This window comes from Enterobacter sp. JBIWA008, assembly GCF_019968765.1.
Taxonomy (GTDB): domain Bacteria; phylum Pseudomonadota; class Gammaproteobacteria; order Enterobacterales; family Enterobacteriaceae; genus Enterobacter.
On record NZ_CP074149.1, the window covers coordinates 1,659,841 to 1,774,033 of the forward strand.

Below are 114,193 nucleotides of genomic sequence, written 5' to 3' on the forward strand. Positions count from 1 at the left end.
ACGTTCTCTGCGTAATACCTGCCTGCGCTATCTGGCGTTTGGTGAAACTGAACTGGCGAACACCCTGGTGAGCAAGCAGTATCACGAAGCGGATAACATGACCGACGCGCTGGCCGCACTGGGCGCAAGCGTTGCCGCCGAACTGCCGTGCCGCGATGCGCTGATGCAGGAGTACGACGACAAGTGGCATCAGGATGGCCTGGTGATGGACAAGTGGTTCATCCTGCAGGCGACCAGCCCGGCGGCCGATGCGCTCAGCAACGTGCGCAGCCTGCTGAAGCATCGTTCCTTTACCCTGAGCAACCCAAACCGCGTGCGCTCGCTGATTGGCGCGTTTGCCAGCAGCAACCCGGCCGCATTCCATGCCGAAGACGGCAGCGGTTATCAGTTCATGGTGGAAATGCTGACCGAGCTGAACAGCCGTAATCCGCAGGTGGCGTCGCGTCTGATAGAGCCGCTGATCCGTCTGAAACGCTACGATGAGAAGCGTCAGGCGAAGATGCGTGCCGCGCTTGAGCAGCTGAAAGGGCTGGAAAACCTGTCTGGCGATCTGTACGAGAAGATTGCTAAAGCGTTAGCGTAATAAAAATTAACCCACCCTCTCCCTGTGGGAGAGGGCCGGGGTGAGGGCATCAGGCATTAGCCTTAGCTCGTTCTAACTCCGTCCCCCCTCGCTTCATCACCCGATCCAACACTTCAGCTTCCAGCTCCGCCAGTCTTGCCGAGCCCACGCGACGAGGCCGCGGAAGATCCACCGTCAGATCCAGACCTATTTTCCCGTCCTCTATTAACAGCACCCGGTCAGCCATCGCGACGGCCTCGCTCACGTCATGCGTCACCAGCAGTACCGTAAAGCCGTGCGCCTGCCACAGGGAGCCAATCAAATCCTGCATTTCGATCCGCGTCAGAGCGTCGAGCGCGCCGAGCGGTTCATCAAGCAACAGCAGGCCAGGACGGTGAATCAACGCTCGTGCAAGCGCCACGCGCTGCTTCTGCCCACCAGAGAGGGCAGCAGGCCATTCACCCGCACGATTTTCCAGCCCAACGGCGGCCAGCGCCTGGCGGGCTTCATCCCGCCAGCTGCCCTTAAGACCGAGCCCGACATTGTCGATAACCGATTTCCACGGCAGCAGACGCGCATCCTGAAACATCATGCGGGTATCGTCCTGAATATTCGAAAGCGGCGTTGTTCCTGCCAGAATGTCGCCGCTGTTGGGGGCTTCCAGTCCGGCCAGAAGCCGTAGCAGCGTACTCTTGCCGCCGCCGCTGCGCCCGACGACGGCCACAAATTGTCCAGCGGGAATGTGCAGATCCAGCCCGTTAAGAATGGTGTTTTCGCCGTAGCGTTTGGTCACGCCGTTCAGCAGTAACGGCGTTCCCTGGTTCAGTCGTGCAGTATTCATGCTTTCGCCTCCTGAAGGGTGTAGGCCGGGTTCCAGCGCAGCCAGCTGCGCTCCAGCCACTGGGCGCTAACGTCGGCGAGTTTGCCGAGCAGGGCATACAGAATGATGGCAACCACCACCACGTCCGTTTGCAGGAACTCGCGGGCGTTCATCGCCAGGTAGCCTATGCCTGAGTTGGCCGAGATGGTCTCCGCCACAATCAGCGTCAGCCACATCAGGCCGAGCGCAAAACGCACCCCGACCATAATGGAGGGCAGGGCGCCAGGCAGAATCACGTGAATAAAGAGGGAAAAACCCGATAAGCCGTAGCTGCGCGCCATCTCCACCAGACCGTGATCGATGTTGCGGATGCCGTGCCAGGTATTGATGTAAATCGGAAACAATGTGCCCAGCGCCACGAGGAAGATCTTGGCGCTCTCATCAATTCCAAACCACAGGATAACCAGCGGGATCAGCGCCAGATGCGGCACGTTGCGCAGCATCTGAATGGAGGTATCCAGCAGCCGCTCGCCCCAGCGGGAAAGGCCGCTGATCAGGCCCAGAACCAGACCGATGCTGCCGCCGATGGAAAACCCAATCACGGCGCGCCAGGAGCTGATCGCCAGATGCTGCCACAGCTCGCCGCTCACGCTCAGCGACCAGAACGCTTCTACGACGCCCTCCGGAGAGGGCAGAATGCGGCTCGACAGCCAGCCGGTGGACGACGCGAGCTGCCAGAGAGCCACAATGCCGACGGGTAAAAACCACGGCGCGGCGCGCAGCAGCCATTTTTGTGAGGTGGCAGACATGGTCACTCCTTAGCTCTGTGCGGCTTTGCGTGGAATAAACTCGTTCGCCACGGCTTCGCCCTGCAGCTGAAGCCGCTGCGGCTGCGGAATTTCCGGAATGGCAACATCCAGATGCGGGAACAACAGCTCGCCCACCTTGTACGCCTCTTCGAGATGCGGATAACCGGAGAGAATAAAGCTGTCGATGCCCAGCTCAGCGTATTCGTTGATACGTGCAGCTACGGTCGGTCCGTCGCCGACCAGCGCCGTACCCGCACCGCCGCGCACCAGGCCGACGCCCGCCCACAGGTTTGGGCTGATCTCCAGGTTCTCGCGCTTGCCGTTGTGCAGGGACGCCATCCGGTGCTGCCCGACGGAGTCGGTTTTGGCAAACGCGGCCTGTGCTTTGGCGATGGTCTCATCGTCCAGGTGCGAGATCAGGCGGTCGGCGGCCTGCCAGGCCTCATCATTGGTTTCACGCACAATCACGTGCAGGCGAATACCGAAGCGCACCTTGCGGCCATGGGCGGCCGCCTTAGCGCGTACCTGGGCAATTTTTTCTTTCACCAGCTCAGGCGGTTCGCCCCAGGTCAGATAGAGATCGACCTGCTCTGCCGCCAGATCCTGGGCCACATCCGACGACCCGCCAAAGTAAAGAGGAGGACGCGGCTGCTGCACCGGGGGGAAGTAGAGCTTCGCGTCGCGAACGTGAATATGCTTGCCTTCAAAGGTGACGGTTTCCCCTTCCAGCAGACGTCGCCAGACGTGGGTGAACTCGGCGGAGGCTTCGTAGCGTTCGGTATGGTCGAGGAACACGCCGTCGCCCGCCAGCTCCTGCGGATCGCTGCCCGTTACCAGGTTAAACAGGGCACGGCCGTTGGACAGTCTGTCCAGCGTTGCCGCCTGACGCGCCGCCACGGTAGGCGAGACCACGCTCGGGCGTAACGCAACCAGGAACTTCAGACGCTGGGTGACCGGAATCATCGACGCGGCGACCAGCCAGGCATCTTCACATGAGCGTCCGGTCGGGATCAGCACACCGGTGAAACCGATTCGGTCCGCCGCCTGCGCAATCTGCTGCAGGTAGCCGTGGTCAACCGGGCGCGAGCCCTCTTCTGTACCAAGATAGTGTCCATCACCGTGGGTGGGTAAAAACCAGAAAAGATTCAGACTCATGATTTAGCTCCTTCTTTGCCTGCGGGCTGCCAGATACGTTCACGAATATCCACCTGCTTAGGAACCAGGTGATTTTGATAGAAGAGGTCAGCGGTTTGTTGCTGAAGCGCGGCGACGTGGGCGTCTACGGGCGTAATGGTGGTCGGCGGACGGTGGTTGAGATAGCTCGCGATCACCGGCTCAGGTAAGCCCATGGTTTTCGCCAGCAGGGCAATGCTCTCCTGACGCTGGCTCTGGGTCAGCGCATCGGCCTGGGTAAAGGTATCCAGTACGCCCTGGATAAATGCGCCGTTCTTTTCCGCATAAGGACGCGCGGCCAGATAGAACGAGCCGGTCTGTTTCAGCGTGGTGCCGTCTTTCAATACGCGAACACCGCCCTGCAGTAATGCGGCTGAGTAGTACGGATCCCAGATGGCCCAGGCATCAACGTTCTTCTGCTGGAACGCGGCGCGCGCGTCGGCAGGCGTCAGATAAACGGGCTGAATGTCGGTGAACTTGAGCCCGGCTTCTTGCAGGGCGCGCAGCAGCAGGTTGTGTGAGCTGGAACCTTTCTGAAAAGCCACTTTATGCCCTTTGAGGTCGGCGACGCTTTTAATGTCGCTGTTTTCAGGCACCAGAATCACTTCGGCTTTCGGTTTGGGCGGCTCAACGCCAACATAGACAAGGTCCGCTCCCGCCGCCTGGGCGAATATCGGCGGAATATCCCCCGTGCTGCCAATATCGATACTGCCGACGTTCAGGGCCTCCAGCATCTGCGGGCCAGCCGGGAACTCCACCCAGGAGAATTTGGTATCCGGGAAGCGTTTCTCCAGAAGCTGGTGGCTTTTCGCCAGCACCATGCTGACGCTGCCTTTCTGATAGCCAATGCGCAAACTCTCCGGAGCCGTTTCTGCGGCATGTGCCAGCGAGGTAAGCGCCATCAAACCTGCCAGTCCGATACGGGTTAAGGTTTTAAACATGTGCGACTCCTTGAAGCTGAGCAAACGCCGGGGCCTGGATATCCCTGCGGTGCAGAGCGTGCCAGAAGGTTTCCAGGGCAGTATCGAGGCGGGTTTGCAGGTTCGGCGTAAAATGAGGTTTATGTTGATAGTCGATAACCTGGGAGTCATCGGCGAAAACGCCGTGGAGGATCTCCTGCGCTTTCAACGCGTTCAGCACCGGCTTCAGGGCGTAATCCACGGCCAGTAAATGGGCCACGGTACCGCCCGTAGCCAGCGGCAGCACGACTTTGCCGTCCAGGGCGCGTTCCGGGAGCAGATCGAGCAGGGTTTTCAGCGCCCCGGAAAAAGAGGCTTTATAAATGGGCGTTGCCACAATTAAGCCGTCAGCGCCGTTAAGCTGCTCGATGAGCGTTTTAAGCGCAGGGCTGTCGAAACGGGCATAGAGCAGATCTTCAGGTTCGAAGTTATGCAGGTTCCAGTGGCACACTTCCACATCCAGGGCATTGAGTTTTTCGCGGGCATATTCCAGCAGGGCGCTGGAGCGCGAAGGGAATCGTGGACTTCCGGCCAGGGTAATGACGCGCATACTTCCTCCTTATAACCAATTGTTTGCTTTTATCTAACATTCATAACAATTTTCAGGAGTGTGACACCGCGCGGTTATTCCGCTAAATGATTTATCTGCAATTAAAATGCGAAAAAGTGCATAACAAATAGACAGGGAGGTAAACGATTGCGTTTTACGCTGATTTTTTGCCGCAGGTCAATTCCCTTTCGCGCGTGGATCGCCCATAATCCCCTCCCGGTTTGCACACCGGGAATCCAGGAGAGTTCATGTACTACCCCTTCGTTCGTAAAGCCCTTTTCCAGCTCGACCCTGAGCGCGCTCATGAATTTACATTCCAGCAATTGCGTCGTATTACCGGAACGCCTCTGGCCGCTCTGGTGCGTCAGAATGTGCCGGAAAAACCCGTGCAGTGCATGGGTCTGACCTTTAAAAATCCGCTGGGTCTGGCGGCTGGTCTGGACAAAAATGGCGAGTGCATTGATGCCCTGGGCGCGATGGGCTTTGGCTCTATTGAAATCGGTACCGTCACGCCACGCCCGCAGCCGGGGAATGACAAGCCGCGCCTGTTTCGCCTGGTTGAAGCCGAAGGGCTGATCAACCGCATGGGCTTTAATAATCTAGGTGTTGATCACCTTGTTGAGAACGTAAAAAAAGCTCATTTTGACGGGATATTAGGCATCAATATCGGCAAAAATAAAGACACGCCAGTCGAACAGGGTAAAGATGACTATCTGATTTGTATGGAAAAAGTCTACGCCTATGCCGGTTATATTGCGGTGAATATTTCATCACCCAATACCCCGGGGCTGCGCTCTTTACAATATGGCGAAGCGCTGGACGATCTTCTGAGTGCCATTAAAAATAAACAAAATGAACTTCAGACGATCCACCATAAATATGTTCCGGTCGCGGTTAAGATCGCCCCGGATCTTTCTCCCGAAGAATTGATCCAGGTTGCCGACAGTTTGGTTCGCCATAATATTGATGGTGTGATTGCAACCAATACCACCCTCGATCGTTCCCTCGTGCAGGGAATGAAAAACTGTGACGAAGCGGGTGGGTTAAGTGGACGTCCGGTACAATTAAAAAGCACTGAAATTATTCGCGCCCTGTCTGCTGAATTAAAAGGACGTCTTCCGATTATTGGCGTCGGCGGCATTGACTCGGTGATTGCTGCGCGTGAGAAAATGGCAGAGGGTGCGTCACTGGTGCAGATTTATTCCGGCTTTATTTTTAAAGGACCACCGCTGATTAAAGAAATCGTTACTCATATCTAATCTTTTCTCTTAATCAGACAACCAGGGCTTTATTTCCAGCCCTGGTTGTTTTATATTCCGTCACTGTTGCTTATTTAGTCATTATAGTCTTTTATTAATGGTGTTATAAACGAGGCGGCAAACAGGACATTTTTAGTACAGGACGTTTGGGGACGGGAGAGACACATGCGAATTAAACCTGACGATAACTGGCGCTGGTATTTTTGCGACGAGCATGACCGCATGATGCTCGATTTAGCCAATGGCATGTTGTTTCGTTCTCGTTTTGCCCGCCGAATGTTAACCCCGGATGCGTTTTCCCCGTCAGGCTTTTGCGTTGATGACGCTGCGCTTTATTTCTCCTTTGAAGAAAAATGTCGCGATCTGGTGCTCTCGAAAGAGCAGCGTGCCGAGCTGGTATTAAATGCGCTGGTGGCTATCCGTTTCCTGAAACCGCAAATGCCAAAGAGCTGGCATTTCCTGCCGCACGGCATGAACTGGACCCCGGCAACGGGCGATGCGGCGAGCGTCATTCTGAGCGATACCGCAGAAGAGGTAAGCCTGCTGGTGGTGGAGCCTGGCGAAAATGCCGCGCTCTGTTTGCTGGCTCAGCCCGGCGTGACGATTGCCGGGCGGACAATGCAGCTTGGGGATGCCATTAAGGTTATGAACGACAGGCTGAAGCCCCAGCTTCGCGTGGATGCCTTCAGCCTTGAACAGGCGGTTTAAGCTTCCAGCTGTACGGACGTTTTCGGTATGCAGCTACAGCACAGAATTGTGCCGTCATTTCCAATCGCCGATTTTTTCAGCGCACTGACCTCGCCATCCACCAGCCTGATGCGGCAGCATCCGCAAATGCCAGCGCGACAGGAATAGGGTACGCGAATACCTGCCTGCTCCAGTTGCTCAAGCAATACCTGCTGGTTATTGCCGCGGATGATGCTGCCCTGCCAGTGAATATCTACCGCCGAGGCAACATTCGTCACAACGTCGACCATTTCTTCTTCCTGACCTGAGCCGTACGCTCTGGCAGGCCCGCGGGCAAGGATCTCTACCTCATCACCGACTCGGATAGCGCCGCTGGAGCGCGGGATAAGGTTCTGGCCGAAATCCACATCGCCGTTATCCTGCGCGGTGCGGAATGACTGCAGCGTCTTCAGCGGTTCGCCGGAAGGGTGCTTCTGGCCTTTCTCCGGGCTCACCGTGGTGAAAATGCAGCGGCTGCAGGGTTTTACGACGTCAAAAATGACGCTGCCAATGCGGATCACTTTCCAGGTGTCTTCTTCCCAGGCATCGGCACCTGTCACCACCAGGTTTGGACGGAACTGTTCCATCTGAACGCTGGCTTTGCAGCGGCCTTGTAAATCACGCAGCGAGGCTTCGTTAGTCAGCAGGAACGGGAAACCATCGGCGAAGGAGAGGGGAACGGCGTCGTGGCGCTTCACGCGACGCGTCAGCTCAGGTCCAACCCAGCGCAGCTGCACGTCGCGGGAGAAAAAGCCGCTCAGCCAGCGGTTAATTTCATCCGGGGCAATGCGCGCGGTGAAATGGTTGCCCCAGACTTCCGTTGGCGCATCGACGGGCGCAAAATCAGCAAAGCGGATTATCGCGCTGGAACCATCCGGCGCGGTAAGGTGCAAACCGTCATAAAGCGGGGAAGGGGTAAAGCGAACCATCTGCGGGAACTGGCGCGCGGTAATAAACGTACCGTCAGGCTCGGTGACCATGAAGATACGATCGAAGGCAAATCCGCTCATGTCGGCCAGCGCGTGAGAAACGCCGATGCCGCGCATTGATTTCACCGGATGAATAAAAAGCCTGGATAACGTCGCCACTGCACAGTCCCTCGAATGAAAATAAGCCTTCAACTTTATGACATACACGCCATATTAGCTATAATGCGCGACAATTTTCTAAGAGTAAAAGTGACGATATGAATTCTCTGTTTGCCAGTACGGCCCGTGGGCTGGAAGAGCTGTTAAAAACTGAACTGGAAGCCCTGGGCGCTCAAGAGTGTCAGGTGGTTCAGGGTGGTGTCCATTTTGAGGGCGACACGCGGCTTATTTACCAGAGCCTGATGTGGAGCCGTCTGGCGTCGCGCATCATGCTGCCGATGAAGGAGTGCAAGGTCTATAGCGACCTGGACCTCTATACCGGCGTACAGATGATCGACTGGACAGAGATCTTCACGCCCAATGCCACCTTTGCGGTGCATTTCAACGGCGTGAACGACGAGATCCGCAACAGCCAGTACGGTGCCCTGCGCGTAAAAGACGCCATTGTGGATTGCTTCACGCGTAAAAATAAGGAACGTCCGAACGTCGATCGTGAAAATCCCGATCTGCGTATCAACGTCTGGCTCAACGGCGACACGGCGAGTATTTCTCTCGATCTGAGCGGTGCGGGCCTGCACCTGCGCGGCTACCGCGATCGCACCGGTATGGCGCCCATCAAAGAGACCCTCGCGGCCGCCATTGTGATGCGCTCCGGCTGGCAGCCGGGCACGCCGCTGCTCGACCCGATGTGTGGTTCCGGTACGTTGCTGATTGAAGCGGCCATGTTGGCAACCGACCGCGCCCCGGGGCTGCATCGCGGTCACTGGGGCTTTAAAGGCTGGGCACAGCACGACGAAGCGCTCTGGAAAGAGGTCAAAGACGACGCGCAGACCCGCGCGCGCAAAGGTCTGGCGGAGTACACCTCCCACTTCTACGGTTCGGACAGCGACCCGCGCGTAATTGAACGCGCGCGCAGCAACGCCCGTCGCGCCGGTATCGGCGAGCTGGTGACCTTCGAAGTGAAAGACGTGGCGAACCTGACCAACCAGCTGCCAAAAGGCCCGTACGGTACCGTGATCAGCAACCCGCCATACGGCGAGCGTCTGGACAGCGAACCGGCGCTGATTGCACTGCACAGCCTGCTGGGCCGCAATATGAAGGACTACTTCGGCGGCTGGAACCTGTCGCTGTTTAGCGCCTCGCCGGAACTGCTGAGCTGCCTGCAGCTGCGTGCCGATCGCCAGTTTAAGGCGAAAAACGGCCCGCTGGACTGCGTGCAGAAAAACTACCATCTGGCGGAGAAAGCGGCGGACAGCAAGCCGTCCGGCGTGGCGGAAGATTACGCCAACCGCCTGCGCAAGAACCTGAAGAAATATGAGAAGTGGGCCAGGCAGGAAGGGATTGAATGCTACCGCCTGTACGACGCCGACCTGCCGGAATATAACGTGGCGGTTGACCGCTATGCGGACTGGGTGGTGATTCAGGAATATGCTCCACCGAAAACCATCGATGCGCAAAAAGCGCGTCAGCGCATGCTGGACGTCATTGCGGCGACCATCGCCGTGCTCGGCATCACGCCAAACAAGCTGGTGCTGAAAACCCGCGAGCGTCAGAAAGGGAAAAATCAGTATCAGAAGATGAATGAGAAGGGGGACTTCATTGAAGTGGGCGAATACAACGCTCGCCTGTGGGTGAACCTGACCGACTATCTGGATACCGGCCTGTTCCTCGACCACCGTATCGCCCGTCGTATGCTGGGTCAGATGAGCAAGGGCAAAGATTTCCTCAACCTGTTCTCCTATACCGGCAGCGCGAGCGTGCATGCGGGTCTGGGCGGGGCGCGGAGCACTACGACGGTGGACATGTCCCGCACCTATCTGGAGTGGGCGGAGCGCAACCTGCGTCTTAACGGTTTAACCGGACGTCAGCACCGACTAATGCAGGCCGATGTTCTGGGCTGGCTGCGTGATACTGACGAGCAGTTCGACCTGATCTTTATCGATCCGCCGACCTTCTCCAACTCCAAGCGCATGGAGGATAGCTTTGACGTTCAACGCGATCACCTGCGCCTGATGACCGGCCTGAAGCGCCTGCTGCGTAAGGGCGGCACCATTATGTTCTCGAACAACAAACGCGGCTTCCGTATGGATCATGACGGCTTAGCAGCCCTGGGACTGAAAGCACAAGAAATCAGCCAAAAAACGCTGTCTCAGGACTTTGCCCGTAACCGTCAAATCCATAACTGCTGGTTGATTACCGCGGCCTGAAAGGAAAAATAAATGTCTTTAATTAGTATGCACGGCGCGTGGCTCTCTTTCAGCGACTCACCGCTTCTCGATAATGCAGAGCTGCACATCGAAGATAATGAGCGCGTCTGTCTTGTAGGCCGTAACGGCGCGGGTAAATCCACGCTGATGAAGATCCTTAACCGCGAACAGGGTCTGGATGATGGACGCATTGTTTACGAGCAGGATCTGATCGTCTCCCGCCTCCAGCAGGACCCGCCGCGTCACGTGACCGGCAGCGTCTACGATTTCGTGGCGGAAGGGATCTCCGAGCAGGCCGAATACCTGAAGCGCTATCACGAGATTTCGCATCTGGTAATGACCGACCCGAGCGACAAGAACCTCAACGAACTGGCGAAAGTGCAGGAGATGCTCGATCACCACGGTCTGTGGCAGCTTGAAAACCGCATTAACGAGGTTCTGGCCCAGCTTGGTCTGGAAGCTGACATGGAGCTGTCGGCGCTCTCCGGCGGCTGGCTGCGTAAAGCGGCCCTGGGCCGCGCGCTGGTCAGCGGGCCGAAGGTGCTGCTGCTGGACGAACCGACGAACCACCTGGATATTGAAGCGATCGACTGGCTGGAAGGCTTCCTGAAAACCTTCAACGGCACCATCATCTTTATCTCGCACGACCGTTCGTTTATTCGCAATATGGCGACGCGTATTGTCGATCTCGACCGCGGCAAGCTGGTCACCTATCCCGGCGATTACGATACCTATCTGCTGGAGAAAGAAGAAAACCTGCGCGTGGAAGAACTGCAGAATGCTGAATTCGATCGCAAGCTGGCGCAGGAAGAGGTCTGGATCCGTCAGGGCATCAAAGCCCGCCGTACCCGTAACGAAGGCCGCGTGCGCGCCCTGAAGGCGATGCGTCGCGAGCGCAGCGAGCGCCGCGAAGTGATGGGCAGCGCCAAAATGCAGGTGGAAGAGGCGTCCCGTTCCGGCAAGATTGTCTTCGAAATGGAAAACGTCAACTATCAGGTTGATGGCAAAGTGCTGGTGAAAGATTTCTCCGCGCAGGTTCAGCGCGGCGACAAAATAGCGCTCATCGGCCCGAACGGCTGCGGTAAAACCACGCTGCTGAAGCTGATGCTGGGCCAGCTGCAGGCCGACAGTGGTCGCATTCACTGCGGGACCAAGCTGGAGGTCGCCTACTTCGACCAGCACCGCGCGGAGCTGGATCCGGACCGTACTGTGATGGACAACCTCGCCGAAGGTAAGCAAGAAGTGATGGTAAACGGCAAGCCGCGCCACGTGCTGGGCTACCTGCAGGACTTCCTGTTCCATCCGAAACGCGCCATGACGCCGGTGCGTGCGCTGTCAGGCGGTGAGCGAAACCGTCTGCTGCTGGCACGTTTGTTCCTGAAACCAAGTAACTTGCTGATTCTCGATGAACCAACGAACGACCTGGATGTCGAAACGCTGGAATTACTCGAAGAACTGATTGACGGTTATCAGGGGACCGTGATGCTGGTCAGCCACGATCGTCAGTTCGTTGACAACACCGTGACCGAGTGCTGGATCTTCGAAGGTGAAGGGCGAATTGGTCAATATGTCGGCGGTTATCACGATGCAAAAGGGCAGCAATCGCAGTCTTTGGCGCAGAAAGAATCAAAGTCCAAAATAAGTACTGAACCTGCTGTAACAAAAGCAGAAACTGTCAAGAAAACCTCGGCTAAACTAAGCTATAACCTGCAGCGCGAACTGGAGGGGCTACCGCAGCGTCTTGAAGAGCTGGAGGCCGCGCTTGAGGATTTGCAAAAACAGGTTGCTGATGCGTCATTCTTTACCCAATCGCATGACTATACTCAGAAAGTATTGGCTGAACTGTCCGTGGCTGAAAAAGCCCTGGAAGAAGCATTTGAGCGCTGGGAGTACCTAGAGTCTCTGAAAAACGGCGCATAAACAGGGATAACATATGTGTGACCAGCACCATGCCGACAGGCATATTTTATGCTCGCAATGCGATATGCTCGTGGCGTTGCCAGAGCTTGGTCACGGACATAAAGCCCTGTGTCCACGTTGCGGTGCGACGTTGACAACCGAGTGGGACGCGCCGCGGCAGCGTCCCACTGCTTACGCTCTGGCAGCACTTTTCATGCTGCTGCTCTCCAATCTCTTCCCCTTCATCTATATGAAGGTGGGAGGGATAACCAGCCAGGTGGATTTGCTTGAAATCCCGGGCGTGATGTTCTCAGAAGATTACGCCAGCCTCGGTACCTTTTTTCTCCTGTTTGTCCAGATAGTCCCGGCTTTTTGCCTGGTCGTTATCCTTTTGCTGGTGAACCGCGTCAGGATGCCCTCATCACTGAAAATCCGGCTCGCGCGTATCCTTTTTCAGCTCAAGAGCTGGGGTATGGCCGAGATCTTTTTGGCGGGCATTCTGGTTAGTTTCGTGAAGCTCATGGCATACGGCGATGTGGGGATCGGTAGCAGCTTTATTCCGTGGTGTTTGTACTGCGTCCTGCAGCTGCGCGCCTTCCAGTGTGTGGACAGGCGCTGGGCGTGGGACGATATCGCCCCGGCACCGACGCTTGCGCAGACGGTAAAAGTCGGTGTGCCGGGTATCCGTCAAGGGTTGCGTTCGTGCCCGTGCTGTACCGCCGTTCTTCCCGCCGATCTCGACGTTTGCCCACGCTGTGAAACGAAAGGGTACGTACGCCGTAAAAATAGCCTGCAGTGGACGATGGCGCTGCTGGTCACGTCCATCATGCTGTATCTGCCAGCTAATATTCTGCCGATTATGATTACCGATCTGCTCGGCGACAAAATGCCCTCGACGATCCTGGCCGGGGTGATACTGCTGTGGGGGGAAGGGTCCTATCCGGTCGCCGGCGTCATCTTTATCGCCAGTATTATGGTGCCAACCTTAAAAATGATCGCCATTGCCTGGCTCTGTTGGGACGCGAAGGGTCATGGAAAACGCGACAGCGAACGCATGCACCTGATTTATGAAGTGGTCGAGTTTGTCGGGCGTTGGTCAATGATAGACGTGTTTGTCATCGCCGTTCTCTCTGCGCTGGTGCGGATGGGCGGTTTGATGAGTATTTATCCTGCGATGGGGGCTTTAATGTTTGCACTGGTCGTTATTATGACCATGTTTGCGGCCATGACCTTCGACCCTCGTTTATCGTGGGATCGTGAGCCTGAATCAAGCCATGAGGAAGAGTAAGAGCATGGAAAATAAGAGTGGAAAGGCGAAAGTGCAGAAGGTCAAAAACTGGTCGCCGGTGTGGATTTTCCCCATCGTGACCGCGCTGATCGGTGCATGGATCCTGTTTTATCATTACAGCCATCAGGGACCGGAAGTCACGCTGATAACCACCAATGCCGAGGGGATTGAAGGCGGTAAAACGACCATCAAAAGCCGCAGCGTGGATGTGGGCATGGTCGAAAGCGCAACCCTGACCGACGATTTAACCCATGTGGAGATTAAGGCGCGCCTTAATGCCGGCATGGAGAAACTGCTGCACGGCGACTCGGTTTTCTGGGTCGTTAAGCCGCAGGTGGGGCGTGAGGGGATCAGCGGGTTGGGGACCCTGCTGTCCGGCGCCTATATTGAGCTGCAGCCGGGTAAGAAAGGGAGCCAGCCGGGACAATACGAGCTGCTGGACTCTCCGCCGCTTGCGCCACCGGATGCGAAAGGCATTCGCGTGATCCTGGACAGTAAAAAAGCGGGCCAGCTCTCGCCTGGCGATCCCGTGCTGTTCCGCGGCTATCGCGTGGGTTCAGTTGAAACCAGTACGTTTGACCCGCAAAAACGCACCATTAGCTATCAGCTCTTCATCAATGCGCCAAACGATCGTCTGGTCACCAGCAACGTCCGCTTCTGGAAAGATAGTGGGATCGCGGTAGATCTGACCTCGGCGGGTATGCGTGTCGAAATGGGCTCCCTGACCACGCTGTTTGGCGGTGGCGTCAGTTTTGATGTGCCGGAAGGGCAGGATTTGGGCCAGCCGGTTGCAGAGAAAACGGCGTTCAGACTCTTTGACGATCAAAAAAGTATTCAGGATGCGCTCTATACCGATCACGTTGACTTCCTGATGTTCTTTAAGGACTCGGTCCGTGGCCTTCAACCGGGAGCACCGGTCGAATTCCGCGGCATTCGACTCGGGACTGTTGGACAGGTTCCGTTCTTCGTGCCGGGTCTTCAGCAGATGCTGGATGACGATTACCGTATTCCGGTGCTGATCCGCATTGAACCGGAGCGTTTGCTTAACCAGATTGGCGAGAATCAGGATATTGCAACCCATATCAGTCAACTGATGGAACGCGGTCTGCGTGGATCCTTGAAGACGGGTAATCTGGTGACCGGTGCGCTGTATGTGGATATGGACTTCTACCCGAAAGCACCGCCGATTAGTGGTATTCGTGAATTCGGTGGCTATAAGATCATCCCAACGGTGAGCAGCGGTCTGGCTCAGATCCAGCAGCGTCTGATGGAAACGCTGGATAAGATCAACAATCTGCCACTCAACCCGATGATTGAAGCGGCGACCGGGTCGTTACATCAGAGCCAGGCGACAATGCAGCGTCTGCAAACCACGCTGGATAATATCAACAAAATTACTGCGAGCCAGAGCATGCAGCAGCTGCCTCAGGACATGCAGAAAACGCTGCGTGAGCTGAACCGCAGTATGCAGGGCTTCCAGCCGGGCTCAGCGGCCTATAACAAGATGGTGGCAGATATGCAGCGTCTTGATCAGGTCCTGCGTGAACTGCAGCCTGTATTGAAAACGCTGAACGAGAAGAGCAATGCGCTGGTGTTCGAAGCGAAAGATAAAAAGGATCCTGAGCCGAAGAGGGCAAAAGAATGAAAAAGTGGCTATTGATGATTGGCGCTCTGCTGTTAACGGCGTGCAGTTCAGGGGTAGATAATAAAAGCTATTACCAGCTGCCTGTGGCGACCCACAGCGGTGGGCAAAGCACGGCCAGCCAGGGAAACCGTCAGCTGTGGGTTGAGCAGGTTGCCGTGCCTGATTATCTGGCAGGAAACGGTGTGGTCTATCAGACCAGCGACGTTAAATACGTTATTGCGACGAACAACCTGTGGGCCAGCCCGCTGGATCAGCAGCTGCGCAATACGCTGGTGGCCAATTTGGGCAGTCAGTTTCCGGGGTGGGTTGTCGCTTCGCAGCCGCTGGGTAATGACCAGGATACGCTTAACGTCACGGTCACAGGCTTCCACGGCCGCTATGACGGTGCGGTGGTGATCAGCGGGGAATGGTTGCTGAACCACCAGGGGCAGCTGATTAAGCGTCCTTTCCATCTGGAGCTGAAGCAGCAGAAAGATGGCTATGATGAAATGGTGAAAGTTCTGGCTCAGGGTTGGGCACAGGAGTCTGCCAGCATCGCCAGGGAAATTTCCCGGCTGCCATAAGTAAAATTCATCATCAAAAACCGCAGTTGGCCTTTCGCTGATTGCGGTTTTTTTTTCGGTTTCACTTCAGGTTGTTACTTGTGCCACGTCACAATTTTTGTACAAATGAACTTCCAGCTAGCTCACAAATATGACACCCGTATGAATTTTGAACATTGACGATGCGACCAATTCGGGGTATTCGTTATCTGTGCCTGCGCATTGAGTGCAGACACTGTTTTCTTTCCACCAGACAAAAGAATGAGGGAAACGAGGCATGAAGAGACAGAAACGAGATCGCCTGGAACGGGCTCATCAACGTGGTTATCAGGCTGGCATCGCTGGACGTTCTAAAGAAATGTGTCCTTATCAGACGATAAATCAAAGGTCACAATGGCTTGGAGGCTGGCGAGAAGCCATCGGCGACAGGGCACTCATAGCCTGATAACGTCTCTTTCAAAAAAGAAACCTCCGCATTGCGGAGGTTTCGCCTTTCTGGAGGTGCTAAAAGCGCAATCAGAACGCGGAAGTGTCCTGGAACAGGCCAACTTTCAGGTCGCTTGCGCTGTAGATCAGACGACCGTCGACCAGCACTTCGCCATCTGCCAGGCCCATAATCAGGCGGCGGTTAACGATGCGCTTGAAGTGAATACGATAGGTCACTTTCTTCGCTGTAGGCAGAACCTGACCAGTGAATTTTACTTCGCCCACGCCCAATGCGCGGCCTTTACCTTCGCCGCCCAGCCAGCCCAGATAGAAGCCAACCAGCTGCCACATGGCATCCAGGCCCAGACAGCCAGGCATTACCGGATCGCCAATAAAGTGGCAACCGAAGAACCACAGGTCCGGGTTGATATCGAGTTCTGCTTCTACGTAACCCTTATCGAAGTTGCCGCCGGTTTCGGTCATTTTCACGACACGGTCCATCATCAGCATGTTCGGGGCCGGTAACTGTGGGCCTTTCGCGCCAAACAGTTCACCGCGACCAGAGGCAAGAAGATCTTCTTTTGTATAGGATTCGCGTTTATCTACCATGTTCTCAGTAAGCCTTATTTTAGTGAAGGACGCAGGATAGCTAACACGTGTACGCTGAACAAGTCCGATCAGTTCGAACTAAACCAGCCCAGCCAGCGTAACGGCCATGGATAACGATGACGAGCATCCTGCTGTGTCGCCTGAGCTATGCGCTCCTGGATAGTCTGCATCAGGGTGGTTTGCCCTTCGCCATCCCAAACCAGATTTGTCAGTAAGGGTAGCGCATCCTCGATCCCTTCGATGGCCCAGATGGCGAATTGCTCTTGCTCAACCGCATCCAGGATATCCTGACTGAGGCTCAAATGGCGTGCGTTGGGGGCTGGAATAATCACACCCTGTTTGCCGTTTAAACCGCGCTGCTGACAGATGGAGAAGAAGCCTTCAATTTTTTCGTTGAGGCCACCCACAGGCTGGGCACGACCGAACTGATCCACCGAACCGGTGATCGCAATGTTCTGATTGATGGGCACTTCTGCCAGGGCGCTGATTAAGGCGCATAGCTCGGCCATAGAGGCGCTATCGCCATCCACTTCGCTGTATGACTGCTCAAACGTCAGCGAAGCGGAGAAGGGGATCTGTTGCTCAAGCTGCAGCTCTGACATCAAAAAAGCCTGCATGATCATCATGCCTTTGGCGTGAATGTTGCCGCCCAGCTCGGCTTTCCGTTCGATATCGGTAAATTCGCCATCGCCAATATGCACAACGCAGCTGATACGGGACGGTTCTCCGAACGCACGCGGGTGGCCAGGAAATTCAATTACCGACAGGGCGTTGATCTGCCCGACGCGTTCGCCTTCGGTTTCCACCAGAATTTGTTCCAGCAGAATTTCATCCTGCATACGGTCGGCAAGATAGCCTTCTCGCCACTCACGCTGAGCCAGCATCTGGGTAAGTTGTTGTCCGGTGAACGCACCGTTACTGCTAATCACGCCCACTTCACGCAGCTGCCTGCCGATCCAGAGCGGGCAGAGTGGCAGCGTTTCCTGGTCTCCGGTATAGCGCACCGCTTCGCGAATCAGGCCAGGCCACGCGTCAGCCGCAGGCGTTGGCAGCGCAAAACGTTCAGCAACGGCCATCACCCACTGGCACCACTGTGCCATATCGTCGGCGTCAGCAATCTGAATGTTGTCTTCGTATTCGCTATACACCGCCTGCTCAGCCAGTTCAGGCTCCATTTCCTGGAAGTCCGCCAGCGATTCACGGTCGCCCGTCAGCACGACGGTCAGTGACAGCGGCATAGACGGAATAGAAACAGGCAGAGGACGAGACTCATCATAGCCGACCCAATCAAAACGCTGCTGGTGGACGATGGTTTTCAGACGCATCCACAATAGCGGCTGCGAGAGTAGGGTACGCAGTGAGATGATGAGAACACCGCCATTTGCGCGATGTACCAGCCCCGGCTGCAGCGAAAGTTCGCCGTTAAACTGGCGCAGACAACCAAAGAGTTGTTCAGCCTCGACCCAGTTCGCGGTAATCACCTCGCCATTAGCAGCAAAACGACCGTCAGCCTGCGATGCCGGTTCGAAAGTGACATCATGTCCCGCGATACGATACTGGCCGCCAAAAACGGCATTCGCTTCCGGCTTTAACTGACGCACAGCATCCCCGAACAACGTCAGGTATTCCGCTTCTTCCGGGGCTTTGAGCAGCATGAAAGGCGCAGTTGCCCATGGGGTTAATACCTGCTCCAGCGCGTAATGCAAACGGGGCTGCGTATCGCTAAGGATGAATTCGTGTTCTTTTGCGAGATCTGGCTGTGCAAACAGTTCCTGATAACTTTCGGTATCCGGAACAAGGTCACGCCATGCAAGTTTCGTAATGGTCAAAGTTGATGTTTTTTAGTCAGATGTAAAAGCGTGGAGTATACCGTAAGCGAGGGGCTGTACCCAAGCATGATTGGGTATTTCGAGAGGACGATTGGCTGCATTCATTCACAGGATATGATTTCTTTTCAGCAGATTGCTAAAAAACTGATATTCTGAACAGAGTTACGTGGTAACACTGAGATCGCAATGAAATATCAACAACTGGAAAATCTCGAAAGCGGCTGGAAATGGAAGTACCTGGTCAAAAAGCACCGTGAAGGGGAGCTGATCACCTGCTATATCGAAGCCAGCGCTGCGCAAGAAGCCGTGGATATTTTGCTGACCCTCGAAAATGAACCGGTACAGGTTAACGGCTGGATTGAGAAACACATCAATTCTGCGTTGTTAAACCGGATGAAGCAAACTATCCGCGCGCGACGCAAACGGCATTTTAATGCTGAGCATCAGCACACTCGCAAAAAATCAATCGATCTGGAATTTGTTGTCTGGCAGCGCCTGGCCGGGCTGGCACAACGACGGGGCAAAACGCTGTCGGAAACCATCGTGCAGCTGATTGAGGATGCCGAACATAAAGAGAAATACGCCAACCAGATGTCGACACTGAAGAACGACCTTCAGGCGCTGTTGGGTAAAAAGTAGGTTTTTACGTTTCTTCAGACAATAAAAAACCCCGCATGGCGGGGTTTTTTTATAAGACGATAACTTATGCCGCTGGCTGAGTTACAACGTCTTTGATGCCTTTAACTTCGATCTCTACGCGACGATCTGGAGCCAGGCAGTCGATCAGTGCAGCGCGAGCTTTCACGTTGTCACAGGTGTTGCCAGTAACTGGGTTAGCTTCGCCCATACCACGTGGGGAGATCTTGTTAGCTGGGATACCTTTAGAGATCAGGTAATCAACAACAGACTGAGCACGTTTCTCAGACAGTTTCTGGTTGTAAGCGTCAGAACCGATACGGTCAGTGAAGCCCAGAACCACTACAGAACCGTCTTTAGGATCCAGGTTGCTCAGCTGGGTGTACAGCTGATCCAGTGCCTGCTGGCCTTCTGGTTTCAGAGTAGCTTTGTTGAAGTTAAACAGAACGTCAGACTTCAGAGTGAAGTGCTTAGTCTGTACTTCTGGAGCTGGAGCCGGCGCTGGAGCAACAACTGGTGCTGCGTCTTCCTGCTGGCCGAAGCGGTAGGAAACACCTACGCTCAGCATGCCGTTGTCTGGACGAACACCAACGGTGTTGCCGTCGCCGATGTTGTTAACCCACTGGTATTCCAGACGGGTAGCGATGTCACGGGTCATAGCCCACTCAACGCCACCAGCGAATACTGGGGAAACACCGGTGTCATGGTCGTCGCCAGCGATGCTGTTGCTGGAGTCAGCGCGCCATACCATGCCGCCCAGACGGGTGTACACGTCCAGATCGTCAGTTACTGGGTAACCCAGTTTAGCGGTCAGCTGAACGCCCTGTGCTTTGAAAGCGCCGTTTACGGTGTCGCCTTTGTATGGCATACGACCTAACCAGTCGTAACCCATTTCAAAACCAACATACGGGTTAACCTGATAGCCACCGAACGCACCTGCACCAAGCTGGCTCTCGTGAGTTGGGCCATCATTGTTCAGGCTGCTGTTGTACCAGCCAGTGTCGTGGAACTGAGACCAGCCCAGTTTACCACCTGCATACCAGGTATTATCTTTCGGAGCGGCCTGCGCTACGGTAGCGAAGCCAGCCAGTGCCACTGCAATCGCGATAGCTGTCTTTTTCATTTTTTGCGCCTCGTTATCATCCAAAATTCGCCATGAAAGTCTCAAGAGAGAATCACGGTTAAATCCTTCACCGGGGGGCGTGGTCAAATATAAATCTACCGATATCTTCGGCTTAGGCCGAGCACCCCTGGCGATGTAAAGTCTACAACGTAGCTGAAAACTTACAAGTGTGAAGTCCGTCAGGCATATGAAAAAAAAAGTTCCGTATACCGATTATTTAACATTTTTCGAGCGAATTTTGTGCAATAAAATTAAGGAGAACCGCACCAGACAAGCCTTGCCGCAATTTTCAGGTCGGGAACTTTAATGCCATCTTGTGGTCAAAAAAAATTCCAGGAAAAATCTCAATTTCACTCAATGATACAAATTTGAGTGAATTTTTAGCCCAGAAAGTTGTCCTCTGCGGTAAGAATCCGATCGAACCGGACGCATAATGAACCCGATCGCATTCCCTTCTTCGGCAGCTTCGGTCAGACGGAAATGTTCCTCTTCCGTCAATTCTTCCGGTAACCATCCAATCACCACGCTGTAATTCCCTGTGCGTAAAGCGCGGATCATCGACTCAACGGTATCGCAAGGCGAGAGTTGATTAATCTGCATGACCTTGGTCAGCGGAAGGCCAGCGGACTGAACCCACTCGCGGCTCAGTTTTTGCTGAGGTGTGAGCCAAAGCTGCCAGCGCGATTGCTGGCCAAGCTGTTGTAATAATGGCAACAGCAGAAGTTGTGTCAACAGGGGCTGGTCTTCACGATAAACCACTTCACTGATAAGCCCCGTGGAAACACGCTCGACGGAATTCTGCGCGACATTGCCTGCGGTAGAAGAGAGAGAGGTTGAGCGATTTGCATAGCCTGAAGTGTGCATATTCATTCCAGCCCTGTAGTTACTGTATGGATATACAGTAACCCCTGTATGCATAAAGATCAACCTCATTTTCGGAAAGCGACTCGCAAAATTCATTCAATCTTGATGCCCCTCGAAAAATCATCTTGCTCAACGGCGATAAGTTGCCTATTTTCCTGCTAACGGATCCGCTAGTAAGAAATTTAGTTGTTACTTTATGATTTTGAAGGGAAATATCATGAAAAAGATATCTTATGAACGGATTTATAAATCTCAGGAATACCTTTCACCGCTGGGCGATATTCATCATCGCGCACTGTTTGGAGGCTACACCCTCGCGGTAGATGATGCGGTTTTTGCCATGGTTTCTGATGGTGAACTTTATCTCCGTGCCTGTGAGGAGAGTGCGAAATACTGTGCGAAAAATGCCTCTTCTTTTTTGACGTTGATGAAGCGAGGCCGTCCTGTGCTGCTCAACTATTATCGTGTGGATGACGGATTATGGCAGGACAGAGAGCGGTTGCTTCAGCTCTCCTCGTTTGCGCTCAGTGCGGCAAGAAAAGAGCGCTATCAGCGCCATCAGCGAAACCGCCTAAAGGATCTGCCAAACCTGACCTTTCAGCTTGAGGTCTTGCTCTTTGAAGCTGGCATCACCAATGAGGAAACGCTGCGGGAGCTTGGTGCCAGAGCGAGCTGGCTAAAGATGCGGGCAAAAAACAAAGCGCTCAGTATTAAAGTTCTCTTTGCGCTGGAAGGGGCTATCGTGGGGCTGCATGAGGCGGCACTCCCGGCAGACATTCGCCGGGAGCTGACGGAGTGGTTTAATGCGCTGCCTGAGCCACAGGAGAATCACTCCTCCAGGTAGCGATTTGCTGTTGCAGCCGGCAAATTTCAGGCAGCAGAGCGATAAGCAGGCCTATCTGCTGAAGAACCAGCGGCGCTTTGCTGTCGTTTCCTGGGTCAAGATGCGCAATGCGTTGAGCCAGTTCATCCAGCGCCTGTTGAACGCGGGGCTCATCGGCCGGTCGGTGATGAAGTGCGTCATCGACATAACAGACGGCGTCATCAAGCAGGTTGAGAATACCCGGGTTGGTGAGTTTCTCACGGTGGGCACCCAGCGTCGAAATATAGCTGGTGAACGTATGGTTCAGGCAAAGCAGGCGGAACGCGGTTTCACGGATCTCTGCCGTGGCGCGAGGCTCCGTTGACATGTTAGAGACAACGGAGGCCAGTTCTGCATCACTGTTGTGCGCGTCTCGACGTGCTATCCGGTAAGCCAGGCGGTTATCGCGCCCTTGATGGTACTGTTCAAGGATAGCGTCAAGGTATCGACAGTTGGCGTTCATCGCCCTGTCTACCACGCGCGGCAAATTGCGGAAACGCCAGTCCGGCCAGATGAAGCTGACCGCGGCCCAGGCAATCGCGCAGCCAATCAGGGTATCGATTACGCGGGGCAGGGCGACTTCAAACCCTTCACCCAGCAGGTTAAAGCAGAGCAGCACCAGCAGCGTGATGAACATGGTGGCGTGGGCATACTGCACGTTGCGAAATGCAAAGAACAACACACCTGTGATCACGATCAGAATCAATTGACCTTCAACGGAGGGCACAAAATAGAGCACCGGAAGGCCGATTGCGACGCCAACCAGCGTGCCGATAATACGCAGCGCAAGACGGTGTCGGGTGGCGTTATAGTTCGGCTGGCAGACGAACAGGCTGGTCAGCAGGATCCAGTAGCCATGATGCAGCCCGGTTATCTGGATAAAGGCATAACCCACGCACAGCACCAGCGACATTCTCACCGCGTGGCGAAACAGCGCCGACTCCGGGGTAAAGTTGCGGCTCAGCCGTAGCCACATATCGCTAACGCTGTGCACGCTGTCATCAGCAAGCTGATTTTCCACCTCACTGCCCGGCAGTGCCATCGCCTGTTCGGACTCAATTGTGGCCAGCTGCGCGTCAATCGCCCGCAGGTTGTTCAGCAGAAAGCCCAGCGCTTTGATGTTTTCCGGAGACGTTCCGCTAGCCTGAACGCGGTCGATCGCCGCATCAAGATGGCTGAATACGCGTTCAAAGCGGGGGTCATGCTGATAGGGCGTGCGCAGCAGAATGGAGCGCGAGAGCTGCTGGCACGCCTGAGACTGCATGGACAGCAGGCGCTGGAAGCGGAACATTACGTCGCTGTAGCGGAACTTCTCGCGCAGGGCAGCATACTGAACGTGCGAGGAGCTGGCGCGTTCATGAATATCCTGGGCGGCAAAATAGTAGTGTAAGGTCCTTCGGGTTCCGCGTTGACCGCGATCGCCGCGCAGACGGGTAAGCAGAGAGGCTTTTGTCTGGTTAAGGGTGGCGACCAGTTGGCCATTTGCCAGCGCCAGATCGTAGAGCGGAGCCTGGCTTTCTTCCTCGATATCCGGGTCAAACAGCCGGGATTTCAGTTCCAGATAGTGGGCTAACTGCTCAAAGCTGCGGGCCAGGTTATCCTGCAGAGGGCGAACCGGGAAGATCAGATGGCCGGTTAGCGTCAGCAGGTTATACCAGATGGCGCCCAGCGACAGCAAAACTGGCTGCTGATACCACTGGTCGTACAGGGAAACGCCCAGCATGGTGTAGATGGCGATCAGCAATGCACCAAAAGCGATGGTGGCATAGCGCTGTCCAAGGCCGCCCAGCAAAATAAACCCGCTGGTTGAGAGCGTAAGACCCAGGGTAAACAGCCAGGGCCACGGGAAAAGCAGCTCAACTGACGCTGACGCAATGAAAAAGCAGACAAGCGTAATGACCAGGTTACGTAAACGCCCGGCCAGACGATCGTCCAGGTCCGCCAGCGCCCCGGCCACCACCCCCAGCGTGAGCGGAATGGTGAGCTTGACATCATTCAACCACCAGGGCAGGGCAACCGTACCGCAAAGCGCGATAAATATCCTGACGTTGTAAAGCCAGGTGCTGTTCCAGGTATAACGGCGAAGCAGTGGGCTTAGCATAAACGCGGCCGGTCCTTATTTACTGAAAACGACGACGAGCGTTTGCTTCACGCGCCGCCTGGGCCACTTCTACCGGAACAACCCTGCGACCGACGGGCCAAAGGGCGATGGCGGCGATCTTAAAGTTCGCGATCCCCACCGGAATGCCAATAATCGTGATGCACTGTGCAATACCGGCAAAAATATGCATGATGCACAGCCACCAGCCGAAGAAAATCAGCCACAGAATGTTCAGCAGGGTTCCGCCCGTATTCATCAGGGCGTTTTTGCTCTCCGGATTCAGCTCGTCAACGTGGATAGCTTCATTCCCGTAGGGAATTAAGGAGAGTTTTGTGATTTCCCAGCAGGAACGGGTCAGGGGAAGCGTGAAAATCAGGACGATGCTCACCAGCGTGGCAAAAAGCCAGGAAAGGGTGGTGGCAAAACCGCCCAGTACAAAATTCAACACATTCAGAACGGTACGCATAAACCCTCACTTCCTTTCGATAAAATTAACGCCCAATGATTGTAACGTTTTTTTAGGCTGGAGCACCTTAAAACTGGCAGTTAAACTGTCAGGTAAATTATCTCTTCGTGGATTTGGCGGAACATGGAACTGAAAGCAACGTCGTTAGGCAAACGCCTGGCGCAACACCCTTACGACAGGGTTGTTCTCCTTAATGCCGGGGTGAAAGTCTCCGGGGAACGCCACGAATACCTTATTCCGTTTAATCAGCTTCTGGCTATCCACTGCAAACGCGGGCTGGTGTGGGGCGAACTGGAGTTCGTTCTGCCTGAGGATAAAGTCGTGCGTCTTCACGGCACCGAGTGGGCGGAAACTCAGCGTTTCCATCATCACCTGAACGCGCTCTGGCAGCAGTGGAGCCAGGATATGAGCGTGATTGCCGCCCAGGTGCTCCAGCAGGTGCTGGACGATATCGCGCAAAGCAACGCACAGCACGCGTGGCTGACCCGTCAGCAGACCGCCGGGCTGCAGCAAAAGATCCGACAGGCACTTTCGGCGCTGCCGCTCTCCGTAACGCGTCTCGACGAGTTTGACAACTGTCGCGACGCCTGGCGCCAGTGTCAGGCCTGGCTGAATGATAAGGATAAAAGCCGTCTTGCCCACAACCAGGCCTGGACGGACGCCATGCTCACCCAATACGCCGACTTTTTCAGTACGGTGGAATCTTCACCGCTCAATCCGGCCCAGGCGCGCGCGGTGGTCAACGGCGAACAGTCGCTGCTGGTGCTGGCGGGGGCCGGTAGCGGTAAAACGTCGGTGCTGGTGGCGCGTGCCGGCTGGCTGCTGACGACCGGGGAAGCGGTTGCCGATCAAATTCTGCTTCTGGCCTTTGGCCGCAAGGCTGCCCAGGAGATGGACGAACGTATACAGGAGCGTCTGCAAACCCGGGATATCACGGCCAGAACCTTCCATGCCCTTGCCCTGCATATTATTCAGCAGGGCAGTAAAAAAGTGCCTTCCATCAGCAAGCTGGAAAACGACGCGCAGGCGCGTCAGGCGCTGTTCATCAAAACGTGGCGCCAGCAGTGCAGTGAGAAAAAGGCGCAGGCGAAAGGGTGGCGTCAGTGGCTGGAGGAGGAGCTCGGCTGGGAGGTGCCAGAGGGTAGCTTCTGGCAGGATGACAAACTGGCGCGTCGGCTGGGCTCGCGGCTTGACCGCTGGGTCAGCCTGATGCGAATGCACGGTGGATCGCAGGCAGAGATGATTGAAAGCGCGCCGGAGGCGATCCGCGATCTGTTTTCGAAACGGGTCAAGCTGATGGCTCCGCTGCTGAAAGCCTGGAAAACCGCGCTGAAAGAGGAAAATGCCGTCGATTTCTCCGGTTTGATCCATCAGGCCATCATCATTCTTGAGAAGGGACGTTTTGTCAGCCCGTGGAAACATATTCTGGTGGATGAGTTCCAGGATATCTCTCCGCAGCGTGCTGCACTGCTCTCGGCGCTACGGGCGCAAAATAAACATACGTCGCTGTTTGCGGTGGGTGACGACTGGCAGGCCATCTATCGCTTCAGCGGGGCACAGCTGTCCCTGACGACCGCGTTCCACCACTATTTTGGCGAAGGGGATCGCAGCGATCTGGACACAACCTACCGCTTCAATTCACGTATTGGTGAGATCGCCAACCGCTTTATCCAGCAAAACCCGCATCAGCTGGCCAAGCCGCTCAATAGCCTGCGCCCTGGGGATAAAAAAGCGGTCACCCTGCTGGCGGATGACCAGCTGGAGCCGCTGCTGGACAAGCTCAGCGGCTACGCGAAGCCCGATGAACGTATTCTGGTGCTGGCGCGCTACCATCACCTTAAACCTGCGGCGCTGGAAAAAGCCGCCACCCGCTGGCCGAAGCTGCAGCTTGAATTTATGACCATTCACGCCAGCAAAGGGCAGCAGGCTGACTATGTGATTGTGGTGGGGCTGAAAGAGGGGAGTGACGGCTTCCCGGCCCCGGCCCGCGAGTCGGTAATGGAGGAGGCCTTACTGCCGGTGCCGGAAGATTTCCCGGATGCCGAAGAGCGGCGTTTGCTGTATGTGGCTATCACCCGCGCGCGGCATCGCGTGTGGCTGCTGTTCAATAAAGAGGAGCCATCCGTGTTTGTCGATATCCTGAAGAGTATTGATGTGCCGGTAGCGCGTAAACCATAACGATGTCAGGCAAGATTTTCCAGGCCGGGTAAGGCGTAGCCGCCACCCGGCAAAAAAGCTACTTCAGTCTATCGGAAAGATAACGCTGATAGTCCGGAATAAGGATATCAACCGGCGAGTTAAACTGCGGCGATTCGATGATGAAATCCGCCGTCGACAGGTTCGTCGCCACCGGAATATTCCACACCGTCGCCAGACGCAGCAGCGCTTTAACATCCGGATCGTGCGGAACCGCATTCAGCGGATCCCAGAAGAAGATCAGCACATCAATTTTCCCTTCGGAAATCTGCGCGCCGACCTGCTGATCGCCGCCCATCGGGCCGCTCAGCATGGCGTTCACCTGCAGACCCGTTTCGCGCTGGATCAGGTTACCGGTTGTGCCGGTCGCCGACAGAGCGTGCTTCTCCAGCGAAGGCTGATGGCGGCGAACCCAGTTAAGCAGCATTTGTTTACAATGATCGTGCGCCACCAGAGCAATGTGTTTGCGCTCAGGTAGCGTGCGTGTTGTCAGTTCCATAATCATATCCATCAGGTTAACTGACTACACGATGACGGGAACCGTCTGACGCTGCAAGAGAAAGGCGTAAAAAATGTGGCTTATGATGAAGGTTGTTGTTTTGCCCACTGTAAAAATCGGGCCCGCGTGTCGGGATCGGCCTGCTGGAACCAGAATTTAAGGCGCTGTTCCGTCAGGGTCTGGGACTGGGGAGGAATGACGTCCAGTTCAGAGACGCCGGATAGCAGCGTACTGTCGTCCGCCATCATGGTGGCAAACTGCGGAAGCGATGCGCGTTTCCCCGCTTTGTTATAGGTCTGGGTCACGGCCTCGTAATCCGGGCCTTTCGGTGAGGTCGTTAACGCCAGAATATCCAGTTTCACCGGAATTGGCATCGCATTCCCGTCCAGCAGTTCAACGCGGGGTGAAGCGTCGAAGGCCGCAGATTCCTTCTCCGTTTCAAGGCGAGGCAGGGTGATGTTCACCTGACTGATTTGCCGGGTATTAAAGCTGACGATCAGCGGCGGGGAGATGTACATCCGTTGCTCGTGATTAGCCAGACCGATCGACTTTTCTACCCGGAAGACCAGCTGATGCGGTCCGTTATCTAACTCGATGCTGTCTGCGCCGCGCAATAACGAACTGGAGACCTTTTTCCCGTCCAGTACAAGGAGATCAATGTCGGTAGAGAGCCGGAGCGTGGTAGCAAAAACGCAGACCGGCATCACTAACGCAATCAGGGCAGTGGCAATACCGGTTTTCATAGAAGGCTCCCGTCAGAAATCCTGTCGCCGCATTAATGTATCTAAATTTTTCGATAATCACGTTTACTAACATATAGACATATTTCGCCGTTTTGCCCTCATGCATCTGTATGGGATGGATGGTTGAGATGTGCGGTTTGGCGTACACTTTTAAAAAAGCCAGGAGAAAAACCATGAAAGAGAACGATATTGCCGAGATTCTGACATCCACGCGTACCATTGCGCTGGTGGGCGCGAGCGATAAACCCGATCGTCCAAGCTATCGGGTGATGAAATACCTTCTCGATCAGGGCTATCACGTTATCCCGGTCTCGCCAAAAGTGGCGGGGAAAACATTGCTGGGCCAGCAGGGTTACGCCACGCTCGCGGAGGTGCCGGAAAAAATTGATATGGTCGATGTCTTCCGTAATTCCGAGGCGGCGTGGGAAGTGGCGCAGGACGCTATCGCCGTAGGGGCGAAAACGCTGTGGATGCAGCTGGGCGTGATTAACGAGCAGGCCGCCGTGCTTGCGCGGGATGCGGGGTTGAAGGTCGTCATGGATCGCTGTCCGGCGATCGACATCCCCCGTCTGGGGCTGGCGAAGTAATAAAAAAAAGCCCGTTGTCGGGCTTTTTTTACACGCTTAGTTCCGCAGGCGCGGAGCCTGTAACTGTTTGCGGATAGTCTGAGCAAGCTCATCCATTGTGGGTTGCTCCGGATGCTCTTCCTGCAGCTCGCTACTCAGCTGCGCTTCGGCCAGATAGGTGTGGACGGGTTGTCCATCATCACCTTCCATTACAACATGGTACCAGGGCGCGGCGCGAAGCTCGGCGTTCACCGCCAGCTCGTCTGCTGACGGTTCATCAAGGGAATACTCCGGGTCGATATCCACGACCACACCCAAATACCCTAGCAAAGTGTGGCGGACCTGCTGGCCGATACCGAATTTGCTGGCAATCATAGTCACCTCCCGGGAAATACGACTTACACTCAATGTGCGGGCAATATTTCTCTTTTCAAGTTACATGACGCGACAGGCAAACCCTTTCAGATACAGTCCTTCCGGGTAGGTAGCAATCACGGGGTGATCGGCTGCCTGACGGAACTGCTCTATAAATTGTACATCACGGCCAGCATCTATTGCGGCATCGGCGATGATTTTCTGAAATAAATCTGTGGTCATCAGGCCGGAGCAGGAGAAGGTGAGCAGAACCCCGCCCGGGTTCAGCAGCTGGATAGCCAGCATGTTGATATCTTTATACCCACGACACGCGCCCATCAGCTGGCTTTTGTTTTCCACAAACTTTGGTGGATCCATCACGATGACGTCGAACTTCTCGCCCTGGTCGCGATATTTACGCAGCAGCTTGAAGACGTCGTCGCGTACAAACTCCGCTTTGCTCAAGTCCAGCTTGTTTAGCTCGACGTTCTGTTTTGCCACATCCAGCGCTTCCTGCGAGGTGTCCACGCTCACCACCTGGGCACAGCCGCCCATCAGCGCTGAAACGGCAAAACCGCCGGTATAGGAGAAGCAGTTCAGCACGCGTTTGTCGGCAACGTACTGACGCGTAGCCAGACGGCTGTCGCGCTGGTCGAGGTAGTAACCCGTTTTGTGCCCACCCTGAATATCCACCAGCAGCTTCATGCCGTGCTCTTCAATCGGCAGCAGGGCCGGAGGCAGTTCGCCCGTTACGGGCCCCTGAGTCAGCTCCATACCTTCTTTTTTGCGCACCGCCACATCGCTGCGGTCATAAATGGCGCACTGTGGGAACAGCGTTTGCAGGGCGCTAATCAGCGCGGCACGCTGGTATTCCGCTCCGGCGCTCAGGAGCTGCAGCACCAGGAAGTTACCGAAGCGATCGATGGTCACGCCCGGAAGACCGTCTGACTCACCGGCAATCAGGCGGTAGCTGTCCAGACCGTCGCGTTTTGCCAGCCAGTCGCGCCACTGCTGCGCCTGCTGTAGGCGGCGGACGAAGAAGTCGATATCGATGGTTTCATCTTTATCAAACGTCCAGACGCGCGCGCGGATCTGGGACGCTGGTGAGTAAGCGCCTCGCGCTAACCATTTCCCCTGATGGTCAACGATATCAATGGTTTCACCGAGGTTGGCTTTGCCTTCCATACGGGCAACCGCGCCGGAAAAGACCCAGGGATGACGGCGCAGTAATGATTTCTCGCGCCCTTTGGCTAACACTAAACGTACACTCATAATTTGCTGTTCTGTCGATTTCAGGGAAATGGCGCGTAGAGTAGCACATTCAGCAAGGCGCAATCATCTGCGGATACCGTTGAGCGTTTCGGCACAAAATCAAATCGCTTAGGCACATTGGGGCATTGTTGCGTGCTTTATCTTAGGGCTTCCGGTTCAGCAAAGGAAATACCCATGAAAAAGCACAGTGTAATCGCAATAGCCGCTCTGGCGGCAATGAGTTCTCAGGTTTTAGCGGCAACGCCTTTCGGCATCACCAGCCGGGATATTTCCGGCGAACGACGGTTAGCGCAACGGCAGGTGTTTGAGGGGTTCGGCTGCCACGGTGGAAATACCTCACCACAGCTGGCATGGAAGAATCCCCCCGCCGGTACGAAAAGTTTTGCCGTTACGGTATATGACCCGGATGCACCTACCGGCAGCGGCTGGTGGCACTGGACAGTAGCCAATATTCCGGCGAAGACAATGACGCTGCCCGCTGATGCCGGTAATCCAAACGGCGAGAAATTACCTGCCGGCACTGTGCAGGGGCGTAATGATTTCGGCTATTCTGGATTCGGCGGCGCATGTCCACCCGCCGGGGATAAGCCTCACCGCTATCAGATTACCGTCTGGGCGCTGGACGTGGATAAACTGCCCGTCGATAAAAATGCCAGCGGCGCGCTGGTCGGTTTTATGCTCAATAGTCACGTTCTGGCAAAGGCTCAGTTAACAGCAACCTACAGCAGATAAGGATGGCAGGGTGCAGGAGTTTCATTTTCGACATAAACATCTTACAGCGGGTGAAGTGACTGCCAGCAAAATGCATCGCCTGCACCAGGTTAAACTTTTTTTTCCGGCTATTTGTCATATCACTCACGGCAGTAAGGTGATTGTTCAGGATGATAACCGCCTGGAGGCGACACGGGATGAGCTCATTATTATCCCTGCCAATACGTCGATGGAAATTATCAATCAGCCTGTAAACGGGCTGTTTCACTCGGATTTGCTAATGCTATCGCCGGAAATTGTTGCCGAGTTTAAAGCGCATTACCTGAAATCCTGGCCGCGCACGACGCTGCATTCGCTCTGTGCTCCGCTGAGCGAGGGGCTGGCATTTATGTGGGACAACCTGCTGCACGCCGTGCGTCAGGAGTTACCGGAAGCGCTACAAAAGCATCAGGCCTTCGGTCTGTTGCTGGCCCTGCTGCATGACGGTGTGGCGGGTCCGCTGCTTGTTGAGCGAAACAGTAACCTGACCGAGCAGGTGCGGCAGTTCATTATGCTGTCGCCCGCCAGAGACTGGAGCGCGCAGGACGTTGCCAGCCGTCTCGCATTAAGCGTGCCGACGCTGCGCAGGCGGTTACGTGAAGAGTCGCAGAGTTTTCGCCAGATTGTGGAGGAGGTGAGGATGGCCGTGGCTTTGTCACAGCTACAGTCAACCAGATTACCGATCGGCGAAATCGCATTACAATGTGGGTATCTTTCCAGCTCTCGTTTCACTGCCCGTTTCCGGCAACACTACGGCTGCTTACCGAAAACGCTACGTTAAGGAGAAGAAGAATGTCTAAAGTCTGCACTATTGCCTGGGTTCACGGCGTTGTTCAGGGCGTCGGGTTCCGCTACAGCACCCAGCGCGAAGCGGTTGAGCTTGGGCTAACGGGATACGCGCGCAACATGGACGACGGAAGCGTCGAAGTGGTCGCCTGCGGCGAAGCGGAGCAGGTCGACAAGCTGGTGGCGTGGCTGAAAGCGGGTGGGCCGCGCAGCGCGCGGGTTGATAAGGTCTTAGCTGAACCCCATCAACCGGGGCGCGAATACGTAAATTTCGGTATTCGGTATTAAATACACTTAACCGGCTTAGGCAGGCCAGCAATTTTGGTGGCCTGTTTTGCCGGGCCCTTCGGGAACAGACGATACAGATAGCGGCTGTTGCCTTTCTCTTCACCGAACGTATTGGCCATCGCCTTGACCAGCATGCGTATGGCCGGAGAGGTGTTGAATTCAAGATAGAACTCGCGAACAAAACGCACCACTTCCCAGTGTTCGGGGGAGAGGGTTATCCCTTCGTTTTCCGCAATTTTCTCCGCCAGCGGTTCGCTCCAGATCGTCGTATCTTTCAGATAGCCTTCGCTATCGGTCTCAATTTCCTGGCCTGCAAAAATGAACATAATTTTCTGTCGTGTGTGAAAAAACCGGCGACAGTGTAGCAAAAAAGAGGCCGCAGGATAAACCGTGCCCTACAGGAGGAGCTGCAGCAGATTATTGGCATTAAGCTTTTTCAGCGCGTTGCATTTATGGGTCGAAACCTGTTTCTCAGACATACGCGTCATGATGGCAATGTGGCGTACCGGCAACCCGGTAAGCATCAGATCGAGCACGTTGAATTCAAGGCCGGTAAGACAGCAGTCAAGACTTCGAACGCGACGGGGCTCTTTTGCCAGCAAATACGCCGCATCGGCAACGGCGATCCTGTCGTCGATGATATAAAGCGTTAGCGTACTGAAACGCTTGCGTAAATGCGTCGCCAGCGCCCACCCTTTTTCATTGCAGACCAGATAAAGGCTGCCTTGCCAGCGGGCGGCTTCCAGTCTGAGTAAAATGCTAATCAGTGCCTGATGCGTACCCGCAACGGAAAAACGACAGCGTACGACAACCACGCGGCGGGTAAGCAGAGTTGGCTGCCATTGTACGGTATCGCTTATGACCTCTGGCTGGACGCCCCGACGCAGCAGCGCATAGCGCAACCCTTCGGCGTAAAATCGATTGTTGTCGAGAATGGCGTAACTCACGGTGACCTCGTTATAACGTGCTGGGCGTATAGATAACGCGCAGCGTGCCGGTGTAGTCGCCCGCGTTTTTGCTGCTGGCAGCAAACGCGGGGGTTTTCAGGATAATCGGTGCAGGAATGCACAGTACGCTCTCGCGTCCGCCGGGCAGCACGACCTGACGCAGATACTGCGGATCGTTTGTGCCTTGCCAGACAAGGGTTTTACCGTTCGAGACGGTTTCGGTTGCGCCTGTTATTGGATTGGTGACGGAGACCCGATAATCGAGACGATCCCGCGCATCGGTCTGGCTACCGCCACGTCGCCTGATAGAAAACGCGCCATCTGCACGGCCCGCTGACGTAAGTCCGTCGTCCTCAAACCGAAGGTAGGCGCGGGTGCTGGTATTGTTATTGCCGTCGTACAGGCACATATCCAGCGAGTTCTCACCCTGGATCTCACTGCCTCCCGGTCGCCCCGGGAAGTTGGTCAGGTTGAGGTTAACGATGGGCGTTGAGTGCGGAAAGGCTGGCAGATATATCTGCTGGTTTCCCGGGTCGACCACCTCAATGCGAATATTTGCCTGCCATTTGGCGATGGTGAGATAGCCAGGACAACCGACATTTACGTCATTGAAGTTGCCGCCGCAGTCGGCGCTTCCCCACTGACGCAGGTTCTGCTTCAGCGTGGCGGTCCAGATCCCCGGCAGGGCGAGCTTATCCAGTTCGCTTTTCACGATATAGAAATCGAAATAAGGCTCTCTGTTCCAGTCAGCGATGGTGGCCGTTCCCCCTGTCACGAAGCTGGCAAAGGTAAACACTTTGTTGTTGATAAACATGTAGTGATCGCCATACACCTTGATATCCGCCGTCTTGCCGGTGAGGGTATGCGTGAAACGTAAATTGATGGCATAGGGCGCGGCCGGGTTTGCCGAGAACCAGACCGGTGAGTTCATGCAGGCGCCGTTCGTGGTATCGGTACGGGACTGACAGGTCAGGGTATTGCGTCCCCACTTTTGCGGATCTGCGGCGTCAAAGCCGCCCGATTCATGAAACCAGATGTCAAAACGCGCGGGCGGCGCGGTGCGATCGAAGCTGATCCCTACGCTGGTGTTTCGTCCCGCGGGAGAGCCTGCCAGCGTCTGGCTGGCCCACAGGCTTAAGAACAGTAAAATAAAGAGGCACTTAATCACATCATTTCCCTTTAGTGAGGCTATCGGTGTTCATGGCAGTCGGGCCAGCAGGAACCGACCGTCCGGCCAGCATCAGCTGTGCCTGCTGCTGGACGGCATCCGGCAGGGCGGAGAAGGTTAACTCCTTACAGGGGATCGACCCGACGTAACGCACCACGTCGCGCATACTCTTCACGTTCAGCGCACACTGATAAAACTGCTGCTGACGCACCAGGTAGAGGTTATGCAGCAGGGCGTCGCTTTGGGCGCTAAACCCGCCGTTGCCAAGGTCGCTCCAGCCGTTCACGTTCAGCGGCACGCCGCCGATAAACGGCGAATGACGCTCGTCGGTTAACTGGCCGAGCCAGGTGTAGCTTGCGGTGGTTTGCACGTCCCGGCGCAGCAGTTTGCCAGGCACCATAAACAGCGTTCTGCTGCCCGATCCTTGCGTGATTTCACTGCTGGCTCCTCGTGAGACATCCAGCGATTCGTTAACCGTCAACGTTGTCTGCTGATAGCCCGGCACCGCGAAGAGGGCGCGGCTATTGCCCGGAATATCTGCGCTGCCGCCGTTATCCAGCGACACGGCCACGCGCGGATCCTGAGCATCTTCCGGCGTGGTCACGTTCACCGCGACGGCGGAAGCAGGGCGACCGTCGCTCCAGCGGCCCAGCCACAGGCCAGAACGCGACAGCGCAAGGGTCGAGCTGTAGTTGCCGCTGCTGCTCAGCGTATGGCGCCGATCCTGACGATCCCAGGCGTCGCTGACGGTAAGACTGCCGTTGCCATATCGCCCGCCCTGGCGCGTATAGGCTGAGGTATTCAGCGAGTCGCTGTTAATGCCCGACGCGCTAAGGCCGTACTCATTTTCGCCGCGGGCATCGGCATACCAGTTATGCGCCACGCTGTAGCTCAGCTGGTTTTTTTCACGTTGCTGATGCTGCCATGTCGCGCCCAGAGAGGTGTAGCTTGACGCATCGCCCTGGCGGTTATGCGCCATGGACAGGCTCACGCTCAGGTAGCCGCCTTTATCCCTGCCTTCGCGGGCGTCATCGTTACGCATAAACAGGTTAATGCTGCTGTTAATGTTCAGGCCATGGGTGCTGAAGGCATTGCTCAGGCCAGCCTGCCAGGCCCGCGTGCGCGAGCGGGTCATATAGACCGATTCCCACGGCAAACCCGCATCGTGGCGATCGTCACTGTCCGGCAGCTCCCGGCGTGAAACGTACCGGCCTTCGTTGCGGTTATCCGAATACCCCAGGCTCGCATACCAGGCGCCGACCGGGACGGAGAACATCACCGAGAGGGTGCGATAACAGCCGTTCACGGCGTCAAATCCCGCGTTTTGGGTGTTGCAGTTTTCAGCGGATAACGCGTTGCGATAGACGCTCAAAGAAAAACCGTCGTTGTAGCTGATTTGCTGAATATTGCCGCGCTGGCCTTCGCTGCCGTAGAGGTAGCTAAACCGGGTACTCAGCACGCCATCGATCGGGCCCGCGTTGAAGCCCCGGCTCCAGTCGAGCGCGTTCTCCAGGAAACGCTGGTTTTTCTTGAACGTTGCCCCGCTGGTCAGCGCCAGCGTCGGGGTGACGGGCAGACGAACGCCCGCCTGCGCAACCGCGCGGCGTTCTTCGTTCTGATCGCTATTATCGGTTTCGCCCGCCTGCAGGAACCACTCGACGCGGTCGAATGGCGTAATGCCGGTTCGGGTAAACGGCACCTGCTCGGTGCGCGTCAGCCGGTTATTTTCATAGATGGAGAGCGTCACGGTGTAGCTCCCGTCCGGGAATGAGCGCGTGTCCAGGGTTTGCGCCCCGGCATTCAGATAGAAGCTCGCCAGCAGCTGATTGCCCCGGCGGGCGTCGATACGCGCGTCATGGGAAAGCAGTACGGTAACAGGGGTTCCCTTCGACTGCTGAACCGGGTTCATCCACGCCCGTGTTGAACCCGTGCGCAGGCCGCGAATTTTGCCCAGCGGCAGCTGGCTGAGGGTGATATTTCCGCCAGCGTTACTGAACAGATCGCGGGTATCCATCTCGCCTGCCTGGACGTAGTACTGACGCAGGATATCCTGGCGGACCCAGGCGTTGTTGACGGTGACCTCCTGCTGCTGCTGGTGCCGTGAACGCTGCCCCAGCCAGGTCCAGTCGAGATTCACATAGCCGTCCTGGGTGAGCGCCAGCGCGCCGTTGCCCTGCACGGTAGCCGACTGATAATCCCTGTCGGCAACGAAGTTAATGTTTTGTTGATGGATCAGCGCATTTTCGGTGCCGTGCGTGGGCTGATACCATGCGTTCTCTGCCGTCTGCTTAGGCAGAAATTTCTTGTCCAGGAACAGGTTAATGCGGGCGTTATTCTCGTCATAAATAATGGCCGCGCGATCGGTATCGATGTAATCGCAGCCCGCTGCGGAGCCGTTGCTGCTGCAGGCCAGGTTGCCGTTACGGGCAAGCGGAACGGCCAGCGCGGCAGAGACGGTGGCAACGAGGGATGGGGCGTCATTAAACCGGCGTTTGATGGCCGCTACCACGGTCTCAGGTGTGACAAAGCTCACCGTTTCAAGCGTGATATCCGTTTCAAAAAGGCCCAGCGATTCGCCGTAGAGGTTCACCTCTGTCCACAGGCGCTGCGTCTTTGCCAGATCTTCAAAACCTGGTGGGACGGCCAGCCCGGCGCAGGCGAGTTGGATGGAAGCGGGTAACAAAGCAACAAAGAGGAGAGTATTTCTGTGAAACGCCATGAACGAGCCTCGACATCATCCTGACGTCAGAGGGTGGGCACCCTCTGACGTTATTCCTTAGGTGCTGTGGTGTTACGCACCGCCTTCCGTGGTCGTCGCCTGCGTCAGCATCAGGCTGACAACGCCGCTGTACTGACCGGTTTTCAGAATGCCTTTGGTGGTCTGGGAAATGGTCAGCGGCAGTACCGCAGAACCGTTTTCAATGCTCCCCGGGAACAGTTCGGTACCGGTGTATTCAACATCTGCGGTAGAGAGGGTTTTATCGCCCAGCTTCACCGTCATAGGGATGGTTTCAGCACCGTCGGCATTCGCCAGCTTCGCGGCGCTCACCAGACGGACTTTCACATTGCTGGTGGCGGAGTTAGACCACACCTTGGTATTCAGACGGTAGCTTTCCAGACCGCGGCCAGGCAGGTACTGCATATCGATGCTTGCCGGCAGCGGCGTGTTATCGGCCTGAGTCATATCCAGCTGTGAATCAACGCTGGCGTTGACGGTAATATCTTTTTGAATCGCCAGCGCGCTAACGGACGTGGTCATCGCGGCAACAATCATCAGAGGTTTAAAGTACTTACGCATTGATATCTCCATATTTACAAATGAGCACCCTGGCTCTTTAATCAAACCCTGTGGGGTTTTTACGGTGACGTCGTGTTATTGCACGACGGGTAAATCAGCTTCTTCAGCGCTTTTATTCAGCCAGTTGAAGTAGCGGAATTTATATTTCTGGCCTTGTACCTTCGTGAGCGTTTTTAATTTCCGTTCGGTGTCCGGATAAATCGTCGCGTCTTCTTTAATCCATCTACACGATGAATCCGCATCACAAACACCGATCTCCCTGAGCGGCACGCGCAACGTGCCGTTGTTTTTTAACGTTCCCCTGAGAGGGTCAATCGTCAGTGAAACCACGCTTTTTTCCGGTGCGAGATGGATCAGGGCGCCCCAGATCACATTGACGCCCAGTCTTGCCGTCGCCGCAGGGCTTTCTGCCTTGCCCGGAATAATGCTGTCAGGCTGCTTTACGCCTTCAAAATAGACGCGCCAGGTCGTCTCTTTTTCCGGTGGTGCAAGCGATACCAGGCGAACCACGCGCATTGCGCCTGCCGCAAGGGCGAATTTTTCCGGTGTGACAACAACGCCACCTTCTTTCCACGAGGCCACATCAATCTCTTTTTCCAGGGGCGTGCCGGGATTAAGAATTTTCTTTTGCTTCACCCGAATGAACTGAATATCATCGCTCTTCGACGCCACGCTAATTTGCGCTGTTCCGGAGCTATCTACATTAAGTTCCATCGGATACACGCTCATATTGGCCAATGATATTTCTGAGAAAAATGTCATTGACAGTACGGCTGCGTAAAACGCATATGGACCTTTTTTTACTTTTTTTATTTTCAACGTCTGCCTGCTCTGGTTACTTAACTAAGGGTTATTACCAGTGGCCATGAGCATATGAATCGCTTCAGGGCAGGGAAACTTTAACCAGAACAGCGTCTTGTGAAAATTTGTATTAATTAACTCGATGTAAACAGTTTTTTGTCCTGTTTTTCTGGTCTAAAGCATGTATAGTTAATATGAAATGCCACTTTAGTGAACATAGAAAAAAAACACACCTGCTCAAAATATGAACAAATCAGGGCTGTTTTTGTGTCTGTCGTACTTTCGGGTCGAACAAAGACAGGTGGCATAACCTGAGAACTGAAGATGTTATTTATATTCAACAATTCGTTATTATTTAATCATGAAGCGCATACCATCGGACTGGTAGGCCAGTCGGAGTCAGCATTAACCCTCTCAGCTCCCGCCGTCCGTCTGTTACAGGAATTTGTACGAAATAACGGATGCGATCTCAGCCGCGAGGAGTTAATCACTCGCGTCTGGGAAGCATATGGTTTTACGCCGTCAGGCAATAACCTTAATAAAGCGGTGAGTGAGCTTCGTAAGAGTTTTCACGCTTTGGGTGAGCGTCAGGATATGATTGTCACCTTGCCGCGCGTGGGTTTTCGTTTCGATGCAGATGTCATTAGCTACCCGAAGCAGCTCTCCAGCACGCCAGAGCCTTCCCCCATTCCTGTAAATATCAACGCGTCACTAAAAAGGAATTATGTGCATCTTGCTGGATGGGCGGGTCTCTTTGTGCTCACTGCGGCTGCAATCGCGATGGGAGTGTCATTGTGTCGCTTTCAGGGCATCACAGCCCCCGTTGAATTAAAAGCCATTAACGAAAAAATCGGGGGGTGTAAATTCTGGTTTATCAACGAACAGGATCGGCCATTAAAGATGTCAAAAATAGCCAGATTGCTCGATGCGAATAATGTCATGTGCCAGCAGGATGAGTACGATATTTATTATTTTAGTGAACGACTTACACTTTCTGCTGCAGATGAAATTTTTATCGGTGCCTGTCCGGTAAACGATAGCCGCCCATGTAAAAGTATTCGTTATAAAAGTGGGCCAGAAGAATGAAAATAAAACTTCTGTTCGGTCTCGGTGGGGTTGTTGTGGGAAGCATTATGGCAGTGGCTTTCTCCCCTTCCGGCAGTGATACGCAAGATGTGCTGGTCTGCACCACCGAATTTAATTTTACCCGTAATGAGGGAAAGCCAAGCGAAGTGAAAGTAAATGCTATTGCTCAGTTCTACGTCCATGTAGACGGTACTGGCGTAACGACCTATAAAGGCGCGTCAATGGCGAAAGGAGCAGAGATGATTGTTGATCGCGACGTGAATTTTACGTGGGAGCGGCGGATGAACGACCATGTCATTATGTTGACCTATAAGAATACTTTGCGTCGGCATAATGACAATACGCCCGATGCGCTGTGGGGAAGTTTTGCGCGGCCGGGCGCGCGTTACTATATCACGCTGTCCAAACTTTCCTCTTCCGTGTGGATGATTCAGGATCGGCTCTATCCCACCTACATTTGCCGTGAAGATTAAGGCACAAAAAAAGGAGAATGCCGGGGGCGTTCTCCTTTTTGTTTCAGCAGGTCAGCTTAATCGCGGCTGGCGAAGCCCAGGATGCTCAACAGGCTGACGAAGATGTTGTACAGCGACACGTACAGGCTCACGGTGGCGCGAATATAGTTCGTCTCACCGCCGCGAATAATGTTGCTGGTTTCAAACAGGATCGCGCCGGAAGAAATCAGAATAAACACGGCGCTGATCGCCAGGTGCAGGGCAGGCAGCTGCAGGAAGATGTTTGCCACCATGCCCACCAGCACCACCACGACACCCGCCATCAGCATGCCGCCGAGGAAGGACATGTCCTTACGGGTGGTCAGCACATAGGCCGAACAGCAGAAGAACACCAGTGCGGTACCGCCCAGCGCCATACCGATAAGATCGCCCATGCCGGCAGACAAATACGCATTCAGCATCGGTCCCAGGATGTAGCCCAGGAAGCCGGTGAAGGCAAACGCCGACAGGATACCGACCGGTTTGTCAGCGGTTTTGTAGGTCAGGAACATCAGACCATACATACCCACCAGCGTCAGGATCAGCCCCGGAGAGGGCAGCATCAGCACGGTGCTGGCGGTGGCAGTGATCGCCGAGAATGCCAGCGTCAGGCTGAGCATGAAATAGGTATTGCGCAGCACCTTGTGGGTGCTGAGTAGCGATGTGCGGTCGCGTGAAGAAGTAATTATACGATCCATGAGTCACTCTCTTATGACAGATGTAATTAGTGGAAAGAATAGGAAACGACACGCTAGTCTCAAAGTGGTTTTACCCATCTTTACTCAGCACGTTATCGCAGGAGGTGGTTGTTTCTCCTGCAGAAGTCCGTTTCACCAGTATGAACAGCGGTTTGCGACAATTTACCAGATCAAGCTCTTATAGGTTACTGAAAAATATTGCGTTATTACCGTTCGGGCGCTAAGAGTTATTTCCGGATCGTCATAAAACAGACTATAAGGCGAAGGAAATGAAACCACAAACACGCACTCACTTTACGCTCTCTTTGTTAACCGCAGGGATCCTGTGCGCAGGCACGGCAGCCTGGGCGGCTAACGTGCCGGCAGGAACCGCGCTGGCAGACAAACAGGAACTGGTCAGAAACAACGGCAGTGAACCGGCTTCGCTCGACCCGCATAAAGTCGAAAGCGATGTCGAATTCAATATTATCAGTGATTTATTCGAAGGCCTGGTAAGCGTCTCCCCGACAGGAGAAGTCCAACCCCGACTGGCGGAAAAATGGGAGAACAAGGACAACACCGTCTGGACGTTCCATTTGCGTCCGGGCATCACCTGGAGCGACGGCACGGCGATTACCGCTGAGGATGTGGTCTGGAGCTGGCAGCGCCTGCTCGACCCGAAAACGGCTTCGCCATATGCGAGCTATCCGGGCAACATGCATATCGTCAACGCGGCCGATATTGCTCAGGGGAAAAAAGCGCCCGATACGCTGGGCGTAAAAGCGATTAACGACACCACGCTGGAAGTGACGCTCACGCAGCCAAACGCGGCCTTCCTCGCGATGCTGGCACACCCGTCGCTGGTGCCGGTGGATAAAGTGCTGATTGGCCGCTTCGGCGATAAGTGGACCAAGCCGGAGCATTTCGTCAGCAGCGGGGCGTATAAGCTGTCGCAGTGGGTGGTCAACGAACGCATCGTGGCGGAGCGTAACCCGCGCTACTGGGATAACGCGCATACCGTGATTAACAAAGTCACCTACCTGCCCATCACGTCCGAGGCCTCGGATGTGAACCGCTATAAGGCGGGCGAAATTGATATTGTGTACACGGTGCCGATTAACCAGTTTGCCCAGCTCAAGAAAACCCTGGGCAGCGAGCTGGATGTCTCTCCGCAGCTGGCGACCTATTACTACGAATTCAATACCACCCGGCCGCCGTTCAACGACGCCCGCGTGCGTAAGGCGCTGAACATGGCGCTGGATAAAGACATCATTGCCGGAAAAGTATTAGGGCAGGGGCAGCGCCCGGCGTGGCTCATCAGCCAGCCGGATATTGGCGGCGTGAAGCTACAGAACCCGGATTACGCCAGCTGGCCGCTGGACAAGCGCATCGCGGAGGCGAAAAAGCTGCTGAACGAGGCCGGATATAACGCCAGCCATCCTCTGAGCTTCAACCTGCTCTACAACACCTCTGAATCGCACCAGCGCATCGCGATTGCCGCCAGCTCCATGTGGAAGAAAAACCTCGGGGTGGACGCGAAGCTGCAAAATCAGGAGTGGAAAACCATGCTGGATACTATGCATACCCATAACTTTGACGCGGTGCGGTACGCGTGGATTGCCGATTACGACGACGCGGCGACCTTCCTGAACAACTTCCGCACGGGCGACAGCGAAAACACCAGCCAGTACAGCAATCCGGACTACGATGGGGCGCTGGTGAATGCCGCAAAAGCCAAAACAGCGGAAGAGCGGGGTAAGTTCTACCAGCAGGCGGAAGATCTGCTGGGTCGTGATGTACCGGCCATTCCGGTTTATCACTACGTCCGCACGCACCTGGTGAAACCGTGGGTCGGGGGATTTACGCCGGATAAGTTGGGGTACTATTACACGAAAGACATGTACATCAAAAAACACTAAGCCTGTGCTGATAAAATCGTCGATGTGTTGTCAGTTCAACCGATTAAACACGTTTTGACTATTTTTACAGCGAACGATTGCCGGCACACTTTACAGCACGCGGTGAGGTGTTTATAGTTCGCCTCACTCAGGAAGTGTGGCCGAGCGGTTGAAGGCACCGGTCTTGAAAACCGGCGACCCGAAAGGGTTCCAGAGTTCGAATCTCTGCGCTTCCGCCAGATATAAACCCCAGCTTACTCGTTAAGCTGGGGTTTTTCTTTTTGCGCTTATCTGTAAACCTGACGTTTATGAACGGATAAACGCCAGAATGTCCGCATTAATGGTATCCGCATGGGTGGTGTGCATCCCGTGTGGGAAGCCCGGATAAATTTTCAGGACGCTATTCGCCAGCAGCTTATCCTGCAGAAGGGCTGCATTCTTATAAGGCACGACCTGATCGTCGTCGCCCTGCAACACCAGAACGGGAACCGTGATGGTTTTCAAATCTTCCGTCTGGTCGGTCTCTGAAAACGCCTTAATCCCCTCATAGTGGGCCTTAGCGCTCCCGATCATCCCCTGACGCCACCAGTTCTGGATCGTACCCTGCGAAACCTCGGCACCATCGCGATTAAATCCGTAGAAAGGACCGCTGGCAACGTCGAGATAAAACTGGGCGCGGTTAGCGGCCAGCGCTTTGCGGAAGCCGTCGAAAACCTCGATGGGCGTTCCGCCAGGATTATTGTCCGTTTTGACCATCAGCGGCGGCACGGCGCTGACGAGCACCGCTTTGGCAACGCGCCCCTGCGGTTGGCCGTACCGCGCAACATAGCGGGCGACCTGGCCGCCGCCGGTGGAGTGACCGACGTGCACGGCATTGTGCAGATCCAGGCTTTCAACCACGGCCGACGCATCGGCCGCATAATGATCCATATCGTGGCCTTCACTCACCTGATCCGAACGCCCGTGACCGCGACGATCGATAGCGATAACGCGATAGCCTTCTGCGAGGAAGAAGAGCATCTGGTTATCCCAGTCATCGGCACTCAACGGCCAGCCGTGGTGGAAAACAATGGGTTGAGCCTCTTTTGGGCCCCAGTCTTTGTAGTAAATATTGACGCCGTCTTTCGTTGTTACGAATGCCATACTGCAGACTCCTCTGTTAAAGGCAACACGATCGCAGGCTAAGCGCACAGCAAATCAGTAATGCCTTAATTAAGTTGGCTTTTTTCTGTTTCCCGTACCGACAGTACTCCTAAAGTGTAGGAGAAATAGTAAAAGCAGTCGGCTTCATTCCCGTGAAAGGGAGCAAGACAGCGCTCGGGCGGCTGGGGGAGAACGAATCAAGGCTTTGGAGAGATCCTCCAGAGCCTTCAGGGCAGGATTAACAGCAGGGGCGTTTAGCGGTTTTCTTCAATATAGCGTGCCAGGTCCGCCGGGGTTTTCAGCACCGTCGCCACGTCAGTCGGCGGGATCATACAGCCGTAAACGTCCTGCACTTCCAGCACCATATCGACTGCCAGGATGGAGTCGAGAATGTCGGATTCAATCAGTTCATCGTGAAAGCCCACCTTACGGGATAACACTTTTTCGAACAGGGCGAGAATTTCTTGTTCCATAATTTTTCCTGGAGTCATTAATTTGTGCGGGCGTAAGCGTCCAGCAGCTTGCGGTCAATTTTGCCGTTAGGATTCAGCGGCAAAGCGTCTTTTACGATAATTTGTGAAGGCACCATATAGTGCGGCACCACCTTCGACAGCGATGTTTTGATGGTATCCGGCGCCATATCGGTCACGCAGAACGCGGCAATGCGCAGCACGCTGCCGCAGGATTTCATCAGCGGCAGAACCACCGCTTCGTTGATGCCGGACATGGCCAGCAGACGGTTTTCAATCTCATTGATTTCAATGCGATAGCCGTTCAGCTTGACCTGGCTATCGTTGCGGCCCTGGCAATAGATAAGCCCCGCTTCATAGCCCAGATCGCCGGTCCGGTAGCCGCGAAACGCTTCATTTTCCCGACGGAGTAATTTTTCCGCGTTCTCATGCGGCAGGCCGAGGTAGCCGCGCATGACGTTTTTACCCCAGATAATCAGCTCGCCCTCGGCGGAAATTTCCATTTTGCTCTCAGGCATCATGACCCCCACCGGCAGCACGGCGCTGTCGCTGTTCAGGATCTCATCGGTGATTTCAACCACGGTCGTCGCGATGGTCGCTTCCGTTGGGCCATAGGAGTTGATGATTTTGGCCTGCGGGAAACGGCGGCGAAGCTGTTTAACCAGCGCCTTATTTAACACTTCACCAATGAAGATAAAGACGTTGAGCGCAGGCAAATACTCGCTGTTGAACTGCGGGGAAAGCAGCTGCTGGTACGCAAAAGAGGGGGTTGAAACCCAGGCGGAGACCGCGTTGCTTTTCAGTCGCTCCAGCCAGTTCTCTTTCTGAATATCCTCTTTGGCGTTCAGCACGATATGCCCGCCCATCGCCAGATTCGCCAGCAAAGGGATCAGGGAGAGGTCAAAACTGAATACCGCGTGGTTCATCAGGACCGGTTTTTCCGGCAGTGAAAAGTCCCGGCTGACCCATTTCATGAAGTGCCATACGCTTTCACGCCCAATCTGCACGCCTTTAGGTTTACCGGTGCTGCCTGAGGTAAACATGATGTAGGCCAGATCCTGCTCCTCCAGCACCTTGCCCGCTTCGCCGGTGGCGATGAACTGCCGGGTTGCGACGTCGTAATAGTAAGGGGCACTGGCCAGATGGCAGATCTCCCGGAGGCGCTCCTGCGGGTAGATGCAGTCCACCGGTATGTACGGAATGTTGTGCAGCAGGCAGCTATAAATCGCCACGGCGAACTCGGCCTGCTGGTGTCCGTACAAGACGAGCGGCGTACCGGCAACAGGCTGGCAGCGCTGGTAGCGCTGTGCCCAGTCCGTCACGGCAGCAGAAAGCTGTAGCCAGCTTAAGGCTTCGTCGCTGCCGCTGATGGCCGGCTGCTGCGGGGAGGCGGGATCGCATAATGCCGCACGTAGGAAATCGTGCATTTCCTGAAGATCGGAGTGATTTTTCATAGAGGTGACATTCCACTAAAGATGTAAAGGGATCCCGCGGCGCTTCCCAGCGTCAGAATGCGTCCCAAAAACGCAACGGCCGGATACTGCAGGCCGCGGTGCAATGCCGGGCTGCGTTTGGCTGACCACAGCAGCATGTTGTGGGCGACGGAAATCGCGCCAAACAGCGCGCCGCTGATGACGTAATGGCGTTCCAGGCCATTCCATGCCCCCATGCAGAATAAGGTGCAAAAAATCCCGATATTTTGCGCCAGCGTTTTGTTCTGACGGAAAAAGTTGAATTTCATCAGGTTCATATAAACGGGCATAAAGACCACATCGCGCAGCCATTCAGACAGGCTGATGTGGAAGCGGCGCCAGAAATCCTGCGGGTTCTTTGCCAGAAGCGGCATGTTGAAGTTTGCCGGAATGTTGAGCCCAAACAGGCGGCCCGCGCCGATGGCCATATTGCTGTAGCCCGCAAAATCAAAGTACAGGTAGGTGCTGTAGGCAATCGACATCACCACGCCCATGGTCAGCGTAAACGGCTTATGGCTCCAGGGCTGCACGACAAGCGAATCAATCAGCATGGCAAACAGGAACTTCTGGACAATGCCGGTAATGATTTGCTCTAACGCGACTAAAAACTGTTCACGGTTAAGGGCAAATACGGGCTTGCTTACGTCACTCATCCATGTCCGCCAGCGGTACATTGGGCCGGCCAGGATAATAAAGGGCATAAAAAGATAGCAGAAATAGTGCAGGAAATTCTGCCCTTCTTTTTTACTGCGATAGAGCAGCACGTCCACCGCGCGAAACGTCATAAAAGAGAGGCCGATCATGCCCCAGTGGTTATTTAAATGCAGTTTCACTAAAAATAAGGGCAGCAACGTTAAAATGATTGCCTGCCAGGTTTTTAACCATCCCTTCTCTTTTAGCGTGGCGAAAACATAAAAACTGAAAAAAACGGCTGCGGGAACAAGGTAATCACCCTGAAAAATATAGCCCCAGCCCAATGCGGCCAGGACGGATAGCGCCGATAAATAAGTCAGACGATGGCGTAATACGCGATTGACCAGCGCAAACGCCAGGGCGGATGAAAACAAATAAACAAAAAACATTCCTGAGCTGTACATCATTCGGCCTCAGAATTTTTGATATTCAAAATGCAGCTGCATACTCATGCTGTCATCGACAGAGGTCCACGCGACGATGGTGATCGCCAGCAGGAGATAAAGGAAAAAAAGACGGATCGCGATTTTCATTATTTAAAGCTCTGTGCAATAAAGCGGATCATAGGAACCCAGGCCAGTTCGGAAGGGTGCAAACGATCCCAGTTCCAGCCATTTTGATAAGGCATGGCGTACATATCTAAATAAGGGATCTGGTTCTTTTCCAGAATGGTTTTAATTTGCTTATCAACCGGGCGGAAGGTATCGGTATTGTAAAGCGCCCAGGGGTTAACCGGGTCGACGATAGCAATCACCTGCACGTGACGTTCTTTCAGCAGCTGGACGGTTTTACTGAACGCGGCGATTTGCGCAGGTACGACCGGCGTGTCATCCCACTGTTGCCGCGTACCGTCCTCTTCGTAAATCGTTTTGTCCATCCACAGGGTGGCCGCGCTCTGCTGGCGTTTTTTATTTAACTCGCGAGCATTCGCCAGCTCTTTATCCCAGTCAGAGGTAATATGCGTGGCTGGCTGCTGCGGCCAGGGTTGGACCGTCTGGGGCGTAAGGTGAAGCAGCGCCAGCCAGTCGTTTTTTATCTGGGTGCAGACGTTGGCAAACTGGAAGCTCACCTCGTCCCATATCAGGTCGGGGTGCCAGCCAAAGACGCGCATTTGGCCAAAGGTTAAATGGCTTATTTCTTTACTATCAATATGCTTTAAATAATTAACCAGCAGAGGGCGCGCCTGCGGATCCTTCATCAGCGGATTAAAAATAGAGCCGGGGAAATTATCGGCATAGATAGCCGGTGGCAGCCCTTTTGAGTAAAAGCTGTCAGGTGCCAGAAGCAAAACAACTTTACTGTTTGCGTTAAGGCTATTTTTAAAACGTGAGAACAGTAAAAATTGCGTTTCATCATCGACGAACGCATCGCCATACGCCACGACGGGTTCGTGCAATTGCTTATTAAAGTAATTATATACAGCGTAATGTTCATCTTCTGAGGTGGCCACCTCAGAGGCGCCAATGAAGAAAATAGCATTCCCTTCTAAGGCATGGGAAATAGTCGCAATTTTTTCCGCTTGTTCTTTAGGCGTGCCCGACATTGATTTAATCAGCGGCTGGAAGGTGAGGGGCGGATTGAAGCTCGTCACCAGCGGGTGAACGCAGAGGAACAAAATGGCCAGTGTCGCCATCAGAATATGTAAGCAAAGCGTATTTTTGATTTTCATCATCAACCAGTAACACTGCATGGCAGTAATTTCTAAAATCTGTGGGTACTCAGATTTATAACAATTACACAACAAATGACCGTTTATTTTTGTGGCATTCTATACCAGAGCGATTTAAAAGGATGAGCGTTGCTATGTTACGGTATGTACAAGTCAGCCGAGACCGATGCGCGGTAAGTACCTGAGTGATTTTTGCGCAGTCAAACGCCAGTGGGTAAAAATAGAAAAATTCCTGCTTTACAAGGCGCTAATAGATGTTTATAGTGCGCCTCACTTTGGAAGCGTGGCCGAGCGGTTGAAGGCACCGGTCTTGAAAACCGGCGACCCGAAAGGGTTCTAGAGTTCGAATCTCTACGCTTCCGCCAAATTCGTAAACCCTGCGATAGCAATATCGCAGGGTTTTTACTTTTACAGCGCAATCACCAGCTCCCCGGAGTGGCTCCGCGAACAGCACAGCGCCACCTGCTGGTCCGTCGCGCCTTTTTCCGCCTCCGACTGCACGCTATCCCGGTGATCCACCACGCCGTCAATCACCGGCGTCAGGCAGGCGCCGCAGATCCCCATCTCGCAGGAGAGGGGAACGTCCACGCCATTTTCCTGCAGCACCTGAGCGATGGTTTTATCAGCAGGCACCGGCCAGCGCTCCCCGGTGGAGGCCAGTTTGACCGTGAAAATCTCCCCGGTTTCACCGCCCGCGGCGGGTGCAACGGGCTGAAACGCCTCGCTATGCAGATGGGTATCATCCCATCCCCTTGCCGCTGCCACCTCACGCACTTTTTCCATAAAACCTGCCGGACCACAGACCCAGGCGTGAAGGCCCAATTCGGCCGTCGGAAGATGTTCTGCCAGCGCCGTGCGCGGGCTGGTGGTATGAATGATGCACCCATCGCACCGGGAGAGTTCGCGCGCAAACGCCGCGCTTTCGCGGTTTCTGACGTAATAGTGCAGGGTAAACGCCGTTCCGGCCGCCTTCAGCTGCAGGGCCATCGCATATAGCGGCGTAATGCCAATCCCCGCCGCCAGCAGCAACACCCGCTCAGCCTGATGCAGCGGAAACAGATTGCGCGGGGTGGAGATCGCTAATTTCTGCCCGGGGCGCAGCGTTTCGTGAACGTAGCGCGATCCGCCGCGCGAGGCGGATTCCCGGCCCACGCAGATAAGATAGCTCTCGTCCTCACATGCCCCGGTCAGGGAATACTGGCGCACCACGCCGCAGGGCAGGTGCACATCAACGTGCGCGCCGGGCTGCCACGCCGGCAGCGCTTCGCCGTTTTCAGCCACCAGCCTGACGGCGAGGCTTTTGTCGCCCTCGCGCCACAGCCCGTCAACAATTACGCTCAGCATATCGGCCTCCGTCATACGAGGAAAAATTCGCCAAAGCCCATCTTCTTCAGTCCCCGACGGTAGGCTATTGAGCTCTTATCGGCGGGAATATGGGCTTCCAGCGTCAGATCCAGCGGCAGACTTTCCGGGCGCTGGGTTTCGACCATCAGGCGATCCTCTTCAAAAATGCGCAGATTGAAGGCATGCACATCCTCCACCGGAATATGCAGGTCAAAGTTACGCGCTATAGGGGCGAACATGCGGGTGACGCGCGATGAAACGGGCGACGCGGCGTTCATGATCGCCAGTCTCGACTCTCCCGGAAAATGAATCGTCAGGGTGGCGGTAAACGGCAGATGCATTTCAAAATGGCGCAACCACTGGAACCCTTCTGGCGCCTGCACGTCCGAACTGGCGGGATAGTTGCTTACAGAGCTCCAGTAATCCGCCACGAAGCCGAACGTCGTCTCCTGCGGCTGATAGGCGGGCACAAGCTGATTATTGGGATCGGCAAAGGTATCGGTGTGGATCCACGCAAAGTGCGCCACGTCCAGAAACCCTTCTACCTGACGTCCGGCGAAGCCGTTCACCTCAAAGGCCGGGCAGTTGATCTGCTGAAATCCGTCGTCATCCCAGTGCGGCATGGTGGGCAGCGGCGCAGGGTTATCCGGATCAAACGCCAGACAGGTCCAGATCAGGCCGAAGCGCTCCTCCACGGCGTAGTTAATAAGGTTTAGCTTCGCCGGAACGGGCTGGTCGGGGCTGGAGGGAATACGGTTACAGCGCCCGTCCTCCCCAAAGCGTAGGCCGTGGTAGGGGCAGATGATCCCGTGCTCGTCGTGAAAGCCGAGCGTCAGCGGCACGCCGCGGTGCGGACAGACGTCGCGAGCGACCACGACCTGGTCGTTAATGCGGTAAATCACCAGCTGTTCATCCAGCAGGGTCGCCTTGACCGGCGCCGGGCCGACGTCGCAGGCGCGCGCGACCGGATGCCAGCATTTCGCCAGGCGCAGCCAGTCCTCTGGCTCAAACGTGCAGTGGGCGGGTGGAGTCGGTTCTCTTTTCATCGTTGTCCCTCTTGCGTTCAGCCTAACGGGCCGCCCTGAATGGTCTCGCACAGACCGTTGATAATGCGTTCCCCGGTCTCTTCTCTAAGCTCCTGATACCAGGCCTGCGTCAACGCCATGTCTTTCCCGTGGGTGACGTCGCAGCGTTTACGCGCCTTCAGCACCAGGTCGCGCACCCGGTCGCAGCGCAGCGCTTCGTACTGCCGCAGCGCCAGCGTAATGCTGTGGTTTTCACGCAGGCATTCCCCCAGCACCACGGCATCCTCCATCGCCGCACAGCCGCCCTGGCCGATATCCGGCGTGGTGCTGTGAGCGGCATCGCCGAGCAGCGCGACGTTGCCGCGCACCAGGCTGTCGAACGGCTCAATGTCGTGGATTTCAATGCGGTTGGTCGTTTCAGGATCCAGCGCCGCGATAAGCTTCTGCACCGGCGGCGCCCAGCCGCGGAAGTAGCCCGTGAGGTCGGCGCGCAGGGTGGTGCGATCCTCCGCCAGGCCCGGGGGCAGCGGCACGTCAAAAAAGAAGTAGAAGCGTCCGCCGGAGACGGGCATCAGCGACACGCGTTTTCCTTCGCCAACGAAGGTGGTCCACTGGTGCGCCGGAGCGATCTCTTCGTCAATCTTCACCAGCCCGTTCCAGTTTACGTAACCGGCGTAGCGGCGCTCGGGGGTATATCCCAGCACGTAAGGACGAACCGCCGAGTGGCTGCCGTCGGCGGCAATCAGGAAATCACCGGCTGCCGTGGTGCCGTCGGTGAAGGTCACGCTTACGCCCGCGTCGTCTTCACGAACGTGTTCGACGCGCTTGCCGAACTGCACCCTGTCGCGTCCCCAGAAGTCCAGCATTTCGCGCTGGAGTTCAGCGCGCGAGACGGGGCAGGGACGCCCTCCGGTACGCTCAACCAGTGGGGCAAGGCTAAAGCGGGTCAGGGTATCGCCGCGCCGGTAATCCTTATAGGCCATAAAACGCATCGGACCGCCGTAGGTTTCAATGATGTCGCCCATGCCGAGGTGCTGCATGCACTTCACGCCGTTAGGCCAGATGGAGATGGCCGCCCCGACGGGCCTGATCTCCTTTACGGCTTCAAATACGGTACAGTCGATGCCCGCTTTCTTCAGCGCGACGGCGGCGCTCAGGCCGCCAATACCCGCGCCAATGACGATTGCTCTCATGCTTCTCTCCTTTTGCAGGGTGTAAAGGCATTCAGCAATTTGCGTACCAGGCTGCAGAGTGGCGAAAACGGCGTTGTGAGGCAGGCGTTTGCACTGCTAAGGTGCGCAAACGCGGTGAGCGTGCCTTTTTTTGAATCAAAAATTTCCAGTTGAGCTATACGGAATCGACTGTTTCACCACGGCGCTCAGAGTGGCGCGGTTTGTGCAATAGCATGGATAAGGACAATAAAGGAGACATTATGATCGCACTGCACGAGTTCAATCATCTTCCCCACGAAAAGGCGTTAGCGCTGATTCACCCCTGCGTGGCGCTCCCCGGCTGGGCCGATGCGCTGGCTCTGGGGCGGCCATACGCCAGCCGGGACGAATTGTTCAGTACGGCAAAAGCGCTGACGCAAGCCTGGGACGAAGCGGCCCTAGCGCAAGCCCTGAGCGCCCATCCGCGCATCGGGGAAAAGCCCGCGGGTTCAGCGGCGGAGGCAGCGCTGTCGCGCCAGGAGCAGGGTGCGGTGAACGAAGGCGATGCTGCCCTTGCCCAGGCGCTGCGCGAGGGGAATGCCCGCTACGAGGCCCGCTTCGGACGCGTGTTTTTGATCCGCGCGAAGGGCCGCAGCGGCGAGGATATTTTACGGGCGCTGCACGCGCGGCTGGAGAACAGCGACGCGCAGGAAGTGCTGGCCGCGCTGGAACAGCTGCGGGAAATTACGCTGCTTCGGCTGGAAGGAGTCATTAGCGAATGAGCACGCTCAGCACCCATATTCTCGATATCTCGACGGGCAAACCCGCTGCGGGCGTAACGGTTCATCTGCAACAGAACGGGAGCACGCTGGCTACGGGCGTCACTGACGCCCAGGGGCGCATCGCCGCGTTCGTTCCCTCTCTGCCCGCAGGCCGCTATCGGCTGGTGGCCGAGATCGGCGCGTGGTTCAGCGAAACCGGTCGCGACACGCTCTACCCCTGCGCGCAAATTGATTTTGTGACGGGAGAAACGGCAGACGAACACTTCCATCTGCCGTTTGTGATTGCGCCCGGCGGATGGTCAACCTACCGGGGAAGTTGACCACACCCGCTCGCCGTTGACCCAGGTTTCGCTGATGTTGCGCTCGTCGCCGAGGGTCATCAGCACAAAAAGCTGCTCGTAGATATCCTGACAGCGGCGATTGCGCAGGCGCTGCAGCGGCGTTACGTCAGGGTCGATAACCACGAAATCCGCCTCTTTGCCGGGCGTGAAGTTGCCAATCTTATCGTCCAGCCGGAGGGCGTGCGCGCCGCCCAGCGTGGCGTGATAAAACGCCTCGCTGGCGCGCAGGCGGTAGCTCTGAAGCTGGCCGGCCTTATAGGCTTCCCCCAGCGTGCGCAGCATACTGAAGGTGGTGCCCGCGCCAACGTCTGTGCCGATGCCCATCCGCACCTTGTGCTGCCAGCAGGCGGGCAGGCGAAACAGCCCGCTGCCGAGAAACAGGTTAGAGGTGGGGCAAAACGCCACCGCAGAACCGGTGTCATGCAGGCACTGCCACTCGCTGTGGTGAAGATGAATCGCGTGGGCAAACACGCTGCGCTCGCCGGTCAGGCCGTAGTGGTGATACACGTCCAGATAGCGCTCATGCTCCGGCCAGAGGTCGCTTACCCAGGCCACTTCGTTGGGGTTTTCGCTCAGGTGGGTCTGCATCCAGGTATCCGGGAACTCTTCTCTGAGCAGGCTGACCGCGGCAAGCAGCTCGGGTGATGAGGTCGGCGCAAAGCGCGGCGTAATGGCGTAGCCCAGGCGTCCGCGATGGTGCCAGCGCTGGATCAGCGCCCGCGTCTGCCGGTAGCTCTGCTTCGCGTCTTCGCTCAGGTAGTCCGGCGTGTGTCTGTCCATCATCACCTTTCCGGCGATAAGGCGCATGTTGAGGCGCAGGGCCTCGGTAAATAGCGCCTCGACCGATTCCGGATGCAGCGTGCAAAACACCAGCGCGGTGGTGGTGCCGTTGCTTATCAACTGGTTAATAAAGAATTGAGCAATCTCTGTCGCGTAGGCTTCATTGGAAAACTGGCTCTCCACCGGAAAGGTGTAGGTGGTCAGCCACTCCAGCAGCTGCTCGCCAAAGGCGCCGATCATCTCCGTTTGCGGATAATGGACGTGGGTGTCGACAAAACCGGGCAGCAGCAGCCTGCCGCGCAGGTCGGTGTAGCCCTTGTGGGGATCAAGATACTGCTCGCCCTCCTGCCACGGCATGTGCGCCAGAATTTTCCCGCCCTGTATAAACAGCAGCCCGTCCTCAAGGTAGCGCGCGTGTTGGGCAATCGCGTCTGCGCTTTCGCAGACCCGGGCAACATCAAAAAATGCACCGCGGATCGCTGTCTGGTAATCCATCATGGTTCCTGCCTTAGTGTTTGCATAGCGGGGTGATAAGGCGCAGCAAGAACGATGCCAGAATGAACGGGCCGCAGATAAGCTGCGGCCGGAAGGAGGAAGTTACTCTTTTTGCGTCGCCACGCGGGAGCTGAACGACGCCGCGCCTGTCGTCTCGCGATCTTCCCGCGCCAGCCAGCGGTAGGTGACGCCGCCGAGGAAGACGCCGATAAACCAGCTGAAGTTCGCCACCTCATGCAGGGCCGGAATAAAGCTGATCACCAGGCCCACGGCAACGGACGGGATCAGCGCGCCAATGGCTTTCGGGTTAAAGCCGTTGCGGTACCAGTATTTGCCCTTTGGCGTGTCGTCGAACAGATCGTCAACCGACACTTTGCCGCGTTTAATCAGGTAGAAATCGGCAATCAGAATGCCGAACAGCGGGCCGATGAACGCCCCGAGCACGTCCAGGGTGTAGTGGATAAGCTCCGGCGAGTTGAACAGGTTCCACGGGGTGAGCAGGATCGAGCCGACGGCGGCAATCATCCCCCCGGTACGGAAGCTGATTTTCTGCGGCGAGCAGTTAGAGAAATCAAACGCCGGCGAGACGAAGTTCGCGACGATGTTGATCCCGATGGTGGCGGTGATCATCGTCAGCAGGCCAATCGCCACGGCCAGATCGTTGCCTACGCGGCTGACGGTTTCGATCGGGTCGGTGATCATGCGGCCAAACAGCGACTGGGTACCGGAGACAATGACCACGGTGACGATGGAGAACAGCAGGAAGTTAAACGGCAGGCCCCAGCGGTTGCCGCGGCGGATCTCGCCCATGCTCTTGCCGTAGCGGGAGAAGTCGCCAAAGTTGAGCAGCGGGCCGGAGAAGTAGGAGACCACCAGCGCCGTGGCGGTGATCATCTGCCATGTCTGCTCGCCCGCGCTCAGGGATTTGCTGGCGAGGGTAAAGGAGATCCCGTCAAAACCGGTCTTGTATACAATCCAGCCGGCGAGGGCCAGCATCACCACGTAGACCGCCGGACCGGCGATATCAATAAAGCGCTTGATGGCGCTCATGCCGTGCCAGAAGACCATCGCCTGCAGTACCCACATGATGGCAAAGCAGATCCAGCCCAGATGCGACAGGCCAAGGAACGCGCCGGTAGTAAGCGAAGAGAGCGACGGCCAGAACTTCAGCGCCACCAGCATCAGGGCGTTGGCGGCCAGATAGGTCTGAATGCCGTACCACGCGAAGGCTATCAGCCCGCGGATCACCGCCGGAATATTGGCTCCGAAGACGCCAAACGCCTGACGGCTGATCACCGCGTAGGGCACGCCCGCCATCTGGCTCGGTTTGGCCACCAGGTTGGCGCACAATTGCACGATGCAAATCCCCACCAGCAGGCAAAGCAGCACCTGCCAGCTTGCCAGCCCGAGCGTAAAGAAGCTCGCGGCGACAACATAGCCCCCCATGCTGTGGACGTCCGACATCCAGAACGAAAAGATGTTGTACCAGCTCCAGTTCTGGTCACGCGTCGGTGCCAGATCCTCATTGCAAAGACGTGGGCTGTAAACCGCACCGGAATCAGCGGCCGTACCCTGCTGCGCGTTTTGACTGTTTGGCATGAAACCTGCTCCTGTGAATGAAACCCCGTTGAGTGGGAGTGCAGACGGTGTTGCAGGATCCAGGCCAAAATAATAAATCTTGTATGCAATATTTTATTTTTATGTATACGATTCGATAACGAAGAGTAAAAGACGGAGTGGTGAATGAACAACATAAACGCCCTGCAGACCGCGCCAGACCTGCATGACAAAGACGAATCGATCTTTCAGGCGCTGATGACCGCGATTGTCGAACATCAGCTGCTGCCGGGGAGCAAATTGCCTGAAGAGGCGCTGGCCGAGGTCTTTGGCGTGAGCCGCACGGGCATCCGCAAGGTGCTGCAGCGACTCGCGGCTGTGCAAATGGTCACCTTAACGCCCAAGCGTGGTGCACACGTCGCCAGCCCGACGGTGGAAGAGGCGCGACACATCTTTCGCACCCGCGCGCTGCTGGAGGTCGCCAACCTGCCGGACGTGCTGGCCCGCTGCCAGCCGCCGCACCTTGCCGCGCTGGAGGCCATTATTCGCCAGGAGCAGCAGGCGCACGAGGCTTACGACGGCCCGGCGGCGATCCGCCACTCCGCCAATTTCCACATTCAGCTGCAGTCCATCTCCGGCAACCAGGTGCTCACCGAGATGGTGACCGGCCTGAGCCAGCGATCCTCGCTGGTGATTGCCACCTGGGGCGCGCCGTGGCGTCAGGGCTGCCGCTGCAACGATCACGAACAGCTGGTGGATCTGCTGCGCCAGAAGGCTCTCCAGCCGCTAAGCGATGCCTTAATGCACCATTTTGAACATATCGTTGCCAGCCTCTGCTTCGAGCGGGCGGGCGAGTGCCTGCCTGATTTTGCCCGGCTGTTTGCCGGCCACAAGGAGTCGTAATGTCCTCTGTCTGTATACAAGTGATTAACCCCAACACCAGCCTCGCCATGACGGAAACCATCGGCGCGGCGGCCCGCGCGGTGGCGGCGCCGGGTACGGAAATCCTCGCGGTCTGCCCGAGCGCGGGCGTGCCGTCTATAGAAGGCCACTTTGATGAGGCCATCGCCGCCGTCGGTGTCCTGGAACAGATCAAAAAAGGCAGGGAGCAGGGCGTGGACGGTCACGTCATCGCCTGCTTTGGCGATCCGGGACTGCTGGCGGCGCGCGAGCTGGCGCAGGGGCCGGTGGTGGGTATTGCTGAAGCCGCCATGCATATGGCGACGCTGGTCGCGACGCGCTTTTCGGTGGTGACCACGCTGCCGCGCACGCTGATTATTGCCCGTCATCTGCTGCACCAGTATGGCTTTCACGATCGCTGCGCGGCGCTGCACGCTATCGATCTCCCGGTGCTGGCGCTGGAAGACGGCAGCGGTCTGGCGCAGGAAAAAGTTCGCGCGCGCTGTATACAGGCGCTGAAAGAGGACGGCTGCGGTGCAATCGTGCTGGGCTGCGGCGGCATGGCGACGCTGGCGCAGGAGCTGACCCGCGAGCTGCGCGTGCCGGTCATCGACGGCGTCAGCGCGGCGGTGAAGATGGTGGAATCGCTGGTGGCGCTGGGGCTGTCGACCAGCAAGCACGGGGATCTGGCGTTCCCGGAGAAAAAAGCGTTAAGCGGACAGTTTCAGGCATTGAATCCATTTTGAAGGTGAGGGGAGACGTAATGGCGCTTTTTGAACAGAATTACCCGCGGGATCTGCGCGGCTACGCGGGCAACCCGCCGCACGCGCGGTGGCCGAATCAGGCGCGCATCGCCGTGCAGTTTGTACTCAATTATGAGGAAGGGGCGGAAAACCACGTTCTGCACGGCGATGCCGGATCCGAGCAGTTCCTGTCGGACATTATCGGCGCGGCCAGCTACCCGGATAAGCACATGTCGATGGACTCCCTCTACGAATACGGCAGCCGCGCCGGATTCTGGCGGATCCACAATGAATTTCAAAAGCGCGGCCTGCCGCTGACGGTCTTTGGCGTGGCGATGGCGCTGGCGCGTCACCCGGAGATTGTTGAGGCGATCAAATCCGCGGATTACGACGTGGTCAGCCACGGCTGGCGCTGGATCCACTATCAGAATATGGATATCCAACAGGAGCGCGAACATCTGCAGAAAGCGGTGCAGGTTCTGACCGACCTGTTCGGCAAGCCGCCAACGGGCTGGTACACCGGACGAGACAGCCCGAACACGCGCCAGCTGGTGGTGGAGCACGGCGGCTTCGACTACGACAGCGACTACTACGGCGACGACCTGCCCTTCTGGACGGAAGTGGTCTGCAGCGACGGTACACAAAAACCGCACCTGATTGTGCCCTATACGCTGGATGCGAACGACATGCGCTTTGCGACCGCGCAGGGGTTTAATACCGCCGAGCAGTTTTATACGTATCTGAAGGATAGCTTTGACGTGCTGTACGAAGAGGGAGAAAGCGCGCCGAAGATGATGTCCATCGGCATGCACTGCCGTCTGCTGGGAAGACCGGGGCGTTTTCGCGCGCTGCAGCGGTTCCTGGATTACGTGCAGCAGCATGAACGGGTGTGGGTCTGTACCCGCCAGCAGATTGCTGACCACTGGCGGGAAGTGCATCCGTTTCAGAATTAATTGAGCCGTATTTAGCCGGGTGGCGGCTGCGCCTTACCCGGCCTACGCCATCAAACTCACCTGTGCCGCAACAATGCGCCACCCGTAGGCAAACCGCACCCACGTCTGCTGCTGGCGGCCAGGCCGCTGTGTGCCCTCGCCGTTTTCTAGTGTACCCACCACGAGGCATCAGGCTTTCTTTATCGGAATGATTGATTTTTCGTCATTCCAGTCGGAAAATCCCTGCACTTTAAATGGGAAAGGCATAAACAGGATGTTCACGCTCTTTATGAAATGGCAAGCCCAGCGAACACTGGCACCGGATGATATTCAGTTTATCCTCACGCCACGTGAAGCACTGGAGATGGCGAGCATTTTTTGCGAACTGAATTACCTGGAATACGGCTACCAGCGTAACCCCCTTTGCTGTAAAAAAGTATACGAAGAATTGTCCGCTTTGTGTGGATTGAACCCCCTAAGGAGAAGCATGTGAAAACGACTTTTATCGTTCTTTTAGTCGGATTATTTTTTTCTGTATTCAACGCAAATGCAGATACAGAATTGGTTTTTCAGTGTATGACCAAGAGTAAGAAGACAGTAAAAATAGAACGTTCAGATGAAATTTTGAAGTATACATACGGCAACAATAAGAAAAATGACCTCGCTTTGGAGACTCCGCTTTATAGTGCGAAAATTCCAGGTATTTTTTCATCAGATGTTCAACTTGGAAATAAGTCCGGACCTTATATTTATAATACTGTTACGTTCCATAACGCCAATTATGAATACTCAGTTTCAGCTTTAAGTGACATCAATGCTCCATCAGACAAAACCTTTACGGGTGTTCGTGTCAGTGGCGATAACATAAAAACCACTGAAATGAAATGCATAGATAATACGGTGCAAGATAACTTTGAATCTCTTTTTTCTTATGACAGCTCACGAAGAAAATAAGAAGAAGGGCTTGCCATAAGGCGAGCCCTAACCCTATCAATCACTAAATGCCGTTAAATATCTTTTTGTTATAAAATTTAATTAAATTTCTATATCGAGCATCTTTTGTATTGGTGCCAGAGTTTACAATATTTGTTACCCCATGTGATGCATCTTCCGTGATACCATTATCAGCTTTTTTATAAGCCTCATAAAAATCCCAAAAGAACAATGCTGACCTCACAACTTGCTTTATTGATGCAGTAATCAAATCTGGATGTTCTTCATAATCCGCTGGGTCGCACCAAACCTTATTGGCATACTGAGTAAAGACTCTATAATTATATCTTCCCGTAAGCTGTTTCATTCCTCTGCCCTTATAGCGCCATCCATCGCCGGGCTCTGTATTGCCATTGCGACCACCATAAGCTTTATTGGCGATTGCTTCCTGATTTGCACTGTGTGCAGCTGTTCGCCCATCAATTTCCTGTTCATCAGGATGTCTTCGGTAATAGCTGAAGAGACCAGGGAGCGCTGTTGCCGCATAATTTAAACTCTCGTCTATTATGAATGTAGCCCCCGTTTCCTGATAAACCTGAGCCATAAAGTGATACAGCCGAAGCTCTGTATTAAGGTGGCAACGTTCCAGATTATCATTTAGCTCATCCGCCACCTGCTGGAGAACCTCGTCGCTGACTTTGCGACTATCGGTCCATATCTTTCGCAACATTGGCAGCGTGATTTTGCCGCCTCCGGACTTAAGCATCTCCATAAACTCAAGCGGATGAAAATGCCATACTGACCGCTCACTCGCGAACGGCGGCACCTTATCCATCCAGCGCGTCGCATCCAGAAATCCCCCGTTGGCCATCTTCACAACAGGACTTTTATCCCTGACCTTAAATACCGACGACCAGCGTGTATCATCCTGGGTACTGTGCCAGCCGCTGTCGTGTTTCACTATCAGCCGCCGCGCATATTCCGGGATGTTCATCTGGTTGGTATGCAGTGCCCCGAACAAATACTGGTCCTGAGATTTATCGGGATACGGGTTCGGCGGTCTTCTGTTTTCAGCATTGTGCATCAGGCTGTTATAAAACATTTTGGCCTGTGAGAACTGTGGTCCTTTTTCACCGTCAAAGTGAGAGCTGATGCTTCTCAGGGCATCAATCAGCCAGCGTTCATCCAGCGTGCGCGTAAAATCGGTTGTGTGTTCAGCTTCAATACAGTGGAAGTTGAGTCCCGCTAAATCATGCTGACTGAGCTGATCCACGTCGTCCTGGTGCATCCACGTATGCGGGCGGATTTGAAAGTAAGTGACCCCGGTTTTATCCGTAAACGGGGACGTGGCATCACGCGGAATAATTTTCCCTGCATCGGCACGGGTAATGGCGCTGATCTGCTCAAAGGTACTTTCCTCGCCTTCCCCGTTTCGCAGGTACAGCGGCCGTTTCAGCTTCAGCTTAATGAACTGTTTGCCCGTTTTGATGCCCTTCACGTTTGCCACCACATCAGGCACATGCTCGTCGAGACTCAGCAGCTCGATATGAGCTTTATAGTCCGTGGTGATAGTCTGCGGATGGTTATCTTCGTCAGCCAGATCCTGAGCGCTGAGGAACCCGACCGCATCCCCTGCTTTCACCGTCACTTTCAGCGGCGCGGGCGGCACCACCACATCATCAAACACGCCGTGATTCAGTGCGCTGTGCATCCAGTCAGGCAGGCACACGTAACATTCGCCGCCAGGCTCCAGAAATTCCGGGCGCATCGAGACCCAGAACAGCGCCCCGGCGGGTTTACCGTCCTGAAGACGCTGCACCAGAGCAAACGGCTCCTGCTGTTGTTCCAGTAAAAACGATTTCTGTTGCAGCACGGCAAGCGTGTCACCCTGCATCAGCGTTCTGGCGTGACCGTGTTTGTTTGCCAGCACGTCCGGCGCGATTTCGCGGCTGTCATCATGGCGGGAATGTTTACGCATCCGCACGCCTTGGCCTTTCTGCGTGACCCGGTAAAGCGGGCGTTTCGGAAATTCTGACAATGGCGCGATGTGCATGTAAAGCTGGTACAGCGTCAGCCAGGACGATTCATCCTGTTCGTCGGGCTTGTACACTGATTTGACCAGCACAAAGGTGCCGGACTGGCGCAGGGGGCGTTCCTGGTAACACTCGATAGCCGCGTAGTCCCGATTAACCCGCCATGCCACCACCTCGCCGTCCATCATGAACTGTAGCGGCACCGATTTTTCCGGCGTTTCCTGATCCAGCACCGAGGCCGGAGATGATGACATCCCAACATGGATCCCCCCGTGCCAGTAACGGTTTACTCCAAGTAACCACCACCCGTGGGCGTTTTTGCGGATGTCGGTCAGCAGCTCGTCATAGTTCTTATAGCCCCGTCCGTCGGCTTTCCGTACCGGATAACATATGTTCATCACCCTTCCTTAAGTGAAATCCCTAAAAACCTTAATCATCGCAGGGAGTTAAAAAAAGGGAAGCAGAAATTAACGCAACTGTATTGCTACATATCACGGAAAAGATGGCTTAGCAGGGGGGGCGAAGCGCGGGGAACTGTGCTTTATGGTATCTCACCCTGGTATCGGCGGATTGACGACGGGCGAATGATGCCGCCTTCCATGCCTTGTGGCATCAACACATCACCGGTGCTCTCTTCCATGCTGCTGACACTGGAGGCATCACACTAAGCCTGCCTCCTCGCACAGCTGTGGGGGAATCCTTGGTGTGACACCTTCCTGGCCTGAAGAATGACGACAATATCCGTTTTGTATTTTTGCGTACCATTACGTGCACTGCTAAAAAGCGCTCAGGGCGATTTCCCGCTCTGAGCCGCAAAGAAAGTATGCATTCCCCCGTAAAAAACCCGAAAAACGCGTCTGGTGAATTCTGAGATCATGAATGACTATTCACCCGGATGCATGTCTTCTGTTTGTAAAATAACCACGATGATTTTTCCCATAACAAGCAGAGGGACTTATACAATCCTATACTCAACCGTGAGTAAATATCTCAGCGGTGGCCTATGGATTTAACTGTAAGCATCTTTTCATTACACCATCAAACTCACCTGCGCTGCCACGATGCGCCACCCGTAGGCAAACCGCACCCACGTCTGCTGCTGGCGGCCAATGCGTTCTGTGCCCTCGCGGGTAAACTCGGTGCTGCACACGGCGTAATCCTCCCCGAAGGTGGTGATCAGGGTGTGGCGCAAAGTCCGCTGTAACCCGGCGGACGGGCGCGCCGCCCGGAAGGCGCGGATTTCATCAATGCCATACAGGTTTTCACCCGCCCCCAGACGCACGGTGTTTTTATCTTGCCAGAACAGCTCGTCCAGCACCGCAACGTTGTTGCTCACCAGCGCGTCCTCATAGCGGTAAAACGCGGCCGTCACCTCGGCAACCACCCACGGGAGGTTAATGTCATCGTGATTCATCATGCGGCCACCTCCGCCGGACGGGCATCGGTTATTCCTCTCTCTTCCAGCACGCGCGCGACGCGCAGGCAGGCCTGCTCGTTAAACGGCGCGGCAATCAGCTGCAGGCCAATCGGCGCACCCTGCGCGGTACGCAGCGGAACGGTGGTCACGGGCAGGCCTAAAAACGAAATCGGCTGGGTCAGCATCCCCATGCTGGCGCGAATGGGAAGCGGCTGACCGTTAATTTCCATGGTTTGCTCACCCGCGAGCGTGGCGCTGCGCGGCGTGGCCGGGGCGATCAGCACATCGGCCTGAGCGAACAGGGTTTTAAACACCTGCCGGGCGTGCGCGCGAAACCGCTGGGCCTGAATATACCAGGCGGAGGGGATCATCGCGCCTGCCAGCAGCCGTTCGCGGGAGTGCGGTTCAAAACGCTCGGGCTCGCGGCGAAGCGCGGGCAGGTACTGATTTCCCCCTTCGGCGGCGCTGATGATAAACGCCGCGGAGCGCGCCAGTTCGGCGTCCGGGAAATGCAGCTCATCCTGCACGTCGAGCGCTTTTGCAACCCGCGCTACGGCGTCGCGGGCGTCCGCGTCGCACCAGGTGGTGAAATAGCCGCCGAGCACCGCGCAGCGCAGGCCGTCAAGCCCGCGATCGAGCAGGGGGCGCGTCTGCTCGCGCGAGCTCTCTGCCTGAAAACCGTCGCTGCCGTCCCGCCCCTGCAGCGCGTCGTATACGGACGCCAGGTCGCACACGCGGCGGGCAAAGGGGCCGATATGATCCAGGCTCGCGACAAACGGATGGCTGCCGGATCGCGACAGGCGGCCAAAGGTGGGCTTCAGGCCGTAGATGCCGCACAGGGAGGCCGGAACGCGAATCGAGCCGTTGGTGTCGGTGCCGAGCGAAAAGTGCACCAGCCCGGCGGCCACGGCGGCGGCCGAGCCGCCGGACGACCCGCCCGCAATGCGCGCCAGATCGTGCGGGTTACGCGTCGTGCCGTAGTGGCTGTTTTCGGTTGTGAAGCCGTAGGCGTAGGCGTCCATATTCACCATCCCGGTCAGCAGCCCGCCCGCGCTGCGCAGCTGGCGCACCGCGAAGCTGTCAGCGGCCGCGGCAGGGCGCTGGCTGAACAGCTCTGCCCCGGCAAGGGTGGTGTGACCGGCCACGTCGAACAGGTTTTTCACCGCGTAGGGCACGCCCGCCAGCGGCGGCAGGGGACGCTTCTCGCGACGCAGGGTGTCGATGCTCTCGGCCTCGGCGAGCATACGTGCTTCCGTCACGGCGGTCCAGGCGTTAATCAGCGGGTTGACGCGCGCAATCGCCTCCAGCGTCTGGCGGGCAATCTCGCGAGCGCTCAGCTCGCCCGCGCTCAGCGCCTGCTGGATCGCGCTGATACTCATCTCGTGTAGCCTCATGCTTTGTACACTCCTGCGATCTCCAGGCGGTCGTCGAGCGGCAGCGCCATCAGCGGGGCAGCCAGGGTAGCAATGCGGCTGAACTGCAGCTGCAGCTCGGCGCGGCGGTCATCGTCCAGCGTCACGCCTAGCACGGACTCCATTTGCGCAAGATACGCCTGCCAGTCGGTTTGTTGTGTCGTCATTGTTTTCTCCTCAGAATCCGGCGGCCGCGCCGTTGCTGCGCGGGTCAAATGCCCCTTCGAACAGCCCGTTGGGGTGGCGGACAATCGCACCCGCGTGGCCCATCGCTTCGCTGAAGTCAGGGAAAAGCTCCACCTCGTGACCGAGTGCCTGCAGGCGTGCGACCGTCTCGGGTGAAAAACGCCCTTCAAGTTTTAAGGTGTCCGAGGTTTGTCCCCAGGTGCGCCCCAGCAGCCAGCGTGGGCGGGAGATGCTCTCCTGCAGGGGCACGCCCTGGATCGCGTAGCGGGTAAAGATCGTGGCCTGGGTTTGCGGCTGCCCGTCGCCGCCCATTGAGCCGTAGACCATCACGCGCCCGTCACGAAGACGTGCCGCCGCCGGGTTCAGGGTGTGGAAAGGCTGTTTGCCCGGCGCGAGAGCTAAAAGATGATTGGGGTTGAGACTGAAAGACGCCCCGCGGTTCTGCCAGACGATGCCGGTGTCGGGCAGCACCACGCCGCTGCCGAACTCGTGATAGATACTCTGGATAAACGACACGGCAAGCCCGCTGTTATCCATCACCCCCATCCACACCGTATCGCCGGGGCCTTTTCCGGTGCCCCACGGCGCGGCGCGGCCGTCGTCAACCCTTTCGGCAAGCGCCTGCAGGGCGGCGGGATCCAGCAGACCCTGAATATCGGTTTTCAGCTCGCGCGGATCGGTGATGTGGGCATCGCGCAGGCCAAAGGCCAGCTTGGTGGCTTCAACGATACGGTGAATGGTGTCGGCGTCGTCGGCCTCCGCCATATTCAGGCGGTCGGTGATGCCGAGTATCGCCAGCGAGACCAGCCCCTGCGTCGGCGGGGCGTGGTTAAAGATCTCCCCCTGCTGATGCTGCAGCTTCAGCGGCGCGGTGCGTCTGGCAGCGTGCGCGCGTAAATCGGCCAGCGTCACGGGCAGGCCCAGCGTTTCCATGCCGTGCGCCAGCACGTTCGCCAGCGGGCCGCGGTAAAAGCTGTCCAGACCGTCCTCCACCAGGCGCGTCAGCGTCGTGGCCATGGCGGGCTGGTAAAAACGGCTCCCTGCCTGCGGCGGCTTGCCGTCCACCAGCCAGGTTTCCGCGAAGCCTGGCACGTCCTTCAGCTCGTCGAACTTGCTGGCCGTAGCATGGGCCTGTGAGGCCGTGACCGGCGTGCCGTTTTGCGCGTAGTCGATGGCGTCGGCCAGCAGGCGGGAGAGCGGCAGCGCCTTACCGGTCATCTCGCGAGAGACCTTCAGCGCCTCGTCCCAGCCGCTCACGGTTCCGGCGACGGTCAGCGCCGCCCGCGGTCCGCGATGGGGGATCTGCGTTAGCCCGTCGTAGGCGGCAAGCGTTGCGCGCGATCCCGCCGCGCCGCTGGCATCGATGGCGACGGGTTCGCCTTCCGGCGGCACGATAAGCCAGAAGCCATCGCCGCCCAGCCCGTTCATGTGGGGGTAAACCACGGCAATGGTGGCCGCCGCGGCGACCATTGCTTCTATCGCGCTGCCCCCTTCGCGCAGCACCGCCAGCGCGCTCTGGCTGGCAAGATGGTGGGGCGCAACGGCCATGCCGTGCGTGGAGACATTACTTTGCATGAAGAGTCCTCATAACCCTGAAAGTCACAAGGTGCTGCAAAAGCTGTTCCAGTTCTGAAAGAAAAGTTTCAGTAAACTGGCACGTATAATGAAAGGTAGAATGAAAGGCAAAATGTGATGAAACAAAAGTTACAGAGGCGCTATGGAACAACTGGATGAACGTCTGAAAGCACAGTACCCGTCGCTGTCGCCGCAGGAGCAGCGGGTGGCGGACTTTATTTTTGACCATTTTGATGACCTGATTAGCTACAACAGCGCCGAGCTGGCGCAGCTGAGCGGGGTGTCGAAAGCCACGGTGAGCCGCCTGTTTAAGCGTCTGGGCTATGAGAAATATAAGGACATGCGCGACGAGCTGCGCACCCTGCGCCAGAGCGGGATGCCGCTTACCGATAACCGCGACGCGGTGCAGGGCAATACCCTGCTGGCGCGCCACTATAAGCAGGAGATGGCAAACCTGACCCAGTGGGTCAATGCCCTCGACGCGCAGCAGTTTGCCGACGCGTTGGCCTGCATGGTGAAGGCGCGGCGCGTCGTCATTATCGGCATGCGTAATGCCTATCCGGCGGCACTGCACCTGCGCCAGCAGCTGCTGCAGGCGCGCGGTCAGGTGCTGGTCCTACCGCAGCCCGGGCAGAGCCTGAGCGAGGAGCTGGTGGATTTAACGCCGGACGATATGGTGGTCATGATGGCCTTTCGCCGCCGCCCGCGCATCATACGCCCGCTGATGCAGCAGCTTCAGAGCAGCGGAATTCCGGTGCTGCTGATGTGCGAGCCGCAGGCGCACAGCCTGTTTCCGCTGGCGAGCTGGCAGCTCTGCGCCCCGCTGGACAGCGTCTCGGCCTATGACAGCTATTCCTCGGTCAACAGCCTGATTAACCTGCTGGCAAATGCCTTCCTGCATGACATTCTCGATAAAGGCCGTCCGCGCATTCACGAGATTGCCTCCCTCTACCAGCAGCTGGACGAACTCGAACAACGATAATGGGGCATCAGGCTGGTGCTTTGCATTAAAATGGTGCAACTGGCGGGTCGGGAAAACGCACGGTTTTTCGACCCGCCCGCGTTCAATCAGGCTTCAAAAGAATATTTCCCGCTTCGCCTTATCTGGCACATTAGTTGCAAAATCACATTCAAAGAATCTTTTGTTTCATGTTAACGTTACGGGGAAGCACCATGAAAAAATTGTTGATTGCACTGGCCGGGGCCGCATGCCTCTTCACACAGCTGCCGGCAAAGGCTGACCAGCTTCAGGATATCGAGAAGCGCGGCACCATCCGCATTGCCGTTCCGCAGGACTTCCCGCCGTTTGGCTCGGTCGGGACCGATCTGCAGCCGCAGGGCTATGACATCGACATGGCGCGCTATCTGGCCAAACAGATGAAGCTCAAGCTGCAGCTGGTGCCGGTAACCAGCGCCAACCGCGTGCCGTACCTGCAAACCGATAAGGTGGATCTGGTCATTTCAAGCCTCGGTAAAAACCCGGAACGCGAGAAGGTGATCGACTTTAGCCGCGCCTACGCGCCGTTCTTCCTCGGCGTGTTTGGTCCGAAAGGGGCCGAGCTGAAAGACGCTGCCGCGCTGAGCGGAAAAACCATCGGCGTGACGCGCGGGGCGGTGGAGGACATGGTGCTTACTAGCCTGGCGCCGAAAGACGCGGACGTGAAGCGCTACGAAGATAATAACACCACGCTCTCCGCCTATCTCTCCGGACAGGTGCAGTACGTGGCGACCGGCAACCTCGTGGTGGCGGCCATTTCGCGCCAGAACGCGGATAAAGCCCCGGTGCCGAGCTTTATGCTGAAAGACTCGCCGTGCTTTATTGGCCTGAAGAAGAACGAACCGGCCCTGAAGGCAAAAGTGGACGCGCTGATTGAGCAGGGCATCAAGGACGGCACGCTCAACGGCCTGTCCGAGCAATGGCTGAAGGCCCCGCTGCCGGCAAACCTTGGCGCCTGAGCCGATGACTGAGCAACTTGATTTCTCCGCGCTCTGGCCGCACTGGCCGGAGCTGCTGGCGGGGCTGTGGGTCACCGTTCAGCTGACGGTCATGGCGACCGTCGGCGGGCTGGCGACAGGAATTTTCGGGGCGGCTATCCGCAGCGGACGCACCACCTGGTTCAGCCGGATCTGGGGCGCGTACGTGGAAATTATCCGCAACACGCCGTTTGTGGTGCAGCTGTTTTTCATTGTCTTCGGCCTGCCGAATCTCGGGCTGAAGATGACGGCGGGGGAAGCGGCGCTGCTGGCCATGGTGGTGAACCTGGGCGCCTACAGCACCGAAATTATCCGCGCGGGCATTCAGGTCACGCCGAAAGGGCAGTGGGAAGCCGGACGCGTGCTGGGGCTGACCCGCCTGCAGACCTTTATTCGCGTGGTGCTGCCGCCCGCGCTGCAGCGCATTTACCCGGCGCTGGTGAGCCAGTGCATTATCGTGATGCTCGGCTCGTCGGTGGTGTCTCAGGTCTCGTATGAAGAGCTGACCTTCGCCGCCAACCTGATCCAGTCCAGAACGTTTTTAAGCTTTGAGGTTTATCTGGTGACAACCGGCATTTACTTAGCGCTGTCGATTACCCTGCGCCAGCTGATGATGGCGGCGGGACGCAAATGGCTGGGGGTGCAGGCATGATGACCACCTTTACCGACTGGGACATTATTCGCAACCTGCTGCTGGCCGGACGCTGGACGGTGCTGCTGTCGCTGGTGGCGTTTGTCGGCGGGGCGGTGGTGACGCTGCCGCTCCTGCTGCTGCGCCTCACGGGCGGGCGCGCGGTGAAGCGCATCATCCGCGGCTATATTGAGCTGTTCCAGGGCACGCCGCTGCTGATGCAGCTGTTCCTGGCCTTCTTCGGCGTGGCGCTGTTCGGCATCGACGTCTCGCCGTGGACCGCCGCCTCGCTGGCGCTCACGTTCTACACCAGCGCGTTTCTGCTCGATATCTGGTTTGGCAGCATTCGCGCGCTGCCGAAAGGGCAGTGGGAAGCCTCGCGCTGTCTGGGGCTGACCTTTGGCCAGACCCTGTTTCGCGTCGTCGCCCCGCAGGCGCTGCGCATCGGCATCGCCCCGACGGTCGGCTTTGCCGTGCAGGTGATTAAAGGCACCGCGCTGGCGTCGATTATCGGCTTTATCGAGCTGACCAAGGCCGGGACCATGCTGACCAACGTGACGTATCAGCCGTTTAAGGTCTTTGCGCTGGTGGCGCTCGGCTACTTTATTCTGTGTTATCCGCTGTCGCGCTACAGCCGCTATCTGGAGACGAAATTCAATGCCTCTCATCACCATTAATCAGGTGCAGAAGTACTACGGCGATAACCACGTGCTCAAGGGCGTCGATCTGGATATCGACATGGGCCAGGTGATCTCCATCATCGGGCGCAGCGGGTCGGGCAAAAGCACGCTGCTGCGCTGCATCAACGGGCTGGAAGGCTATCAGGACGGCAGCATCAAGCTGGGCGGCATGACCATTACCGACCGGGATTCTCAGGCGCGCGAAATCAGCCGCTCGGTCGGGATGGTGTTCCAGAGCTTCAACCTGTTTCCGCACATGACGGCGCTGGAAAACGTGATGCTCGCCCCGCGTCGGGTGCTGAAGAAAAGCGCCGCCGAATGCCGCGAGCTGGCGAAGCAGATGCTGGAGAAAGTGGGCTTAGGCGATCGTCTGGATTACTACCCGTCGAGCCTCTCCGGCGGCCAGCAGCAGCGCGTGGCGATTGCCCGCGCGCTGGCGATGTCACCTAAAGTTTTACTCTGCGACGAGATCACCTCCGCGCTCGACCCGGAGCTGGTGGGCGAAGTGCTCAGGGTGCTCGAGCAGCTGGCGGCCGAGGGGATGACGCTCATACTGGTTACCCATGAAATGAATTTTGCCCGCGAAGTGGGCGACCGCGTGGTGTTTATGCACCAGGGGAAAGTCTGGGAGCAGGGCGACAGCAAAACGCTGTTTGCCAACCCGCAGACCACGGAACTGAAGCAGTTCATCTCCTCCGTGCGCGGCCTCAACTGATAAGGACTGACAAATGGATATCGCACGCTTTCCGCAAATCAACCCGCCGCAGCGCCTGCTGATGGGGCCGGGCCCGATCAACGCCGACCCGCGCGTGCTGCGCGCCATGTCGAGCCAGCTGATCGGCCAGTACGATCCGGCCATGACCCACTACATGAACGAGGTGATGGCGCTCTATCGCGGGGTGTTCCGCACCGAAAACCGCTGGACGATGCTGGTGGACGGCACCTCCCGCGCGGGGATTGAAGCCATTCTGGTTTCCGCCATCCGCCCCGGAGATAAGGTGCTGGTGCCGGTCTTTGGCCGCTTTGGTCACCTGCTGTGCGAAATTGCCCGCCGCTGCCGCGCGGAGGTGCATACCATCGAGGTGCCGTGGGGTGAGGTGTTTACCCCGGACCAGGTGGAGGATGCGATTAAGCGTATTCGTCCGCGCCTGCTGCTGACCGTGCAGGGCGACACCTCCACCACCATGCTGCAGCCGCTCGCCGAGCTCGGCGCCATCTGCCGCCGCTACGACGTGCTGTTCTACACCGACGCCACCGCGTCGCTCGGCGGCAACGCGCTGGAGACCGACGCCTGGGGGCTGGATGCCGTCTCGGCCGGGATGCAGAAGTGCCTCGGCGGCCCGTCGGGCACCTCGCCGATCACCCTGAGCGCGCGCATGGAGGAGGCGATCCGTCGCCGCAAATGCGTTGAGGAGGGCATTCGTACCGACGCCCACCGCGACGGCGACGAGGAGATGATCTACTCCAACTATTTCGATCTCGGCATGGTGATGGACTACTGGGGGCCGGAGCGGCTTAACCACCATACCGAAGCCACCACCGCGCTGTTTGGTGCCCGCGAGTGCGCGCGTCTGATCCTGCAGGAAGGGCTGGATAACGGCATTGCGCGCCACAGGCTGCACGGCGATGCGCTGCTGAAAGGCATTCAGGCGATGGGGCTTGAGACCTTCGGCGACCTGAAGCACAAGATGAACAACGTGCTGGGCGTGGCGATCCCGCAGGGCGTTAACGGCGACCAGGTGCGTAAGCTGATGCTGGAAGATTTCGGGATTGAAATCGGCACCTCGTTTGGCCCGCTGCACGGCAAGGTGTGGCGCATTGGCACCATGGGCTACAACGCGCGCAAGGACTGCGTGATGACCACCCTGAGCGCGCTGGAGTCGGTGCTGAACTACCTGAAATTCACGACCACGCAGGGGGCCGCCATGCAGGCCGCGTGGGACCACTATCGCCGCGAGACGCCGCAATGAGCCCGGCGGCAGAACGGGTGATGGCGCGCGCCGACGCGCTGGCCGCCATCAGCGAAACCCCGGATGCGCTGACGAGAGTCTATCTCTCCACGCAGCATCTGCAGGCCAACCAGCTGGTCGGAGAGTGGATGCGCCAGGCGGGCATGACCGTCTGGCAGGACAGCGTGGGCAATATCTGTGGACGCTACGAAGGCGCGCAGGAGGGAGCCCAGGCTGTGCTGCTCGGCTCGCATCTGGACACCGTGCGCAATGCCGGACGCTACGACGGCATGCTCGGGGTGCTCACCGCCATTGAGGTGGTGGACGGCCTGCACCAGCAGGGGCTACATCTGGCCCAGGCGATTGAGATTGTTGGTTTTGGCGACGAAGAGGGGACCCGTTTTGGCATCACCCTGCTAGGCAGCCGGGGCGTTACGGGCACCTGGCCGCAGGGCTGGCTGGAGGCGTGTGATGCAAGCGGCATCAGCGTGGCGCAGGCGATGGTGCAGGCCGGGCTCGACCCCGCTCGCGTGGCGCTGGCGGCACGGCATCAGGACGATTTCAGCGCCTGTCTGGAACTGCACATCGAACAGGGGCCGTGTCTGGAGCAGGAAGGTCTGGCGCTGGGCGTGGTGGAGGCCATTAACGGCGCGCGCCGCCTAAGCTGCCGCTTCACCGGCGAGGCCGGACACGCGGGCACCGTGCCGATGAATCACCGTAAAGATGCCCTGGCCGCCGCAGCCGAATGGATGGTGCTGATTGAAAACGCCACACGGAAACGCGGCGGCAATCTGGTCGCGACGGTCGGGGAACTGCGCTGCCTGCCCGGTGCGGTCAACGTGATCCCCGGCGAGGTTGCGCTCTCGCTGGATATTCGCGGCCCGCAGGATGCCCCGCTTGACGCGCTGCTTACTGAACTGCTGGCGCATGCGCAGGCCATTGCCACTCGTCGCGGGCTGAGCTTCGGCTCCGAGGAGTTTTACCGGATCGCCGCCACGCCGTGCGATGCGCGCCTGCGGCATCTGCTGGGGGACGCCGTTACGTCGGTGCAGGGACATTCATTATCGCTGCCCAGCGGCGCCGGGCATGACACCATCGCGCTGGCAGAACGCTGGCCGGTCGGCATGCTGTTTGTGCGCTGCAGGGGGGGCGTCAGCCACCATCCGGCGGAATCGGTGATGGCTGAGGATGTTGCCCTGGCGATTGAGGCGTTTGGGCGGGCGGTGAGAGCGCTTGCTGACGGTGGCGCGCGTTAAGCCACCGAACGCACCGCATCTTCGATATCAGCGCTCACCCGTACATCCTGGTCGTCAAAAACCATGCAGTGACGGTCGTCAAACGCCACGTCTATCTTCTGCCAGGGGGCGAACTTCACGTCGCCCGGCAGCAAGATCTTCACGTTGTCATGGCCATAGCATTGCCCAAACAGGTAAGTATTGTTTCCCAGTCGCTCCACCACTTCACAGTTAAATTCCAGCCGCGTGCCGCGGTGAAGGTCGGTGGTTAAATGTTCCGGACGGATGCCCAGCGTGACCTGACTGCCCGGCTGCAGCGGTGTGGTGGTCATCGCGAGCGTGAGCGACTTCTGCTGCGACAATCTGACGGTGAGCTTGCCCGGCTGCCAGGCTTCAACGGTCGCCGGCAGAAAGTTCATCTTCGGAGAACCTATAAACCCGGCGACAAACTTATTCACCGGTTTGTAATAGAGATCCATCGGCGCACCCATCTGTTCAACCTTGCCGTAGTTCATGACCACAATTTTGTCGGCCAGGGTCATCGCTTCGATCTGGTCGTGCGTGACATACACCATGGTGGTTTTCAGCTCCTGGTGAAGTCGGGCAAGGTGAAGACGCATCTCGACGCGCAGTTCGGCGTCCAGGTTAGAGAGCGGTTCATCGAACATAAAGACGCGCGGATTGCGCACGATGGCGCGGCCTATTGCCACGCGCTGGCGCTGCCCGCCCGAGAGCTGTTTAGGTTTGCGGTCCAGCAGGTGGGAGAGCTGCAGCGTTTTTGCCACCATCTCCACCTGATGACGGATTCGATCTTTCGGGACCTTATTCACCTTCAGCCCGTAGCCCATGTTCTCGGCGACCGTCATGTGCGGATAGAGCGCGTAGGACTGAAACACCATCGCCACGCCGCGGTGGGAAGGCGCAACGTCATTCATCACCTCATTACCGATTAAGACTTCACCTTCGCTAATCTCCTCCAGACCGGCAATCATGCGCAGCATGGTCGATTTACCGCAGCCGGAAGGGCCAACAAAGACGGCGAATTCACCGTCTTCAATTTCAAGATTCACGTTGTGCAAGGTGACGGTGTCGCCAAAGCGCTTGGTGACGTTCCTCAACTGTATGTTTGACATCAGTGTTCCCCGAGTAAACCGCTGTCTATGTTTTACGTATAACAATATGTGTCAACATAGCTGGACGGTGCAATTTGTCTGCATTGACTATAACTTCCAGTATTCATGCGCCCTATACAGATTTTCCATTAATGTTATGACGATCACACAACTTACAGTTTTTTGTAGAGTTATCATGATGTGAAGGGTAGCGTATACCAAACCAAAGATATTTGATGTCATACGTGCAGCATCTGAGTTTGCGGAGTTTTAGATGAGGCAGAAAAGGCGTTAAATGTCATAGCAACCATAAAATTGTTATACGTTCACATTAGGTTTGTAATGAAAAAGAACCTACTTGCCGCTCTGATCCTCTCTACGCTCGCGGTGCAGGTACATGCCACCACGCAGCTTAACGTCTGGGAAGACATCAAGAAGTCGTCCGGTATCAAGGATGCGGTGGCCGACTTTGAAAAACAGTACGACGTTAAGGTCAACGTCCAGGAAACCCCTTACGCCCAGCAGCTGGAAAAACTGCGCCTGGACGGCCCGGCGGGCATTGGCCCGGACGTGCTGGTGATCCCTAACGATCAGCTGGGCGGCGCCGTGGTGCAAGGGCTGCTGACTCCTCTGAATCTGGAGGCTAAGCAGACCGAACAGTACACCCCGGCCTCGATCAATGCCTTCAAAATGGATAATGCCCTTTACGGCGTGCCGAAAGCGGTCGAGACGCTGGTGCTGATCTACAACAAAGACCTCATCGACAAGCCGCTCAACTCGCTGCAGGACTGGTATGACTTTTCGAAACAGCAGCGCGCGAAAAACCAGTACGGCCTTCTCGCCAAGTTCGACCAGATTTACTACAGCTGGGGGGCAATTTCCCCGATGGGCGGCTACATCTTCGGTCAAAACGACAAGGGCGGCTATAACGCCAGCGACGTTGGCCTCAACAAGCCGGGTGCGGTAGAGGCCGTGACGTACCTGAAAAAATTCTACGCCGACGGGATCTTCCCGGCCGGGATAGTTGGTGACAACGGCCTGAACGCCATTGACTCCCTGTTCACCGAGAAGAAAGCGGCAGCCGTGATCAACGGGCCGTGGGCATTCCAGCCGTATGAAGCGGCAGGCATCAACTACGGCGTGGCGCCGCTGCCAATGCTGCCGGACGGCAAGCCGATGAGATCTTTTCTCGGCGTGAAAGGCTACGTTGTCTCCACGTGGAGCAAAGACAAAGCCCTGGCGCAGAAATTTATCGAATTCATCAACCAGCCGCAGTATGTGAAAACGCGCTACATCGCCACGCGTGAGATCCCGCCGCTGACGGCAATGATTGACGATCCGGTTATCAAAAACGACGAAAAAGCGAGTGCCGTCGCGGTACAGGCGGCGCGCGCAACCGCCATGCCGGGCATCCCTGAGATGGGCGAAGTCTGGGGGCCAGCCAACGCCGCGCTGGAGCTGAGCCTGACCGGCAAACAGGATCCTAAAGCCGCGCTGGATAGCGCAGAAAAACAGGTCCAGATGCAAATCGAAGCCATGCAGGCCAGCAACCAGTAATTTTCTGCCGTCGCAAAACGGGAGGGCTCTCTCCCGTTTTATTGAAAGGAGTTGTCTGTGAGTATCATCCCGGAAAATTTTGCCAGAACGCACGGGGCCGGGCGCCATGCCTGGACCGGCCTGCTGCTGGCGGTCATCCCCGGCTTCGGCCAGTTCTACCATCGTCAGTGGCTGAAAGGGATTATCTTCCTGGTGCTGCTGGCCAGTTTTATCGGCGTATTCGCCGATTTTCTGCGCGAAGGGCTGTGGGGGCTGGTGACGCTGGGGGAGGAGGTGCCGCGGGATAACTCCATCTTCCTGCTGGCTGAGGGGATCATCAGCGTGCTGATCGCCGCGTTTGGCGTGATGGTCTGGTACCTGTCGATGCGTGATGCGTGGGTGAATGGCAGAAAACGCGATGAGGGACTCGCACTTAACAGCGTGCGCAAGCAGTACCAGATGCTGCTGAGTGACGGCTTCCCGTATCTTATGATCACGCCCGGCTTTATCCTGCTGGTGTTTGTGGTGGTGTTCCCGATCCTGTTCGGCTTTGCCATCGCCTTTACCAACTACAACCTGTACCACACGCCGCCGGCAAAGCTGGTGGACTGGGTCGGCTTTAAGAACTTCATCAATATCTTCACGCTTTCCATCTGGCGTTCGACCTTCTTCGACGTGCTGCAGTGGACGGTGGTCTGGACGCTGCTCGCCACCACGCTGCAGTGTACCGTGGGCGTGCTGCTGGCCATTCTGGTCAACCAGAAGGATCTGCGCTTTAAGCCGCTGATCCGCACCATCTTCATTCTGCCGTGGGCGGTACCGGGTTTTGTCACCATTCTGGTGTTTGCCGGGATGTTCAACGACTCCTTTGGGGTGATCAACAACGCCATACTGGCCTTCTTCGGCATCGCGCCAAAAGCGTGGATGACCGATCCGTTCTGGACCAAAACGGCGCTGATTATGATGCAGACCTGGCTCGGCTTCCCGTTTGTTTTCGCCATGACCACCGGCGTGCTGCAGGCCATTCCGGACGATCTGTACGAAGCGGCGACCATGGACGGCGCCAGCAGCGCGACCAGGCTACGCACCATCACGCTGCCGCTGGTGCTGTACTCGATTGCGCCGATTCTGATCACCCAATACACCTTCAACTTCAATAACTTCAACATCATCTACCTGTTCAATAACGGCGGTCCGGCGGTGGTGGGGTCAAATGCGGGTGGGACGGATATCCTGGTGTCGTGGATCTACAAACTGACGATGTCCTCTTCGCAATACGCGATTGCGGCGACCATCACTATCCTGCTGTCGATCTTTGTCGTCGGGCTGGCGCTGTGGCAGTTCCGCGCCACGAAATCGTTCAAAAATGACGACATGGCGTAAGGAACGCAACAATGGCTCAATCACAAAGTATTAAACGTGAGAAGTGGGTACGCCTCTCGCTCTCCTGGCTGGTTATCGTGCTGGTCTCGACAATCATCATTTACCCGCTGGTGTGGACGGTCGGCGCGTCGTTTAACGCGGGTAATAGCCTGCTGAGCTCGTCGATTATTCCCGAGAACTTCTCGATGCAGCATTACGCCGACCTGTTCAACGGCCAGGTGAACTACATGACCTGGTACTGGAACTCGATGAAAATCAGCTTTCTGACCATGGTGCTGACCCTAATCAGCGTCAGCTTTACCGCCTACGCGTTTTCGCGCTTTCGCTTTAAGGGGCGTCAGAACGGGCTGATGCTGTTCCTGCTGCTGCAGATGATCCCGCAGTTCTCGGCGCTGATTGCCATCTTCGTGCTGTCCCAGCTTTTGGGTCTTATCAATAGCCATCTGGCGCTGGTGCTGATCTACGTGGGCGGCATGATCCCGATGAACACTTACCTGATGAAAGGCTACCTCGATGCCATTCCGAAAGATCTGGATGAATCCGCGCGCATGGACGGGGCCAGCAACTTCCGGATTTTCATCGAAATTATCATGCCGCTTTCGAAGCCGATTGTGGCGGTAGTGGCGCTGTTCTCCTTCACCGGGCCGCTGGGGGATTTCATTCTCTCCAGCACCATTTTGCGCACCCCGGACAAATACACCTTACCCATCGGGCTTTATAACCTGGTGGCGCAAAAAATGGGTGCCAGCTACACCACCTACGCGGCAGGCGCGGTCCTGATTGCGGTGCCGGTGGCGATCCTCTACCTCGCCTTACAAAAATATTTCGTCTCCGGACTGACCTCCGGGAGCACAAAGGGATAATCATGAAAAGACTCAAACCCGCTTTGCTCGCTGTTTGCCTCTCCTGCGGTCTTGCCGCCAGCGCTTTTGCTGCTGAGGCGGTGAAAACGCGTCCATTTAACGCCATGCCGGCGGATTTTATTAAGGGGGCGGATATTTCAACCCTGCTGGAAGCAGAACAACACGGCGCGAAATTCTATAACCAGAACGGCCAGCAGCAGGACGCGATTGCTATCCTCAAAGCTAACGGCGTGAACACCGTGCGCCTGCGCCTGTGGGTAGATCCGCAGGATGCGAGCGGCAATACCTACGGCGGCGGCAGTAACAGCCTGGAAAACACGATTGCGCTGGCGAAGCGCGTGAAGGCGCAGGGCCTGAAGCTGCTGCTCGACTTCCACTACAGCGATTTCTGGACAGATCCGGGCAAACAGTTCAAGCCAAAAGCCTGGGAGAAGATGGACTACCCGCAGCTCAAAACGGCGATCCATGACTACACCCGCGATACCATTGCCCGCTTTAAGAAAGAGGGCGTCCTGCCCGACATGGTGCAGATCGGTAACGAAATCAACGGCGGCATGCTGTGGCCGGAAGGCAAAAGCTGGGGGCAGGGCGGCGGCGAATTTGACCGCCTGGCCGGGCTGCTCAACGCCGCGATTGGCGGGCTAAAAGAGAATCTGACCGGCGGCGAGCAGGTGAAAATCATGCTGCACCTGGCGGAAGGGACCAAAAATGACACCTTCCGCTGGTGGTTTGACGAGATCGCGAAGCGCGACGTGCCGTTCGATATTATCGGCCTGTCGATGTACACCTACTGGAACGGGCCGATTAGCGCGCTGAAGGCCAATATGGATGATATCAGCAAGCGCTATAACAAAGACGTGATTGTGGTGGAAGCGGCATACGGCTACACGCTGGACAACTGCGATAACGCCGAGAACAGCTTCCAGGCGAAAGAAGAAAAAGACGGCGGCTATCCGGGCACCGTTCAGGGCCAGTACGATTATATTCACGATTTAATGCAGTCCGTTATTGATGTTCCGGACCATCGCGGCAAGGGCATCTTTTACTGGGAGCCGACCTGGATTGCCGTCCCGGGCACCACGTGGGCGACCAAAGCCGGCATGAAATATATCCATGACGAATGGAAAGAGGGGAATGCCCGCGAGAATCAGGCGTTATTTGATTGTCAGGGAAAAGTGCTGCCATCAATAACGGTATTTAAATAATTTTTATCTTCATTCAGGACGTTTTTAATATGAATAAATTTGCGCCTTTAAGCCCAAAGGTCGCGGCGTTATTGCATGGCGCCGACTATAACCCGGAGCAGTGGGAGAATTACCCCGGTATTATTGAAAAAGATATTGCCATGATGCAGCAGGCCAAATGCAATGTAATGTCGGTGGGGATATTTAGCTGGGCAAAGCTGGAACCGCGTGAAGGGGAATATGATTTTGCGTGGCTGGATAATATTATTGAAAAACTGTATGCGGCAGGTATTCATATTTTCCTTGCTACCCCAAGCGGCGCGCGTCCGGCGTGGATGTCGCAAAAATACCCTGAGGTGCTGCGCGTGGGGCGCAACCGCGTGCCCGCGCTGCACGGAGGACGGCATAACCACTGCATGTCATCGCCGGTGTACCGCGAGAAGACCTTCACCATTAACCGCCTGCTGGCAGAGCGTTATTCACACCATCCGGCGGTGCTGGGCTGGCATATCTCCAATGAATACGGCGGCGAATGTCACTGTCACCTGTGCCAGGCGCGTTTTCGCGACTGGCTGAAGGCGCGCTATAAAACCCTGGACGCGCTGAACCACGCGTGGTGGAGCACCTTCTGGAGCCATACCTACACCGACTGGTCGCAGATAGAGTCCCCCGCGCCGCAGGGAGAAGTGTCGATTCACGGCCTGAACCTCGACTGGCGTCGTTTCAATACCGCGCAGGTGACCGATTTCTGCCGCCATGAAGTGGCCCCGCTAAAAGCCGCGAATGCACAACTGCCGGTGACCACCAACTTTATGGAGTATTTCTACGACTACGACTACTGGCAGCTTGCGAAGGCGATCGACTTTATCTCCTGGGACAGCTACCCGATGTGGCATAGGGAGAGAGACGAAACGGCGCTTGCCTGCTACACCGCCATGTATCACGACATGATGCGCAGCCTCAAGGGCGGCAAACCCTTCGTACTGATGGAGTCGACGCCGAGCACCACCAACTGGCAGCCAACCAGCAAGCTGAAAAAGCCGGGGATGCATATTCTCTCGTCAATGCAGGCGGTGGCGCACGGGGCGGATTCGGTGCAGTACTTCCAGTGGCGTAAAAGCCGCGGGTCGGTGGAGAAATTCCACGGTGCGGTTATCGACCATGTAGGGCATCTGGATACCCGCGTAGGGCGTGAAGTAACGCGCCTGGGCGAGATGCTGGCCCGCCTGCCGGAGGTCGCAGGCTGCCGTACCGAGGCCCGGGTGGCGATCGTCTTCGACCAGCAAAACCGCTGGGCGCTGGACGATGCCGAAGGTCCGCGCAATATGGGAATGGAGTACGAAAAAACCGTCAACGAGCACTATCGTCCGTTCTGGGAAAAAGGCATCGCTGTGGACGTCATTGACGCTGACGGCGATCTTAGCCACTACGCGCTGGTGATTGCCCCCATGCTTTACATGATCCGCGATGGATTTGCCGAGCGGGCAGAAGCCTTTGTGGCCAATGGCGGGCATCTGGTGACGACCTACTGGACCGGCGTGGTGGATGAGAACGATCTCTGCCATCTGGGCGGTTTCCCTGGGCCGCTGCGCAAGCTCCTGGGCATCTGGGCGGAAGAGATCGACTGCCTGGGCGAGGGGGAGCGCAACCTGATTCAGGGGCTGGCGGGCAACGCGGCAGGCCTGCAGGGGCCGTATCAGGTGCGGCATTTATGCGAGCTGATCTATGCGGAGTCCGCACAAGTGCTGGCGACCTACCGCGATGATTTCTACGCCGGTCGCCCCGCGGTAACGGTCAACCGCGTCGGGAAAGGCAAGGCGTGGCACGTCGCTTCTCGCAACGATCTGCCGTTCCAGCGCGATTTCTTCGCCGGGATTATCAGCGAGCTGGCGCTGCCGCGCGCCATCGAGGGTGAACTCCCGCCGGGCGTGGTTGCCACAGCGCGCACGGATGGCGATACCACCTGGGTGTTTGTACAGAACTACACGGCGCAGCAGCAGTACATCACGCTGCCGAAAGGGTATACCGACTGCATAACCGATGCCGTGGCAGCGGGCGATACCGTACTGCTGCCGTGGGACTGTCGAGTGCTCAGGCGTAAAGCGTAGTTGATTTTCTCCCTCTCCCTGTGGGAGAGGGTTGGGGTGAGGGCATCAGACCGCACCGTCCGGGCAACATGGCAAAGAGCCTGCTCCACGAGCAGGCATTTTTTTATCTGCATAGAATGAGGCGTATTATGGACAGTCAAATTACCCAGCGTTTAATTCCCGCGTTTGGCGGCGACGATAATATTGAACACGTCGAAGCCTGTATTACCCGCCTGCGCGTGACGGTTAACGATTTAAATAAGATCGATTCACAGGCGCTACAGAATGAAGGGGCGCTGGGCGTTATTATTATCGGTCAGCAGGTGCACGCCATATTTGGCAGGCAGTCTGATGCCTTACGTCAGCTATTAGATGAACACTTTAATCAGTAAATATAAAAAAGGGATAGCCAAAATAATGGCTATCCCTGAGCAGAGATATACGCTGCAATTAGCTGGAGATACAATAACGATTAACGCATTTTAAAAATGAAGGCTTACCACCAGGCTTCGACCTGCACGCCAAAGTTCCAGGTATTATTCGCGGTGCCGTCCTCGAAGGATTTCCCTTTTTCGGAATCATTCAGGTAAGAAGCAAACACGCGCAGTTCCGGACGCGACATAAAGTCAGGGCCATCGGCCAGCCCCAGGGCAATGGTGTATTTCTCGCCGCTCTGCTTGTAGTCAGACCCGTCGGTGTAGGTGTCTTTCTGGTAGAAACCACCCACTTCGCCAATCAGGCGGACATACTCGGTAAACTGGTACTGCGCGCGGCCGACAAGTGAAATCAGGCGGGATTTATCGGTATATTGCGTAGTATCGTCCGCCGAACCCCAGGTCAACACGTGGTTGAAAGAGAGCTTGTCGGTAATGGGAATTAAGCCGGTGTTAATCACGCGGTAGCCGCTGGCATCGTTCACATAGTTCCACATGTCGTACCAGCCGCCCCCCTGGGACACCATGTTCTGCGCCAGGCCTTTATTAGCGTACTGCAGCACCAGCTTGTTGTATCCGCCCAGCATGTCCTGGCTGATCTCGCCGGTCACCATCACGCCGTTGTCGGCCTCGTAAAGGCCGCCGTACTCTTTCTGTTTGTTGGTCGGGTTCGGCATGGCGTAATCAATACCCACTTCTGTCCATGCGCCCGCCCACGGTTTCCAGCCCGCATAGCGAAGATCGATATAGTTGATGTTTACGTCGTTATCACCGTCAACGCGGTAGTCCACGTCGTTGGCATCGCCGCGGATCCACGCCACGGAGACCGCACCGGGGCCGAGCGTATAGTTCTCAATACCTGCACCGGATCCCGAGATATTCCAGTATTTGGTGTCGATGATGTGCAGGTCGTGGCGCTGGTAATAGCGCTTCCCACCCCAGATAACCGCGTTGGGATCGCCCGGAATTAGCCCCTTGATCTGCAGGTTCAGCTGACGCAGGCCAAACTGGGCATCGTCGCCAAAGGTGGTTTCATTATCGTTTGAACCGTCAGACACCATGCTCACCATGCTGTCGAGATAAAAGCTTACGTCGTTCTTTTTGTAGACCTCAGAGCCCAGTTCCAGCTCACCGTAGGTATCGGCTTCGTTACCCAGACGGCCAATTTTGTTCTTCTGCCACTCCTCCATCCCACCATCCCGTGAGACGCCCACGCCGGAGCGAAGATAGCCATGAAAATCAATCGGTACCGAAGACGCGGCAAACAGCGATGGAGACGCTAACGCGGCAGCCAGCGCAACGGATACAGAGCGGATCGTCGTGTTCATTGTTACCCTCTTATTGTTTTGTAATACGTTCACAAATCCGCTGTCATAAAATGCCTAAACCTGTTTTCTGGCAATTACACGATCCTAAATGTGTGATTAACTGCAAATAAAATAGACTATTTTGTTACGAGTGATGAGCTGGTCCACAAATTGTGTCATTGTGAGCGTCATACTTTTTTGGTGCATTTTGCTCGCGAGATGAGGGTGGTAAGCGTTTTTTATCAGCGCCCCTGTTACAATCAGCGCATAACAACATAAGGAACCGGACCATGAAGTCGAAAAGCGCAACGTTAGAGGACGTCGCACGCCACGCGGGCGTCTCCTATCAGACCGTGTCCAGGGTGCTGAATAAATCTGCCAATGTATCCGAAGCCACGCGTCACAAGGTGGAGAAATCCATAGCGTTATTGCGGTATGTGCCGAATCGCCTGGCCCAGCAGCTGGTCGGCAAGCAGAGTCAGACCGTCGGGCTGGTGACTATTTCACTGGCTCTGCACGCGCCTTCCCAGGTGGCCGCAGCGGTAAAACGCTATGCGAACGTGGAGGGATACCAGGTGCTGATCTCGATGATCGATGAGAACGTCAACCAAAGCATTCAGGATTCTATCAACGAGCTGAAGTCCCAGCTGGTGAGCAAGGTGATCATTAACGTGCCGCTGGAGGCCGAAGAGGCGCAGAAAATCGCCACCGAAAACGACGATATCGTCTGTCTTTTCCTGGACGTCGACCCGTACAGTTCCGTGTTTAACGTTTCGTTTAACCCGGCGGACGGGACCCGCGCCAGCGTTAAATACCTTTACGAGCTGGGCCATCGCGACATCGCCCTGCTGGCGGGGCCGGAGTCCTCTGTGTCGGCACAGTTGAGGCTAAAAAGTTGGATCGAAACCCTGAAGGGTTACGGGCTGGAGCCCGCCTCGGTGATCCGCGGCAACTGGGATGCGCAGAGCGGGTATGCCGGCGCGCTGCAGATGCTGCGCGAAACGCCGCAGTTTTCCGCCGTGCTGGTGGCCAACGACCAGATGGCGCTGGGCGTACTAAGCGCCTTCCACCAGCAGCAGATTTCCATTCCGGGCGAGAAGTCGGTGATTGGCTACGATGATACCTACGAAAGCTCGTTCTTCTACCCGGCGCTGACGACGGTCTCACTGGATTTAGATCTGCAGGGTAAAGAGGCGGTGCGCCGCATTCTGGACAGCGGCGAAGAGAGTGCCCTGCGCATGTCCTCGATTTTACCTGCTCGTCTGGTGGTGCGACAGTCTACCGGGCCGAAAGGGGAGAAGGGAAAAAACCTCCAGGCGCTGGCCCAGCAGCTGCGCGAGATTGCGCATCAGCTGGGTGACGTGTAGCACAGTGAGCACCTCAATCACAGGAAAGAGGTGCTCGCAAGATTACTCCAGCCCCAGCGTATATTGCGCAATCTTGAAGTAGATAATCAGACCGGTGCCGTCGATAAGCGTCGCGATAAACGGCGCGGAGACGACCGCCGGGTCAATGCCGCAGCGCTTGAGCACCATCGGAATGACGGACGACACAATCGCACTCCACAGCGTAATGCACACCAGCGTCAGGCTGACGATAAGCGTAATTTCCAGCCCAATCCCCATCATCCAGGCGCGAATGCATCCGGCGATACCGAGCGTGGCGGCAATCATCAGCGAGGTGGTCATCTCTTTGCGCAGCACGCGGCCAACGTCGCGCAGACGCACTTCCCCCAGCGCCATGGCGCGCACCAGCGTGGAGGTGATCTGCGTCCCGCTGTTGCCGCCCGTGCCGATCAGCAGCGGAATAAAGAACGCCAGCGCGATGGCGGACTCCAGCGCCTCTTCAAAATGCTGAATGACCGAGCTGGTGTAGGCTTCCGCGACAAACAGCAGCAGCAGCCAGACGGAGCGTTTTTTCCACAGGCTGAAGGCGCTGGTTTCCAGATAGGGCTTTTCCAGCGGCAGCGTCGCCCCCTGAAGCTGAGCATCTTCGGTGACGTCATCTTCCAGCAGATGGGCGATTTCGCGTTCGGTCAGGCAGCCGACAAGCTTGCCGTGGGTGACCACGGGCACCACATCCGCGCCGCCGTGCGCCAGCAGTCCGGCAACGTCGGCACGTTCATCCTCCGGTTTGACCTGCAAAAACTGCGAAATCATCAGCGATTTCACCGGCTGTACCGTGTCGGCGGTCTGCAGCAATTTACGCACGGCAATCATGCCCGCCAGGCGGCCATTGTCTTCAATAAAAATATGCGACGGAATATCATCATCTTTTAATTTTTCGAAGAATTGCTCGCGCGCCAGCGCCACGCATAATGAAATATCGAGGACGATAAAATCGGTATTCATATATTGCGCGATGGCGCTGTCATTGAATGCCAGGTTTTGGTTGTGAATAGCGTAAGACATAGTGAATTCCCTTTGAATAATAACATCTCTCAGGGGCGAGCAAGACAGGGCATGTCGAAGAGGAGATCCCCACGTCCTGGGTTCAGCACTGTACACCGTATCCCGTGAGGGAAGTTATACTGACAAAGCCTTGATTCGACAGTGCCTGTTTTACCCTGTGTCGGTTCTCTCGAACCTACCAGAGCGATAACGTGTATTTGTACAGGAGCCTCGCCATAACGAGATCGTTTAAAACGTGAGGAATAATACGCCTGTTTAAATTTACCGCTCAGGAATTTAAATAATGTTTAAGAACGGTTTAGATAAATATTATTAATAAAATGTTGAGGGTCTATTTAAGTTAATTCCTTTTAAATGGAGAATGATATTTACCTGGGGAGGAGAAAATGACGTGGCATGACGCGCTGCTGAATCATTTTGCGCTGTATCCGGCACATCTTTTTGCGCTGTTATTTATGATGGCGCTGAGTAAATCGACGGTGCTGATCTCCTCCGTGCTGCCTCCCGCGTCGGTGGTGCTGCTAGCGGGCATTACCGTCAGCCAGGGAAGCATGCATCCTGCGCTGGCATGGCTCGCCGTGGTGATGGGGGCAACGGCGGGTTCGGTGCTGAACTACCATATCGGCCAGCTGATGGGGCACACGCGATGGATGACCCGCTTCAGTGCTAAACACGCCGGTAAATTGCTGCGGGTGCAGCATCAGCTGCAGAAAAACGGGGTGGTGGTGCTGTTCACCGCGCGCTTCCTGGCGGTGCTGCGCTACATCGTGCCGCTGGCGGCGGGGATGTTCAGGCTGAATGCGGTCAAGGTCTACGCCGTCAGCCTGCTTTCCGCCTGCGTATGGGCGGCGATGTATGTCGGCATCGTCACCGGCATCAGCGCCTTTTGAGTTACAAACTCCCCATTCCGCCGTGGAGCCCATTCTGCCCAGCGGCACCAGCTTGATAATCTCCGCCATCATCGCGTTAAGCGCCTCGTCGTTTCCTGTAAAATGCGCTCTCCCCGCTGGCCGCCTGGATGAGCGAGTACGGCGACCAGCTTGAGCGTTAGGCTACTGCTTAACGTAGCGCGGTGCCGGAATGCCGGTGCGCGCGCTGTTGAACAGCTCAAGGCGCGCCGCTTCGTAGCGATCCCACAGGCCGGCGTCATGCATCGGCGGGATGGTGATCGGTTCGCCCTGATCCAGCCCCGCCAGCGACGCATCCACCATATCGTCGGTGGTCATCACCGATCCTTCCGGCAGATCGCTCACCGTGACGCCCGAATGGCTCCAGATTTCTGTCGCCGTGGCGGCGGGCAGCACGGCCTGAATGCGCACGTTGCTCTCGGCAAATTCTTCCTGTAACCCACGGGTAAAGCTCAACACCCACGCCTTGGTGGCGCTGTAGAGCGCGCTGCCCGCCCGGACGTGCAGGGCCAGCACCGACGCGATATTGATCAGCGTGCCGCGATTGTTCTGCGCCAGGCGGGGCAGAATAGCGTAGGTCAGACGCATCAGCGCCGTGGTGTTCAGGGTATTGATGGCCTGATGCTGCGCCACATCTCCCGCGAGGAACGGCGCCATCTGCGCGGTGCCCGCGTTGTTAATGAGCGTATCAATGGCGGTGTTGCTGCGCAGTTCCTCTTCCACAGCGCGGATCCCGGCTTCATCGGTAAGATCGGCCACCAGAATATCGACGGCCACGCCGTAGCGCGCGCGCAGGTCGGCGGCGAGGGTTTTCAGACGATCCTCGCGGCGGGCGACAAGCACCAGATTAGCGCCGCGTGCGGCAAGACGATCGGCATAAACGGCGCCAATTCCGGAAGAGGCGCCCGTAATCAGGGCGGTGGTGATTTGCGTAGTCATCGCGTATTACCTCAATGCAAAGTGGGTTATTTGGTTTCAATATGAAACTGGGTTAACTCTCTGTCATTTGGTTTTATAATGCAACCATTTTTGCGGCCATTTTGTGCTTTTGCCATCGGGCGCGATCAGGAGGGGAGTTTTGCCACGATCTGCTCAGGCGTCAGCTCGCGCCCGTCGTCGGCGATAAGTGCCAGTTTACGCAGGGGTTTACGCTGTTCGGTATCGACCAGCACGGTGCCGCATTCGTTTTCCGCAAACAAAAATTCATTCCCCCACTGTGACAGGGCAACCAGCACCGTTTGCAGGGCGCGTCCCTTTTCGGTCAGGACATACTCCTGCCAGGCGCTGCCGTCGGAGGCGGGCTGAAGCCGGAGGATGCCTTCATCAACCAGCAGCTTGAGCCGCGTGGTCAGCATATTTTTCGCGATACCGAGGCTTTTCTGGAACTCGCCGAAGCGTTTAATCCCGCGCAGCGCGTCGCGCACGATAAGCAGCGACCACCAGTCGCCGATGATATCCAGCGAACGGGCGACGGGGCAGGTGCTTTCTTCAAGGCGGGTACGTTTCACAGTCAATTCTCCGGTGGGGTGTGGTTTTATTATAAAACTAATCGGCACACACCGTAAGCACGTTAATCATCAGTTTGAGAAATGCTTCCCGGAAAATTGTGACGAATCTGTCACACTGAGCACGACATTTTAAAACGAGTGAGGAATTAGGGATGAGAAAAGCATTACTCGCGCTGGCAGTCGCCGGTTCCATTTCAGCAACGTTTGGCGTGCAGGCGCAAGAAACGCCGGAAGGGTATCAGCTGGAGCAAGTTTTAATCATGAGCCGTCACAACCTGCGCGCGCCGCTCGCCAATAACGGCAGCGTGCTGGAGCAGTCCACGCCGAAGCAGTGGCCGGAGTGGGAGGTGCCGGGCGGTCAGCTCACTACAAAGGGTGGCGTGCTGGAAGTCTATATGGGCCATTACATGCGCGAGTGGCTGGCGCAGCAGGGGATGGTGAAAACGGGAGAATGTCCAGCGGCGGATAGCGTTTACGCTTATGCCAACAGCCTGCAGCGCACCGTCGCCACCGCACAGTTCTTCATTACCGGCGCGTTCCCGGGCTGTGACGTTCCCGTGCATCATCAGGAAAAAATGGGCACCATGGATCCGACCTTTAACCCGGTGATTACCGATAACTCGCCGGAATTCCGTGAAAAAGCGCTGAAGGCGATGGAGACCGAGCGGCAGAAAATGCAGCTTACCGAAAGCTATAAGCTGCTGGAGCAGATGACGAACTACGCCGATTCCCCGTCCTGCAAAGAGAAAAAGATCTGCTCGCTGGCGGACGCGAAAGATACCTTCAGCGCCGACTATGAAAAAGAGCCTGGCGTATCCGGGCCGCTGAAGGTGGGTAACTCGCTGGTGGACGCGTTCACGCTGCAGTATTACGAAGGTTTCCCGGCCGACCAGGTGGCCTGGGGTGAAATCAAAACCGACCAGCAGTGGCGCGTGCTGTCGAAGCTGAAGAACGGCTATCAGGATTCGCTCTTTACCTCCACCGAGGTGGCGCAAAATGTGGCGAAGCCGCTGGTGAAGTACATTGATAAAACGCTGGTCACCGAACAGGCGAAAGCGCCTAAGATCACCCTGCTGGTGGGGCATGACTCGAACATTGCTTCCCTGCTGACGGCTCTGGATTTCAAACCTTATCAGCTGCACGACCAGCAGGAGCGCACCCCGATTGGCGGCAAGATTGTCTTCCAGCGCTGGCATGATAAAAATGCCAACCAGGAGCTGATGAAAATTGAGTATGTCTATCAGAGTTCAGAGCAGCTGCGTAACGCCAGCGTGCTGTCGCTGCAGTCGCCCGCGCAGCGCGTGACGCTGGAGCTGAAAGGCTGCCCGGTGGACGCGAACGGCTTCTGTCCCGTCGATAAATTCAATGCGGTGATGAATAACGCGGCGAAGTAAGATAAACGCTGCACAAGCCTGTCTCTTATAAGCAATGTCCCTGATGTTGGAGCCAGGCTTCTTTTCATTCTCAGGTCGTTTCCGTGTTGACGACCTGAGCGGTGAAACCGTACGCGACAAGCAAAGCGTGAACAATTATATAAATAATTTGCATGCTTAACGGGTCTATTTATTTCTCTCCTCCATTTATACCCAATACCGCTATTTCCATGTTTAAGATCAGATATTTACAATAAATTTGAGTTATGTAAATATTTCACTTTGCCCATTCTTTTTATGTGGTTTTGTTATGGATAACTGGTCAGCGCTTTTTGACGGACAGACCCGATATTTTCTGGATATCAATGACAGCTCAGCGAAGCCGGATGTCCTGCGCTTTTACGGCAGGGAAGCACTGAGCGAGCCGTTCAGATGGGACATCGAGTTCACCACGCCGCAGGCGAACATTCCTCCGGAACAGGCGCTGATGAAATATGCCACCTTCCGGATGCGGAGCGGTAAAAGTGTTCACGGCATGGTGACCCGTCTGGAATGGCTGTCCACCTCCAGGGACCAGTCCCGCTACCGGCTCACGCTCAGCTCCCGCCTGGCGCTGCTGGGATATACCCGACAGTGCGCCGTTTATCAGAACCAGTCCGTTCCTGAGGTGGTTGAGCAGGTGCTGCGCAAGCACGGGCTGGAAGGTGCGGATTTTGAATTCAGGCTGGAGCGCACGTACCCGCCGCGTGAAATTATCACCCAGTGGCGGGAAACGGACCTGCAGTTCGTCCGGCGCATTCTGTCTGAGGTGGGGATTTACTGGCGCACGGAGATGGACGACGTGCGCGGTCTGGATACGTACATTTTTGCCGACAGCCAGCTGAACTACCGGTTTGACGTGCGCCTGCCGTACAGCGAGCCATCGGGTCTGTTCGACGGCGCGGCAGAGTCGGTCTGGGACGTGCGGACCTGGTACAGGGTTGCCACCGGGACCGTCACCACGCGGGATTACAACTACCGGACCGCCTCCACGCCGATGGATGCCACGGTCAGCGTGCGCAGTGATGCGGTGACGACGGGCGAACACTACCGCTACAAAGAGCCGTACAGGGAAGCAGGCGACGACAGCGACCCGGAGCCGGAAACCGAGTCCGGCGCGTTCTACGCCCGGCTTCACCACGAGCGGGAGCTCAACAGGTCGGCACGCATTCACCTGTTCAGCAACGCCTCACACCTCGCGCCCGGGCAGGTTCTGGAGCCGCAGGGCGACGTCATTACGGCCCTGAAAGAGGGTGTTGTCCTCACCCTCGTGACCTGTCGGGGAGCGCGTGATTCCCGCCTGCACGTGTCGGTCTGGGGCCTGCCCTACACCGAGCGTTACTGCTTCCGTCCGGCAGACATCCCGCGTCCGGAAATTCACGGTACGCTTCCGGCCCGAATTGAGAGCCGGGAGAAGAACGACATTTACGCTCACCTGGACGAACAGGGGCGCTACCGGGTGAAGCCTGACTTCGACCGGGAGGGGACGGAACCCGGTTACGGCTACCTGTGGCTGCGGATGGCAAAGCCTTATGCCGGTGAAACGCTGGGCTGGCATACGCCGCTCATCGACGGCACCGAAGTGGCGATTGCGTACAGCAACGGCGATATTGACCTGCCGTACATCGCGTATGCGCTGCACGACTCTGAGCATCCTGACCCTGTGAACCGGGACAACCACACCTGCAACGTGCTGCGAACTCCCGCGAACAACAAGCTGCGGATGGAAGACAGGCGCGGTGAGGAGCACATCAAGCTCGCCACGGAATACGGCAGGACGCAGCTCAACAGCGGGCACCTGGTGGACAGCAAGGGGCAGCTTCGCGGTAAAGGCACAGAGCTGCGCACCGATGAACGGGGAACCCTGAGAGCCGGGAAGGGGCTGTTTGTCAGTAAGCGTCCAGCGAGAGCCGTATTGACGGGGATGTGCTATTCAGTTGGCAGTATGATGCGCCAGGGAAGTAGTTCGTTGACCTGGTTGACCGGCCAGTCGGCTATCACGTCAAGCACGTGGCGAAGGTAGCTCTCTGGATCCACGCTGTTCAGTTTGCACGTTCCGATCAGGCTGTACAGCAGTGCTCCCCGCTCACCACCATGGTCAGAGCCGAAGAACAGGAAGTTTTTACGACCCAGACTGACCGTCCGCAGCGCATTTTCAGCGATGTTATTATCGGCTTCGGCCCAGCCGTCCTCCGCATAGTACGCCAGCGCCGGCCACTGGTTCAGCGCATACGTGAACGCCTTCGCCAGCTCTGAGTGCCTTGAGAGCGTTTTCATCTTTTCACGCAGCCAGCTTTCCAGGGATTTCAGCAGCGGTTTAGCTTTTTGCTGACGTACTGCAAGACGCTGCTCCGCCGGCATTCCTCTTATATTCCCCTCGATGGCGTATAGCTCGCCGATCCGTTTCAGGGCCTCTTCCGTCAGCGCTGACGATGTGCGGACGTGCACATCGTGGATCTTTCGGCGGGCATGAGCCCAGCAGGCGGCTTCCGTTATCCGGCCATCCCTGTACAGCTCGTTGAACCCGGCGTACGCATCCGCCTGCAGCACACCGCTGAAGCCAGCAAGATGGGTCTGCGGATGGATGCCTTTTCTGTCCGGGCTGTAAGCGAACCACACCGCCGGTGCGACTGCTGATCCAGCGTTGCGGTCATCACGAACATACGTCCACAACCGCCCGGTCTTCGTCTTCTTATTACCCGGCAGCAGCACCTGGACGGGGGTATCATCGGCATGGAGTTTGCCATCAGTCAGGACATAGTCCTGAAGCGCCTCCTCCAGCGGGGACAGCAGCCGGCAGCATGCATCCACCCAGCCCGACAACAGTGAACGGCTCAGTTCCACACCCTGGCGGCTGTATATTTCTGACTGGCGGTACAGCGGGGTATGCTCTGCATACTTTGAGCTCAGCACGCGGGCCAGCAGTCCCGGTCCAGCGATGCCCCGCTCGATGGGGCGTGAAGGCGCGGGGGCCTGCACGATGGCATCACATTTTGTGCAGGCGTGTTTTTCCCGCACGGTCCGGATAACCCGGAAGGCGCTGCGCATCAGCTCCAGCTGTTCGGCGGTATCTTCACCCAGGTAGCTCAGCACACCACCGCAGTCCGGGCAGCATGGCTCTGCCGGCAGCAGCCGTTTTTCGTCACGGGGAAGTGATTCAGGGAAAGGTTTGCGGGTACGGGTCTGACGCAACGGGCGCTGCACGGCCGGGTCATCCACCCGACCGGTAAGGGTATCGCTTTCTTTCTGCAGCCGGTTCAGGTCAGCTTCCATCTGTGCGATACGGCGGGAGACCTTTTCGGAACGGCTGCCGAAATTCATCCGGCGGAGTTTATCCAGTTGTGCCTGCAGGTGGTCTATTTCACGCTCCCGGTTGCTCAGCTTTTCCTGCAGGGCGTGGATCAACGCTTCCTGCTCAGCCAGGCGCTGTTTCAGCAGTAGGATATCGTCAGAAGAGGTGTCGTTCATAAGCCATCATTTTACCAGGCTTATTCTGCGACAACCAGGATAAAGAGACCTACAGCATGGTCAGGGAGGTCAGCAACCGCTTCGGCTGTCGCCAGTCGATGCCCTCGAGCAACATTGCCAGCTGCGCCGGGGTCAGGAACACTTTGCCATCACGGGCTGACGGCCAGGCGAAGCGGCCTCGCTCCAGCCGTTTGGTCAGCAGGCACAGTCCGTCACCGGTAGACCACAGTAGTTTGACCTGAGTGCCGCTGCGGCCCCGGAAGATGAAGACGTGGCCGGACATCGGATCGTCTTTCAGCATCGTCTGCACCTTTGCGGCGAGACCATTGAAGCCGTTGCGCATGTCAGTGATACCGGCAACCAGCCAGATTTTGGTGCCTGTTGGTAACGGGATCACCGTTTGAGCTCCTGTATCAGCAGGGTCAGGAGCTTTTCGCTGACAGAGCCATTGAGGCGAAGCGTCCCGTGCCGGAACGTTACCTCACAGCTGATACTGAGGGTTTCCGGGTCCTCTGCGGGCTGCTCTGACTGTACGACAGCTGCATCCAGAGTCACAGGAAGTAGCTGAGGGCTCTCTGAAGAAGGTAACAGCAGCTTTCCCTCGCGCCATTGTTGGCGCCATTTGAACAACAGATTGGCGTTGATGCCATTTTCGAGCGCCAGTTTTGAGATGGATATCCCGGGTTCGCAGGAGGCAGTAACGAGCTGCTGCTTAAACTCAGGAGAATAATTAGGGCAGCCTTTACGCCTGCCGGGAGTCATATTTTTCTGCATATCTGACACTTTGGTTCCCACTACTTATTTGGTGGACACCACTTTGTCGGATGCTTCAGATTATGACCAGACGGCTTTCGCTGGACGCTTACGTTTGTCAGTGCGGATGCACAGGCGAAAGCGCAGGGTGATGCGCTGGACATGGATGCCGCGCTGAAGGAAATCGACAGGCTGAATCAGCAACTGCAGCAGCTGGAAATCGCCGCAGAGCAGGCGCAGGCGCTGAAAGCGGACGTGGACAGCCAGATAGCGATGTTTGAGCAGCGGCTGAAGCCGCTCAATGAGGCGCTGCTGATGTCCGCTCCGGAAGGAATGGCCCTGACCAGCGGGGAGCACCTGCAGATGACGGCCACGAAGAACGTTGCCATTAATGCGGGCGGGGATATCAGCACCGGAACAATGGGCAACATGACGGCGCTGGCAGGGGAAAAGCTGGGGCTGTTTGCGAGGGAGGGGCAGCTGAGCCTGAAGGCGTCGGAAGGACCGGTGGATGTGCAGGCGCAGAACGCCAGCCTGCGGCTGTTTGCACAGAAGAAGCTGACGATGAGCTCAGCAAGTGACATCTCGTTTGCCGGGAAAAAGCGTATCACGCTAATTGGTGGTGGCAGTTACCTGAAGCTTGAGGCCGGGAAGGTCGAGTATGGTACGACGGCGTCGTATATACGGAAGGTGAAACGGACGATGGCTGCGGGGGCGGCTACTTTGCCGCTTAATATTCCGGAAATGTATCCCGCCATAACGGAAAAAATCTGTATCCCGTGCCTGCTTAAAGCTATTCAGGCGAATGATGCGATAGTGCAAGGGGCATAATAATGGATTTCACACCATTACTTCAGGCGTTGCCTGATAATAAAGACGCTCATATTAATCTGCTCTTTGAAGCTGGTGCACAGCCGGAGGCCGATTTTCTGGTATTTAAAGAGCACCATGAAAACCAGTTACATTCACTGTATATCCACCCTCAATTGACAGAGTTTCAGAGCTATGGTCCCTGGTTGCTGGAAATTGATAATGCAGCGCGGCTACCTGACTATCTGGCGTCTTTGCCTGGATGTGCAGCAGTCATTCTTTCAACGCGTTATCCATCAATGCTGGCAGTGCAGTTATCCCGTGGTTGTACAATTGTGCGGCCAGACGACTCTACTGCGTTGACGCGCTTTTATGCCAGTCATGTTATGGAAACGCTGGCACAGTGTGCTGACTGTGACTGGCATGCCTTTCTGTTCAATGGCATCACGCAGTGGTGGTTTCCCGGAGAAGTACAGTGGCAATCTCTTGCTATAAGACCTTCGGAGGTGGAAATGCCCGCTAATCACATTATCCGACTTGAGAAAGCCACCTGGCAGAAGATTACGGATAAACCAGAAGTGACCAGTGTGTTGAATGAATGGCAGAAAATGCCCGTCAGTAAGATATTCCCGCCATGTGCGCAGCATTCAATGGTGGTTAAAGCGCTGAAAAAGAGTGAAGAGGCGGGCCTGTTATCTTCCATGGATCGGAAGGTCTATGCACTTTACTACCTCAACGGTGGGAAGGCGATACTGGAATCAGATGCATTCAGGGCTGCATTACCGAAAGTGGTGAGTGGATCACGATCGCTAGTAAATATGTTGACTCAACACGGTAATGCATAAAGCTGAAACCCCGCACAATATACGTGCCTGGATATAACGGAACATACATATGGGATTTTTTAAAACCTTCGATAAAGTTGATCATGCCATAAATCGGGGTTATGCCCGCTGTGGAAAATGGATCTGGAGAGGTTTGTTGGTCATGGTGCTGGCATATGGAGGCTGGTTAATCTGGGCTGCAGTCTGGGGACCGCCGACGGGGCCAGTAACATTGATCATTCACAGTGAAATTGACAGGCCTATTCTGGGGTTTAGCGTTAACGGTGTGGCAGGGGCAAATTCTTCTGCACATGATAAAAATAATCCATATGCTTCGGGGCCTGGTGGATCAACTTGTTGTGGCAGTATCAGTGGTAATTCAGCGGAAGTCATCTGGACACTAAGCACCACGAGAGCACAGTACGATGCGGGTCTTCGTAAAGAAACTCGTCGTGTTGTTATGCCATTACCAAAAAGAAAATGGGAAGAAAATTATCTCCATGTTTATTTTTTTCCGGGAGATAAAGTTCGACTGTGGTGGGGAACAGGCTTCGTAAGTCCTAAGGCTGAAGTGATTTTAGAGCATACTGACTGACAGGAATGTTAAGCATGGATATTGAAAGTATAATTGCGGCTGCGAATCGTGCACAGTTGGCTGAGGATGCAAAAGTAGGTAATTGTGCTCGAACTTGGCATACGGGATTCTTTTTTGATGGTATTCACCGTAATATTGAACAGGATGCGTCAGAGAATCGCCTCAGTAACATTGCCCGTTTATTTCGGGCCTTTCCCAGTGCGCAGCAAGACACTCCCCATGAAAACCACTCTAAATTCTATATTTCCGGGTTAGGTACCCCATTCCAGGAAAATCTAACTTCAAAACTTCATACCATCATGGATGGTGCCCGGAGTTCTGTTCTGGATGACCTTAAAGAACAGTCAAAAGAAATGGCAAAAGATGCTGGTATGGAATTACTGAAAGGTAGTAACTGGTGGGAGGTTTTAAAGGACTCAGGAAGTAAACTGGTAAGTCCTTCGGAGTGGAGAACGCTAGCGGGCGAGGTAGCTAAAAACGCAGCAAAGAAATCGGGTATAGAAGCAACACCTTGGTTGCGTGATAATCCCACTATTGCCGATATGTTGGTAACAGGTGTTGATACCAGAATCACTTCGACGAAAACTACATTTGAAGAGGCTTTTAAAGAAATCAAAACTAAGAGTCAGGTTCCTGTCAAACGGATCTCCATTTCTTTTTTTGGCTATGATATTGGTGCAACACTCTCTCGTAAATTCATTGATACGTTAATAGAGGATGTTTTTCAGAAACAGGGTGATAAATATACTTATCAAGGTATCCCTGTAGAGATCCTTTTTACTGGCTTATTTGATTGCGCCCGGCATACACCCGCCAGTAGTAATAATGGCGTGGATTGGTTTGTTGGTACATTGGGTGGACCAGTAAGTGGCGTTAGTATCTTGCTGGGCGATAAATCTGTTGATCAAGACTCGGCCCTGCCAGAAACGGTTAAAAATGCTTTGCACCTGGTCGCTGCTCATGAAAACCGACCATGGCGCAGTCTTTATTGCCTGGGCGGGAGTAATGAAAAGCATCAGGAAGAGCTGTTGCCAGGATGTGCGGAGGATGTAGGCGGTGGGCTGAAACCTAACGAACAAAAACCCAGCGCTGAACTTTGTCGTGTGGCCCTTCACCGGATGTACCGGGCAGCGACTATGGCAGGGGTTCCTTTTCCAGATCTACAAACGCTTGATCAAACTGATACTGATGTTGCCAGCTATTTCATTATGCAGGACAGTGTCAACCGTAAGTCAGTTGCACAGTGGACAAAGATTTACCAACAGGCTGTGCCCTTTAAAGAGGTCACTGTTGGCGCACAAAACCGCCATCTGGACAGTTATTTTGAATGGATGGGGCGGCAATATTATCAATATCGCCGGGAGTGTATTAAGTATGAGAATAAACGTGGTGATGCTTTATCATCCGCGACCGCGTCTGTAGGGCTATTAGGGATATCGTCACAGTCCAAAGAAACTGCCGGTCAGTATCAGAATGAGATCGACTTACTACGTAAAAACTGGGGCTGGCTGGAAGATGTCCATAGTGCAGCATTAAAAATGAGAAACAGTATGGAAAATAATCCCGATGATAAACGGCTCCGGATAGTGCCGAATATCTATGAGCCTGCATTGAGGAGAGCGAGAAGATTTATCGGTTACGCGCAGGCTGCGTTTCTGGATCAGCCTCCACCTCTACCTGAAGATGTTGCCCCGTCAGAAATGTATGCCTGGTTTGTTCATGATCGACAAGCTGTACAGAATGATGGTGGAATTTCTGAAGATTTCCTGGTTATTCGTTCAATGGAAAAACCAGAAACCTAATCGTCGATAACATGTCTCACATCAGCTCCAGCCTGGTGCTGACGCACGGTGATTTCTGGGAAGATGATATGGATTAATCAGAAACGGTGAGCTATGAAGGCGTTGATACCAAAGCTGGAGCACAGGCGAAGACGGATGAAAAAAACTGTGAGAACTGCCCGCCGGAGGGGAAGGTGATGCCGATGGTGAGACGCTGTTCGCGCTGGAGCATGGTAACAATCAGCTACCAGACGCGAATCTGCGGTAGTTCTATAATCCGGAAACAAAGCAGATACAGGAATTTAAGTATTGTGGCGTATCGTTTGACGGCTGGAAAGACAAGTTGTGTCAATTCTGGGAAGCTAAAGCGAGATATGATCAGTTTTTTGATGCTTTTGGTGATCCTAAAGGCTGGTGGAAGGGCTACAAAAGTGGCTTGAGTCAAGCTGGGAGACATCAGGCTGTTGCGACAGTTAATCAACCTTTAAAAGTTGTGTGGATATTTATGCAACCAGTGAGTTATCGGTATTTTTCAAAAATGTTTAAAGACTTTAAGGATATAATCACAAGGTGGGTGCCATGATAAGAATATCAGCCAATGCTTACTATGAAGATACTCAGACTCCTAGCGTTGAGTTATGTCTTGATGAGCTTTTTTATATTTCCGAGTTGATTGATGGGTTGTTAGGAAAAAAGAAGAAGTGGTATGAGAAAGGATATTCAAGGAAGCAAGCACTTGATCATATAGTGTTTAATCAAAAAAAAGCGGAGCAGCATGTCATTGAAAGATGGCGCAGTCAAGTAAAAAGAAATCATCCGCTGATTGTAGAAGGTGTCTGGGATGGAGAAGTTGACAGCAAAATATGCTCAATTAACTATATAAAAAAACATATTGAAAACATCAAAAAAACAAATTTGGATGTTAGCATTACCTGCAATGAAACAGACATAAGTATAGACAGAGTTGTTTCTTTATTAACATCTCTAGTTTGTGATAAGGGGCGAATATATGCGCCCATAAATACGAATGGCTATTGGAATAATGAACGCAATGTTTTTCCTGATCGAATTTGCGTGGGGTGGATGATTTACATACCTGAAATAATATTACCAGAATTAATCCCAGAAGCCGCAAAAATAGTACCGATTTTCGATAGTGAGAAGCAAAAGGGAACTATTGTTGTTTCAACCGAAGAAATATTCGATGGAAACAACAAAGATCACATTGGCAAATCTAATGACATCGAAATAAGGCTTCTGGATCTTGGGCTGCTACCTCTGATGACGGAGCTTTAATCCTACCCACCACGTGAAATTATCACTCAGTGGCAGGAGGCGGATCTGCAATTCATCCAGCGTATTCTGTCTGAGGTGGGGATTTACTGGCGCACGGAGATGGACGACGTGCGCGATCTTGATACGTACATTTATGCCGACAGCCAGCTTCACTACCGGTTTGAGGGACGTGCGGACCTGGCACAACATCGCCACAGGGACCGTCACCATACGGGATTGCAACTACCGGACCTCCACCACGAGCGGGAGCTCAACAGGTCGGCCCGCATTCACCTGTTCAGCAACGCTTCACATCTCACGCCCGGGCAGGTGCTGGAGCCGCAGGGCGACGTTATTACGGCCCTGAAAGAGGGTGTTGTCCTCACGCTGGTGACCTACCGGGGTGCCCGTGATTCCCGCCTGCACGTGTCGGTCTGGGGCCTGCCATATACTGAACGTTACTGTTTCCGCCCGGCGGATATCCCGTGTCAGGAAATTCACGGCACGCTTCGGGGGGCCTGTCGAAAGCCGGGTTACGGCTATCTGTGGCTGCGGACGGCGAAATCTTATGCCGGACAGTGGGCCGCCATTGTTAACGGTAGCACATAATGTATCCAAACCCGGAAAAGGCGGCAGATGCCATAAATACGGCAAAAAACACCGAGCCTGCTGGTCGCTGCTTAAGCTTGAGATGACGGAGTGTATTCGTCATCCCGGAATGAGGGGCATGTCATGTACGGCCACGGGCAGGAAGGATCGGATTTTGGCTTTTGGAAGGATCATCTGTATCTGTTGCCGAAGTTGATGACTCGATGAGGGATAGTATAATTTTCATCTGTTTGGCAGCCCATCTACATCAAAACATAAGAAGCAAGGGAATACCAAACATAGGAAGGATTCAAAAAATCCTCCGGCAATGGCGCCGGAGGATGTGTGTATTAGAGACTGCCCGCATGGCGGGGGGAAACGCCTAGACGTTTTTACGTTCGATGGTTTGCTCGCCCCAGAAGAGCGAGTCTTTATCCGTTTTTTCGAAGGCGCGCACCAGCACCTCATCGTTACCTTCCTCCCAAATCTGCTCGGCCAGCTTTTCATCGTATTTCGCGACTTCAAAGATAGCTTCGGCAATCTCCGGAGAGGTGTTGCGTAAACTTGCCCATTCGCCCACGTGGTGAGCTTTGGATTCTTGAGTTGGCATGCTTGTCCTCCTGTTGGGTGTTAGCCGTTCAGTTTTTTGGCCAGACCCGCGACGTATTCACCCTGATAGCGGGCGATAGCCAGTTCTTCATTGCTTGGCTGACGTGAGCCATCCCCACCGGCAATGGTGGTTGCGCCGTACGGCGTGCCGCCACGCACCTGGGAAACGTCAAACAGCTCCTGCGCGCCGTAGCCAATCGGCACAATCACCATCCCGTGATGAGCAAGGGTAGTCCAGGTTGAGGTAATCGTCTGCTCCTGACCGCCGCCGGTGCCGGTAGAGCTGAATACGCTGGCGAGTTTACCGTAGAGCGCCCCGGATGCCCAAAGCCCGCCGGTTTGATCGAGGAAGGTACGCATCTGGCCCGACATATTGCCGAAGCGGGTCGGGGTGCCGAAGATGATGGCATCATAGTCAGCCAGCTCCTGTGGGGTAGCCTGAGGCGCGTTTTGCGTTTTACCGCCCGCTTTTAAAAACGCCTCGGCATTCATGGTTTCCGGTACGCGTTTCACCACAACCTCAACGCCATCAACCCTGTTTGCACCTTCTGCTACCGCGTGAGCCATGGTTTCGATGTGTCCATACATGGAATAATAGAGCACCAGAACTTTTGCCATTTTGCATCACTCCTCGTTGGTTTTTCTGACAGCGGATCGCTGCGTTCTTTTAAAGATATGTCATCACGGCCAGACTGCAAAAATGAACGGCATTTCTTTGATTTATAACAATATGATGACAAGAAGGCGTTGTAGCAAAATGAAACAACTTTTAGGCGGTGGATTTTTGAAATGATAAGAAAGGCTTATGCATCCCCGTCGCGTCATCTCACCCGAAAGGCTGAGTTCATGTTGCAGAATATTACCTGCGGCTTGCCGGATAGCGCCATTCCACTAAGCTTAGTTTCACGCGGCACGGATAAATGCACTGTCCTTGTGTTGCGAGGTGAAAGAATCCTCTTTTACTGAATGCAATATGATGTCTAATGTTTCACATTCTGGAGGTTAGAGATGGCAAACCATCGTGGTGGTTCTGGTAATTTCGCAGAAGACCGTGAAAGAGCATCAGAAGCAGGCCGTAAAGGTGGGCAGCACAGCGGGGGCAACTTCAAGAATGACCCGCAACGCGCATCTGAAGCTGGCAAGAAAGGGGGCAAAAACAGCCACGGCAGCAGCAGTAAGTAACCCGCCGGGTTGAACCCCTGCCGCCGGGATCTCCCGGCGGTTTTTTTATTTCTGCAACATTGAACTGTAACCAAAGGCAACGCACACTAGTGAATTGATCTTAGCTGCGAGTGCCCCATGTCTGTCTCACGCTTCAAATTCTCCGTTAAACCGCAGGAAGCCATCCTCATTCTCATCACCATGTTCTGGGGCGGGACGTTCCTGGCCGTTCAGTACGCGGTAACCCTCAGCGATCCGTTCTTTTTTGTTGGCCTGCGCTTCGCGACGGCGGCGCTTGCCGTGGGGCTGATTTCGCTTAAAACGCTGCGGGGGCTGACGCTGAAAGAGCTTAAGGCCGGCGTGGCGATTGGGGTGGCGATAGCGATGGGCTACAGCCTGCAGACGTGGGGATTGCAGACCATCTCCAGCAGCAAATCCGCGTTTATCACCGCCATGTATGTGCCGCTGGTGCCGCTGCTGCAGTGGCTGTGCCTGGGGCGGCTGCCGGGGTTGATGTCCTGTATTGGCATCGTGCTGGCGTTTATCGGCCTGATCTTACTGGCCGGGCCGGAAAACAACCTGCTGGCGCTGGGGCCGGGCGAAATTATCACCCTGATTGGGGCGATTGCCATTGCGGCAGAAATTATTCTGATTAGCGCCTGGGCGGGCAAGGTCGACGTTAAGCGGGTGACGGTAGTGCAGCTCGCCACGGCGTCGCTGGTGGCGTTTGCGACGATGGTTCCGGCAGGGGAGTCCGTGCCGCCGATGTCCACCGGCCTGGTGGTGGTGGCGCTGGGGCTGGGTATCTTCAGCGCCATTATCCAGGTCACCATGAACTGGGCGCAGCGCAGCGTATCGCCAACCCGCGCCACGGTGATTTATACCGGAGAACCGGTCTGGGCGGGGATTTTTGGACGCATTGCAGGTGAACGTCTGCCGCTGCTGGCCCTGGTGGGCGCGGCATTTATCGTCGCCGGGGTGCTGGTGAGCGAGCTGAAGCTCAAGCGGAAGAAAAACGCGCTGTCGGAAAATGACAGCGCGACGTTAAATCACGAATCCTGATGCACCACGGCGCCCTGCGTTGCGGCAGCCATCCGGCGGCTCAGCAGGGCGTTAAGCAGGATCGCCCCGAAGGTCGCCGTGCCAATCCCGCCGATCGTAAATCCGCCCAGCGTCAGGGCAAAATCGCCCGCGCCCAGCACCAGCGTGACCGCCACCATAATCAGGTTGCCGTTCTGGCTAAGATCGACCCGATGCTGCACCCATATACGCGCGCCGGCCACGGCGATCAGCCCAAACACCACAATAGATGCCCCGCCGATGACCGGTGATGGAATCGTGTGGATCAGCGCGCCGAATTTCGGCGAGAAGCCGAGCAGCATCGCCATCACCGCCGCTGCGACGAAGACCAGCGTTGAGTAGACTTTGGTCACCGCCATCACGCCGATATTCTCGGCATAGGTGGTGACGCCGCTGCCGCCGACAGAGCCCGAAAGCATGGTTGCCAGCCCGTCACCGACGAACGCGCGGCCCATGTATGGATCCATGCTGCGCCCGGTCATCCCCGCGACCGCTTTCAGGTGACCTAAGTTTTCCGCCACCAGGATCACCGCCACCGGTGCGATAAGCATCATCGCCTGGGTGTTAAAGGTGGGCGAGGTTACCTTCGGCAGGCCGAACCAGGCGGCCTGATGAAGCAGCGTAAAATCAACCGGCTTGCCGAGGCCAAAAACGTTCGCCAGCAGGGCGTAGACCAGACAGGCGACAATCAGCCCGACCAGAATCAGCAGACGCTGGATCATCCCCCGCGTGAACACCGCCACCAGGCCGATGCACAGCACGGTGATCACCGCCATCCAGCTTTCAAACGGCGAGGCGGAGACGCTCCTGACCGCAATCGGGGCGAGGTTCAGGCCTATCGCCATCACCACCGCGCCCGTCACGACGGGGGGCATCATTCGCTCGATCCAGCGCGTGCCGATTTTCATCACCACCAGACCAATCAGGGTGTACACCAGACCGCAGGCGATGATGCCGCCGAGGGCCACGCTCAGGTTGGGGTTGATTCCCTGGCCGTTAAACCCGGTGGTGGCGATGACCACGCCCACAAAGGCGGCGCTGGATCCCAGATAGCTGGGCACGCGCCCGCCGGTGACGAAAAAGAACAACAGCGTGCCGATACCCGACATCAGAATAGAGAGGTTGGGATCGAGTCCCATCAGCATCGGCATCAGCACCGTCGCGCCAAACATGGCAACCGCGTGCTGGACGCCCATCACCATCGTCTGCCCGAGCGGGAGGCGTTCATCCGGCGCGACCACGCCTGCGTCTGTGGAGGTCGATTTCAACTGCCAGTGGGGAAATCCGAACATGGTCTGTCTCCTTAAGGCGGGTTAACAGGCGGGTCGCATAAGCGCGTGGTAGCCGCGGTCAAACCACACCAGCCCTTGCGGCGCGGGGTGGCGGATAATCGAAACAATGTCGCAAAACAGAATGTCGTGGGTGCCGACGCTCACCACCTGACTGATGCGGCAGTCAAACGAGGCCAGCGCATCCTCCAGGCGCGGGCAGCCCGTGTCGCCCGTCTGCCAGCGTGCGGCGGCGAAGCGTTCCTTCATCGGCGTTTTCCCGCCAAACAGGTTAGATAAAGGCTCCTGTCCGGCGCTCAGGGTATTCACGCACAGCGTTCGGTTTTCGCTAAACGTTGGCCAGACGGACGCGCCGCGGTTCAGGCACACCAGCAGGGTGGGCGGTGAATCGGTGACGCTGCACACCGCGCTGGCGGTGAAGCCCGCCATCCCCGCCGGGCCGTCGGTGGTGATGATGTTGACCGCCGCGCCAACGCAGGCCATGGCGTCGCGAAAGGTTTGTTTATCCGGTGTCGTCACGATCGCTCCTTACGCCAGCCCGCAGGCATCGTCGAAGTTCAGACGCGGCAGGCGCCCGTAAAGTTTGCCCGGGTCGCCGTAGCCAATGTTGATCAGCAGATTGCTTTTGAGCGTCGTGCCGGTGAAAAAGGCCTCGTCGACCTTTTGGCGGTCGAACCCCGACATCGGGCCGGTGTCGAGCCCCAGGGCGCGACAGGCAAAAATGAGGTATGCAGCCTGCATTGAGCTGTTGCGAAAGGCGGTCTCTTCCGCCAGCGCGGGGCTTGCGGTAAACCAGCTTCTGGCATCGCCGTGCGGGAACAGTTCAGGCAGGCGCTCGTAAAATTCACCGTCCCAGGCGACAATCGCCGTGACCGGAGCGGTAAGCGTTTTCTCCAGGTTGCCGCTGGAGAGCGCCGGGCGCAGCTTCTCTTTTCCCTCTGCGCTTCGCACAAACACAATCCGCGCCGGGGAGCAGTTGGCGGACGTGGGCCCCCATTTCATCAGGTCGTAGATTTCGCGCAGCGTCTCGTCGCTGACGGCAATATCCTGCCAGCCGTTATGGGTGCGGGCGCCGGTGAACAGCGTTTCCAGCGCGGCGGGCGTAATGGCTTCGTTCATTAAAGCTCCTTATAAAGCGGGTTCCGTGCTGTGCAGCAGGCTGGCAAGCCCGTTCAGCAGCAGAGTGTTAAAGGTATCCGGCTCGGTGACGTTGCAGGCATGCCCGCCCTGGCGCATCACCACGCTGTGGCTGTGCGGGATTGCCGCCTGCAGCTCGGACGAGCAGACCGCGGGCACCAGCATGTCGTCGGCGGAACAGATGATCTGTACCGGGCAGCGAATGCGCGCCGCATGGCGGCTGAAGTCGGCCTTTTTCAGGGCGCTGAGCCTGTGCAGCAGGTTGGCTTTCCCCTGAAAATGGGCCAGCGCCAGCGCTTCTTCGGCCTCCAGGCGGGGGGCGCGGGCGGCCATCCAGTCCGCCGGATAGAGAAACAGCGGCTGCGCCTCAACCCATGCCTGTGCGCCGCCGTAATGCAGCAGGCGCTCGCGGATCTGAAAGCAGCGGCGGGTGTGGGCGTTGAGGGTCAACCAGCCGTTGACGCACACCAGCGCGGTGAGGGCGTCGGGCCTGTCGAGGGCCAGCTGCAGGCCGACCAGCGCCCCCAGCGCGTGACCCACGACGCTGTAGCGGGCAATCCCGGCATCAGCCAGCGCCTGGGCCAGTTCGTCCGCCATCTGCGCAAGGCTGTACCCTTCCGGCAGGGTGGCGGGGTTATTGCCCGTTCCCCGCTGGTCATAGCACACCACCTGATACTCCGGCTCCAGCGCGGCCAGCTGGGGCAGCCAGTAGCTGCCGCTGCCGCCGAGACCGGAAATAAAGACCACCACGGGTGCACCCTCGGACGGGGGCGGCGAGACGGAAAGTTTCATTCCTGCCTCACTTCGCGATGTGCGCAACGGTGGCGATCTCAACCAGCGCCTCTGGCTTCACCAGCCCGCACTGAATGCAGAACCGAGCCGGTTTATCGCCTGGGAAGAACTCGGCGTAAATCTCGTTAATCGCGGCGTAGTTTTTCCAGTCGGTGATAAAGATGCTGTTGAAGGTCACATCCTCCATCGTGCCACCCGCCGTTTCGATCACGGTTTTGATCGTCTCCAGCACGTGGCGGGTTTGCGCCTTTGGGTCGTTGATAAACACCACGTTGTTGTCTTTATCAAACGGCAGCGTGCCGGAGACATACACCACGCCGTCGGCGAGGGTGCCGGGAACAAACGGGGCAATGGGCGTGCTGGTGCCCGGCGGAATAATCACGGATTTTGGCATCTGGTGTCTCCTCAGGCGATACGGGCGAGCGGGGGAGTCAGGGCGTCGCAGAAATCATTGACGTTACTGACCCAGCCAAAAAAGGTTTCGATATTGAACAGGGCCGCTTTCTGGGCGAATTCCGGCCCGGCCTGATGGGTTGCGTCTTCCAGCACCACGCCAAAATACTCGAGGAAAAAGCCGTCGCGCAGGGTCGACTCCACGCAGACGTTGGTGGCGATCCCGGTAAACACCAGATGGCGAATGCCCCGGCTGCGCAGCAGGCTGTCGAGCGGGGTGTTGAAAAAGCCGCTGTAGCGCGGTTTGGGCAGGACAATATCGCCCGCCTGCGGTACCAGCTCATCTACCAGCTGATAGTCCCAGCCGCCCTTAGCCAGCAGTTTGCCCTGCAGTTCGGGCCGCTTGCGCATGGTTTTCAGGGCGTTCGACTTGTGGAAGTTGGGCGAGCCGGGGCCGCCGGCCTCGACGTACTGGTCATCCCAGCCGTTCTGGAACCAGATGATGAGCATGCCCGCAGCGCGCGCGGCGGCGACGGCGGTTTTGATGTTCGCGATCACCGGCTGGGTGGCGGAGACGTCGAACCCCGCCAGATCCAGATAGCCGCCCTGGCTTGCGTAGGCGTTTTGCATGTCCACCACGATCAGCGCGCTCTGCTGTGGCGCAAAGGTGATGGCTTCCGGGCGTGCGTTAAGAGTGGTCATTACGCCACCTCCTTCGTGACGGCAGGGATGTGGGCGCGGCACTGCATCAGCGGCTGGATGCGCTCGCCGAAGGTTTCTACGCCGGTGAGGAAATCATCGAAGGTCAGCAGGACGCCTTCCGCGCCGGGCACGGTCGCCACTTCGTCAAGCATTCTGGCGACGCTGGCGTACGAGCCGACCAGCGTGCCCATGTTGATATTGACCGCAGAGGTCGGGTCGGCCATCTGGCGAACGTTGGTATCTGCCCCGGAGCGGGTATCCTTCTGGCTCTGCTCGGTCAGCCAGTTCAGGGCCTCCTCGTCGGCACCATCCTTATAGCGCTCCCATTTGGCGCGCGCGGCGTCGTCGGTTTCGTCGGCAATGACCATAAACAGCACGTAGGAGCCCACGTCGCGCCCGGTTTTATCGGCGGCCTCTTTCATCCGCGCGGCGGTCGGGGCGAAGGCGGCAGGCGTATTCACCCCTTTACCGAAGCAGAAGTTGAAGTCGGCGTATTTGGCGGAAAATTCCATCCCCGCGTCGCTTTGTCCGGCGCAAATCACCTTCATCGGCACCGACGGCTGCGGGCTGACGCGGCAGTCGTTCATGGTGAAAAAATCGCCCTTGAAATCGCTTTTGCCGGTCCCCCACAGGTCGCGCAGCACCTGCACGTATTCGGTCAGGTAGTCGTAGCGACGCGAGAAGTAGTCGTCACCCGGCCAGAGCCCCATCTGCTCGTACTCCGGTTTTTGCCAGCCGGTGACCAGGTTGACGCCAAAGCGCCCGCCGGAGATCGAGTCGATGGTGGAGGCCATGCGCGCGACGATTGCCGGGGGCAGGGTGAGGGTGGCGGCGGTGGCGTAGATTTGGATCCGCGAGGTGACCGCGGCCAGCCCGGCCATCAGGGTAAAGGACTCCAGGTTGTGGTCCCAGAATTCGGTTTTGCCGCCAAAGCCGCGCAGCTTGATCATCGAAAGCGCAAAGTCGAAATGGTAGTGTTCCGCTTTCTGCACGATGGCTTTATTGAGCTCAAAGGTCGGCATGTATTGCGGTGCAGTGGTCGAGATAAGCCAGCCGTTGTTGCCGATGGGTACAAATACGCCAATTTTCATCACGAACCTCTCTTCATTACGTCGCAGGTGTAACGATGTTTTTGCAAAGGCAGTGCCAGTTTTGAAAATGGCTGTGTTATTAATGTGTTAATTAGAAGTTGGTGGATTGATGCGGCTAAATGTGGACTAACTGGTCAAAAACATTGCACAGAAAACAGGCATTCATGCGCGATCGGAGTGCAGGATGTCGTGGGGAGACGGGGGTTTTGCTATGCTGAGGGCAACGCAGAATAAGGAGAGCGGGAATGACACAAGGCGCAGTGAAAACACCAGGTAAACGTTCGCAGGCGGTGAGCGCCAAGAAGCAGGCGATCCTCAGCGCGGCGCTGGAGACTTTTTCGCAGTTTGGTATTCACGGCACGCGCCTGGAGCAGGTGGCGGAGCAGTCCGGCGTATCCAAAACCAATCTGCTTTACTATTACCCGTCGAAAGAGGCGCTCTATGTGGCGGTGATGCAGCAGATCCTCGATATCTGGCTGGCGCCCCTCAAAGCGTTCCGCGCAGAGCTGGCCCCGCTGGTGGCGATCAAAGAGTATATTCGCCTGAAGCTGGAGGTGTCGCGCGATTACCCGCAGGCGTCGCGACTGTTTTGTCTTGAGATGCTGCAGGGCGCGCCGCTGCTGCAGGCGGAATTAACCGGAGATTTAAAACAGCTGGTGGACGATAAGTCGGCCATTATTGCCGGATGGGTCGCCAGCGGAAAGCTGGCCCCGGTCGACCCGCATCATCTGATCTTTATGATTTGGGCCTCCACCCAGCATTACGCTGACTTTGCGGCCCAGGTTGAGGCGGTGACCGGTAAAACGCTCCAGGACGAGGCGTTTTTCCACAGCACCCTGGAAAACGTGCAGCGGATGATTATCGAAGGGATCCGCCTGCGCTAGTTCCCCGGCGGGAGAGGGCAGCTTAAGTCGCCCTCTTCACACTGCATCAGCGAGGCCAGAAACGCTTCGCGCTCCACGGTTTTTTCCGCCAGGCACTGGTTAACAATCATTGGCTGGACGCTCCCGCCTTCCGTCCCCGAACCGATAAACGCACAGTCCGCGTCGCGCAGGGCAATCCAGGCCTGCTGCGCCTTTTTCAGCAGCTCGCGCTGGGGTGCCGCCGCACGCTTAACGGCGGCCTGATAGGTCTGGTTGAGCTTTTTATCGGCAGCCTGGTACTGCTGCGCGCTACAGCTATTCAGCTCAAGCTGGGTGGTCGCTTTGTCGCACTCGTCGGCCAGGGCGCTGGCGCTCAGCAGCAGTGCCGCACTGGCGATAAGATATCGTTTCATATACTCCCCAATAAAATAAGGCTCCGTCTCCGGAGCCTTATTAGCACAGCGTTAGCCTATTGTCATCAGGCTGGCGTTACCGCCTGCCGCCGCGGTGTTGACGCTGAGCGAGCGCTCCACGTACAGACGCTCCAGCAGCAGGTTGGTTTCCCCGCGCGCAAAGCCCTGCACGGAAACAATCGCCCCGCTGCGGGCCGCAACCTGCTCGCACAGTTCGCGCAGCTGATCGGAATCACCGTGGTAGATCGCCGCATCAAACGGCTGGGTCAGCAGGTTATCGGCTTTCGCAAAGTGAATGCGGGCCGAGACCGCCTTCGGCAGCTGTTTGGCGAGATCGCGATGCAGCGCATCTTCCGGCCACAGTACTTCACAACCGGTTGCCATCGCGGCGGCCAGCTGCACCAGCGCGTCCTGCTCGTTATCGGCCACGCACAGCACGCGCTCGCGCGGCATCAGCGTCCAGGTGTTGCGCTCGCCGGTTGGCCCCGGCAGCAGACGCTGGGTGCCCGCCTGCGCCAGCTCGCCGTACTGCCGGGCGACGGCACGCAGTTCAGGACGTTTTTCCGCCCATGTGATGAGAGCCTCCAGCGGCTGCGTCAGCACGGTTTTAAGCTGCGCATCCACCGGATAGTCCGCATCCTGGCGTGCCAGGGTGACGCCCAGGGCGTTCTCCGGACGGTTCGCCAGCAGACGGTAAAGGTAGAGCGGACCGCCCGCTTTCGGACCGGTGCCGGAAAGGCCTTCGCCACCGAACGGCTGTACGCCCACGACCGCGCCAACCATGTTGCGGTTGACGTACAGGTTGCCCACTTTGGCGCTGCCGGTCACCTGCGCGATAGTCTCGTCGATACGGGTATGCACGCCGAGCGTCAGGCCATAGCCGGAGGCGTTGATCTGCTCAACCAGCTCGTTGAGGTTGTTACGGTTGTAACGCACCACGTGCAGCACCGGGCCGAAGACCTCTTTTTTCAGCTCGTCGAAGCTTGCCAGCTCAATCAGCGTTGGCGGCACAAAGGTGCCGGTCCGCCATTCGCGGGCATCTTCGCTGTTCTCGCGCACCGCCTGGAACACCGGACGGCCTTTTGCGCGCATGGCCTGAATATGGTTTTCGATGTTGGCTTTGGCTTCCGCGTCGATCACCGGCCCGATGTCGGTGGTGAGACGGCCCGGGTTGCCCATACGGCATTCGGCCATCGCGCCGCGCAGCATCTTCAGGGTGTGGTCCGCCACGTCATCCTGCAGGCACAGCACGCGCAGGGCGGAGCAGCGCTGACCGGCGCTGTCGAAGGCGGAGGCCAGCACGTCGACCACCACCTGCTCGGTGAGCGCGGAGGAGTCAACGATCATGGCGTTCATGCCGCCGGTTTCCGCGATGAGCGGGGTAGGACGACCCTGCGCATCCAGACGGGTGGCAATGTTGCGCTGCAGCAGAGAGGCCACTTCGGTCGAACCGGTAAACATCACGCCGCGCACGCGGTTATCGGAGGTCAGTTTGGCGCCCACGGTTTCACCGCGGCCCGGCAGCAGCTGAACCACGCCTGCCGGCACGCCGGCTTCCAGAAGAATATTGATGCCCTGCGCGGCAATCAGCGGGGTCTGCTCTGCCGGTTTTGCCAGCACGCTGTTGCCAGCGGCAAGCGCGGCGGCAATCTGGCCGGTGAAGATCGCCAGCGGGAAGTTCCACGGGCTGATACAGACGACCGGACCCAGCGGACGGTGGGTTTCGTTATCGAAATCATCGCGCACCTGACCGGCGTAGTAGTGCAGGAAGTCGACGGCCTCGCGCACTTCGGCGATGGCGTTGCTGAAGGTTTTACCCGCCTCGCGCACCAGAATGCCGATGAGCGACTGCATCTGATCTTCCATCAGCACCGCCGCGCGCTCCAGAATCGCGGCGCGCTCCTGCGGCGGCGTGGCAAACCAGATTGGGGCGTTATTTACCGCGCTGTCCAGGGCCTGATCCACTTCCGCTTCGGTGGCTTCACGCACGTAGCCGACGATATCTTTTGGCTCTGCCGGGTTAATGACCGGCTGCATTTCACCGTCAGCAACCGGCTGCTCCAGAATCGGTTTGGCCTGCCACTTCTGCAGCGCGCTGTTGAGCAGGGCAGAGGAGAGGGACGCCAGGCGGTGTTCGTTGGCGAGATCCAGACCCGCCGAGTTAACGCGGCCCGCGCCATAGAGTTCGCGCGGCAGGGCAATTTTCGGATGCGGCAGGCCAATCTGGCCTTCCTGCGCCGCCATCTTCTCAACGGCCTGCACCGGGTCGGCTACCAGCTCGTCCAGCGGCAGCGTGGTGTCGGCGATGCGGTTAACGAAGGAGGTGTTCGCCCCGTTTTCCAGCAGACGACGCACCAGGTACGCCAGCAGGGTTTCATGAGTGCCCACCGGAGCATAGATACGGCATGGGCGGTTCAGCTTGCCGTCCGCCACTTTCCCGGTCACCTGCTCGTACAGCGGTTCACCCATGCCGTGCAGGCACTGGAACTCGTACTGGCCCGGATAGTAGTTCTGCCCGGCCAGGCTGTAGATCGCCGCCAGGGTGTGGGCGTTGTGGGTAGCGAACTGCGGATAGATCAGGTTCGGCACGCCGAGCAGCTTTTTGGCACAGGCGAGGTAAGAGACGTCGGTGTATACCTTGCGGGTATACACCGGATAGCCTTCCAGCCCTTCCATCTGGGCGCGTTTGATTTCGCTGTCCCAGTAGGCGCCTTTCACCAGACGGATCATCAGGCGACGGCGGCTGCGGCTGGCCAGGTCAATCAGGTAATCAATGACGAACGGGCAGCGTTTCTGGTAGGCCTGGATAACGAAACCGATGCCGTTCCAGCCTGCCAGCTCCGGCTCGAAGCACAGTTTTTCCAGCAGATCGAGGGAGATCTCCAGACGGTCGGCCTCTTCGGCGTCGATGTTAATGCCGATGTCATACTGGCGCGCCAGCAGGGTCAGGGACTTCAGGCGCGGGTAGAGTTCTTCCATCACCCGGTCGTACTGCGCGCGGCTGTAGCGGGGGTGCAGGGCGGAAAGCTTAATAGAGATGCCCGGGCCTTCATAAATACCGCGACCGTTAGAGGCTTTACCGATAGCGTGGATCGCCTGCTGGTAAGAGACCATGTAGGCCTGCGCGTCGGCGGCGGTCAGCGCCGCTTCGCCCAGCATGTCGTACGAGTAGCGGAAGCCTTTGTCTTCCAGCTTGCGGGCGTTTGCCAGCGCTTCGGCAATGGTTTCCCCGGTGACGAACTGCTCGCCCATCAGGCGCATCGCCATGTCCACGCCCTTGCGGATCAACGGCTCGCCGCTCTTCCCGATGATGCGGTTCAGGGAGCGGGAGAGGTTGGCTTCGTTATGGGTGGAGACCAGTTTACCGGTAAACAGCAGGCCCCAGGTGGCGGCATTAACGAACAGCGACGGGCTGCGGCCAATGTGGGAATGCCAGTTGCCGTTGCTGATCTTGTCGCGGATCAGCGCGTCGCGGGTGGCTTTATCCGGAATACGCAGCAGCGCTTCCGCGAGGCACATCAGCGCTACGCCTTCCTGTGAAGAGAGGGAAAACTCCTGCAGCAGACCCTGAACCATACCGGCACGGCCGGTAGCGGTTTTCTGGTTGCGCAGCTTGTCGGCTAGCTGATACGCCAGGCTGTGCGCCTGTGCGGCAATGGCTTCCGGCAGGCGGGCCTGCTCCAGCAGCATCGGCACGGCGTCGGTTTCGGCACGGCGGTAGGCGCCGGTAATGGCGGCACGGCTGACGGACTGCGGCAGGATCTGCTCGGCAAATTCAAGGAACGGCTGATGGTTCTCGTCGCCAGCGGCAGGCGCTTCCTCGCTTTCGTTCGCCGCACCGGCCAGCAGGGCCGGCAGCTCCGGCAGGCCCTCATCGCTCTCGAGTCTTTCGAGATAGTTAAAAATAGCCTGCTTGATTAACCAGTGCGGCGTGCGGTCAATGCGGGTTGCTGCGGTCTTAATCCGTTCGCGGGTTGCGTCATCCAGCTTAACCCCCATGGTGGTCATACCCATGCCAAAGCTCCTGTTGTTCTGTAATAGCGTTCTGTAGATAGCGTGAAATATCCACCATGTTGCAACTTTGTGCAACCGTGTTAAATGTGACCTGGTTTGCAACCCGGAAAATGAATGGATTGTTAATGAATGGTTAGCCGGAAAAACGCGCTGGCTTTTGTGGGGGAAGCCTGTTTTTATGCGGGAGTTAACACTTTTCAAAGGTGCAACCCGTAAAAGCGTGAGCGAGTGCAACCTATAGGAAACTCGTATCAAACCGGGGATGAAATTGATGTAAATGCAGTGTTAAATCGTTTGTCAGCGGAAGGCGCATACGGCAGGATAGCGCGCCCAACCGAAACACAAGATACATTCACCTCGTTCCGGTGATCATATAACAAGGCAGCCCGGATGGTTGTCGCTCGACATTTTGGAGAATTTGAATGGCTATTAGCACACCGATGCTGGTGACATTTCTCGTTTATATTTTTGGCATGATTCTGATAGGGTTTTTGGCGTGGCGTTCTACAAAGAACTTTGACGACTACATTCTGGGCGGTCGCAGTTTAGGCCCAATGGTGACCGCACTCTCTGCGGGCGCATCCGACATGAGCGGCTGGCTGCTGATGGGACTGCCTGGCGCGATTTTCATCTCCGGTATCTCGGAAAGCTGGATCGCCATCGGCCTGACCGTGGGCGCGTGGATCAACTGGAAGCTGGTGGCAGGCCGTCTGCGCGTGCATACCGAGGCCAACAACAACGCCCTGACGCTGCCGGATTACTTCACCGGACGTTTTGAAGATAACAGCCGCATCCTGCGCATTATCTCTGCGGTAGTTATCCTGCTGTTCTTCACCATCTACTGTGCCTCCGGCATCGTGGCCGGCGCGCGTCTGTTCGAAAGCACCTTCGGCATGAGCTACGAAACCGCCCTGTGGGCCGGTGCTGCGGCGACCATCCTCTATACCTTCGTGGGCGGGTTCCTGGCGGTAAGCTGGACCGACACCGTGCAGGCTAGCCTGATGATCTTCGCCCTGATCCTGACCCCGGTGATTGTGATTTTCACCGTTGGCGGCTTTGGCGAATCGCTGGAAGTGATCAAGCAGAAGAGCATTGAAAACGTCGACATGCTGAAAGGGCTGAACTTCGTGGCCATCGTCTCCCTTATGGGCTGGGGCCTGGGCTACTTCGGTCAGCCGCATATCCTGGCGCGCTTTATGGCGGCGGATTCTCACCACACCATCGTTCATGCTCGTCGCATCAGCATGACGTGGATGATCCTGTGTCTGGCGGGGGCGTGTGCCGTTGGCTTCTTCGGTATCGCCTACTTCAATAACAACCCGGCGCAGGCGGGCGCGGTCAACCAGAACGCCGAGCGCGTGTTCATCGAGCTGGCGCAAATTCTGTTTAACCCGTGGATTGCCGGTATTCTGCTCTCCGCGATCCTGGCGGCGGTGATGTCCACCCTGAGCTGCCAGCTGCTGGTCTGCTCCAGTGCGATCACCGAAGACCTCTATAAAGCTTTTCTGCGTAAAAACGCGAGCCAGAAAGAGCTGGTGTGGGTAGGGCGCTTTATGGTGCTGCTGGTGGCGCTGATTGCCATCGCGCTGGCGGCTAACCCGGAAAACCGCGTGCTGGGCCTTGTGAGCTACGCGTGGGCGGGCTTTGGCGCGGCATTTGGTCCGGTAGTTCTGTTCTCCGTCATGTGGTCACGTATGACCCGTAACGGCGCGCTGGCGGGAATGATTATCGGTGCGCTGACCGTTATCGTCTGGAAACAGTTCGCGTGGCTGGGCCTGTACGAAATCATTCCTGGCTTTATCTTCGGCAGCATCGGCATCGTGGTGTTCAGCCTGCTGGGTAAAGCCCCGTCTGCCTCCATGCAGAAACGCTTTGCTGAAGCAGACGCGCATTACCATTCCGCACCGCCGTCTAAGCTGCAGCCAGAATAATTTTTCTCGCTGTACAATCCAGGCCGGGTAAGCGCATGCGCTACCCGGCTTTTTTCTTGCCAAAATCCGTATTTTCCTGTGATATCCATGTGCTTATAAAAATGAGGATAGCGAAGCATGACAATCAAAACAGGGTTAATGGCGGCGGCACTATTGATGCTCGCTGGCTGCACCGTGCCATCGCAGCACGCGGCGGTAGAGACCTGCAAGGCGGATAACCAGATGCAGCAAACCACGCTCTATTTCGGCTTAAATCGTCCTGCCGGGGCGCAGATCGCCAGCAGCGAATGGCAGCAGTTTGTTGATCAGGACGTGACGCCGCGTTTTCGCGATGGCTTAACGGTGTTTGACGCGCGCGGCCAGTGGCTGGGGAACGACGGGAAAGTGGCGCGTGAACCCAGCAAAGCGCTGATGCTGATCCACGGTAAAGATGCGCAGAGCGAGAAGAACATTGAAGCGTTGCGCGGGATTTATAAATCTCGCTTCGCGCAGGAGTCGGTGATGCGCGTCGACCAGCCGGTGTGCGTGCAGTTCTAATAAAAACGGCGGGATAACCCCGCCGTTGTTGTTTTGTAGGCCGGATAAGCGAAGCGCCACCCGGCAAAAACACTTACAACACCAGCCCCGCAAAGCTCGCCGACAGCAGGCTCACCAGCGTCGCGCCGTACACCAGACGCAGACCAAACCGCGACAC

General features: G+C 56.5%; 109 protein-coding genes, 2 tRNA genes, 4 pseudogenes and 1 riboswitch (2 of these 116 running past the window's edge). Of the genes and pseudogenes, 56 read left to right on the forward strand and 59 right to left on the reverse strand.

Going from position 1 to position 114,193, the window contains the following annotated elements; genetic code table 11:
* Positions 1-583: the final stretch of an aminopeptidase N gene (gene pepN, locus KGP24_RS07965; RefSeq protein WP_223562940.1), read on the forward strand. It extends 2,030 nt beyond the left edge of the window; only the last 583 of its 2,613 coding nucleotides appear in the window; its start codon lies off the left edge, out of view; it ends in the stop codon at positions 581-583.
* 49 nt (positions 584-632) lie between these two features.
* On the opposite strand, the gene ssuB is transcribed toward pepN, so the two are convergent.
* The 5 genes from ssuB to ssuE are packed head-to-tail and all read right to left on the reverse strand — an operon-like array spanning position 633 to position 4,873.
* Positions 633-1,403 carry an aliphatic sulfonates ABC transporter ATP-binding protein gene (gene ssuB, locus KGP24_RS07970; RefSeq protein WP_223562941.1) on the reverse strand — a complete coding sequence of 257 codons (771 nt, stop codon included), beginning with the start codon at positions 1,401-1,403 and terminating at the stop codon, positions 633-635.
* A complete protein-coding gene (gene ssuC, locus KGP24_RS07975) occupies positions 1,400-2,191 on the reverse strand; it encodes an aliphatic sulfonate ABC transporter permease SsuC (RefSeq protein WP_223562942.1) in 792 nt (263 codons plus the stop codon). Before ssuC ends, ssuB begins: the two co-directional genes overlap by 4 nt.
* 9 nt (positions 2,192-2,200) lie before the next feature.
* Positions 2,201-3,346 (reverse strand): FMNH2-dependent alkanesulfonate monooxygenase, encoded by a 1,146-nt coding sequence (gene ssuD, locus KGP24_RS07980; protein ID WP_223562943.1) that lies wholly within the window; start codon positions 3,344-3,346, stop codon positions 2,201-2,203.
* Positions 3,343-4,305, reverse strand: coding sequence for a sulfonate ABC transporter substrate-binding protein (locus KGP24_RS07985; protein WP_223562944.1), 963 nt, complete (start codon positions 4,303-4,305; stop codon positions 3,343-3,345). Before KGP24_RS07985 ends, ssuD begins: the two co-directional genes overlap by 4 nt.
* Positions 4,298-4,873: an NADPH-dependent FMN reductase gene (ssuE, locus tag KGP24_RS07990; RefSeq protein WP_223562945.1), complete on the reverse strand. Its 576-nt coding sequence runs from the start codon at positions 4,871-4,873 to the stop codon at positions 4,298-4,300. Before ssuE ends, KGP24_RS07985 begins: the two co-directional genes overlap by 8 nt.
* 248 nt (positions 4,874-5,121) lie before the next feature.
* Between ssuE and pyrD the strand changes: the two genes are divergently transcribed.
* Entirely contained in the window at positions 5,122-6,132 is a 1,011-nt protein-coding gene (gene pyrD / locus KGP24_RS07995; protein ID WP_223562946.1) for a quinone-dependent dihydroorotate dehydrogenase, read from the forward strand.
* Positions 6,133-6,297: 165 nt separating this feature from the next.
* The gene (gene zapC / locus KGP24_RS08000; protein WP_223562947.1) at positions 6,298-6,840 is read left to right on the forward strand and encodes a cell division protein ZapC; all 543 of its coding nucleotides are present in this window, start codon (positions 6,298-6,300) and stop codon (positions 6,838-6,840) included.
* On the opposite strand, the gene KGP24_RS08005 is transcribed toward zapC, so the two are convergent.
* On the reverse strand, positions 6,837-7,946 hold the full coding sequence (locus KGP24_RS08005) for a YcbX family protein (RefSeq protein ID WP_223562948.1): 1,110 nt from the start codon (positions 7,944-7,946) through the stop codon (positions 6,837-6,839). The genes zapC and KGP24_RS08005 overlap by 4 nt on opposite strands.
* Before the next feature lie 98 nt (positions 7,947-8,044).
* On the opposite strand from KGP24_RS08005, the gene rlmKL reads away from it, so the two are divergent.
* From rlmKL to rmf, 6 genes are all read left to right on the forward strand, one after another.
* Entirely contained in the window at positions 8,045-10,153 is a 2,109-nt protein-coding gene (gene rlmKL / locus KGP24_RS08010; protein WP_223562949.1) for a bifunctional 23S rRNA (guanine(2069)-N(7))-methyltransferase RlmK/23S rRNA (guanine(2445)-N(2))-methyltransferase RlmL, read from the forward strand.
* A 12-nt stretch (positions 10,154-10,165) separates the two neighbouring features.
* Positions 10,166-12,073 carry an ABC transporter ATP-binding protein gene (locus KGP24_RS08015; protein ID WP_223562950.1) on the forward strand — a complete coding sequence of 636 codons (1,908 nt, stop codon included), beginning with the start codon at positions 10,166-10,168 and terminating at the stop codon, positions 12,071-12,073.
* A gap of 13 nt (positions 12,074-12,086) precedes the next feature.
* Positions 12,087-13,340 (forward strand): membrane integrity-associated transporter subunit PqiA, encoded by a 1,254-nt coding sequence (gene pqiA, locus KGP24_RS08020; RefSeq protein ID WP_223562951.1) that lies wholly within the window; start codon positions 12,087-12,089, stop codon positions 13,338-13,340.
* 4 nt (positions 13,341-13,344) lie between these two features.
* Entirely contained in the window at positions 13,345-14,985 is a 1,641-nt protein-coding gene (gene pqiB / locus KGP24_RS08025; RefSeq protein ID WP_223562952.1) for an intermembrane transport protein PqiB, read from the forward strand.
* Positions 14,982-15,548, forward strand: a complete 567-nt coding sequence (pqiC, locus tag KGP24_RS08030; RefSeq protein ID WP_223562953.1) for a membrane integrity-associated transporter subunit PqiC — start codon at positions 14,982-14,984, stop codon at positions 15,546-15,548. The genes pqiB and pqiC overlap by 4 nt, the downstream gene beginning before the upstream one ends.
* 256 nt (positions 15,549-15,804) lie before the next feature.
* Positions 15,805-15,972 carry a ribosome modulation factor gene (gene rmf, locus KGP24_RS08035; protein WP_013097261.1) on the forward strand — a complete coding sequence of 56 codons (168 nt, stop codon included), beginning with the start codon at positions 15,805-15,807 and terminating at the stop codon, positions 15,970-15,972.
* Between the two features lie 71 nt (positions 15,973-16,043).
* Here rmf and fabA read toward each other — a convergent pair whose 3' ends face one another.
* Together fabA and KGP24_RS08045 are read right to left on the reverse strand one after the other, a co-directional pair.
* Complete coding sequence (gene fabA / locus KGP24_RS08040) at positions 16,044-16,562, reverse strand: 3-hydroxyacyl-[acyl-carrier-protein] dehydratase FabA (RefSeq protein WP_008499931.1); 519 nt, start codon at positions 16,560-16,562, stop codon at positions 16,044-16,046.
* Between the two features lie 68 nt (positions 16,563-16,630).
* A complete protein-coding gene (locus tag KGP24_RS08045; protein WP_223562954.1) occupies positions 16,631-18,391 on the reverse strand; it encodes a Lon protease family protein in 1,761 nt (586 codons plus the stop codon).
* Positions 18,392-18,577: 186 nt separating this feature from the next.
* Here KGP24_RS08045 and matP point away from each other — a divergent pair, with 186 nt between their 5' ends.
* On the forward strand, positions 18,578-19,030 hold the full coding sequence (gene matP / locus KGP24_RS08050) for a macrodomain Ter protein MatP (RefSeq protein WP_223562955.1): 453 nt from the start codon (positions 18,578-18,580) through the stop codon (positions 19,028-19,030).
* Between the two features lie 64 nt (positions 19,031-19,094).
* Here matP and ompA read toward each other — a convergent pair whose 3' ends face one another.
* Together ompA and sulA are read right to left on the reverse strand one after the other, a co-directional pair.
* Entirely contained in the window at positions 19,095-20,150 is a 1,056-nt protein-coding gene (gene ompA / locus KGP24_RS08055) for a porin OmpA (RefSeq protein WP_223562956.1), read from the reverse strand.
* Positions 20,151-20,504: 354 nt separating this feature from the next.
* The gene (sulA, locus tag KGP24_RS08060; RefSeq protein WP_121425762.1) at positions 20,505-21,014 is read right to left on the reverse strand and encodes an SOS-induced cell division inhibitor SulA; all 510 of its coding nucleotides are present in this window, start codon (positions 21,012-21,014) and stop codon (positions 20,505-20,507) included.
* 217 nt (positions 21,015-21,231) lie between these two features.
* Between sulA and KGP24_RS08065 the strand changes: the two genes are divergently transcribed.
* A complete protein-coding gene (locus KGP24_RS08065; protein ID WP_223562957.1) occupies positions 21,232-21,858 on the forward strand; it encodes a TfoX/Sxy family DNA transformation protein in 627 nt (208 codons plus the stop codon).
* On the opposite strand, the gene yccS is transcribed toward KGP24_RS08065, so the two are convergent.
* Positions 21,815-23,977, reverse strand: coding sequence for a YccS family putative transporter (yccS, locus tag KGP24_RS08070; RefSeq protein WP_223562958.1), 2,163 nt, complete (start codon positions 23,975-23,977; stop codon positions 21,815-21,817). The genes KGP24_RS08065 and yccS overlap by 44 nt on opposite strands.
* A 19-nt stretch (positions 23,978-23,996) precedes the next feature.
* Complete coding sequence (locus tag KGP24_RS08075) at positions 23,997-24,443, reverse strand: YccF domain-containing protein (RefSeq protein ID WP_023311032.1); 447 nt, start codon at positions 24,441-24,443, stop codon at positions 23,997-23,999.
* 123 nt (positions 24,444-24,566) lie between these two features.
* Between KGP24_RS08075 and helD the strand changes: the two genes are divergently transcribed.
* The gene (gene helD / locus KGP24_RS08080) at positions 24,567-26,621 is read left to right on the forward strand and encodes a DNA helicase IV (RefSeq protein ID WP_223562959.1); all 2,055 of its coding nucleotides are present in this window, start codon (positions 24,567-24,569) and stop codon (positions 26,619-26,621) included.
* Positions 26,622-26,679: 58 nt separating this feature from the next.
* Here the strand turns inward: helD and mgsA are convergent, their stop codons facing one another.
* Both mgsA and KGP24_RS08090 read right to left on the reverse strand, forming a co-directional pair.
* Positions 26,680-27,138 (reverse strand): methylglyoxal synthase, encoded by a 459-nt coding sequence (mgsA, locus tag KGP24_RS08085; RefSeq protein ID WP_033145124.1) that lies wholly within the window; start codon positions 27,136-27,138, stop codon positions 26,680-26,682.
* A gap of 80 nt (positions 27,139-27,218) precedes the next feature.
* The gene (locus KGP24_RS08090) at positions 27,219-27,881 is read right to left on the reverse strand and encodes a DUF2057 family protein (RefSeq protein ID WP_223562960.1); all 663 of its coding nucleotides are present in this window, start codon (positions 27,879-27,881) and stop codon (positions 27,219-27,221) included.
* 173 nt (positions 27,882-28,054) lie between these two features.
* Between KGP24_RS08090 and KGP24_RS08095 the strand changes: the two genes are divergently transcribed.
* Entirely contained in the window at positions 28,055-28,468 is a 414-nt protein-coding gene (locus KGP24_RS08095) for a CoA-binding protein (protein ID WP_023311036.1), read from the forward strand.
* Between the two features lie 36 nt (positions 28,469-28,504).
* Here KGP24_RS08095 and hspQ read toward each other — a convergent pair whose 3' ends face one another.
* Together hspQ and rlmI are read right to left on the reverse strand one after the other, a co-directional pair.
* Positions 28,505-28,822 carry a heat shock protein HspQ gene (gene hspQ / locus KGP24_RS08100; RefSeq protein WP_008499919.1) on the reverse strand — a complete coding sequence of 106 codons (318 nt, stop codon included), beginning with the start codon at positions 28,820-28,822 and terminating at the stop codon, positions 28,505-28,507.
* Positions 28,823-28,882: 60 nt separating this feature from the next.
* A complete protein-coding gene (gene rlmI, locus KGP24_RS08105; protein ID WP_223562961.1) occupies positions 28,883-30,073 on the reverse strand; it encodes a 23S rRNA (cytosine(1962)-C(5))-methyltransferase RlmI in 1,191 nt (396 codons plus the stop codon).
* Positions 30,074-30,247: 174 nt separating this feature from the next.
* Here rlmI and KGP24_RS08110 point away from each other — a divergent pair, with 174 nt between their 5' ends.
* From KGP24_RS08110 to yccX, 3 genes are read left to right on the forward strand one after another with little or no spacing between them, the layout of a single operon-like run.
* Complete coding sequence (locus KGP24_RS08110) at positions 30,248-30,805, forward strand: kinase inhibitor (protein WP_223562962.1); 558 nt, start codon at positions 30,248-30,250, stop codon at positions 30,803-30,805.
* Between the two features lie 10 nt (positions 30,806-30,815).
* Positions 30,816-31,604, forward strand: coding sequence for an AraC family transcriptional regulator (locus KGP24_RS08115; RefSeq protein WP_223562963.1), 789 nt, complete (start codon positions 30,816-30,818; stop codon positions 31,602-31,604).
* An 11-nt stretch (positions 31,605-31,615) separates the two neighbouring features.
* On the forward strand, positions 31,616-31,897 hold the full coding sequence (gene yccX / locus KGP24_RS08120; RefSeq protein ID WP_223562964.1) for an acylphosphatase: 282 nt from the start codon (positions 31,616-31,618) through the stop codon (positions 31,895-31,897).
* Here the strand turns inward: yccX and tusE are convergent.
* The 6 genes from tusE to KGP24_RS08150 form a co-directional block, all read right to left on the reverse strand.
* Complete coding sequence (gene tusE / locus KGP24_RS08125; RefSeq protein WP_223562965.1) at positions 31,894-32,223, reverse strand: sulfurtransferase TusE; 330 nt, start codon at positions 32,221-32,223, stop codon at positions 31,894-31,896. The genes yccX and tusE overlap by 4 nt on opposite strands.
* Positions 32,224-32,292: 69 nt before the next feature.
* Entirely contained in the window at positions 32,293-32,844 is a 552-nt protein-coding gene (locus KGP24_RS08130) for a LuxR C-terminal-related transcriptional regulator (RefSeq protein WP_223562966.1), read from the reverse strand.
* Positions 32,845-32,854: 10 nt separating this feature from the next.
* Positions 32,855-34,012 (reverse strand): CfaE/CblD family pilus tip adhesin, encoded by a 1,158-nt coding sequence (locus KGP24_RS08135; RefSeq protein WP_223562967.1) that lies wholly within the window; start codon positions 34,010-34,012, stop codon positions 32,855-32,857.
* Between the two features lies 1 nt (position 34,013).
* Positions 34,014-36,731 carry a TcfC E-set like domain-containing protein gene (locus tag KGP24_RS08140; protein WP_223562968.1) on the reverse strand — a complete coding sequence of 906 codons (2,718 nt, stop codon included), beginning with the start codon at positions 36,729-36,731 and terminating at the stop codon, positions 34,014-34,016.
* Between the two features lie 72 nt (positions 36,732-36,803).
* Complete coding sequence (locus tag KGP24_RS08145) at positions 36,804-37,310, reverse strand: CS1 type fimbrial major subunit (protein WP_021240847.1); 507 nt, start codon at positions 37,308-37,310, stop codon at positions 36,804-36,806.
* Between the two features lie 75 nt (positions 37,311-37,385).
* On the reverse strand, positions 37,386-38,129 hold the full coding sequence (locus KGP24_RS08150; RefSeq protein ID WP_223562969.1) for a fimbrial protein: 744 nt from the start codon (positions 38,127-38,129) through the stop codon (positions 37,386-37,388).
* A gap of 306 nt (positions 38,130-38,435) precedes the next feature.
* Between KGP24_RS08150 and KGP24_RS08155 the strand changes: the two genes are divergently transcribed.
* Both KGP24_RS08155 and KGP24_RS08160 read left to right on the forward strand, forming a co-directional pair.
* The gene (locus tag KGP24_RS08155) at positions 38,436-39,197 is read left to right on the forward strand and encodes a winged helix-turn-helix domain-containing protein (RefSeq protein WP_223562970.1); all 762 of its coding nucleotides are present in this window, start codon (positions 38,436-38,438) and stop codon (positions 39,195-39,197) included.
* A complete protein-coding gene (locus tag KGP24_RS08160; protein WP_223562971.1) occupies positions 39,194-39,670 on the forward strand; it encodes a hypothetical protein in 477 nt (158 codons plus the stop codon). Before KGP24_RS08155 ends, KGP24_RS08160 begins: the two co-directional genes overlap by 4 nt.
* Positions 39,671-39,726: 56 nt before the next feature.
* Here KGP24_RS08160 and yccA read toward each other — a convergent pair whose 3' ends face one another.
* A complete protein-coding gene (gene yccA / locus KGP24_RS08165; RefSeq protein ID WP_023335168.1) occupies positions 39,727-40,386 on the reverse strand; it encodes an FtsH protease modulator YccA in 660 nt (219 codons plus the stop codon).
* Between the two features lie 269 nt (positions 40,387-40,655).
* Between yccA and KGP24_RS08170 the strand changes: the two genes are divergently transcribed.
* Together KGP24_RS08170 and KGP24_RS08175 are read left to right on the forward strand one after the other, a co-directional pair.
* The gene (locus tag KGP24_RS08170) at positions 40,656-42,284 is read left to right on the forward strand and encodes an ABC transporter substrate-binding protein (RefSeq protein WP_223562972.1); all 1,629 of its coding nucleotides are present in this window, start codon (positions 40,656-40,658) and stop codon (positions 42,282-42,284) included.
* 130 nt (positions 42,285-42,414) lie between these two features.
* Positions 42,415-42,502: transfer RNA gene (locus tag KGP24_RS08175), tRNA-Ser, on the forward strand.
* 67 nt (positions 42,503-42,569) lie between these two features.
* Here the strand turns inward: KGP24_RS08175 and KGP24_RS08180 are convergent.
* From KGP24_RS08180 to KGP24_RS08200, 5 genes are all read right to left on the reverse strand, one after another.
* Complete coding sequence (locus tag KGP24_RS08180) at positions 42,570-43,406, reverse strand: alpha/beta hydrolase (RefSeq protein WP_223562973.1); 837 nt, start codon at positions 43,404-43,406, stop codon at positions 42,570-42,572.
* Positions 43,407-43,660: 254 nt separating this feature from the next.
* The gene (locus KGP24_RS08185) at positions 43,661-43,879 is read right to left on the reverse strand and encodes an acyl carrier protein (protein ID WP_008499867.1); all 219 of its coding nucleotides are present in this window, start codon (positions 43,877-43,879) and stop codon (positions 43,661-43,663) included.
* A gap of 17 nt (positions 43,880-43,896) precedes the next feature.
* Positions 43,897-45,330, reverse strand: coding sequence for an AMP-binding protein (locus KGP24_RS08190; RefSeq protein ID WP_223562974.1), 1,434 nt, complete (start codon positions 45,328-45,330; stop codon positions 43,897-43,899).
* Positions 45,327-46,445 carry an MBOAT family O-acyltransferase gene (locus KGP24_RS08195; RefSeq protein ID WP_223563463.1) on the reverse strand — a complete coding sequence of 373 codons (1,119 nt, stop codon included), beginning with the start codon at positions 46,443-46,445 and terminating at the stop codon, positions 45,327-45,329. Before KGP24_RS08195 ends, KGP24_RS08190 begins: the two co-directional genes overlap by 4 nt.
* A gap of 128 nt (positions 46,446-46,573) precedes the next feature.
* On the reverse strand, positions 46,574-47,710 hold the full coding sequence (locus tag KGP24_RS08200; protein ID WP_223563464.1) for a D-alanyl-lipoteichoic acid biosynthesis protein DltD: 1,137 nt from the start codon (positions 47,708-47,710) through the stop codon (positions 46,574-46,576).
* A 277-nt stretch (positions 47,711-47,987) separates the two neighbouring features.
* Between KGP24_RS08200 and KGP24_RS08205 the strand changes: the two genes are divergently transcribed.
* Positions 47,988-48,075, forward strand: a tRNA-Ser gene (locus KGP24_RS08205).
* Between the two features lie 43 nt (positions 48,076-48,118).
* Here KGP24_RS08205 and KGP24_RS08210 read toward each other — a convergent pair.
* The 3 genes from KGP24_RS08210 to hpxO are packed head-to-tail and all read right to left on the reverse strand — an operon-like array spanning position 48,119 to position 51,272.
* Positions 48,119-49,054, reverse strand: coding sequence for a PDR/VanB family oxidoreductase (locus tag KGP24_RS08210; protein ID WP_223562975.1), 936 nt, complete (start codon positions 49,052-49,054; stop codon positions 48,119-48,121).
* An 11-nt stretch (positions 49,055-49,065) separates the two neighbouring features.
* Positions 49,066-50,100 carry a molybdenum cofactor-independent xanthine hydroxylase subunit HpxD gene (hpxD, locus tag KGP24_RS08215; RefSeq protein ID WP_223562976.1) on the reverse strand — a complete coding sequence of 345 codons (1,035 nt, stop codon included), beginning with the start codon at positions 50,098-50,100 and terminating at the stop codon, positions 49,066-49,068.
* A 17-nt stretch (positions 50,101-50,117) separates the two neighbouring features.
* On the reverse strand, positions 50,118-51,272 hold the full coding sequence (gene hpxO / locus KGP24_RS08220; RefSeq protein ID WP_223562977.1) for an FAD-dependent urate hydroxylase HpxO: 1,155 nt from the start codon (positions 51,270-51,272) through the stop codon (positions 50,118-50,120).
* A gap of 239 nt (positions 51,273-51,511) precedes the next feature.
* On the opposite strand from hpxO, the gene uraD reads away from it, so the two are divergent.
* On the forward strand, positions 51,512-52,012 hold the full coding sequence (gene uraD / locus KGP24_RS08225; protein ID WP_223563465.1) for a 2-oxo-4-hydroxy-4-carboxy-5-ureidoimidazoline decarboxylase: 501 nt from the start codon (positions 51,512-51,514) through the stop codon (positions 52,010-52,012).
* A complete protein-coding gene (uraH, locus tag KGP24_RS08230) occupies positions 52,009-52,332 on the forward strand; it encodes a hydroxyisourate hydrolase (RefSeq protein WP_223562978.1) in 324 nt (107 codons plus the stop codon). The genes uraD and uraH overlap by 4 nt, the downstream gene beginning before the upstream one ends.
* Here the strand turns inward: uraH and guaD are convergent.
* Both guaD and KGP24_RS08240 read right to left on the reverse strand, forming a co-directional pair.
* The gene (gene guaD, locus KGP24_RS08235; RefSeq protein ID WP_223562979.1) at positions 52,312-53,631 is read right to left on the reverse strand and encodes a guanine deaminase; all 1,320 of its coding nucleotides are present in this window, start codon (positions 53,629-53,631) and stop codon (positions 52,312-52,314) included. The genes uraH and guaD overlap by 21 nt on opposite strands.
* A 99-nt stretch (positions 53,632-53,730) precedes the next feature.
* Positions 53,731-55,227, reverse strand: a complete 1,497-nt coding sequence (locus tag KGP24_RS08240; protein WP_223562980.1) for an NCS1 family nucleobase:cation symporter-1 — start codon at positions 55,225-55,227, stop codon at positions 53,731-53,733.
* A gap of 144 nt (positions 55,228-55,371) precedes the next feature.
* Between KGP24_RS08240 and KGP24_RS08245 the strand changes: the two genes are divergently transcribed.
* The 3 genes and pseudogenes from KGP24_RS08245 (at position 55,372) to puuE (ending at position 57,781) form a co-directional block, all read left to right on the forward strand.
* Positions 55,372-56,088, forward strand: a complete 717-nt coding sequence (locus tag KGP24_RS08245; protein WP_223562981.1) for a GntR family transcriptional regulator — start codon at positions 55,372-55,374, stop codon at positions 56,086-56,088.
* Positions 56,088-56,964 (forward strand): annotated as a pseudogene (hpxA, locus tag KGP24_RS08250) (allantoin racemase). The gene KGP24_RS08245 and the pseudogene hpxA overlap by 1 nt, the downstream one beginning before the upstream one ends.
* Positions 56,882-57,781: an allantoinase PuuE gene (gene puuE / locus KGP24_RS08255; protein WP_223563466.1), complete on the forward strand. Its 900-nt coding sequence runs from the start codon at positions 56,882-56,884 to the stop codon at positions 57,779-57,781. Before hpxA ends, puuE begins: the two are co-directional and overlap by 83 nt.
* Before the next feature lie 42 nt (positions 57,782-57,823).
* On the opposite strand, the pseudogene KGP24_RS08260 reads toward puuE, so the two are convergent.
* Positions 57,824-57,919, reverse strand: a pseudogene (locus tag KGP24_RS08260) (AtzH-like domain-containing protein); the annotation flags it as partial.
* 330 nt (positions 57,920-58,249) lie between these two features.
* Between KGP24_RS08260 and KGP24_RS08265 the strand changes: the two are divergent.
* Positions 58,250-58,714 carry a hypothetical protein gene (locus KGP24_RS08265; RefSeq protein ID WP_223562982.1) on the forward strand — a complete coding sequence of 155 codons (465 nt, stop codon included), beginning with the start codon at positions 58,250-58,252 and terminating at the stop codon, positions 58,712-58,714.
* A gap of 43 nt (positions 58,715-58,757) precedes the next feature.
* Here KGP24_RS08265 and KGP24_RS08270 read toward each other — a convergent pair whose 3' ends face one another.
* From KGP24_RS08270 to hpxW, 5 genes are all read right to left on the reverse strand, one after another.
* Positions 58,758-61,124 carry a hypothetical protein gene (locus KGP24_RS08270; protein WP_223562983.1) on the reverse strand — a complete coding sequence of 789 codons (2,367 nt, stop codon included), beginning with the start codon at positions 61,122-61,124 and terminating at the stop codon, positions 58,758-58,760.
* 632 nt (positions 61,125-61,756) lie between these two features.
* Complete coding sequence (gene hpxZ / locus KGP24_RS08275) at positions 61,757-62,143, reverse strand: oxalurate catabolism protein HpxZ (protein WP_223562984.1); 387 nt, start codon at positions 62,141-62,143, stop codon at positions 61,757-61,759.
* On the reverse strand, positions 62,140-63,537 hold the full coding sequence (locus KGP24_RS08280; RefSeq protein WP_223562985.1) for an AtzE family amidohydrolase: 1,398 nt from the start codon (positions 63,535-63,537) through the stop codon (positions 62,140-62,142). The genes hpxZ and KGP24_RS08280 overlap by 4 nt, the downstream gene beginning before the upstream one ends.
* Complete coding sequence (gene hpxX / locus KGP24_RS08285; RefSeq protein WP_223562986.1) at positions 63,534-63,722, reverse strand: oxalurate catabolism protein HpxX; 189 nt, start codon at positions 63,720-63,722, stop codon at positions 63,534-63,536. The genes KGP24_RS08280 and hpxX overlap by 4 nt, the downstream gene beginning before the upstream one ends.
* 10 nt (positions 63,723-63,732) lie before the next feature.
* Positions 63,733-65,316 carry an oxamate amidohydrolase gene (hpxW, locus tag KGP24_RS08290; protein WP_223562987.1) on the reverse strand — a complete coding sequence of 528 codons (1,584 nt, stop codon included), beginning with the start codon at positions 65,314-65,316 and terminating at the stop codon, positions 63,733-63,735.
* A 142-nt stretch (positions 65,317-65,458) separates the two neighbouring features.
* On the opposite strand from hpxW, the gene hpxU reads away from it, so the two are divergent.
* The 7 genes from hpxU to hpxK all read left to right on the forward strand — a co-directional run bounded on the left by hpxU (position 65,459) and on the right by hpxK (position 71,806).
* Entirely contained in the window at positions 65,459-66,298 is an 840-nt protein-coding gene (hpxU, locus tag KGP24_RS08295; RefSeq protein WP_223562988.1) for a MurR/RpiR family transcriptional regulator HpxU, read from the forward strand.
* A 191-nt stretch (positions 66,299-66,489) separates the two neighbouring features.
* A complete protein-coding gene (locus KGP24_RS08300; protein ID WP_047650815.1) occupies positions 66,490-67,272 on the forward strand; it encodes a transporter substrate-binding domain-containing protein in 783 nt (260 codons plus the stop codon).
* Positions 67,273-67,276: 4 nt separating this feature from the next.
* A complete protein-coding gene (locus KGP24_RS08305) occupies positions 67,277-67,942 on the forward strand; it encodes an amino acid ABC transporter permease (protein ID WP_032648997.1) in 666 nt (221 codons plus the stop codon).
* Positions 67,942-68,598, forward strand: coding sequence for an amino acid ABC transporter permease (locus KGP24_RS08310; RefSeq protein WP_082691224.1), 657 nt, complete (start codon positions 67,942-67,944; stop codon positions 68,596-68,598). The genes KGP24_RS08305 and KGP24_RS08310 overlap by 1 nt, the downstream gene beginning before the upstream one ends.
* Positions 68,579-69,316, forward strand: a complete 738-nt coding sequence (locus KGP24_RS08315) for an amino acid ABC transporter ATP-binding protein (protein WP_223562989.1) — start codon at positions 68,579-68,581, stop codon at positions 69,314-69,316. The genes KGP24_RS08310 and KGP24_RS08315 overlap by 20 nt, the downstream gene beginning before the upstream one ends.
* A 13-nt stretch (positions 69,317-69,329) precedes the next feature.
* Positions 69,330-70,571 (forward strand): alanine--glyoxylate aminotransferase family protein, encoded by a 1,242-nt coding sequence (locus KGP24_RS08320; protein ID WP_223562990.1) that lies wholly within the window; start codon positions 69,330-69,332, stop codon positions 70,569-70,571.
* Positions 70,568-71,806: an allantoate amidohydrolase gene (gene hpxK, locus KGP24_RS08325; RefSeq protein WP_223562991.1), complete on the forward strand. Its 1,239-nt coding sequence runs from the start codon at positions 70,568-70,570 to the stop codon at positions 71,804-71,806. Before KGP24_RS08320 ends, hpxK begins: the two co-directional genes overlap by 4 nt.
* On the opposite strand, the gene KGP24_RS08330 is transcribed toward hpxK, so the two are convergent.
* Positions 71,803-72,918, reverse strand: a complete 1,116-nt coding sequence (locus tag KGP24_RS08330) for an ABC transporter ATP-binding protein (RefSeq protein ID WP_223562992.1) — start codon at positions 72,916-72,918, stop codon at positions 71,803-71,805. The two genes, hpxK and KGP24_RS08330, sit on opposite strands and share 4 nt — an antisense overlap.
* Before the next feature lie 321 nt (positions 72,919-73,239).
* Between KGP24_RS08330 and KGP24_RS08335 the strand changes: the two genes are divergently transcribed.
* The 6 genes from KGP24_RS08335 to KGP24_RS08360 all read left to right on the forward strand — a co-directional run bounded on the left by KGP24_RS08335 (position 73,240) and on the right by KGP24_RS08360 (position 80,342).
* A complete protein-coding gene (locus tag KGP24_RS08335; RefSeq protein WP_223562993.1) occupies positions 73,240-74,454 on the forward strand; it encodes an extracellular solute-binding protein in 1,215 nt (404 codons plus the stop codon).
* A 57-nt stretch (positions 74,455-74,511) separates the two neighbouring features.
* Positions 74,512-75,816 (forward strand): sugar ABC transporter permease, encoded by a 1,305-nt coding sequence (locus KGP24_RS08340; protein ID WP_282454305.1) that lies wholly within the window; start codon positions 74,512-74,514, stop codon positions 75,814-75,816.
* Positions 75,817-75,827: 11 nt separating this feature from the next.
* Positions 75,828-76,679, forward strand: a complete 852-nt coding sequence (locus tag KGP24_RS08345) for a sugar ABC transporter permease (protein ID WP_194400027.1) — start codon at positions 75,828-75,830, stop codon at positions 76,677-76,679.
* A gap of 2 nt (positions 76,680-76,681) precedes the next feature.
* Entirely contained in the window at positions 76,682-77,884 is a 1,203-nt protein-coding gene (locus tag KGP24_RS08350) for an arabinogalactan endo-beta-1,4-galactanase (protein WP_223562994.1), read from the forward strand.
* A 29-nt stretch (positions 77,885-77,913) separates the two neighbouring features.
* The gene (locus tag KGP24_RS08355; RefSeq protein ID WP_223562995.1) at positions 77,914-79,971 is read left to right on the forward strand and encodes a beta-galactosidase; all 2,058 of its coding nucleotides are present in this window, start codon (positions 77,914-77,916) and stop codon (positions 79,969-79,971) included.
* A 128-nt stretch (positions 79,972-80,099) separates the two neighbouring features.
* Complete coding sequence (locus KGP24_RS08360) at positions 80,100-80,342, forward strand: PTS transporter subunit EIIB (RefSeq protein ID WP_223562996.1); 243 nt, start codon at positions 80,100-80,102, stop codon at positions 80,340-80,342.
* A 104-nt stretch (positions 80,343-80,446) separates the two neighbouring features.
* Here KGP24_RS08360 and KGP24_RS08365 read toward each other — a convergent pair whose 3' ends face one another.
* Positions 80,447-81,712 carry a maltoporin gene (locus KGP24_RS08365; RefSeq protein WP_063955750.1) on the reverse strand — a complete coding sequence of 422 codons (1,266 nt, stop codon included), beginning with the start codon at positions 81,710-81,712 and terminating at the stop codon, positions 80,447-80,449.
* A gap of 269 nt (positions 81,713-81,981) precedes the next feature.
* Between KGP24_RS08365 and KGP24_RS08370 the strand changes: the two genes are divergently transcribed.
* Positions 81,982-83,058, forward strand: a complete 1,077-nt coding sequence (locus tag KGP24_RS08370; protein WP_223562997.1) for a LacI family DNA-binding transcriptional regulator — start codon at positions 81,982-81,984, stop codon at positions 83,056-83,058.
* 42 nt (positions 83,059-83,100) lie between these two features.
* On the opposite strand, the gene KGP24_RS08375 is transcribed toward KGP24_RS08370, so the two are convergent.
* Positions 83,101-84,102: a magnesium transporter gene (locus tag KGP24_RS08375; protein WP_223562998.1), complete on the reverse strand. Its 1,002-nt coding sequence runs from the start codon at positions 84,100-84,102 to the stop codon at positions 83,101-83,103.
* Positions 84,103-84,162: 60 nt separating this feature from the next.
* Positions 84,163-84,332, reverse strand: a riboswitch (M-box (ykoK) riboswitch).
* A gap of 156 nt (positions 84,333-84,488) precedes the next feature.
* Between KGP24_RS08375 and KGP24_RS08380 the strand changes: the two genes are divergently transcribed.
* Entirely contained in the window at positions 84,489-84,992 is a 504-nt protein-coding gene (locus KGP24_RS08380) for a DedA family protein (RefSeq protein ID WP_223562999.1), read from the forward strand.
* Between the two features lie 162 nt (positions 84,993-85,154).
* Here the strand turns inward: KGP24_RS08380 and KGP24_RS08385 are convergent, their stop codons facing one another.
* Positions 85,155-85,949, reverse strand: a complete 795-nt coding sequence (locus tag KGP24_RS08385) for an SDR family oxidoreductase (RefSeq protein WP_223563000.1) — start codon at positions 85,947-85,949, stop codon at positions 85,155-85,157.
* A gap of 125 nt (positions 85,950-86,074) precedes the next feature.
* Positions 86,075-86,518, reverse strand: a complete 444-nt coding sequence (locus KGP24_RS08390) for a helix-turn-helix domain-containing protein (RefSeq protein WP_223563001.1) — start codon at positions 86,516-86,518, stop codon at positions 86,075-86,077.
* A 152-nt stretch (positions 86,519-86,670) separates the two neighbouring features.
* On the opposite strand from KGP24_RS08390, the gene agp reads away from it, so the two are divergent.
* Both agp and vgrG read left to right on the forward strand, forming a co-directional pair.
* Positions 86,671-87,912 carry a bifunctional glucose-1-phosphatase/inositol phosphatase gene (gene agp / locus KGP24_RS08395; protein WP_194400035.1) on the forward strand — a complete coding sequence of 414 codons (1,242 nt, stop codon included), beginning with the start codon at positions 86,671-86,673 and terminating at the stop codon, positions 87,910-87,912.
* A 289-nt stretch (positions 87,913-88,201) separates the two neighbouring features.
* Positions 88,202-89,953, forward strand: coding sequence for a type VI secretion system tip protein VgrG (gene vgrG / locus KGP24_RS08400; RefSeq protein WP_245403333.1), 1,752 nt, complete (start codon positions 88,202-88,204; stop codon positions 89,951-89,953).
* Here vgrG and KGP24_RS08405 read toward each other — a convergent pair.
* Genes KGP24_RS08405 through KGP24_RS08415 form a run of 3 tightly spaced genes read right to left on the reverse strand, consistent with a single transcriptional unit; the run spans position 89,860 to position 92,172 of the window.
* Positions 89,860-91,398 carry an IS66 family transposase gene (locus KGP24_RS08405; protein WP_112920514.1) on the reverse strand — a complete coding sequence of 513 codons (1,539 nt, stop codon included), beginning with the start codon at positions 91,396-91,398 and terminating at the stop codon, positions 89,860-89,862. The genes vgrG and KGP24_RS08405 overlap by 94 nt on opposite strands.
* Before the next feature lie 49 nt (positions 91,399-91,447).
* Positions 91,448-91,795, reverse strand: a complete 348-nt coding sequence (gene tnpB, locus KGP24_RS08410; RefSeq protein WP_112920513.1) for an IS66 family insertion sequence element accessory protein TnpB — start codon at positions 91,793-91,795, stop codon at positions 91,448-91,450.
* Entirely contained in the window at positions 91,792-92,172 is a 381-nt protein-coding gene (locus tag KGP24_RS08415; RefSeq protein ID WP_112920520.1) for a transposase, read from the reverse strand. Before KGP24_RS08415 ends, tnpB begins: the two co-directional genes overlap by 4 nt.
* 93 nt (positions 92,173-92,265) lie before the next feature.
* On the opposite strand from KGP24_RS08415, the pseudogene KGP24_RS08420 reads away from it, so the two are divergent.
* From KGP24_RS08420 to KGP24_RS08450, 7 genes and pseudogenes are all read left to right on the forward strand, one after another.
* Positions 92,266-92,982, forward strand: a pseudogene (locus KGP24_RS08420) (DUF2345 domain-containing protein); the annotation flags it as partial.
* Positions 92,983-92,984: 2 nt separating this feature from the next.
* Positions 92,985-93,806, forward strand: coding sequence for a DUF4123 domain-containing protein (locus tag KGP24_RS08425; protein WP_223563002.1), 822 nt, complete (start codon positions 92,985-92,987; stop codon positions 93,804-93,806).
* A gap of 49 nt (positions 93,807-93,855) precedes the next feature.
* On the forward strand, positions 93,856-94,380 hold the full coding sequence (locus KGP24_RS08430) for a hypothetical protein (protein WP_223563003.1): 525 nt from the start codon (positions 93,856-93,858) through the stop codon (positions 94,378-94,380).
* Between the two features lie 14 nt (positions 94,381-94,394).
* The gene (locus tag KGP24_RS08435; RefSeq protein WP_223563004.1) at positions 94,395-96,182 is read left to right on the forward strand and encodes a DUF2235 domain-containing protein; all 1,788 of its coding nucleotides are present in this window, start codon (positions 94,395-94,397) and stop codon (positions 96,180-96,182) included.
* Between the two features lie 271 nt (positions 96,183-96,453).
* Entirely contained in the window at positions 96,454-96,744 is a 291-nt protein-coding gene (locus KGP24_RS08440) for a Tox-REase-5 domain-containing protein (RefSeq protein WP_223563467.1), read from the forward strand.
* Positions 96,741-97,457, forward strand: coding sequence for an Imm52 family immunity protein (locus tag KGP24_RS08445; protein WP_223563005.1), 717 nt, complete (start codon positions 96,741-96,743; stop codon positions 97,455-97,457). Before KGP24_RS08440 ends, KGP24_RS08445 begins: the two co-directional genes overlap by 4 nt.
* A pseudogene (locus KGP24_RS08450) lies at positions 97,458-98,039 on the forward strand (contractile injection system protein, VgrG/Pvc8 family); the annotation flags it as partial.
* 367 nt (positions 98,040-98,406) lie between these two features.
* On the opposite strand, the gene KGP24_RS08455 reads toward KGP24_RS08450, so the two are convergent.
* Both KGP24_RS08455 and wrbA read right to left on the reverse strand, forming a co-directional pair.
* Positions 98,407-98,634: a YccJ family protein gene (locus tag KGP24_RS08455; protein WP_008499832.1), complete on the reverse strand. Its 228-nt coding sequence runs from the start codon at positions 98,632-98,634 to the stop codon at positions 98,407-98,409.
* A gap of 20 nt (positions 98,635-98,654) precedes the next feature.
* Positions 98,655-99,251 (reverse strand): NAD(P)H:quinone oxidoreductase, encoded by a 597-nt coding sequence (wrbA, locus tag KGP24_RS08460; protein ID WP_023335210.1) that lies wholly within the window; start codon positions 99,249-99,251, stop codon positions 98,655-98,657.
* A 390-nt stretch (positions 99,252-99,641) separates the two neighbouring features.
* On the opposite strand from wrbA, the gene KGP24_RS08465 reads away from it, so the two are divergent.
* Complete coding sequence (locus tag KGP24_RS08465) at positions 99,642-99,815, forward strand: general stress protein (RefSeq protein WP_024909630.1); 174 nt, start codon at positions 99,642-99,644, stop codon at positions 99,813-99,815.
* Between the two features lie 117 nt (positions 99,816-99,932).
* A complete protein-coding gene (locus tag KGP24_RS08470) occupies positions 99,933-100,856 on the forward strand; it encodes a DMT family transporter (protein WP_223563006.1) in 924 nt (307 codons plus the stop codon).
* On the opposite strand, the gene rutG is transcribed toward KGP24_RS08470, so the two are convergent.
* From rutG to rutA, 7 genes are read right to left on the reverse strand one after another with little or no spacing between them, the layout of a single operon-like run.
* Positions 100,844-102,166, reverse strand: coding sequence for a pyrimidine utilization transport protein G (gene rutG / locus KGP24_RS08475; RefSeq protein WP_223563007.1), 1,323 nt, complete (start codon positions 102,164-102,166; stop codon positions 100,844-100,846). The genes KGP24_RS08470 and rutG overlap by 13 nt on opposite strands.
* A gap of 21 nt (positions 102,167-102,187) precedes the next feature.
* The gene (gene rutF, locus KGP24_RS08480; protein ID WP_072049966.1) at positions 102,188-102,682 is read right to left on the reverse strand and encodes an NADH-dependent FMN reductase RutF; all 495 of its coding nucleotides are present in this window, start codon (positions 102,680-102,682) and stop codon (positions 102,188-102,190) included.
* Between the two features lie 9 nt (positions 102,683-102,691).
* The gene (locus KGP24_RS08485; protein ID WP_223563008.1) at positions 102,692-103,282 is read right to left on the reverse strand and encodes a malonic semialdehyde reductase; all 591 of its coding nucleotides are present in this window, start codon (positions 103,280-103,282) and stop codon (positions 102,692-102,694) included.
* 9 nt (positions 103,283-103,291) lie between these two features.
* Positions 103,292-104,092, reverse strand: a complete 801-nt coding sequence (gene rutD / locus KGP24_RS08490; RefSeq protein ID WP_223563009.1) for a pyrimidine utilization protein D — start codon at positions 104,090-104,092, stop codon at positions 103,292-103,294.
* A 7-nt stretch (positions 104,093-104,099) separates the two neighbouring features.
* Positions 104,100-104,486: a pyrimidine utilization protein C gene (gene rutC / locus KGP24_RS08495; protein ID WP_010429508.1), complete on the reverse strand. Its 387-nt coding sequence runs from the start codon at positions 104,484-104,486 to the stop codon at positions 104,100-104,102.
* A gap of 11 nt (positions 104,487-104,497) precedes the next feature.
* Positions 104,498-105,187, reverse strand: coding sequence for a pyrimidine utilization protein B (gene rutB / locus KGP24_RS08500; protein WP_223563010.1), 690 nt, complete (start codon positions 105,185-105,187; stop codon positions 104,498-104,500).
* Positions 105,187-106,278: a pyrimidine utilization protein A gene (rutA, locus tag KGP24_RS08505; protein ID WP_223563011.1), complete on the reverse strand. Its 1,092-nt coding sequence runs from the start codon at positions 106,276-106,278 to the stop codon at positions 105,187-105,189. Before rutA ends, rutB begins: the two co-directional genes overlap by 1 nt.
* A 245-nt stretch (positions 106,279-106,523) precedes the next feature.
* Between rutA and rutR the strand changes: the two genes are divergently transcribed.
* Positions 106,524-107,162, forward strand: coding sequence for an HTH-type transcriptional regulator RutR (gene rutR, locus KGP24_RS08510; RefSeq protein WP_023311087.1), 639 nt, complete (start codon positions 106,524-106,526; stop codon positions 107,160-107,162).
* On the opposite strand, the gene KGP24_RS08515 is transcribed toward rutR, so the two are convergent.
* Entirely contained in the window at positions 107,159-107,554 is a 396-nt protein-coding gene (locus tag KGP24_RS08515; protein WP_223563012.1) for a lysozyme inhibitor LprI family protein, read from the reverse strand. The two genes, rutR and KGP24_RS08515, sit on opposite strands and share 4 nt — an antisense overlap.
* A gap of 51 nt (positions 107,555-107,605) precedes the next feature.
* The gene (putA, locus tag KGP24_RS08520; RefSeq protein ID WP_223563013.1) at positions 107,606-111,568 is read right to left on the reverse strand and encodes a trifunctional transcriptional regulator/proline dehydrogenase/L-glutamate gamma-semialdehyde dehydrogenase; all 3,963 of its coding nucleotides are present in this window, start codon (positions 111,566-111,568) and stop codon (positions 107,606-107,608) included.
* A 422-nt stretch (positions 111,569-111,990) separates the two neighbouring features.
* Between putA and putP the strand changes: the two genes are divergently transcribed.
* The gene (gene putP / locus KGP24_RS08525; protein WP_198885140.1) at positions 111,991-113,499 is read left to right on the forward strand and encodes a sodium/proline symporter PutP; all 1,509 of its coding nucleotides are present in this window, start codon (positions 111,991-111,993) and stop codon (positions 113,497-113,499) included.
* A gap of 117 nt (positions 113,500-113,616) precedes the next feature.
* On the forward strand, positions 113,617-114,036 hold the full coding sequence (locus tag KGP24_RS08530) for a DUF3574 domain-containing protein (protein WP_223563014.1): 420 nt from the start codon (positions 113,617-113,619) through the stop codon (positions 114,034-114,036).
* 73 nt (positions 114,037-114,109) lie between these two features.
* Here the strand turns inward: KGP24_RS08530 and KGP24_RS08535 are convergent, their stop codons facing one another.
* Positions 114,110-114,193, reverse strand: the 3' end of a protein-coding gene (locus tag KGP24_RS08535; protein ID WP_054830147.1) for a nucleoside transporter C-terminal domain-containing protein. It continues 1,101 nt past the right edge of the window; the window shows 84 of its 1,185 coding nt (coding positions 1,102-1,185); its start codon lies beyond the right edge, outside the window; the stop codon is at positions 114,110-114,112.

Coding starts and splice junctions, on each gene's coding strand:
- ssuB (WP_223562941.1), bottom strand. CDS start 1,403: ATGAATACTGCACGACTGAACCAGGGAACGCCGTTACTGCTGAACGGC.
- ssuC (WP_223562942.1), bottom strand. CDS start 2,191: ATGTCTGCCACCTCACAAAAATGGCTGCTGCGCGCCGCGCCGTGGTTT.
- ssuD (WP_223562943.1), bottom strand. CDS start 3,346: ATGAGTCTGAATCTTTTCTGGTTTTTACCCACCCACGGTGATGGACAC.
- KGP24_RS07985 (WP_223562944.1), bottom strand. CDS start 4,305: ATGTTTAAAACCTTAACCCGTATCGGACTGGCAGGTTTGATGGCGCTT.
- ssuE (WP_223562945.1), bottom strand. CDS start 4,873: ATGCGCGTCATTACCCTGGCCGGAAGTCCACGATTCCCTTCGCGCTCC.
- pyrD (WP_223562946.1), top strand. CDS start 5,122: ATGTACTACCCCTTCGTTCGTAAAGCCCTTTTCCAGCTCGACCCTGAG.
- zapC (WP_223562947.1), top strand. CDS start 6,298: ATGCGAATTAAACCTGACGATAACTGGCGCTGGTATTTTTGCGACGAG.
- rlmKL (WP_223562949.1), top strand. CDS start 8,045: ATGAATTCTCTGTTTGCCAGTACGGCCCGTGGGCTGGAAGAGCTGTTA.
- KGP24_RS08015 (WP_223562950.1), top strand. CDS start 10,166: ATGTCTTTAATTAGTATGCACGGCGCGTGGCTCTCTTTCAGCGACTCA.
- pqiA (WP_223562951.1), top strand. CDS start 12,087: ATGTGTGACCAGCACCATGCCGACAGGCATATTTTATGCTCGCAATGC.
- pqiB (WP_223562952.1), top strand. CDS start 13,345: ATGGAAAATAAGAGTGGAAAGGCGAAAGTGCAGAAGGTCAAAAACTGG.
- pqiC (WP_223562953.1), top strand. CDS start 14,982: ATGAAAAAGTGGCTATTGATGATTGGCGCTCTGCTGTTAACGGCGTGC.
- rmf (WP_013097261.1), top strand. CDS start 15,805: ATGAAGAGACAGAAACGAGATCGCCTGGAACGGGCTCATCAACGTGGT.
- fabA (WP_008499931.1), bottom strand. CDS start 16,562: ATGGTAGATAAACGCGAATCCTATACAAAAGAAGATCTTCTTGCCTCT.
- matP (WP_223562955.1), top strand. CDS start 18,578: ATGAAATATCAACAACTGGAAAATCTCGAAAGCGGCTGGAAATGGAAG.
- ompA (WP_223562956.1), bottom strand. CDS start 20,150: ATGAAAAAGACAGCTATCGCGATTGCAGTGGCACTGGCTGGCTTCGCT.
- sulA (WP_121425762.1), bottom strand. CDS start 21,014: ATGCACACTTCAGGCTATGCAAATCGCTCAACCTCTCTCTCTTCTACC.
- KGP24_RS08065 (WP_223562957.1), top strand. CDS start 21,232: ATGAAAAAGATATCTTATGAACGGATTTATAAATCTCAGGAATACCTT.
- yccS (WP_223562958.1), bottom strand. CDS start 23,977: ATGCTAAGCCCACTGCTTCGCCGTTATACCTGGAACAGCACCTGGCTT.
- KGP24_RS08075 (WP_023311032.1), bottom strand. CDS start 24,443: ATGCGTACCGTTCTGAATGTGTTGAATTTTGTACTGGGCGGTTTTGCC.
- helD (WP_223562959.1), top strand. CDS start 24,567: ATGGAACTGAAAGCAACGTCGTTAGGCAAACGCCTGGCGCAACACCCT.
- mgsA (WP_033145124.1), bottom strand. CDS start 27,138: ATGGAACTGACAACACGCACGCTACCTGAGCGCAAACACATTGCTCTG.
- KGP24_RS08090 (WP_223562960.1), bottom strand. CDS start 27,881: ATGAAAACCGGTATTGCCACTGCCCTGATTGCGTTAGTGATGCCGGTC.
- KGP24_RS08095 (WP_023311036.1), top strand. CDS start 28,055: ATGAAAGAGAACGATATTGCCGAGATTCTGACATCCACGCGTACCATT.
- hspQ (WP_008499919.1), bottom strand. CDS start 28,822: ATGATTGCCAGCAAATTCGGTATCGGCCAGCAGGTCCGCCACACTTTG.
- rlmI (WP_223562961.1), bottom strand. CDS start 30,073: ATGAGTGTACGTTTAGTGTTAGCCAAAGGGCGCGAGAAATCATTACTG.
- KGP24_RS08110 (WP_223562962.1), top strand. CDS start 30,248: ATGAAAAAGCACAGTGTAATCGCAATAGCCGCTCTGGCGGCAATGAGT.
- yccX (WP_223562964.1), top strand. CDS start 31,616: ATGTCTAAAGTCTGCACTATTGCCTGGGTTCACGGCGTTGTTCAGGGC.
- tusE (WP_223562965.1), bottom strand. CDS start 32,223: ATGTTCATTTTTGCAGGCCAGGAAATTGAGACCGATAGCGAAGGCTAT.
- KGP24_RS08140 (WP_223562968.1), bottom strand. CDS start 36,731: ATGGCGTTTCACAGAAATACTCTCCTCTTTGTTGCTTTGTTACCCGCT.
- KGP24_RS08145 (WP_021240847.1), bottom strand. CDS start 37,310: ATGCGTAAGTACTTTAAACCTCTGATGATTGTTGCCGCGATGACCACG.
- KGP24_RS08155 (WP_223562970.1), top strand. CDS start 38,436: ATGTTATTTATATTCAACAATTCGTTATTATTTAATCATGAAGCGCAT.
- KGP24_RS08160 (WP_223562971.1), top strand. CDS start 39,194: ATGAAAATAAAACTTCTGTTCGGTCTCGGTGGGGTTGTTGTGGGAAGC.
- yccA (WP_023335168.1), bottom strand. CDS start 40,386: ATGGATCGTATAATTACTTCTTCACGCGACCGCACATCGCTACTCAGC.
- KGP24_RS08170 (WP_223562972.1), top strand. CDS start 40,656: ATGAAACCACAAACACGCACTCACTTTACGCTCTCTTTGTTAACCGCA.
- KGP24_RS08180 (WP_223562973.1), bottom strand. CDS start 43,406: ATGGCATTCGTAACAACGAAAGACGGCGTCAATATTTACTACAAAGAC.
- KGP24_RS08185 (WP_008499867.1), bottom strand. CDS start 43,879: ATGGAACAAGAAATTCTCGCCCTGTTCGAAAAAGTGTTATCCCGTAAG.
- KGP24_RS08190 (WP_223562974.1), bottom strand. CDS start 45,330: ATGAAAAATCACTCCGATCTTCAGGAAATGCACGATTTCCTACGTGCG.
- KGP24_RS08195 (WP_223563463.1), bottom strand. CDS start 46,445: ATGTACAGCTCAGGAATGTTTTTTGTTTATTTGTTTTCATCCGCCCTG.
- KGP24_RS08200 (WP_223563464.1), bottom strand. CDS start 47,710: ATGAAAATCAAAAATACGCTTTGCTTACATATTCTGATGGCGACACTG.
- KGP24_RS08210 (WP_223562975.1), bottom strand. CDS start 49,054: ATGCTGAGCGTAATTGTTGACGGGCTGTGGCGCGAGGGCGACAAAAGC.
- hpxD (WP_223562976.1), bottom strand. CDS start 50,100: ATGAAAAGAGAACCGACTCCACCCGCCCACTGCACGTTTGAGCCAGAG.
- hpxO (WP_223562977.1), bottom strand. CDS start 51,272: ATGAGAGCAATCGTCATTGGCGCGGGTATTGGCGGCCTGAGCGCCGCC.
- uraD (WP_223563465.1), top strand. CDS start 51,512: ATGATCGCACTGCACGAGTTCAATCATCTTCCCCACGAAAAGGCGTTA.
- uraH (WP_223562978.1), top strand. CDS start 52,009: ATGAGCACGCTCAGCACCCATATTCTCGATATCTCGACGGGCAAACCC.
- guaD (WP_223562979.1), bottom strand. CDS start 53,631: ATGATGGATTACCAGACAGCGATCCGCGGTGCATTTTTTGATGTTGCC.
- KGP24_RS08240 (WP_223562980.1), bottom strand. CDS start 55,227: ATGCCAAACAGTCAAAACGCGCAGCAGGGTACGGCCGCTGATTCCGGT.
- KGP24_RS08245 (WP_223562981.1), top strand. CDS start 55,372: ATGAACAACATAAACGCCCTGCAGACCGCGCCAGACCTGCATGACAAA.
- KGP24_RS08270 (WP_223562983.1), bottom strand. CDS start 61,124: ATGAACATATGTTATCCGGTACGGAAAGCCGACGGACGGGGCTATAAG.
- hpxZ (WP_223562984.1), bottom strand. CDS start 62,143: ATGATGAATCACGATGACATTAACCTCCCGTGGGTGGTTGCCGAGGTG.
- KGP24_RS08280 (WP_223562985.1), bottom strand. CDS start 63,537: ATGAGGCTACACGAGATGAGTATCAGCGCGATCCAGCAGGCGCTGAGC.
- hpxX (WP_223562986.1), bottom strand. CDS start 63,722: ATGACGACACAACAAACCGACTGGCAGGCGTATCTTGCGCAAATGGAG.
- hpxW (WP_223562987.1), bottom strand. CDS start 65,316: ATGCAAAGTAATGTCTCCACGCACGGCATGGCCGTTGCGCCCCACCAT.
- hpxU (WP_223562988.1), top strand. CDS start 65,459: ATGGAACAACTGGATGAACGTCTGAAAGCACAGTACCCGTCGCTGTCG.
- KGP24_RS08300 (WP_047650815.1), top strand. CDS start 66,490: ATGAAAAAATTGTTGATTGCACTGGCCGGGGCCGCATGCCTCTTCACA.
- KGP24_RS08305 (WP_032648997.1), top strand. CDS start 67,277: ATGACTGAGCAACTTGATTTCTCCGCGCTCTGGCCGCACTGGCCGGAG.
- KGP24_RS08310 (WP_082691224.1), top strand. CDS start 67,942: ATGACCACCTTTACCGACTGGGACATTATTCGCAACCTGCTGCTGGCC.
- KGP24_RS08315 (WP_223562989.1), top strand. CDS start 68,579: ATGCCTCTCATCACCATTAATCAGGTGCAGAAGTACTACGGCGATAAC.
- KGP24_RS08320 (WP_223562990.1), top strand. CDS start 69,330: ATGGATATCGCACGCTTTCCGCAAATCAACCCGCCGCAGCGCCTGCTG.
- hpxK (WP_223562991.1), top strand. CDS start 70,568: ATGAGCCCGGCGGCAGAACGGGTGATGGCGCGCGCCGACGCGCTGGCC.
- KGP24_RS08330 (WP_223562992.1), bottom strand. CDS start 72,918: ATGTCAAACATACAGTTGAGGAACGTCACCAAGCGCTTTGGCGACACC.
- KGP24_RS08335 (WP_223562993.1), top strand. CDS start 73,240: ATGAAAAAGAACCTACTTGCCGCTCTGATCCTCTCTACGCTCGCGGTG.
- KGP24_RS08345 (WP_194400027.1), top strand. CDS start 75,828: ATGGCTCAATCACAAAGTATTAAACGTGAGAAGTGGGTACGCCTCTCG.
- KGP24_RS08350 (WP_223562994.1), top strand. CDS start 76,682: ATGAAAAGACTCAAACCCGCTTTGCTCGCTGTTTGCCTCTCCTGCGGT.
- KGP24_RS08355 (WP_223562995.1), top strand. CDS start 77,914: ATGAATAAATTTGCGCCTTTAAGCCCAAAGGTCGCGGCGTTATTGCAT.
- KGP24_RS08360 (WP_223562996.1), top strand. CDS start 80,100: ATGGACAGTCAAATTACCCAGCGTTTAATTCCCGCGTTTGGCGGCGAC.
- KGP24_RS08365 (WP_063955750.1), bottom strand. CDS start 81,712: ATGAACACGACGATCCGCTCTGTATCCGTTGCGCTGGCTGCCGCGTTA.
- KGP24_RS08370 (WP_223562997.1), top strand. CDS start 81,982: ATGAAGTCGAAAAGCGCAACGTTAGAGGACGTCGCACGCCACGCGGGC.
- KGP24_RS08375 (WP_223562998.1), bottom strand. CDS start 84,102: ATGTCTTACGCTATTCACAACCAAAACCTGGCATTCAATGACAGCGCC.
- KGP24_RS08380 (WP_223562999.1), top strand. CDS start 84,489: ATGACGTGGCATGACGCGCTGCTGAATCATTTTGCGCTGTATCCGGCA.
- KGP24_RS08385 (WP_223563000.1), bottom strand. CDS start 85,949: ATGACTACGCAAATCACCACCGCCCTGATTACGGGCGCCTCTTCCGGA.
- agp (WP_194400035.1), top strand. CDS start 86,671: ATGAGAAAAGCATTACTCGCGCTGGCAGTCGCCGGTTCCATTTCAGCA.
- vgrG (WP_245403333.1), top strand. CDS start 88,202: ATGGATAACTGGTCAGCGCTTTTTGACGGACAGACCCGATATTTTCTG.
- KGP24_RS08405 (WP_112920514.1), bottom strand. CDS start 91,398: ATGAACGACACCTCTTCTGACGATATCCTACTGCTGAAACAGCGCCTG.
- KGP24_RS08415 (WP_112920520.1), bottom strand. CDS start 92,172: ATGCAGAAAAATATGACTCCCGGCAGGCGTAAAGGCTGCCCTAATTAT.
- KGP24_RS08425 (WP_223563002.1), top strand. CDS start 92,985: ATGGATTTCACACCATTACTTCAGGCGTTGCCTGATAATAAAGACGCT.
- KGP24_RS08430 (WP_223563003.1), top strand. CDS start 93,856: ATGGGATTTTTTAAAACCTTCGATAAAGTTGATCATGCCATAAATCGG.
- KGP24_RS08435 (WP_223563004.1), top strand. CDS start 94,395: ATGGATATTGAAAGTATAATTGCGGCTGCGAATCGTGCACAGTTGGCT.
- KGP24_RS08445 (WP_223563005.1), top strand. CDS start 96,741: ATGATAAGAATATCAGCCAATGCTTACTATGAAGATACTCAGACTCCT.
- KGP24_RS08455 (WP_008499832.1), bottom strand. CDS start 98,634: ATGCCAACTCAAGAATCCAAAGCTCACCACGTGGGCGAATGGGCAAGT.
- wrbA (WP_023335210.1), bottom strand. CDS start 99,251: ATGGCAAAAGTTCTGGTGCTCTATTATTCCATGTATGGACACATCGAA.
- KGP24_RS08465 (WP_024909630.1), top strand. CDS start 99,642: ATGGCAAACCATCGTGGTGGTTCTGGTAATTTCGCAGAAGACCGTGAA.
- KGP24_RS08470 (WP_223563006.1), top strand. CDS start 99,933: ATGTCTGTCTCACGCTTCAAATTCTCCGTTAAACCGCAGGAAGCCATC.
- rutG (WP_223563007.1), bottom strand. CDS start 102,166: ATGTTCGGATTTCCCCACTGGCAGTTGAAATCGACCTCCACAGACGCA.
- KGP24_RS08485 (WP_223563008.1), bottom strand. CDS start 103,282: ATGAACGAAGCCATTACGCCCGCCGCGCTGGAAACGCTGTTCACCGGC.
- rutD (WP_223563009.1), bottom strand. CDS start 104,092: ATGAAACTTTCCGTCTCGCCGCCCCCGTCCGAGGGTGCACCCGTGGTG.
- rutC (WP_010429508.1), bottom strand. CDS start 104,486: ATGCCAAAATCCGTGATTATTCCGCCGGGCACCAGCACGCCCATTGCC.
- rutB (WP_223563010.1), bottom strand. CDS start 105,187: ATGACCACTCTTAACGCACGCCCGGAAGCCATCACCTTTGCGCCACAG.
- rutA (WP_223563011.1), bottom strand. CDS start 106,278: ATGAAAATTGGCGTATTTGTACCCATCGGCAACAACGGCTGGCTTATC.
- rutR (WP_023311087.1), top strand. CDS start 106,524: ATGACACAAGGCGCAGTGAAAACACCAGGTAAACGTTCGCAGGCGGTG.
- KGP24_RS08515 (WP_223563012.1), bottom strand. CDS start 107,554: ATGAAACGATATCTTATCGCCAGTGCGGCACTGCTGCTGAGCGCCAGC.
- putA (WP_223563013.1), bottom strand. CDS start 111,568: ATGGGTATGACCACCATGGGGGTTAAGCTGGATGACGCAACCCGCGAA.
- putP (WP_198885140.1), top strand. CDS start 111,991: ATGGCTATTAGCACACCGATGCTGGTGACATTTCTCGTTTATATTTTT.
- KGP24_RS08530 (WP_223563014.1), top strand. CDS start 113,617: ATGACAATCAAAACAGGGTTAATGGCGGCGGCACTATTGATGCTCGCT.